The organism is Dorea sp. YH-dor226 (assembly GCF_039832105.1).
Classification (GTDB): domain Bacteria; phylum Bacillota; class Clostridia; order Lachnospirales; family Lachnospiraceae; genus Dorea_A.
The window spans coordinates 1-115,343 of sequence record NZ_JBDOHS010000008.1; the positions used below are offsets into that span (position 1 = coordinate 1).

The following is a 115,343-nucleotide window of genomic DNA, read 5'->3' on the forward strand; positions in this document are numbered from 1 at the left end:
TAACGGAAGGAATATGAGAAATCCTTCCAAGTAACCTGCAAATTGATCTACAAGTGGTCAGATAAAATGAACTCGCGGTCAGCTCATCCGAGCTGGCCGGTCAGTTCGACCGAATTTAGCAAAAAACAACAGGCGGCTGTCAAAGAAAGTAAATACCATACACAGCAAGTGGAATTTAGTCCTACAAGCTTAAAAATACCGACTAAAGTCCGCTTTTTTGTCATGTCCAAAAATCCTTTCTTTTTTTAGTAGCCTGTTGTTTGCATCGTTTAGTGTAACACTTATTTCTACTTAATAAAACAGAAAAAGCAGCAATCACTCATTTTTGTAAGAGTAATTGCCACTTTTCTTTTCTCTCTTTTCAAAGTGGAAATAAACTTTTCACTTCAGCCTCTTTATTTTCGGATTTTATTTCAGTTCAATCTCTTCGAGTTCCTTTGGCGGCAGTGCTTTTGTTGAACCTGCAACAAATTCTTTTACCTTTTTCTGTGCCTTTGGAACTTCAATGTTGGTTCCGGCTCCGGCCACACATCCGCCCGGACAGCCCATTCCTTCGATCAGGCAGCCGTTCATTCTTCCGACCTTTGCCATGGAGAGGATCTTCTTACATTCTGCAAGACCTTCTGCATGCTCGATCTTCACTTCTACGTCCGGATAATACTCTTTTACACATCTTTCGATGGCTGATGCGACACCGCCTGCAACGGCATATCCACGTCCTGCTCCTGTTGCATTGTGGAAAGAAGATTCCGCTTCATATTCCGTGAGATCGATATCCTTCGCGTCAAACATCGCCTGCAGTTCTTCAAATGTAATAACAAAATCCACATCACTTCGAACCGTTCTTCTCATGGCTTCCAGCTTCTTGGCAGCACATGGTCCGATAAATACTACTTTTGCGTTCGGGTGTTCTTTTTTGATCGTACGAGCAGTCGCTACCATCGGTGTCAGTTCTTCAGATACCTGATCGATCATATCCGGGAAATACTTCTTCGCAAGCATTGCCCAGGAAGGACAGCATGAAGTCAGGAGGAACGGAAGTTCCCCGGTCGCAACCTTATTCACATAGTGGTGAGCCTCTGCAATCGCTCCGATATCTGCGCCGAGTGCAACCTCGTAGAACTCGGAAAATCCAAGCTCCTGAAGTGCAGCCTTTAAGTTTCTTGGTGTAATATTATCCCCAAACTGTCCTGCAAATGCCGGCGCGATCTCTGCAACAATCTGATCTCCCTCAGATAATGCTCTTGCAAGCTGAAATACCTGAGACTTGTCTGAGATGGCTCCAAACGGACAGCTGACCATACACATACCACAGGATACACACTTGTCACTGTTAATCTGCGCACGACCACATTTATCAGTTTCAATCGCATTTACACCACATGCCTTTGCACATGGACGCTCTTTTCTGGAGATTGCGTCATATGGACATGCATTCTTACATTTACCACATTTAATACATTTACTCTGATCTATGTAGGATTTTCCGTTAACCATGGAGATAGCACCCTTTGGACAGACCTCCATACAAGGGTGTGCCAGACAGCCTTTACACATGTTGCTGACTTCATATCCCTTTTCCTCGCAGCGTGCACAGGCAGACGGAATCACCTGCATAAGCGGCGGTTCATAATATTTGTCGGAAATGTTACTTGCTTCCACACCTGACGTAAGATGAACCGGCTTATTTTCCGGGCGAAGAGAAAGACCCATTGCCAGTCTTAACCTTTCTCTTACAACAGCACGTGCACGATAGATACTGTCACGATACTGCTCCGTATCTTCATTCACTATCTTGTATGGAATTGCTTCCATATCATCACATAATGTTTCTGCATTTGCCTTAAATCCCAGTCTTGCTACTTCTTCAAATACTTTTCTTCTCAGCTTTCTGACCGTTGTGTCCAACCCTCTCATCATGAGACGCATTCCTCCTGAATTATATTATATTTCTTCCGTTTTTTAATATAAATTTTTGTTAAAGAAATGTCAACCGGTTTGTTTGTTCTCTTTTACATACAATTTATAAGAGATAGATTTTATGCTCCCTGCAGATGTCCCGCATCTCTTTCGGCCAGAGACTCGCCTGTACTTCTCCGACATGTGCGCGGTCCAGAAGCAGCATGCACAATCTGGACTGCCCGATTCCTCCACCGATCGTATACGGCAGTTCTCCGTTCAGAAGCATCTTGTGGTATGGCAGATTTCTTCGCTCTTCACATCCGGCTTTCTTCAGCTGTTCCTCCAGAGACTTTTCATCTACACGAATTCCCATACTGGAAATCTCAAGTGCACAGTTCAGATTCTCAAACCAGAACAGGATATCACCGTTTAACTGCCAGTCATCATAATCCGGCGCACGTCCGTCATGCGGCTTTCCACTTGCAAGCTTATCACCGATCTGCATCAGAAATACACAGCCATATTCCTTTGTGATCAGGTTCTCTCTCTCCTTCGGTGTCTTATCCGGATACCGGTTTTCAAGCTCCTGAGATGTAATAAAAAAGATGTCGTCCGGAAGTATTTTCACTGCCTGTGGATATTTATACCACACCTCATGCTGCATATGCTTGATGATCTTAAATATTTTGCGAACCGTATCCTTTAAGGTATCAACAGTTCTCTCTTCTTTTGTAATAACCTTCTCCCAGTCCCACTGATCCACATAACAGGAGTGCAGGTTATCAAGCTCTTCATCCCGGCGGATCGCATTCATATTCGTATATAAGCCCTCTCCAGGCGCAAATCCATACTCATAAAGTGCCATTCGTTTCCATTTTGCAAGAGACTGGACAACTTCTACCGTTTCCTGTGGCATTCCTGCGATATCAAACTGAACCGGTCTTTCCACACCGTTCAGATTATCATTGAGACCGCTGCTCTTTTCGACAAACAGTGGTGCAGATATACGCTCCAGATTCATTTCCCTTCCAAATTCTTTCTGAAAAGTATCACGAATATACTTAATTGCTCCCTGTGTTTCTCTCACGCTCAGGCGTGGATCATAATTCTCTGGTAATATTAATCCCATGTTTTTCTCCTCTTATATATCCTTTCTATTATAAAAATATGACATTGTATCATGATTATTCTGCGAATACACTCTGTGCATAATATACGGACTGCATCGCATCTTTTCCGTAAAAATCTGCACCGATCATATCAGCGTATTCCTGATTCAGCACAGCTCCGCCAACCATCACTTTACAATCCGGCTTGCGTTCTCTTAAAAGCCGGATCGTTTCCTCCATACTCACAACCGTCGTAGTCATCAGTGCACTCAGACCAACCAGACGGATATCTTCCTTAATCGCTGTATCTACGATCGTCTCCGGAGGAACATCTTTTCCAAGATCCAGCACATCAAAACTGTAATTTTCCATCAATACTTTAACGATATTTTTTCCAATATCATGAATATCTCCCTTAACGGTAGCCAGAATCACTCTGTTCTTTTTCTGCAGATTATCTCCGCTCTTTGCCAGCTGTTCTTTCAAAACTGCAAATGCAATCTTGGCCGCGTCAGCACTCATTAAAAGCTGCGGAAGGAACACCGTTCCCTTTTCAAATCCTTTTCCCACTTCATCCAGCGCAGGAATCAGGTACTGGTTGATAATATCCAGCGGTTCCATTTCACCCAGAAGCTTTCTGGTCGTATGATGTGCCTCTTCTTTGAGACCTTTTTCAATTGCTTCTTTCAACGTAATCTCTGCTTTCCTGCTGACCGGAGCCGATGATGTCTGATTGCCGTACTGGCGGATGTACGCTTCGCAGTTTTCATCATAATTCATAAGCGCACAGAATGAATAATAAGAACGCATCATATCCTCGGAAGACGGATTGATGATTCCGGCGCTCAATCCATTCTGCATCGCCATTGTATAGAAATTAGAATTAATTGCCGGGCGATAAGGAAGACCAAAGGATATATTGGACACTCCGAGAACCGTGCATACTCCATAGGTTTCACGTACCCCTTTTAGTGCATCCAGTGTAATCTTCGCACCATCTGCCTCTGAACTGATCGTCATTGTAAGTACGTCAATTACAATATCCTTTTTATCAATTCCATACTTTTTCGCTTCTTCAATGATCTTTCCGGCTACTTTTATTCTGCCCTCCGCAGTCTTCGGAATACCTTCTTCATCGAGCGTAAGACCTACCACAACACCTCCATAGCGCTGTATCAGAGGGAATACCGCGTCCATACTTTCCTGCTTTCCATTGACGGAATTGATCATCGGCTTTCCATTGTAGATACGCATGGCCGCTTCCATTGCCTGTGTATCAACAGTATCAATCTGAAGAGGAAGACTGGAGACGCTCTGTAATTCTGTTACAACTTCCCGCATCATCTCCACTTCATTGATGTCCGGAAGGCCGACATTTACATCAAGAATATGCGCACCCTTATCCTGCTGCGTAATTCCTTCTTTCAAAATATAATCAATATCGTGGTCCTTTAAAGCCTGTTTGAATAATTTCTTACCGGTAGGATTGATACGCTCCCCGATGATCATCGGCTTATTCCCAAGGATCACTGCCTGACCGTACGAAGACACGATTGTAAAATCTTTCTTCACCGGCGGTATCACCGACATGCCTCTGGTATTCTGAACCATTGCACGAATATGATCCGGCGTCGTTCCGCAGCATCCGCCGATGACACATGCACCGGAAGTTACAATTTCTTTCATCAGCTCTGCAAACTCTTCCGGTCTTACATCATAATACACTTCTCCATCTTTCTGCTTTGGAAGACCTGCATTAGGCTTTACAATAATCGGTACAGAAGTGTATTTCACCAGTTCTTTCAAAATCGGCATCATCTGTTTCGGTCCCATACCACAGTTGATTCCCAGGGCATCTACGCGAAGTCCCTCCAGCATGGCAACCACAGACGGAACATCCCCACCGGTCAGAAGCTTCCCTTTTTCATCGAATATCAAAGTCGCAAATACCGGCAGACTGGTATTCTCCTTAGCTGCCAGAACAGCTGCCTTCACCTCATAGCTGTCACTCATAGTCTCAATATGAATCAGATCCGCTCCGGCAGCTTCCCCATATTGCATCGTTTCTTTGAAGGCCTCATATGCGTCTTCAAACGAAAGGTCTCCCATCGGCTTTAACAGTTTCCCGGTAGGCCCTACATCCAATGCTGTATACACTTTTCTTCCATCATGTACACCGAGAAGTGCAGCCTTTTTTACATTCGAAACGGCAGCAGTCACAATTTCTCTCAGCTCATATTCTGAATTGTGAAACTTGATCGCATTCGCACCAAATGTATTCGTAAGAACAATGTCACTTCCGGCTTCAAAATACTGCCGGTGTATCTCTGTCACTTCATCTGCATGTTCCAGATTCCATGTCTCGGGAAGCTCTCCCGGTTTCAGCCCTCTTTCCTGCAGAAGCGTTCCCATACCTCCATCAAAATATAGTAATTCTTTTCCCAGTCGTTCCAATATCATCCGTACTTTACCTCCGATAAATGCAGTCTTTCTTATCACATGATTCGCAGCCCTTTTTATGACAGGACGTCTGCAGACGACTGAGTCCGATGATCGCAGTTACAGATTTTGAAGGAGTCAGCATGCTGCTGTCCGTCATGGTAAGCCCGATCGTCTTTGCGGTATCCAGCATCCGCAGGATCATCTCCTGATGTTCTATGGAAAAATCCCCATATCCCGGACTGAATCTCGGACGAAGATAATATCCTTCTTTTTCCTGTTCTGCGGCTTCTTGTTCCTGCCATACATCCAGATATTCTTCCAGCAAAGCCGCCGCACAGGCCTGAAGGACAACAACACGTGCCATGTCAGAAAGTGCATATTTGCGCAAAAGCATATCAACCTTCGCGCCTAATGTAGCTCCCAGCACAATTACCTTCTCACATCCGGAAAGATTTCGTTCCAGATTTCGGCTGTTAATATTCATTTTCCCAATTATTATATGCCCGTCTGCCTGAAAATCCAAGTCAAAAATGCGATAGATGATTCTTTCGCATGCCGATTGTTCCAGTTCTTTAAAAGAACTTTCCACCAGCGCAAGCGTATGCTCATCTACCGCATGTCTTCCGTATCCCAGGTAACGAACAGCTTCTCTTGTTCTTATATCCATTCCCGAGTCCTCTTTATTTTACAATATCTGAAAGATTATGCATAATTGCTTCTGCAACTTCCGGCTTGTTCATAGAATATATATGTACATGATTAATCCCATTCGCGATCAGATCAATAATCTGATCCGTCGCATAAGCAATTCCGGCCTGCTGCATTGCTTTCGGATCATCCCCAAATCGATCTACGATCGCACGGAAACGCTCCGGAAGTACCGTACCGGACATACCGAGGATCCGTTCTACCTGCTTGGCATTCGTCACCGGCATGATTCCGGGAAGCACTGGAATCGTGATACCTATTTCTCTGATTCGATACAAAAAATTGTAAATGATGTTATTATCAAAAAACATCTGGGTGGTCAGGAAATCTACGCCACAGTCAACTTTATGCTTCAGGTGCATAATATCATCTTTTTTATGCTCTGCTTCTACATGTCCTTCCGGATAACAAGCCGCACCGATACAGAAGTCGCCCTGACTCTTGATATCAGTAATCAATTCACTGGCATAACGATAGTGATTCGGGAGCGGAAACTCTCCATCCTTCGGAATATCGCCGCGCAGCGCCAGAATATTCTCAATTCCCTGCTTCTTCAGTTCATCTATGACATGATGAACTTCTTCTTTTGTCGAAGATACACACGTCAGATGAGCGAGACTCGTTACACCTAATTTTTCTTTGATGTGCGATGCGATCCGGACTGTATTTTTACTGGTCCCGCCTCCCGCACCATAAGTAACACTGATGTAGGACGGCTTCAATGCAGCAATTTTCTCTGTCGCGCACAACACACTGTCATATGCCGCGTCCGTCTTCGGCGGAAATACTTCAAATGATATGTGAGGTGTTTCCTGCTTTAAAATGTCTCTGATCTTCATGTCGGTCTCCTCACTACATGTTGTCATACAGTTCCTCATACTGCTTTGCTGAGTTCGTCCATGAAAAATCCTGACTCATTCCGCGTTCTACGATCTTGTTCCAGTCACGCTTTTTATCATAGTAGATTCTCTGTGCATAACGGACCGTTCCAAGCATCTCATGTGCATTATAGTTTGCAAAACTGAATCCTGTTCCCGTCTTTTCAAATTCGTTGTAAGCCTCCACAGTATCTTTCAGTCCACCGGTCTCACGAACGATCGGAACTGTTCCATAACGAAGACTCATCAGCTGACTAAGACCGCATGGCTCAAAAAGTGACGGCATCAGGAATGCATCACAGGAAGCATATATCTTATGAGACATCTCCTCTGAATAATAGATGTTGGCAGACACCTTGCCCGGATACTTCCATGCAAAGTGTCGAAACATGTTTTCATACTGTCCCTCACCGGTTCCCAATACAACAAGCTGTATATCATCCTGACAAAGCTCATCCATCACATATGCCACCAGATCGAATCCCTTCTGGTCTGTCAGACGGGAGACAATTCCGATCAGCATGGTCTTCTGATTCTGTTCCAGATTCAGTTCTTTCTGCAGATCAATCTTATTTTTGATCTTTTCCTTGCGGAAATTGCTCACATCATAATTCTTTGTAATATACTTATCTGTTGCAGGATTAAAATCTTCGTAATCAATTCCATTCACAATTCCGGACAGACAGTTGGAACGTGCGTTCATCAGGCCATCCAGTCTTTCACCGTAAAATGGTGTCTTAATCTCCTCTGCATAGGAATCGCTTACTGTCGTGATACGATCAGCATACACAATTCCTCCCTTCAGGAAATTCGCATCTCTATATGCTTCCAGCTTGTCCGGAGCAAAATAATACTGTGGGAGTCCCGTGATATCCCTGACTTTCTGTGTATCCCATGTTCCCTGGAACTTCAGATTATGGATTGTCATAATTGTCTTGATTCCACGGTAATATTCATTCCCAAAGCGGAAATTATCCAGAAAAACCGGAACCAGACCGGTCTGCCAGTCATGACAATGTATGATGTCAGGACGAAAATCTATTACCGGCAGCGCACATAATACTGCTTTTGAAAAGAATGCAAATTTCTCAATATCTGCATACATCTCCCCGTATGGTGCAAAGCCATTAAAATAATACTCATTATCAATAAAGTAGAATTTGATCCCGTCATATTCTGTTTCCAGAATACCTACATACTGTTTTCTCCAGTTGAGATCCATATAAAAATGCGTGTTATATTCAAGTTTGTCTTTCCACACTTCCTTCATACACATATATTTCGGCAGCATGACACGCACATCATACTTTTCTTTATCAAAATATTTTGGCAATGAACCTACAACATCTGCGAGACCTCCTGTTTTAATAAAAGGTACCGCTTCTGACGCCGCAAATAATATTTTTTTCATCACTTTTCCTCCCAACCTCAGTAAATATATGCATATTATAGCGTATTTTTTTTCAGAAGAAAAGTTATTTATCTATTTTTGTACTCTAACCTGATGGTATCTGCAATTAATGCAATGAATTCAGAATTTGTAGGTTTTCCTTTTCCATTGCTCACAGTATAGCCGAACAATTCATCCAGAGTATCCAGTTTTCCGCGGCTCCATGCTACTTCAATTGCATGGCGGATTGCACGTTCCACACGGCTTGCAGTCGTCTGGTGCATCTTTGCCACCGTCGGATACAATATTTTGGTGACTGCATTCAGAACATCCATATCCTCGACAGCCATGATAATCGCATCCCGCAGATAGTGATACCCCTTGATATGTGCAGGTATTCCGATTTCGTGGATCATATCGGTCACTCGTGTTTCCAGATTCACTTCCGGAACCGGATCCGTTCCGGCTGTCATATCTGCCGGAAGTGCTCTGTGTTCTCCGTGTCCTGCGTTCTTGATTCTACCCAGTATCACATCATTACTGAAAGGTTTCATAATATAGTAGCTTGCACCCTTTTTGAAGGCATCTTCTGTAATTCTTTCCTGCCCGACTGCTGTCACGACAATAAATTCCGGATGCTTTTTCATCTGCCTGTCGCGATTCACCTCTTCCATTACACTGAGTCCATCCATCTTTGGCATAATCAGATCCAGTAATACAACGTCCGGCTGTTTCTCCTTAATTATGTGGTACATATCCTCTCCGTTATTGGCCTTTCCGACCAGCTTAAGCTCTTTATCATTGTCGATAATTTCGCCAAGCATGTCCAGAATTCTCTCATTGTCATCGGCTACTGCCACATGAATCTCTCCCATTTTACGTAATGCCTCCTTTTCCTTACATAAAAATCGTCGATATTGATTATATTATTTAGAATATTTGAAATCAAGAAAATATTGTCGTAACAATTTTACATACATCGACACAATTTTGAACATTTGACATTATTCGGCAGGCCTCACGTCCATTAAATATCCGCATTTTCTGTTCGATCATTGCATTTTTTCAACAGGCTCTTAATGAATCACTTCCATATATTCATTTTCTGTATCGTAGTTATGCCTGATTACAGTATAAAAAGGTGCTTTATAAATAATCATATTATCACTCCATTCTTTTTCATATGCAAATCTCGGAACCTGATTTCCCATTGTTACTCCCAGATAATCTACAAATATGAAACTGCCAAGCAGTATGAGAAAACAGCCAATCGAAAGAATAACCTTATACTTATTTTTACATATCACCTGATATAATCCAGTTGACAATATGATTGCCCCTATCATTGAATAAATGCAACCCCAACTACTGTCACTGGGAAAAATCATCAGTGCGGAAAACGTTAAGAAAACACCAAATCCAATCAGAATACCACCTGTCATCTTCCGCATTTTGTAACATTGCATTTCCTTATCTTCATTCGTATACTCCGCTACTTTTACTAAAGTATCTTTCATTTCTTCTTTCATAACCTCACTTTTCCTTTCTCCGGCAATCATTTCCCTGATATCGATCTCATAAAACTCTGCCAACTCTACGAGAATACTGATATCCGGCAGTGTATTTCCTGTCTCCCAACGGGAAACAGAACGATTAGACGCATTTAATTTCTCTGCCAGCTGTGCCTGTGTCAGCCCCTTCTCATTTCGTAATTCTTTCAAAAAAGAACCAATCTTTATTTGATTCATATATATAGGCCTCCTTTCATTGCCAGAGTATCATTTCCCTCTTCCTTTTCAAACGACACAAAGTGAGAATTGTCGTTTTTTGTACTGGACACATCTGTCCTGTTGACACGAATCGATTGGCTTTATCATTTCGCCTTCTTTCTCATGATTTCATCATAACATAGGATGCCGAAAAAAGCAGAGGAAGATTGCCACTGGGGATAATATTATTATTGCATACAATTTATTACCACGCTGATCATCATTTCCTTTTCTTCGGGCCTTGATTCAGCAATCATTATTGTGAGGGCGACCAATGTTGAATCTTCTATCTTCTTTTGTCCGTCTACAAACAACGCATTGTTCTTGTCCAGGAAATACAAAAACATCGTTGCTGCAATTCTTTTATTCCCATCAAAAAAGCTATGATTCTTCGTTACAAAGTATAAAAGATTGGCTGCTTTTTCTTCCAGTGATTCATAAATATCGGCTCCACCGAAAGACTGATAAATATTTCCGATACTGCCTTTAAAAGAGTCATCCTTCTCTTTACCAAACAGATCTGATTCATTACCAAAGCGCATACTCTGAATCACCTCCATACATTCTTCATATTGAAGAACATATGTTGCTTCATTCCCTTTCGGGCGAGTCATATTCTGGTGATCGTAAGAATCCAGCAAATCGAGTGCATTGCTATACTTCTCAATCACAGAAAGTACCTGTTTGCTGTCAAGTTCATTCTCCGTCCTTTTCATAATTCGTATCACTTCTCCCAGTTGTTTGATACGATTATCATTCACCGCATAACCTTTCAATATGTACTGTTTTAATACGGAATTAGCCCAACGACGAAATTCCACACCACGTTTTGATTTCACACGATAGCCAACGGAAATAATTACATCAAGGCTGTAATATTCAATATTTCTTTCTACTTCTCGTTCTCCTTCAATTTGAACTGTCGCAAATTTTGCGACAGTTGAATTATCAACAGATAATTCCTCTTTGAGTGCATTATTAATATGCTTACCAATTGTTTTTACATCTCTGTCAAACAACTCAGACATCTGATTACGATTTAGCCATACTGTTTCATCATCCACAGCTACAGGTAACTTTACCTGCTTATCTTCCGTTTCAAAAATTACAATCTCATTATTTTTCTGCATTCTGCTCCCCCTTTTGCTTTTTCCCGATCAATTCTTCATACTTCAGCTGATACTCAATCAGTCGTGGAATATATTCCGGAGGTCTCCTGCGCCCTGCCTCCCAATCCTCTATCGTTCTCAGAGGAATTCCAATATGTATTGAAAAATCTTTTCTGGTCATTCCTGTTTGTTCCCTTAGTCCCCGTATTTTATCTGCAGATTCCATTATTTCTAAACACCTCATTATAATATTTCAATAAGCATATCACATTTCTTTGATTTTCGCAATGCGTGGTTTTGTTTCATAATAAAAGGATACACACATACTTTTTTTGTATACAAAAAGCAGGCAATACAATGACATAGTCCCCACATTACCTGCTTTACAATCTTTTCATCATCTATCGTCAATAGAAAGGCATTTAATTGTCTCCAGAATGCTGCGCATGTGATATTTTAAAAGAAATGCCATATCGCTGTATTCCGAATACTCATTTTTCAAGACATCCAAAAGCGGAAATATATATTCTTCAGTTTCCGCAATATACCTGGCAATTTGTTCTTTGCTGAAGCTTCCAGCCATGGTAGAAATATTGTTGCATCGGTCGATCGTCTTTACCACACAGGCTTTTCCGTTTTCTTTAATTTTTTCATAATACAGTTCTTTTGCCTGTTCCTTTGTCATCCCTTCAGGAATGAAAAAGCTGACAAGTCCGACGAGTTCCTGAACTTCCTGAGCGAAAGGCAGATCCTGCACATCTACACCAGTATCTTCTACCACATCATGAAGAAGAATTGCTGCGAGAAGATTATCATCTCTTATCCCCAATGCATGTGCCTGGCACGCCATCATAAGTGGATGATTGATATATTGGACCTGTTCCGTTGTATATTTACCTTGTTTTCGAAATTGTCCTATGTGTTGTTTGCGCATATAGTGCAGAGCCTTATATGTACCGGTCAGTTTTTCTGATAGGGCAAACGTTCTCATTCTTGTGAACATATTATCCTCATGGAACAATCTTCCTCGAATATCATATGTTTTGCTTATTCCCTTCCCGGTATTTCCTGAGAGAAGAGCCGAATAGGGCAAATTCAACAATTCAGCGATAGACATCAGATTTTCAATATCCGGAAGATTATGTCCATTTTCCCATTTGCTGACTGCCTGGGCGGTAACACCAAGCTTCTCTGCCAATTCTTCCTGCGTGAAACCTATATTCTTCCTTAGAAAAGCAATATTTCTGCCGATCTCAGATATGTTCATGTTAGTCCCCCTCCTTAGACCAATATAGATATAAATTGGTCATCATAAGATATCTTTTTGTAAAAAATCGTTCAATGGCGATCCCATCATACAAACGGTTCCATTCCTCTGCCTCTTCGGCTCCGCTAACCGGAAAATAATCGGTATAATAATCATCCTGAATTCCATGAAACTCGGATTTTTGAACCAGAACATACCCTCCACAGTTCCGACATCTTGCCAAATAACGTTTTCCGTCATCCCAGCAGTAAAGAGGATGTCCATAAGCGTAATCCCCATAATCCTTAACAATATCATAATTCATATGTTGCTTCGCTTCTTTCGCATCCCGGAACTGAAATGCCATGCATTCTTTTTCCATTTTATTTTCCCCCTTTCATATCTTGCAAGTAAAGTATAAAAAAAGAAAAAGGAAAATACCATACACTAGCAGTTGAGTATCCTTGAACAATGGTTGAATTTCCGAAATTATAGCTAGTGATTGTCATTAGGGACAACATTTTAAAGACATGATATGACTCAAAGAGAAGAATGTATCCATGTATTTTGTGAGTAATCATATTCACTACATATAACAATTTCTTTATTTTCCAAAATTCGCCGCACAACGGTAAAATCGGCAATGCCTTTACCTTGATCAGTTACTGTGAAAAATGTCTTTTCATAATATATAGCGTATTCTTTCTCGGAAATTTTGTAATACTTACAGTGTTTATCAGCCAAAAATTCATAATTGCGTATCCAACTATTTTGCGTCATGGTCGATAAAACAGCATCCAGATTATGCTCAACCTGCAGTTCGTTGTAGTATTGCAGCACTTCATGTAGTTTGTTATATGAAATCATCATTTTGAGAGCGTTGAATGTATCAGTCACATTTTCTCCGTCGTAATGTTCTTCATCATCAATGACGCCCCAATGATATTGTTTAATTGAAAACTGATTCGTTTCATCATCAAACCAAAGTTCTTTAGTCGTATAACTCTCACTGAATACACATATTTCTTTTTTCATTTCATCCCCTCCGGATACTATATTTAGCTATATAAAGTATAGCACAGCAGAGAAAAAATGCCAGAGGCAAACTGCCTCCGGCACTGTTTTATCCAGCCGCATCCAGCATATTCTCAATCAATATCCCATACCCTCTCGTCGGGTCATTCACCAGCACATGGGTCACAGCTCCCACCAGCTTTCCATCCTGGATGATCGGACTTCCGCTCATCCCCTGCACGATTCCTCCGGTAACCTCCAGAAGTTCCGGATCTGTAACCTCAATTACCAGTCCCTTATTGGCTTCATGTGTCAGTCTGTCAACTTTTGTAATGCGGATCTTATAATCTTTCACTTCTCCTGTGACAGCACATCGGATCCATGCCTCTCCCTCCTGGATTTCTTCGGTATCGGCGGTCTGCATTGGTGTCTGTTCTTCAAACAGAGCATCTATTCTGTCTAAGCTCCCGAAGATTCCGCAGTCTGTATTATCTGTTATATATCCCAGAACATTATAACTGTTATACACGATGATTCCTTCCATTCCTCCCGGTATACCACCCGCTCCTTTTTGGATATCTTTCACGCTTGTGCTATAGACCCTTCCTTCTTCAATCTCTATCAGTTCATTCGTATCAACGTCGTGAATCCCGTGTCCCAATGCACCGAATCGGCTGTCAGCTGTCAGATATGTGATTGTTCCAAGCCCCTGTGCATTATCTCTTACCCAGACCCCAAGTTTATAATCCTTTCGTCCGCACTGCACCGGCCGAACCTTAATATCAAGATACGTATCATCCCTTCTCACTTTAAGTACTGTTTCCTTGTCATCCAGTTCTTTCACTGCTTCCACCAGATCATCTTTACTGTCTGTTTCCTGATCTCCTACGGCGACGATATAATCTCCTGCCTTTAACAGATGTTCACAGGGAGAATATTGGTTTCCGTCCATACCGGTTATGGTATCTGTTCCAAGGACCATGACTCCATCGGTCTCCAGATAGATCCCAATAGGCATTCCGCCTGGAATTACCATATCTGAAGCTGCCGTCTTTGCATTGACCTCCTGCCGAAGCTGCTCCTGTCTTATCTCGATCAGATAATATCCTCCGCTTACGGCAATTGTAAATGTCAATATCATTATCAGAATTCTTCGATACCAGTACTTTCTCATTCTACAGACTGCTCCTTTCAAACCGCACATAATGAAAACAGATACCCTTTTCTTGGATATCTGTTTTTATTATGTGAATTTTCAATTATTTTACACTGGTTTATTTTGTCTGTTTCGCAAGCTTACGCATCTCCGCTGCATTTTCAATCACTGTATCTGTAATCTTGGCACCGCCCAGAATTCTCGCAAGTTCACCGATAGATTCTTCCTCGCTTAATAATCGTATGCCTGTCGTTGTCACACCATCTTTGGTCTTTTTTTCAATCTGATAATGGCAGTCTGCCATTGCCGCAATCTGCGCAAGATGGGTGATACAGATCACCTGATGATTCTTCCCGATCAGAGCCATCTTTTCTGATACTTTCTGTGCAGTTCTTCCACTGATTCCGACATCGATCTCATCAAAGATCAGCGTTTCAATCTCATCTCTCTCGGCCATGACTGCTTTGATCGCCAGCATGATACGGGAAAGTTCCCCTCCGGATGCAACATTTGCAAGTGGTCTGACCGGTTGTCCTGGATTCAGGGAGATCATGAACTCCACATCATCCATTCCGTCAGAGGAATATTCTCTCTTCTGTTCAAAATGGATCTGAAAGTTCACATCTTCAAAATTAAGATCCTTTAATCCGTTCTCGATCGCTTTTTCCAGAATGGAAGCCTGCTGTCTTCGGACAGCAGACAGTTTATCTGCCCACATCTGATAAGTCTCTTCTGCTTTTTGGCAGCGTTCTTTCAGGGATTCCAGATAATGGTCAAAGTCTTCCAGGACTGCGATTCTCTCTTCCTGTTTTTCACAGTATGCAAGAACCTCTTCTATGGTAGCTCCATACTTTGTTTTCAGATGATTCAGCTCATTCAGACGATTCTCTGTCTCATATAATTCTTCTTCAGAGAACTCACATGTATCACTGTATTCAGCCAGTTCCCGGTTAAAATCATTCAGAAGGCTGTCAATCTCGGCAAGCTGCTCATACAGCTCTTCTGCTTTTTTATCATACTCTGTCGCCTGAGACAATGCGCGGATTGCTCTGCTCAGTCCTTCACTGGCACTGTCATTGTTCTCACTTGTATAGCCATACGCTTCTGTCACGCTCTCGGCAATTTTTTTACCATTCGATATCTTTCTGTAGAGGGTTTCCAGTTCCATATCTTCGCCGGGTATCAGCTGTGCATTTCGGATCTCCTCTGTCTCATATTTCAGAAAAGAAAGCTCTTTTGCCCTCTGTGCTTCATCTGTAACTGCTTCTTTCAACTCTTTTGCACATGCCTTATATGCACGGAAAGCTTCTTCCGTCTTTTTCTTCTCTTCTGCCAGAAAGCTCTCTGCAAACGCATCTACAATCTGCAGATGATTCTTTTTATACAGGAGCGACTGGTGTTCATGCTGCCCGTGAATATCAATCAGAATTGCGGCTGCCTCTTTCAGCTGTCCGATCGGGACCGTCTCACCATTGATACGACTGATGCTTCTTCCCTCCATCAGTCTTCTGGACAAAGTCACGATACCATCTTCCGGATCGATATCCATGTCATTGAGCTTTCTGATCTGGTGTTCATTTTCCACTAGAAAAGAAAGTTCCACTAACCCGTATTTCGTTCCCTGTCTCAGAATATCTCTGGAATACCTTCCGCCCAGAGCAAGATTCACAGATCCAAGAATGATTGACTTTCCCGCACCCGTTTCACCGGTCAGAATATTCAGTCCTTCCCCGAATTCTACTTCTATCTCATCAATTAATGCCAGATTCTTTACATGCAGATTCTGTAACATATTTCCTCCTACAGAATAATCTTACTGATCTTGTCCATTACTTTCACTGTATCGTCCACTGTTCTGATCGCACACATGATGGTATCATCTCCGGCAATACTGCCGACAATCTCGTTCCACTTCATTGCATCCAATGCAGCGCATACTGCACTCGCCATTCCTGACACGGTCTTTATGACCAGAATGTTCTGTGCCATATCCATGGAAAGATAGCCTTCTTTTAATACGCGGATATATTTTTCACTCATTCCGCTTTCTGCGTTCTGATGCAATGCGTAACGCTGTTTTCCATTATCAGAAGGAATCTTGGTAAGCTTCAGGTCCCGGATATCTCTTGACACGGTTGCCTGTGTTACCTTGAACCCAGCCTGGTTCAGATACTCAGCCAGTTCTTCCTGCGTTTCAATATGATATCTGTTAATCAATTCAATAATTTTTGCGTGTCTGTTTACCTTCATGTCACTAATTCCCCTTCATTTTTCTGCGAAGTGTCTCTAAAAAGCTGACTTTATTCAACTTCAGGATCTTTGTTCTGGCATCAGCCCTGCGTACCATGATTTTTGCTCCGGTTTCCATAATCATCCTGTCTGCACCGTCAAAGGTAACATATACCTCTTCTCTGGAACCATTTCTTCCTTCTCCGATCTCTATCATGATCTCATCTTCGGAAGACAATACAATACTCCTTGTATTCAATGCATGTGAACAGATCGGAGTGATCACGATCAGAGATGCTGTCGGTTCCACAACCGGCCCTCCTGCAGACAGGTTATAGGCAGTAGAACCGGTCGGTGTCGAGATGATCACGCCGTCCGCCTCATAGGAATTCAGCAGTTCCCCGTTGACAAACAGTTTGAAATGTATGATCCGAAGCTCTCCCTTTCTTGAAACGACGATATCATTTAATGCAACATCCTGTGTCCCATCTTCCAATGTCCCTTTCAGCATCATACGTTCTTCAAACACATAGTCACCGGCAAGCATCTGATTCAGGTCCTCTTCGATATGATTGACCTCAACTTCCGTCAGATATCCGAGAGTTCCCATATTGATTCCGAGAATCGGAACATCTTTTTCCCAGAGCGTTCTTGCAACCTCAATCAGACTTCCGTCTCCACCAATGACAATCGCACAGTCGATCTGATCCGGCACCGATTCCATAATAATATTTTTATCTTCATCCTTCTGACACAGGATACATGTCTTACCGGCATTCTGAAGCAGAGTAACCACTTGATCCGTAACAGAATAATCCGTATCCTTTCCATCATTCGTAACAATTAAATATCTATCCATAGCCGATGCTTTCCTTTAACCTTTCGTTAACGTATCAAATGCCTCATCCACCGTCTTTTCGACATTGATTATATCAGATATTCTGTCTGTTTTTCCACATTTTTCCAGATGAACCAGATATTCAATATTACCTTCCGGTCCCCGGATCGGTGAAAACTCCAGATTTAATACAGCAAACCCGATCGACATCGCATAGTCGATCACTTTATGAATCACTTCGATGTGTGTACTCTTTTCTCTGACAACTCCTTTTTTTCCGACCTTTTCTCTTCCCGCCTCAAACTGTGGCTTGATCAATGCTACGATCTGCCCGTTTTCAGTCAGATATTCACAGATCGGCATCAGAACTTTTGTCAGAGAGATGAAAGACACATCAATCGAAGAAAAATCAATCGGCTCACCCAGATCTTCCGGCGTCACATATCGTATATTCGTCTTTTCCATACAGACCACTCTGTCATCCTGCCGGAGTTTCCAGTCAAGCTGCCCTCTTCCTACATCGATTGCATACACTTTTTTTGCACCGTTCTGAAGCATACAGTCAGTAAATCCTCCGGTGGAGGAACCGACATCTGTACATACCTTTCCTTCCACCGATACATCAAAGTTCTTAATTGCTTTTTCCAGCTTCAGGCCTCCTCTGCTGACATAAGGAAGCGTGTGTCCTTTCACTTCAATCTGCACTTCTTCCGGAAACGTCGTTCCCGCCTTATCTTCTCTCTGTCCATCCACAAATACATTGCCGGACATAATGATCGCCTTGGCCTTTTCACGGGATGCGGCAAGATTTCTTTTTACCAGTAATACATCTAAACGTTCTTTCATATCTTCTCCTGCAATCTGTCATATAGTGTCCGGATTCTGGAAGTCATAGAATCCACATCAAGTCCAGTCTCTTTTCTGAGTACATCAATACTTCCATGCTCCACGTAATCATCCGGAAGAGCCAGTGTCAGTACCTGCATTCCCGGACATTTTCTGGAAACATATTCAACGACATGTTCCCCGTAACCTCCGGTCTGAACATTTTCTTCTATCGTTACAACAAGTCTGTGATGATTACGCAAATGTTCCAGCATCTCTGTATCAATCGGTTTTACAAACCTTGCATTTACAAGTGTACAGGAATATCCGTTTTCTTTGAGTTTTTCCCGCACCTTTACCGCTTCTTCAAACATATGTCCTACACTCAGAATTGCAATCTCACATTCTTCATAGAGCATCTCACTCTTTCCGTATATAATCGGCGCCCGGAATTCCTGAAATTCGTCATATGCACTTCCCCTCGGATATCTGAATGCGATCGGTCCATTGTAAGAAAGCGCATAACGTAGCATATCTGCAAGTTCCCATTTATGCTTTGGCGCCATCACAACCATATTCGGAATACTGCTCAGATAAGAAAGATCAAAGATTCCCTGGTGTGTCTCTCCGTCACTGCCTACCAGCCCTGCACGATCCACCGCAAATACAACCGGAAGATTCTGCAGTGCCACATCGTGAATCACCTGATCATATGCACGCTGGAGGAAGGATGAATATACTGCAAATACCGGTCTCATCCCGCCTGCGGCCAGACCTGCCGCAAACGTTGTTCCGTGTTCTTCTGCAATTCCGACATCAAAGAAACGATCCGGATATCTTTTCCGGAAACCTGCAAGTCCGGTTCCATCTGCCATAGCCGCTGTTATCGCAACAATATCAGGATTTCTTGCAGCCTCATCACAGATCACCTTCCCAAATACATCTGTATAGCTGTCCTTCTTCTTGGGAGACTCCGGCTCTCCTGTCTCCACCTGAAACGGTCCGATTCCATGAAATTTATCCGGATGCATTTCTGCCGGTTCATATCCTTTTCCCTTTTCTGTCAACACATGAAGAAGCACCGGTCCTTTGATTCTCTTCGCTTCCCGGAATGCACGACAGAGCATCGCAATATTGTGACCCGGAACCGGCCCAAGATAAGTGATCCCCATGTCTTCAAAAAACATTCCCGGAACGATCAGCTGCTTCAGACTACTCTTCGTACGGTGGATATGTTCAATGATAGAATCTCCAACCACCGGAACGTTATGAAGTGCGGTAGTAACCCCTTTTTTTAATCCGGTATAGAACTCTGCTGTCCGAAGTTCTGCCAGATAATGAGACATTCCTCCTACATTTTCTGAAATAGACATATGGTTATCATTCAACACGATGATAAAATTGGTACTCAGTTCTGAGGCATTGTTCAGTGCCTCGTATGCCATACCGCCCGTCAGAGAACCATCTCCGATCACGGATATCACATTATAATCTTCCCCCTTCAGATCTCTTGCACGCACATACCCCAGACCTGCCGAGATTGAAGTCGAACTGTGCCCGGTATCAAATGCATCACAGTCACTTTCTTTTCTTTTTGGGAAACCACTCATGCCGCCGTATTTACGCAGGCTTTCAAACCCTTCTTTTCTGCCGGTCAGAAGCTTGTGCGTATAGGACTGATGTCCGACATCCCAGATAATCTTATCCTGTGGAAGCTGAAACACAAGATGCATGGCCATCGTAAGTTCTACCACTCCAAGATTCGATGCAAGATGTCCGCCTGTTTTACTGATCTTTTCAATCAGAAACTGCCGGATCTCTTCTGCAAGCTGCAAAAGCTCCTGCGGTTCCAGTTCCTTTATATCATTCACCTTTTGTATTCGTTCTAACATAATCAGGTATCCTCTCTATCTGTCCCTGTGAATCAGCTCCAATAAAAGCTGTTCCAGATATTCATTTTTTCCTGATAATTGATGCAGCAGATCAATGGCAGAAGCGGAATATTCTTCTACAATCTTTTTTGCACCCTCAATCCCCATCATAGAAACATACGTCGTCTTCTCATTCTTTTCATCGCTGTGAATCGGCTTTCCCAATACCTCCTCGGTGCTTGTCACATCCAGGATATCGTCCTGAATCTGGAACGCAAGCCCGACATATCTTGCGATCTTCTCAACTTTTTTCACTTCTTCTTCCGAAGCGCCTCCAAAAATTGCACCGATCATCATGGATGCTTCGATCAATGCAGAGGTCTTAAGTACATAGATTGTATCAAGAACTTCTTTTGACACGACATGTCCGGTTTCCTTCACATCAATCACCTGACCGCCGATCATTCCATATATGCCGGCCTTTTTCCCAAGAACTCCAAGAGCTCTTCCAATCAGCAGGCTGTCCTGCGGATCGGTTACAAACGCCTGGAATGCCGTTTCAAATGCATAATTTAACAGGGCATCCCCTGCCAGGATTCCCATATCCTCTCCGTACACAATGTGTGTTGTCTTTCTTCCGCGCCGGTAATCATCATTGTCAAGTGCCGGAAGATCATCATGTACCAGGGAATATGTATGGATCATCTCAATTGCCGCCATAAATGGACGAATCGCTTTACATGATCCCTGAAACAGCCGGTATGTTTCCAGCATCAGCATCGGACGCAGTCTCTTTCCGCCTGCCATCAGACTATATCCCATGGCTTCCATGATCACGCTCTGATAACCTTTCTGCTTCGGCAGGTACTCCTGAAGCATTTTCTCAATGTCTTCCACTTTTTCTTTCATCTGTCTCTGAAAATCAGTTTTCGAACTCATGAACTTCACCTTCCTCGTCCAATACCAGCATTTTCTTTTCTACTTTATCGATCTTTTCACTGCATGCTTTCAAAAGATCCATTCCCCGGTGATAATATTGAAAGGAATCTTCCAGAGAGACGTCTTCTTTTTCCATTTCTGCAATCGTCGACTCTAATTGTACAAACAATTCCTCCAATGTATACTCCTGCGACTGATTTGCCTTCTTAGCCATGCTGCTCCTCCTTTATCTCCCGGACTTCCGCCCCTATAATTCCATTCTTCAGATATATGGACATTCGATCTCCGATCTTCACCTGAGAAATATCTTTGATAACATTTCCATCATACTTTTCTACATAGGAGTATCCCTGATTCAGCTTGCGAATCGGAGAAAGTCCGTTCATCTTCTCCATGTCGAGCGCCAGTCTGTGCCTTGCTTCCTTCAAACGCTGCTCCATCAGATTCCGAAGCCTGTCCTCTGCTTCTGCCAGTCTCTGCTGCTGTTCCTGAAGCTTATTCCTCGGATGAAGATAGGTAAGTCTGGTCTGATATTCTTTTAAATGCATACGACTGATCTGGATACTTCCGGACATCAGACGATTCAGTCGAAGGCTGCTTTCTTCGATATGAACTCTGACACGTGCGTAATCCCACACAGCCAGCTCCGCTGCCGCTGATGGTGTCGGTGCCCGAAGATCTGCCACATAATCTGCGATCGTCGTATCCGTCTCATGACCTACCGCAGAGATAACAGGAACAGAGCAGTCAAAAATGGCCCTGGCAACAATCTCTTCATTAAATGCCCAGAGATCTTCTATAGAGCCTCCTCCTCTTCCAACAATAATCACATCAACCTTCCTGTTTTCCAGCATTCGGATGCCTCTGACAATACTCCCGGCCGCACCCTCTCCCTGAACCTGTGCAGGATAAAGAATCAGCTGAACGTAAGGATTCCTTCTGGCAGAGATATTCATGATATCTCTTACTGCCGCCCCGGTCGGTGCCGTAACGACTCCGATCGTTTTCGCATATGCCGGAATTGGCTTTTTATATTCCGGTGCGAACATTCCCATCTCTTCCAGTTCCTGTTTCAACATCTGGAATCTCTCATAAAGTGCTCCTGCTCCGTCAAGACGGATCTCTCTTGCATAGAGCTGGTAGGATCCGCTTCTCTCATACACATTCACCGATCCGAAGACGATCACCTGCTGACCTTCTCTCATACGAAAAGAGAGCCCGCCTCGCTGCCCGGCAAACATGACACAGGCAATCGTTCCGGACTCATCCTTTAGTGAAAAATATATATGTCCCGATGTGTGATACTTACAGTTGGATACTTCTCCCTTTACATAGATCCGGGTCAGCATGTAATCCTGGGTAAACATATTTTTGATATATGCATTTACCTGTTTTACTGTGTAAACATTCTGAGTCATAACCTACCTCTGATCAGTCAGCAAATCTGGCCAGCACGCCATTTACAAATGCCGGTCCCTCATCACTGCTGTATGTCTTGGCAAGATTCACAGCCTCGTCAATCGCTACACCTGCAGGTACATCTTCATCCCATTTAATCTCATACACAGCCAGTCTCAGGATTGTCAGATCCACTTTATTCATACGGGTCGTCTTCCAGCCTTTCGTATGTGAATTAAGCAACTCATCGATCTCTTCAATCTTATCTGTAATCTTCTGCACTTTCGCTCTGATATATTCTATATCCTTCTCTTTTGCATCCTCAATCTGCTCAAGATAAAGTGTTGCCTGTTCTGACTGCTCACTGCCCTCATTAAAGTCAACGCTAAATAACATCTTAAAGATGTGTTCTCTCTGCTCTGTCCTCTTCACTTATGCTTCCTCCGGTATGTCTACTCCGGCAATGCGGATATTGACGTCTGCAACTTCCAGACCTGTCATATTCTCAATTGCTGTTTTTACTTTATCCTGTACCTTTGCAGTAATATCCATAATGTTATATCCATACTTCAGATTCAGTGCCAGAGATACCGTTACGATTCCTTCCAGCACATCCACTTTTACCCCTTTGGAAAGAGATTTCATTCCGAGCTTGCTGATGAGCTCTCTCGTTGCATTTCCGGCCATAGAGGATACTCCGTCCACTTCCATGGCAGCAAGACCTGCAATAATAGCCACTACTTCATCTGCAATCTTCACTTCTCCAAGGTTATCATCTGTCTTTATTGTATACGTATTCTTCTCTTCTTTGCTCATCTTATCAACGACCTCCTGTCTGATTATCACTTCTATCAATTATATCAAACTTCACACCATTTGAAAAGCCCCAGTCCTTATCTGCCGAACTCAGCCAGTTCCAGTCCCTCGTTCCGTTCCTGAGTCATGCGGATACTCCATTCATTTACAAATAAAAGAAGCGGACGACCTTTCAGATCTTTTACTTTCTTCATATCAGAAGTACCATGAAGCCTGTCCAGATCGATCTCTGTATTTTCAATCCAGCGAATATATTCATATGGAAGATTTTCCATACGGATCTCTACATTATATTCATTCTCCAGACGATACTTCAATACATCAAACTGAAGCACACCAACCACACCGACAATGATCTCTTCCATACCCGTATTGTATTCCTGGAAGATCTGAATCGCTCCTTCCTGTGCAATCTGGTTAATTCCTTTGATAAACTGTTTTCTTTTCATGGTATCGACCTGACGCACTCTTGCAAAGTGCTCCGGAGCAAATGTTGGAATTCCTTCGTACACAAACCGGTCGCCTGAAGTGGTCAGTGTATCACCAATCGAAAAAATACCCGGATCGAATACACCGATAATATCGCCGCCATATGCTTTTTCGATCATCTTTCGTTCACTTGCCATCATCTGCTGTGGCTGTGAAAGACGAACCTTCTTCTGTCCCTGCATATGATAGACATCCATACCTGCCTCAAACTCACCGGAGCAGATACGCATAAAAGCAATTCTGTCCCTGTGCGCCTTATTCATATTTGCCTGAATCTTGAATACAAATGCAGAAAAATCTCCTTCTTCCATCGGATCGATCGGCCCTTTGTCAGAGACTCTCGGAAGCGGAGAAGTCGTCATCTGAAGGAAATGCTGCAAAAATGTCTCCACACCAAAGTTTGTAAGTGCCGATCCGAAAAATACCGGAGACAATTCTCCTTTGCTCACCAGTTCCTGATCAAACTCTGCACCTGCACCGTCCTGAAGTTCAATCTCTTCTTCCAGCTGAAGCTTCTGAGAATCTGTGATCAGCCAGGATATCTCAGGATCATTGATATCTACTTTTTTTACTTCGCCCTGTGTAGTTCCTTTTTTTGTATCCGAGAAGATCTCTACCTTTCTGGTCGCTCTGTCATATACGCCGCGAAATTCCTTTCCCGAACCGATCGGCCAGTTGATCGGACAGGTTGCGATTCCCAGCTCATTCTCAATATCATCCAGAAGTTCAAATGTATCCATCGCTTCTCTGTCCATCTTATTAATAAATGTAAAGATCGGAATGTGACGCATGGTGCAGACCTTAAAAAGTTTCCTTGTCTGTGCTTCCACACCCTTGGATGCATCAATGACCATAACCGCAGAATCCGCAGCCATCAGTGTTCGATACGTGTCTTCAGAGAAATCCTGATGTCCGGGTGTATCCAGGATATTAATACAATAGCCATCATAATTGAACTGTAATACAGAGGAAGTGACAGAGATACCTCTTTCCTTTTCAATCTCCATCCAGTCAGAAACTGCATGTCTGGCAGTTGCCTTTCCCTTGACACTTCCTGCCTGATTGATTGCTCCTCCATAGAGCAGAAACTTCTCTGTCAATGTTGTCTTACCAGCATCCGGATGAGAGATGATGGCAAATGTTCTTCGCTTTTTGATCTGATTCTTTACTTCGTTGGTGATCTGTGACATATGAATAAACACTCCTAATTAATAGTATATCCGCTTATAGACGCTATTAATCAGTATATCATAAGAGTCACACACGGTCAAACAGGATTCATGACATAATTTAAGCCACATCACAGAATCTTTGCTTCCATGACGTGACTTTTTCTTATTTACCTTCTGAATATACCGGAGTAATCACTATGTTCTGTGCCGCCACTCCGGTCTTTCTGGTGATGATATCTTCTATCTGTGCCCGGTTGGCATCTGTAAGTTCTGCAGCATTCACCACCACATCCGCACTGTCATCCGTCAGGCTCACTACAGAATCGCTGAATCCCTTGGATGCCAGAAGCGTCTCGGCCGCTGCTTCTTTTTCTGCCAGTTCAGTCATATGTACCATCTGATCTACCGCACTCTGTTTCTGTTCATCACTCAGGTTTTCACTATTAATGATCTCCAGCAGAGATTCCTTGTTTTTTGATCTCACCTGCTCTCTGGTTACTTTCGCTTCTGCAACGACAGAACTTGCATCTGCGCTGGTAAGAACTGCTTCTCCGGGAGTTCCGTCAACTTCTCCGTCCTGCGCCTCATCTCCACCATCCTGACTTTCAATATCACCGGATACACTCTGATCCTCTTCTGAGATATCCAGCAGTTCCTGGTTTGCAAGTTCTGCGCTGGCCTGTTCTGTCTGATCTTCCTTCTGGAACAATTTCCCCGAATAATTCAGATATCCGGCGGCTGCTATCATAACGGCCAGTGCCGCTATGATCATCTGATTCTTCTTTACGATTCGTTTCAATGTCCTAATCCTCCTACCTGACCACATCATGATTCATTCTTTTTCATTATTCTAATCTTATGCGTGTCTACTCCAAATAATGCCTGTACCGCTTCTGTTATCTGCTCTTTCACAACTGCATTATCTCCTCCGGATGCCAGAACAACCACACCTTCGATGCTGGGCGTTATGATTTTAGAAATATACGGAATCTGATCATCTACTCCGTCATATACTGTCGTTTCTCTGAGACTGTCGTTCTGTGTGATCCGACTTCCTCCCTGACTGTCGTTTTCCGTGATCGATTCATTCTGGGTCTCCAGATCCTTTTCTACGATCTTCTCCGCAGAAGACCGGAGCGTAATCATTACGGTTACATCACCTGCTCCTTCCATCTGAGACAGCACTTCTTCCAGATGTCGTTCCAGATAATCCACATAACTGCTTTGATCATATGTAAATCCATCCTCTCCGTACGGATCCGCGGATTTCTCCGTTTCCTTCGAATCACCCTGTTTTTCTCCAGTTGGAAGCGTTATGACAAGAAGCAGGATTCCGGACAGGATCAGGATCAGAAGCTGATCCTTTTTCATGCTTTTCAGACGTTTTTTTGCAGATATAAGTATCTGCTTCCTATTATTCTTCAATCCGAATCTCCTCCACCTCTATATTCTGTTCTGATTCTTCGTCAGGAAGCAAAACCGACTCTTCCAGTTCCTGAAGCTTCTCCTGATATTCCGCCTGATCATAATACTTTTGAAATTTCGTATTCATGCCAAAGATTTTCAGCACCGGGATCAGAAACATGACTACCAGTACGAGTCCTGTAAAAAAGCGAATATATTTTTTATACTCAGATCCCGGCACGATCTGTACAAGCATCGTTACCATGACCAGGTAGTACGCAAGATTACGGATCCACATATCTATATGCTCAAACATAACTATACCTCAGATATTTCCTGTGACGGCAGTCACAATTGCAATTGTCAGAAGAAAAAGCATTCCGGTTGTAAATACTACCCGCATCAGCATTCTGCACCCTTCTCCTGCAGTTTCTACACATCCGACGATCCTTTTATCAGAAACCGGCTGAATGACCGCGGCCGCCAGATGATAGAGAAGCGTAATACAGCCAATCTGCACCAGCGGAACCACACACAGCGCAATGCATATGATTGCCCCGGTCATGCCAATTCCATTTTTTATCAGAACAGCCGTTCCCAGAACCACCTCCGTCATTCCGCCAATGGCATCTCCTACACCGGGAATGGCTTCTGCACCCCTGGTCAGGATACTTCTTTTTACGGTATCGATTGCAGGACTGATCATTCCCTGTATCACATTCAGCCCGATTACACATGCCAGCAGCGTTTTCAATCCCCAGTTTACAATCATCCCGATCAGTTCCGCCCCTTTACTCAGATAATCTTCTTCCGACAGATAGTTTAATATTTTCAACATCATATATATATGAATCACCGGAATCACAATCTTAAGAATCACATATTCCGCCAGAGAGATCAGCACCAGAACCAGATGGTAAAATGCAGCTGATGTTACACTTCCTTTTGCAATCGATACAGCAAGAAAATACAACGGACAGAAGACCGTCATAAATGCAGTAATATCTTCTACTCCTGTTTGAACCCACTCAGATACCGCTCTGAATGAATTCAGAAGGATCGCGATCAAAAGCATATATACCACATAAAAACTGATTCCGGCAATCTGGCGGTTCTGGAATATACCGGAGAAATTATGCAGCACTGCAGCGATCGCAGCAATTGCAAGAATATGAATCAGATTCTTTCTGCTGATACGGAACGCATAATCCAGCTGATCCAGAACTAACTGATTCAATAATTCTGCCGAAAATGTCAGATCCCCGGAAAGGACTCCCATCAGGGTATCTTTAAAGTCTACCCGTTCTTCCGGGAACAGCTCTTTCAGGGCTTCATCGACCTCGCCGAATTCAAACAGATCCAGAAGTTCTTCTTCTATGTCTGAGATTTCCTCCACTTCCTGTTCCGTTCTGTCTGTTTTTTCCGATGCAAGACATTCAGCTCCGGTGAGAAAACACGTCAGCATTACAGAGATACCCAGCAGACAGAGGATACACACATTTCGATGTCCTGTCGTTTTCCGTACCTTTCTCATACCATAAAGTCCCTGATCGTATCCAGCAGTGCAATAAGAACCGGCATGCTTAAGGCGAGGATCGTAAGTTTTCCAAATGTCTCAATCTGAGCTGCAACGGTCTGATATCCGGCATCTTTGCATATTCCGGAAGAAAATTCCGCCACATATGTAATTCCCAGCATTTTCATCAGTGTACCTATGTAATAATTGTCCATTTGAATAAAGCCTGCTATCGTTTTCACAGATGTGATCATCCCTTCCAGTTGATCCAGAATGCTGAAAAATATGATCATACTTAAAGTCACACTGATATAGATTCCATATTCCGCTTTTACATTTTTAAACTGAATCGCCAGAAGCGCTCCTGCCACTCCCAGGGTTCCGATCCGTAATATATCCATCACCTGCTTTTGTCCTCCCTTCTTTCGGTCTGCTGACACAGTCCGAATATTTACCCGGATATTTTATCAGGATATTTATAATGTAAATAATCTCTGGATCGATTCAAACAGATCATAGATATATGGAATGATCCAGAACAATACCAGAATCAGACCTGCAAGGCTGGTCAGAAATGCCTGTTCCTCTCTCCCACTGTGTTTCAGAACCTGGCACAATACCGACACCAGTATTCCGACAGCCGCTATCTTAAATATCAGATTTACACTCATGCAGGCCTCCCTCTCATATCAAAAGAATCGATATCAATAAACCGCTCATCACGCCCATGCAATGATACAGTTTAATTCTTGTCTTCTGTTCCCCACGCATATCCTCCATAATATGCTCCATTTCCCCCAGATACAGATCAAGAATCCGAACCTGCATATCTATATCCGCACTGCCCAGCTGTTCTCCCAGATGAAGCAGTTTTTCTCTCACAATCTCAGGAAGCCCGACATCCCAAAGATGCTTCTGTGTCTGCATTTTCCAGATTGCGGACAGCCTGATTCCCTGTCTTTGCTCTAATTGACATGACATATCAAGAAGCCATCCGGAGTAAGGTTCCTCCTGATATGCGGCAATATTGCGAAATGCTTCTGATAAAAAGGCCCTTGAGTAAAGGATCTCGCTCCGCAGCCGATAGAGAAGCCTCTGCAGATATTGCAGCTGGAGATACTGATTGCGATACTGCTCCGCAGCAAGCATTCCCCATGCAGAAGTGGATGATATAATCAGACAAATCCCCAGAAATCTTATCATATCCCTTACTCCACAGAAGCTCTGTGCATCTCCCTTAGTCCTCCCTGATACAGCATACTGCCCCGTTCATCAAAGATTCCTTCAATGTGTCCTGCATGTTCCCGACTTCCAAGCAGTATGTATCGTTCAAATCTTCCCTCCGCGATCATCTGATCGAAAAGCGGTTTTTTTCGCAGTTCTTCCATGGAAGACGCATGCACGGTGGCTATCATTTTGCATCCACAGTGCATGGCATACTCAATAGCATGTACATCCTGCACCGTTCCGATCTCATCCACTGCAATCACTTCCGGGCTCATCGTACGAATCAACATGATCATGCCCTCCGCCTTCGGACATCCGTCCAGTACATCGGTACGTATCCCCAGCTGATTCTGTGCAACTCCCATATAACATCCGCCTATCTCGGAACGTTCGTCCACAACTCCCACCGACATCCCCGGGATCCAGCTGTTTCCGTTCGATATCTGGCGGATCAGATCGCGGAGCAGCGTTGTCTTTCCGCATCCCGGCGGTGAAACAATTAACGTATGACATAATTTTCGATTACAGATAATATAAGGAAATACGGCATCCGCACACCCCAGTATCTCATGTGACATTCGTATATTGATCGATGAAATGTATTTCAGATTCTTCACTTGTCCGTTCTCTATCATTGCCTGTCCCGTCATGCCCACTCTGTGTCCTCCTTCAATGGTAATAAATCCTTGTTTCATTTCCTGTTCGTATGCATATAACGAATAATTACTGATGTATTCCAGTGCCTCCTTCAGATCCTCCTTTGTAACCAGATATGGCCTGCCGCTCTTTACCAGAGGCATCCGCTCTTCACCACGGTAGATCAGCAATAACGGCTTTTCCATACGAAGCCTGATTTCCTGAAGAAACATATATTGCAGATGTTCTGCGCTGATTGTTTCACGAATCCTGTGCGGCAGAATTCTCAGAATTTGATTTTCCAGCATATTTGTCCACCTCTTTACACCAATGTATATGTAAAATTTTCTAAATTATTCCAAAATTGTAGACGGGGACGGGGGATTTTTAAAAATCCCCCGTCCCCGTCTACAATTCGTCTACAATTTCATACAAAAAGGAAGCCAGCATCTCTGCTGACCCCCTTTTTGTATTGATAAACAGAAGTTTATTTTCCTGTTTTCGTCTTTTCTTTTTTAAACACTTTTACCATAAAGTAACTAAATCCGCCAATATACCCAACGAGTGTAATTACCATCATTATAATTGCATCTATCGTCATAACACATTACCTTCTTTCTAAATATTATTTACAGTCTTTTGTCAGAGGTCCTTTTACTGTCTTCTTATTAAAGAACTTGGAAAGTATGATACCAACAATTATTACAACACTAAACTGTAACAGAACTGTTCCTGTGTTATCCTGAATCACAAATGGATTCATCCATGTATCCGGGAACCATTCTTTTGTCTGCAGGAGCCAGTATCCAACCATGATCGCTACAATAATCGGCATAATATACATACATGTATTGAAGTATGCTTTCGGGAAATGAACTTCTGCACCTTTTGCATTGACCTCTTCTGTACGTAATTTTTCAACACCGTATTTCCATGCAAGGATTGCAATTAATGCACCACTTACTAACAATCCAAGACCCCATACCCAGTCCTGATTGTCAATGTTGTTCAATGACCAGCAAGAGAAGCATCCTACCAGGAAGCCTGCTCCGCAGACTCCAACAACGGCTTTTTTACGAGATACACCAAGGTCAACTACACATTTCACTCCAACTTCAATCATGGAGAACAGTGATGTAATCGCTGCTACTGCAAGTACTCCAAAGAAAATGAATGAGATAAATCTTCCACCCGGAATCGTTGTAAACAACTGATAAATGTAAATAAATGTAAGTCCAAAGTTTCCCTGAGAGAGTGCTTCATTCGCAGCCTCCGGTGTGGCTGAAAGTGCACAGATTGCAGGAATTACCACAAGTGCTGACAGGATTGCACCAAGGTTATCACCAAGTCCCATGATCAGGCAGCTTGTAGGAACATCTTCATCTTCTCCTACATAGTTCGCATATGTAATAATGAATCCCCAGCCTGCTCCTGTACTCCATGCAGCCTGAATAAATGCCTGAATCCATGTGTTTGGACTGAAAATATACTCTTTCTTAATTGTAAAGAGGTACTGAAGCCCCTGGCTTGATCCGTTTAATGTCATTGCATAAATTGCCAGACCTACGAGAATTAAAAACAATGCCGGAATAGCAACTTTACAGAATCTTTCAATACCACCTGAAATACCCTGATATACTACAAAACATGCCACCGCAAATCCTATTGCATGGAATATAATAACCTGCAAAGGCGAATCTGTAAATGCTGTCCACAATGCCGTTGTCGTTTCCGTTGTCAGATTCGGTTTAAATGATGTAACAGAATTCACTGCATATTTTAAACAGTAACCCTGAAGCACACAATAGTAACTCATCAGGAAGAAACAAACTGCAGCTACAAAGAAGCCCATCCATGTGTATTTCTTACCACCACAATCACGGAAAGAACCGATACATCCAAGTCTGGCTTTTTTACCAATCGCCATCTCTGTTGAAAGAAGCGGTACTGCAAAAATCAACATTGCAATTGTCCATGCTAAAATAAATGCTCCGCCGCCATTTGCCGCACATACACGTGGGAAACGCCACACGTTACCTGTTCCGATACACATACCAAGCGCAGCTGCTATATAGCCTATGGTACTAAATTTTTCTTGTTTCTGTTCCATAAAATCAACCTCCATTCAACACAACACTCTTTTTTGAAGTCTCAAATTCACTGTTAATATTGTCTGTTGTAATTACTCTTGAAACTTCTAAGAGTATTCGAATTTCTTTGTAGTTTACAAAGAAATTACCAGATACTTCTGTTTATCCTTTCCTCATGTCTGTTATTTTAGTTGTGATTATTTTAACACCCTCCCATTATAAAGTCAATAAAAACATTACATTTTCTTATGCTTCCATTACTTTTTCTTATGTTTTTAATATATTTTCTCAAATCTGCATACTTATACAAAAGAAAAAGCACGTGACATCTGATGTTTTCATCATCAAATGCCACGTGCTGATTTTACACTTTTATTCAGCTACATCTTTCATACTGAAGGACATTCTTCCCATCTTGTCTTTTCCAAGGCAAACCACTTTTACTACATCTCCGAGTGTCAGCACATCCTCTACCCGATTGATTCTTTCTTTTGAAATCTTGGAAATGTGTACCATTCCTTCTTTTCCTGGTGCAAATTCTACGAATGCACCAAATTCTTTGATGCTGACTACTTTTCCTTCCAGAACCTGTCCGGCTTCAAAGTCTGTAACGATGATATAGATCAGCTTGCGTGCTTTGTCCATGCTCTCTGCATCTGTTCCGCAGATGGATACAGAACCGTCATCTGTGATATCGATCTTAACGCCTGTCTGGTCGATGATTGCATTGATCGTCTTTCCACGCTGTCCGACTACATCACCAATCTTCTGTGGATCAATCTGCATCTGGATGATCTTCGGTGCATACGGTCCTACTTCCGGTCTTGGCTCTGCAATTGCTTTGGACATTACTTCATCAATAATGTAAAGTCTTGCTTTTCTTGTCTTTGCAATTGCTTCTTCAATGATCGGTCTTGTCAGTCCGTGAATCTTGATATCCATCTGGATTGCAGTGATACCCTTATGCGTTCCTGCAACCTTGAAGTCCATATCTCCGAAGAAGTCTTCCAGTCCCTGAATATCTGTCAGTACCAGATAATCCTCATCTGTATCTCCTGTTACCAGACCACAGGAAATACCCGCAACTGCGGATTTGATCGGAACACCTGCAGCCATCAGTGACATAGAAGATGCACATACACTTGCCTGTGAAGTGGATCCATTGGATTCAAATGTCTCAGATACGGTACGGATCGCATATGGGAATTCCGTCTCATCCGGCAGTACCGGAATCAGTGCACGCTCAGCAAGCGCTCCATGTCCGATCTCACGACGTCCCGGTCCTCTGGAAGGTCTTGTCTCACCTACAGAGTAAGACGGGAAATTGTAATGATGCATATATCTCTTAGTGGTCTCAGATTCATCCAGACCATCGAGTCTCTGTGCCTCAGCAAGAGGAGCAAGTGTCGTAATGTTACAGATCTGTGTCTGTCCACGTGTAAACATTGCAGAACCATGCACTCTCGGAATCAGGTCAATCTCTGCAGCCAGTGGTCTGATCTGATCGATCTCTCTGCCATCCGGACGCTTGTGATCCTTTAAGATCATCTTGCGAACCGTCTTTTTCTGATACTGATAGATGGCATCCGGAAGAACTGCAAGCCATTCTTCATTTTCAGCAAATGCCTCTTCCAGTTTTGCAGTGATCACACGGATATTCTCTTCTCTTGTCTGTTTATCATCTGTGAAAACAGCTTCTTCCATCTCAGCCGGTGTTACAATCTCTCTGATCGCAGCAAATAATTCTTCCGGAACTGCACAGCTCTCATATGCATGCTTCGGTTTTCCACATTCCGCAACGATCGTATCGATAAATGCAATTACCTGCTGGTTTACTTCATGTGCTGCAAAGATTGCATCTATCATTGTCTGTTCCGGAACCTCATTAGCTCCTGCTTCAATCATGATTACTTTTTCTTTTGTTGATGCAACCGTCAGAGCAAGATCAGATACTTCCTTCTGTGCTGCAGTAGGGTTGAATACAAACTCTCCGTCAACCAGTCCTACCTGAGTTGTAGAGATCGGTCCGTCAAACGGAATATCAGATATTGTTGTAGCAATTGCTGCTCCAAGCATCGCCGTAAGTTCCGGTGAGCAGTCCTGATCTACAGACAGAACCAGATTCTCCAGTGTTACATCGTTACGATAATCCTTTGGGAACAGAGGTCTCATCGGGCGGTCAATCACACGACAGGTAAGGATTGCATTCTCCGTTGCTTTTCCTTCTCTCTTATTAAATCCTCCCGGAATCTTTCCAACAGCATATAATCTTTCATTATACTCAACACTAAGCGGGAAGAAATCAACACCTTCTCTTGGCTTCTCTGATGCAGTTGCCGTACAAAGGACTGTAGTATCGCCATAGTGCATCAGAACTGCACCATTCGCCTGCTTCGCAACTCTGTCAACATCAACTCTCAGAGTTCTTCCGGCTAATTCCATTTCAAACTTCTTATACATATTATTCTCCTTTTATGAAATCTTCTGTGAACCGAAATTTTCCCGAAACTACTGAAAAATATACTTTTCTGCAAATATACTTTTCAGTGGTCTCGGATAAACTATATCAATTCACAATCTTAATTATTATACCATAGTTCTCCGAAATATGCCACCATATTTTAGAGTATCTGATTTTAGTCCGAAAAATGGGACGTCCTTTCGAACGTCCCAGAATGGCTGATATTATTTTCTCAATCCAAGTTTTTCGATCAGTGTACGATATCTTTCAATATCTGTCTTCTTAAGATATGCAAGAAGCCCTCTTCTCTGACCAACCATCTTCAGAAGTCCTCTTCTTGAATGATGATCCTTCGGATTGTTCTTGAAGTGCTCTGTCAGGTCATTGATTCTTGCTGTCAGAATTGCAATCTGTACTTCCGGTGAACCTGTGTCTCCGGCTGTTCTTCCATACTGAGCTACAATCTGTTCTTTCTGTTCTTTTGAAATCATTGTTACATCCTCCTAAAAATCTAATCTTTAACGCCTGATATTAAGTAACGGTTGGAGTATCCGGTTACCGAACACCGGCTTTTACCACTTGCCAAGTATATCATACAGAAGACATAAAGTAAAGCAAAAATTTACAATTATTCTTCTTCCTCTTCTTCCGGATCATTTCCGTCCGGTTCCAGAATTGCAAATGCGATATTTGTTGCATGATCGGCAACACGTTCCAGTCCGGATACTGTATCTGAGAATATCATTCCCGCTTCCGGTGTACATTTATTCTTGGTCAGACGCTTCACATGCGCTTTCTGAAGTCTCTTTTCCTCTGCATCGATTTCATCTTCCAGATTTAAGATCTCGCGCATATGCTCATGGTTATCATTGGTAAACATATCCAGTGAATACTCCAGGATTGTCACAACCTTATCCATCATATCCTGAAGCTGTTTCTTGGCTTTGTCACTGAGTTCAACATCCTCTTCCACTCTCATTTTCGCAGAATCCGCAAAGTTCTCTGCATGATCACCGATACGTTCGATATCATTTACCACATGGAAAAGAGCTCCGATCAGTCCTGCATCTGCAATCGGCAGATCCATCTCATTAACCCGGACCAGATAATCGGTAATCTTCCGGTTCAGGAAATCCACATATTTCTCCTTCTGGTATACTTCCTGCATCTTTTCTTCATCCAGCATACAAAGCGCTTCCATACCCGTTTTCAGATTCTGAATCGCTACCTTACCCATGTGCTCAATCTCCCGGATAACGTCACGAACAGCCGTTGTAGAAGACATCATAGAACCGTCACCAATATAGAGAAGCTCATACTCATCATCTGGCGTAGCATCTTTTCCCGGCACGATCTTATAGGTTGCCTTCACGATCCATCCCATGAACGGGAACATCATCGCCACCTCAAGTACCTTCATGAGCGTATGAACATTAGCAACCGAACGCGCCAGACTGCCTCCGGATATGTACAGGATCATATTTGTAAATGGTTTGATAGCAACAAGCAGGATACAGAAAAAGATTGCAGATCCGATCAGGTTAAACAGGAAATGAATCAATGCCGCACGCTTTGCGTCCTTCTTTCCGCTGAGACTCGCTACCAGAGCTGACACACAGGAACCGATATTACAGCCCAGAATCATAAACGGACATATCGTAAACTCCAAAAGTCCCTGAGACACCATCAGCAGGATAATACCTACCGTTGCAGAAGAACTCTGCAGCACTGCCGTAATCAGAAAGCCTACCAGTATCGCTGCAAACGGATTCGTCAGGGATGCAAGAAAATTCAGGATCTCCGGCGAATTTTTTACAGCCGTCATGCTGTCCGACATAATACTGAGTCCCATGAACAGAATACCAAATCCCAGAATAACTTCTCCGATTTTTTTGATACTCTGCTTTTTACAGAACATTACCATAATGACACCGATGATCACGATCAATGGTGCAATGTCTGACAGATTGAAAGCAATCAGCTGCCCGGTTATCGTCGTACCGATATTGGCACCCAGAATAACGCCTGACGCCTGCATCAGATTCATGAGTCCTGAGTTAACAAAACTGACCACCATTACCGTAGTCGCATTCGATGACTGAATAATCGCAGTAAAAACGATTCCTACTACCATTCCTATAAATCTGTTCTTTGTAAAAAATTCCAGGATACTCCTCATCTTGGCGCCGGCTGCTTTTTCCAGACCTTCGCTCATCATTTTCATTCCATAGAGGAAGAAACCCAGTCCTCCAAACAACAGAAAAATTGTTGTGATCCCCATTCGTATTCTCCTTTATTTCTCAAATGTGAAAAAATGTTTCCCAGATTCTATATCCCTGTCAATACAGCTTTTCAGCTCGTCCACAGTGTCAAACTTACATTCCGGCCTGCAGAACTTCAATAATTCAACAGTGACTTCTTTTCCATAAGCATCTCCATGATAATCAAACAGAAAACTTTCTGTCAGCACTCTGTTCTGATCACTCACGGTCGGTTTCACACCTACGTTTGATATTCCCTGATATCTCCGACCGTCAAGCCATACATAACACAGATACACTCCATACGGCGGAACAATCTTATCTGACGGCCATGCCACATTCAGTGTCGGAAACCCAAGCGTTCTTCCAAGCTTCCTTCCATGCTCCACTCTTCCGCTTACACTATAATAATATCCCAGAAGTTTCCGGACAAGTTCCATGTCTCCCTGCTTCAGAACCTCCTTGATATAAGTACTGCTGATGATCCTGTCATGATATCGTTCTTTTTCCATCACAAACAGTTCATAGCCGAAGATCTTCGCATACTCTGACAGCATCTGCACATCTCCGTGCTTTTCATATCCAAATCGAAAATCCGTTCCTACCACAACATATTTTGCATGAAAAAGCTGTTTTACAATGTTCTGAATAAAATCCTCTGCTTGTATCTGCCGGAAATTTTGTGTAAAGGGACACTCTACCAGATAATCCACTCTTCCGTCCAGATGTGCTTTACGCTCCTCCCCCGTCATAAGAACCTGTGGGAGAATCCCTTTTTCCTCCCACAGTGGATGCATATCGAAGGAGCATACTACACTGCAGATCTCTTCTTTTTCACTTAATTTGCGTACCTTATCTACCAGAATCTGATGGCCCCTGTGCAGTCCATCAAATTTCCCGAAGGTAACCGCCGTTTTTCTGTCATCATGATAATGTGACAGCCAACTGATATATTGCATGTTTGTCCCTCTAATCGTAATTATTCCTCACAAAAGAACATCTTTACAATCCGATATTCTTTCTTTTCCTCCTGCCAGTTATAAAGCCCTATAAAATGTCCCTGTTCATCATATACTCTGATACATTCGCCGTCACATTCCGGCTGAGGAGCCTTCCCATTCTCCTCATATACTGCATTGCATGTCAGGGAATTTCCATTCTTTGCCAGAAAATCCCAGGATTTTCTGACGGTAAGCTTACGATATTGCAGAAACATACTGTCAATCGGAGTAACTATGTCCATTAATCGGCCTTCCTGCTTCTTCCCGGCGATCTCATCCAGGGTCAGACTTTCTCCGATCTCAAAGCGGCTTACCCGTGTACGTGTCAGTTCTTCCATGCAGCCGCCACATCCCAGTTTTTCTCCTATATCATGGCACAGAGTACGGATATACGTTCCTTTCGAACAGGACACCCGCATTTTCACCCTCGGAATCTGTATCTCGAGTATCTCTATCTCATGAATTTTCACTTTTCGGGATTTACGCTCTACCACTTTCCCTTCGCGGGCAAGTTCGTACAGTTTTTTTCCTCCAACCTTCAAAGCGGAATACATGGGCGGAATCTGTTCATATTCTCCGACAAAACTTCTTATAGCCGCGGATACCATCTCTTCATTCAGTTCTTTCGTTTCATTCGTCTCAAGAATCTGTCCGCTGATATCCTGTGTATCTGTAGACTGACCCAAAAGCAAAACCGTCTCATAGGTCTTGTCTTTATCTGTCAAAAGATCACACAGCCTGGTAGCTTTCCCGAGGCAGACCGGAAGTACTCCCACAGCATCTGGATCCAGTGTACCCGTATGTCCGATCTTCTTCTGACCTGTGATTCCCCGAAGCTTTGCTACCACATCGTGAGATGTATATCCTTTTTCCTTGTACACATTTAATATCCCGTGTATCATATAACACTCCTGTTACTCTTCTGTCTTCCTCATCTGCAGTTCAATCTGCTCAGACAGATTATTCAGTACGTCATGAGGTGATCCGTGCATGGTAAAGCCTGCGGCTTTCCTGTGACCTCCTCCGCCAAAATATTGTGCAATACGACTTACATCTATCTTATCTTTTGACCGGAGACTCACTTTATAAATATTCGTTTTCTGCTCATACATGAAAATGGCCACTTCAACGCCCTTCGTCACCCGAAGCTGACTTACAATCCCTTCCAGATCCTTGGGCGTCACCCCATAGAATTCCATAACATTCTTTTTTACATAAGAGGCGATACATGCCCCGTCCATAAACACAATACTTTCCAGAAGTGCTCTTCCCAGAATCTGGTTTTGTGCATACGTCTTCTCATAAAATGTATCCTGTATGATTTTCGGACCATCCACCCCTTTTTCCAGAAGCCCTGCAGCTATCCGCATCGTCTCCGGACTCGTACAGGAATACTGAAATACGCCTGTATCATGTACAATTCCCAGATACAGAGAAGAAGCGGTCTCAAGAGAGATCTTATCCTCTTCCAGCAGTCTGCAGATAAGTTCAGAGGTGGAGCTTGCATCCGGAACCACATAATTCTCCTCCGCAAATCCCCTGTTACTGATATGATGATCCACACAGAGTGTATGTTTTGCAGCGTCAAACAATGGTACAGAAAATTCCAGTCTGTCTTTGTCACCGCAATCCAGACAGATAAACAGATCATAAACAGTCTGCTCTTCTGGTATCTCATGCCGGATCTCTTTTGCAGCTTCTATAAACTGAAAGGATTCCGGAATCTCTTCCAGATAAACATCTACTCTTTTGTCTTTACAGTTCTCGCGGATATACTGATAGAGCCCAAGACACGAGCCCACACAGTCACCATCCGGACGAGCATGGCCGCCGATCGCAACAGAACCGGCACCCATTAACATCTTATTCAGAATATTCATCGGTATCATCACCTTCCGTTTTCAAGCCTCTGGTTACTTCTTCGATCTTTTTCGACATATGAACGCCGTATTCAATCGACTGATCCAGCACGAACCGGATCTCCGGTGTATTCCGGAGATTCAGTGTTCTTGCCAGTTCCCGGCGGATATACCCTTCCGCACTCTGCAGGCCCAGGATTGTCTGTTCCTGCTCATGTTCATCTCCCAGCACACTGATGTATGCCTTACATGTTTTCAGATCCGGGGCAACCTCAGCGGCTACCACAGAAGTCCACGGTGCAACACGCGGGTCTTTGATCCCGCCACGGATAATGTTGCTGAGTTCTCTCTGAACTTCTGTGTTTACCCGGGTATTCTTTATACTTCTTTTTCTCATATATTACTCCCTGAATTATCTTGGAATCTCGACCATCTTGAATGCTTCTACAAGGTCTCCTTCCTTCACATCATTAAAGTTTGCAAATACGAATCCACACTCGTATCCGGCTCTTACTTCTTTTACATCATCTTTAAAACGTCTCAGAGATGCCAGCGGTCCTTCAAAGATTACGATTCCGTCACGAGTGAGACGTACAGAGCAATCTCTTTCAAATGTACCGTCAAGCACATAAGAACCGGCAATCGTTCCTACACCGGAAGCCTTGAATGTCTGACGCACTTCCGCATGCCCCAGTACTTTCTCTTCAAATACAGGATCCAGCATACCCTTCATAGCAGCCTCCACATCCTCAATCGCATTATAAATGACGCGATACAGACGGATATCTACACCTTCTCTGTCTGCTGTCTCCTTTGCAGTTACATCCGGACGGACATTAAATCCAATGATGATTGCATTTGACGCAGATGCCAGGCTGACATCTGATTCATTGATCGCACCTACACCGCCATGAATGATCTTCACTACGACTTCATCATTGGAAAGCTTCAGAAGACTCTGTTTAATCGCTTCCACAGATCCCTGAACATCCGCTTTGACTACAATGCCAAGTTCTTTCAGATTACCTTCCTGAATCTGTGTAAACAGATCATCCAGAGACAACTTGGACTTCGTATCTTCCAGAAGTTTCACCTTACTCTGAGAGATAAATGTATCTGCAAAGCTTCTTGCTTCTTTATCGTTCGCACATCCGACAAATACTTCTCCTGCATTTGGAACATCATTGAGCCCCAGAATCTCTACCGGAGTGGAAGGACCAGCCTCTTTTACACGCTTACCCTTATCATCCATCATGGCTCTTACTTTACCATGTGCAGAACCGGCAGCAATGGAATCACCAACTCTCAAAGTTCCCTTCTGCACCAGAATATTTGCTACGGAACCTCTTCCCTTATCCAGTTTTGCTTCCAGAACCAGACCTCTTGCACGACGATTCGGATTGGCCTTAAGTTCCATCACTTCAGCTGTCAGAACGATCATCTCCATCAGATCTTCCAGACCTTCTCCAGTCTTGGCAGATACCGGTACAAAGATGGTGCTTCCACCCCAGTCTTCCGGGATCAGTTCATATTCTGTCAGCTCCTGCTTCACACGTTCGATATTCGCACTTGGCTTATCAATCTTATTTACCGCAACAATAATCTCAACACCTGCGGCTTTTGCATGGTTGATTGCTTCTACGGTCTGCGGCATCACACCATCGTCTGCAGCAACGACCAGGATCGCAATGTCCGTAGAACTTGCTCCACGCATACGCATTGCCGTAAATGCCTCATGTCCCGGTGTGTCGAGGAATGTGATCTTCTCACCGTTGATCTCTACAACATATGCACCGATGTGCTGGGTGATTCCTCCCGCTTCTTTGTCAATCACATTGGTATGGCGGATTGCATCCAGAAGAGAAGTTTTTCCATGGTCGACGTGTCCCATAACGCACACAACCGGCGGACGTTTTTTCATTTTCTTTTCGTCTTCTTCATCTTCCTTGAGCAGTTCTTCGATTACATCTACGACCTCTTCCTTCTCACAGAGAACATCAAACTCCAGTGCGATCTCTTCTGCAGTTTCGTAATCAATTTCCTGGTTAACGGTTACAATCTTACCCTGCATAAACAGTTTCTTTACAATGACAGAAGGAACGATCTTCATCTTATCAGCCAGATCCTTAATTGTAAGGACTTCCGGAATTACGATGGATTTTACTTCTTCTTCCACCTTCTGAGCTTTCTGCTGCGGCTTCTGAAGCTGCTGTTTCGGCTCATTTTTCTTTTTGCCCTTCAGCATGCCGTCCTCGTCATCTCCATGACGATAGTCTTTTTTCTTATATTCGTCCTTCCCTTTACCCTTGCTTCTCTGTGGCTTCTGACCTTCGATCGCAGGTGCCGGAATGCTGGAATTATTTCTTCTGTCGCTGCCGCGTCTGTCTGATCTTTCTCCCTGCTTACGTCCCTGATTTCTGTCTCTTCCGTCACGTCCGTCTCTTCCGTCACGTCCGTCTCTTCCGTCGCGGCTGTCACGTCCGTCTCTTCCGTCACGATCTGCGCCAAATCGCTCCTGACGTCCGTTCTGTGGACGATCTCCACGCTGAAATCTCTGTCCGCCTCTGTTATCACGGCCTTCTCTATTATCACGATTTTCTCTGTTTTCACGATTTTCTCTGTTTTCACGTCCGTCTCTTCCGTCACGTGCCGGCCTTGTATCACGGCTGTCTGATCGTCTGTCAAAAGTTCTTTCACTTCTTTCCTGACGTCTCGGAGCCTGATTTTTTTCATTGGAAACCGTCTGCTTTTCCTGCACTTTTTCTACCGGTTTTTCCGGACGCTTTTCTGTCTCCGGCTTCTCCTGTGGCTGTGCCACCGGACGTTTTACCTGCTCCTGTGGCTTTTCAGCAGGCTTCTGCTGTGACTTTTCCGGACGCTTCTCTGTCTGAGGCTTCTCTGCAGTTACCGCAGCCGCCGGTTTCTTTGCAGGACGTCCGTTATTCACCTGCATTGGTCTTCCCTGGGAAGGATTCTGTCTGTTTCCACCAGGTCTTCTTCCCTGCTTACTGCCATTTTGTGTATTCTGTGGACGGAACACATGTACAATATTCTTCTTCTTCGGAGCTTCCGCCTCTGTCTTCTCTACACTCTTTTCCCCCTTCGGAAAAGCCTTTCTGACTGCTTCTGCATCTGCTTCCTCTACTGCACTCATATGTGTTCGTACTTCTATGTTTTTACTTTTCAGGAAATCAACGATTTCCTTATTGGAAACCCCCAATTCCTTCGCTAATTCATATACTTTGATTTTTGACATATTGTCTGCCTCCTCTATGCAATTGTATTATCTTCTGTGTCCATATACTTCCTGATCCCTTTTGCAAATCCCTCATCCAGAATGGCGAGAGAAGCACGAAATTCTTTTCCCATTGCATGCCCCAGGGTATCTTTATCTTTATAAAAATAAATCGGCACCTGGTAAAAGTCACACATATTTTTAAATTTTTTCTTTGTATTATCAGAAGCATCATCTGCAACAATCACAAGTACTGCTCTTCCGGTCTTAACTTCTTTTTCCGTACAGAACTCGCCGCTCACAGTTTTTCCCGCTTTCGTTGCCAGACTGATAAGTGACAAAACCCTATTCTGACTCAAGTGACTCCAACTCCTTTTCCAGTGCTTCATACACTTCTTTCGGAATTGCCTGCTTAAAAGAACGCTCCAGGCCTTTGTTTTTCACTGCTTTTTCCAGGCATTCTTTTGACGGGCAGAGGTAAGCTCCTCTTCCATTCTTTCTTCCGGTTGCATCCAGAAGGAATTCTCCCTGTGAAGTATGAATGACACGAATCATCTCTTTTTTACTCTTCATTTCCTGGCAGCCTACACATTTACGCATAGGCAGTTTCTTATTTGCACCCACGCACTTCACCTATTCCTCTGTATCATCTACTTCTTCAAATTCGATCTCCGGATCTTCTTCTGTATATTCTTCCTCGTAAGGCTCTTCATATTCCTCTTCATAGACACCTTCACTCAGTTCCATATAGTTTTCCGGAAGTTCGCCGGACTCAATCGCCTGTGTCTCACTCTTAATATCGATCTTATATCCGGTAAGTCTTGCTGCCAGTCTTGCATTCTGTCCCTCTTTACCAATTGCCAGAGACAGCTGATAATCCGGAACGATTACACTTGCAGTCTTTTCATCCGGATCTGCCATTACAGAGATGACTTTTGCCGGACTCAGAGCATTTTCAATAAAGATTGCCGGATTATCACTCCAGTTAATGATATCGATCTTCTCTTCATGAAGTTCGTTGACGATAGCATTTACCCGGGCTCCGTTCATACCTACACATGCACCTACCGGGTCGACATCCGGATCGTTGGACCATACTGCAATCTTGGTTCTGCTTCCTGCTTCTCTGGCGATACTCTTGATCTCTACGATACCGTCTTTCACTTCCGTTACCTCTGATTCAAACAGACGTTTTACCAATTCCGGATGCGTACGTGATACCAGAATCTTCGGTCCTTTCGTTGTATTCTTTACTTCTACAATATACAGTTTGATACGGTCTGTCGGTTTGAATACCTCGCCTTTCACCTGCTCATTCTCTGTCAGCATTGCATCTGCCTTGCCAAGGTTAACGCTGATATTTTTTCCGACATAACGCTGTACAACACCTGTAACGATATCTTTCTCTTTTTCAAAATACTGATCATATACGACTTTCCGTTCTTCTTCACGGATTTTCTGAAGAATCAGGTTTTTCGCATTCTGTGTTGCGATACGCCCGAATGCTTTGGATTCGATCGGAACATGAACCACATCACCAACCTCATATTTACTGTCAATCTGCTTTGCGGCTTCCAGACTGATCTGCTCAAGCTTATCTTCCACCTCTTCTACAACCGTCTTTTCTGCATACAGCTGATAATCACAGGTTTCTCTGTCCATGATCAGTTTGATATTGTCCGTCTTTCCAAAATGATTCTTACATGCATTCATAAGAGAATTTTCAATTGCATCCAGCAGCGTCTCTTTGCTGATGTCTTTCTCTCTCTCCAGGATATTCAATGCTTCTAATAATTCTGTATTCATGATATTTCCTCCTTTTACTGATCCTTAAAAATCAAAAGCCAGTCGAATCAAAGCAATATTGCTTTTTTCAAATGTCTTTTCTGTTCCGTTTTCCATCTCTATCGTTACTGTCGTTTCATCATAAGCTCTGAGAATACCGGTAAATTCTTTCTGTTTTTCAATCATGCGATAAGTGCGGATCTCAACCTCTTCGCCAAGACTCCGCTTAAAGTCTTTCTCCTTTTTCAGTGGTCTTCCAAGTCCCGGGGAACTGACTTCCAGAATATATGCATCATCAATATAATCCTTTTCATCCAGAATATCTGAAAGTTTTCTGCTCACCGTCTCACAGTCATTTACCGTAATTCCGCCCGGCTTATCGATATATGCACGCAGATACCAGTTGCTTCCTTCTTTTACATATTCCACATCCACCAGTTCAAATCCATGTTCTTCCACGATCGGCTGCAAAATCTCTTCTGTTTTCTGTTCGTAAACTTCTCTTTTTGACAATGTAAAATTCCTCCTTATCAAACAAAGAAGAGTGAACTTTGCGTTCACTCTTCTGCCGATTGACTTATGTTACTAGAAATAAGTATAGCACTTCATATCCTGAAAATCAAGCGTTTCTTCAAGAAATCTCTTTTTTTGCAAAATCTATCTTATCTCCTATACGTCTCCGTTTTTAAATGCCATCATCATTTCATTTGTAAGGCTTAAGTCTTCTTCCTTTACCGGCATCTTCTCCCGTTCAAACCATTCCGCCAGAGCAAGCTCATCCTGATCCAGCGTAATAGAATCATCTCCGTCTAATTCGCAGAAAAATCCAAGCAGCAGTGTATCTGTAAATGACCACGGCTGACTTTTATAGTATCGGATATTTTTTACTTTCAGACCAACTTCCTCCATAACTTCTCTGCGAACGGTCTCCTCAATCGACTCCCCGATTTCATTAAATCCTGCAAGAAGTGCATACTTTTTATATTCTCTTCCGGCATATTTTGACATCAGAATCTTATTACCATGTGTCAGCCCGATGATGACTGCCGGACAGATCTTCGGAAATTCCATCAGTCCACACTGCGGACAACGCATCATACGCTCCTTTTCATCCTGAATCATAGGCTCTCCGCATCGGCCACAGTAACGCCGTGACTGATACCAGCGATAGAGCTGCCATCCTGTCACAGCCGCGAACTGCCGGTATTTGGGTCTGGCACTTCGAAAATACTGCTTATCTTCCAGGTGATATTCCGGAAAATCATCCGGATCAATTCCATCCGCCAGATAGTATCTCTGACCGTCGATGGAAAACAGATAAGTATAATTTTCCCAGATCTCACTGCTGTATTTTTTTGCCTCACCAAACGTCAGAAAGGCAATCTCATCATCTTCTGTCCTGATCAGTATTTTTCTTCCTTCATAATATAACAGTATACTGTCATCTTCCGGCGGCTGCGGTCGATATTCATTTCTATATTCATGTGGTTCAATATTCTGTATCATATTGTTTATCCTCTGTATTTCGTCCCGTTTCCATCCCGCTTTGCGAGCTTCAACCGATTCAGTGTTACTTCTTTTTCATTATATGTGATTTTGCACTCTGTTCCTTCCTCAAACAGATATGCCTGTTCCAGTTCATCATTCTTTTTCAGACGAATTCCGCGTACTCCGACAGCTCCTTTTTTCTTATCCGTTACCTCTTCCGCCAAAAAGCGAAGGAAATATCCATCTTTGGTCTGCAATACGATCTGCTGATTATCTGTAATGACCTGAACACTGACAAGTTCATCCTCCGGCTGAAGTTTTGTTGCTGCAATCGTTCGTTTTGCGACCTGGAATTCTGTTCCCTCTACTTTTTTGATCATTCCCTGCTTTGTGGCAAAAAGAATCTTCGCATAACGCATCTGCTCTGCATCGCACAGATAGACGATCTCTTCCTGCGTACTGTCATAATTGCTCACATTGTCAATCGGAAGTCCTTTATCCCGGAACTTTCCATATGGAAGATCCATAACCTTGATCTGATGCATCTTTCCGGTATTGGTAAATAGACAGATCTTTCCGGTATTCATACAGCTGAATATATATTTGTTCTCATGATCAGCTGCTTCTTTATTCCTCTCATAGGTGCTTGTATCCACAGTTTTTGCATATCCGAATCGATCCATCAGGAAGATCACTTCCTGTTCCTCGACTTTCTTTTCCTCATACACTGCTTCTTCGGCATTTTCAATGACTGTGCGACGCTTTGTCGCATATTCCTTCTTTATCTTATCCAGATCTTCTATGATCACATTGGCCATAGAATCATAGTGATTCAGGATGTCCTCGAATTTTGCAATGTTTTTCAGAGTCTCTTCATGTTCTTTCATCAGAGCTTCGATCTCCAGACCAATCAGCTTATACAGACGCATTTCAAGAATCGCAGTCGCCTGCCTCTCTGTAAACCGGAGCATAGAAGCCATCTTTTTGGAAATACCGGACTTAAACTTGATATTCTCTGTAATTCCTTTGGTCAGACATGCTTTTGCATCCTTGATGTTCTGACTTCCGCGCAGGATTTCAATAATCAGATCTATGACATCACATGCTTTGATCAGACCTTCCTGGATCTCTTTTTTATCCCGCTCTTTTTTCAGAAGTGTCTGATACTTTCTGGTTGCCATCTCAAACTGAAAATCCACGTGATGTTCAATGATCCGCTTAAGCCCCATCGTTTCCGGTCTTCCGTCTGCTACTGCAAGCATATTTACTCCGAATGTATCTTCCAGACGCGTCTTTTTGTAAAGCATATTCGTCAGATTCTCTACATCCGCCCCTTTTTTCAGTTCAATGACAATCCGGATTCCTTCTTTGGATGACTGATTGGAGATATCTACAATGTCTGTCGTTTTCTTAGTTTCTACCAGAGCACAGACATCATTCAGAAACTTACCGATCCCGGCTCCGATCATTGTGTATGGGATCTCTGTAATGACCAGGCGCTTCTTACCGCCTTTCATATCTTCGACCTCTACTTTTCCACGGATCTTGATCTTTCCGGTCCCCGTCTCATAGATCTGCAGAAGATCATCCTTGTTAACAACAATTCCGCCGGTCGGAAAATCCGGCCCCTTGATGTACTTCATCAGCTGTCTCGTGCTGATCTCATCATTTTTCATATATGCTTTAACGCCATCGATCACTTCTTCCAGATTGTGCGTCGGAATACTGGTCGCCATACCAACCGCAATTCCCTCCGCTCCGTTTATCAGCAGGTTCGGAATACGAACCGGAAGCACCTGCGGTTCCTTTTCCGTCTCATCGAAGTTCGGAACAAAGTCAACGATATCTTTATCCAGATCTGCCAGATACGCTTCCTGCGTGATCTTTGCAAGACGTGCTTCCGTATAACGCATAGCTGCGGCTCCGTCTCCTTCAATGGATCCGAAATTGCCGTGTCCGTCGACCAGTATCCTTCCCTTTTTAAAATCCTGCGCCATAACAACCAGCGCTTCATAGATAGAACTGTCCCCATGCGGATGGTATTTACCCATGGTGTCTCCGACGATACGGGCACATTTCCGGTACGGCTTATCGTATCGGATTCCAAGCTCGTACATGTCATAAAGCGTACGCCTCTGTACCGGCTTTAATCCGTCTCTGACATCCGGCAGAGCACGGGAAACGATGACACTCATCGCATAATCTATATATGATTTTTTCATTACATCAGAATATTCCGTTCTGATTATCTGTGAATCCTGCATTTTTTATCTCCTACACTTCTCCAACACGTTTCTATACATATTTTCCTTTTTAAATATCAAGCTCCGCTTCTGTAGCATTTTCAAAGATGAATGTTCTTCTTGGCGGTACCTCAGAACCCATCAGCATCTCTGTCACACTGGAGGCCATTCTTGCATCCTCGATCTCAACCAGCTTCAGCATCCGGGTCTCTGGATTCAGCGTAGTCTCCCACAGCTGTTCAGCATCCATTTCTCCAAGACCTTTGTATCTCTGAAGTGTAAACGGGCCCTCATGGGTCTTTCGATATCGCTCCAGTGCCTTATCATCGTACAGATATTCCTCTTCTCCCTTTTTGGGCATAGCCTTATATAGAGGAGGCATCGCAATATATACGTGTCCCTCATAGATCAGTTCCGGCATAAATCGATAAAAAAGTGTAAGAAGCAATGTCGAAATGTGTGCTCCGTCCACGTCGGCATCCGCCATGATAATAATCTTGTCATAACGAAGCTTTTTTATATCAAAGTCATTGCCGTATCCTTCCGAAAATCCACAGCCAAATGCATTGATCATGGTCTTGATCTCTGCATTTGCAAGAACCTTATCAATGCTCGCTTTTTCCACATTCAGGATCTTTCCCCGAATCGGCAGAATCGCCTGATACATCCTGTCGCGTGCCGTCTTTGCAGATCCTCCCGCAGAATCTCCCTCGACAATAAAGATCTCACACTTGCCGGCATCTCTGCTCTCACAGTTGGCAAGCTTTCCGTTGCTGTCAAAAGAATACTTCTGCTTTGTCAGAAGATTCGTCTTGGCACGTTCTTCTGTTTTCCGGATCTTTGCTGCCTTCTCGGCGCAGCCGATGACTTTTTTCAGCGTCTCCAGATTACGGTCAAAATACCGGATGATCTCATCATTTGTCACCTTACTGCAGGCTTTCGCCGCATCCGGATTGTCAAGCTTTGTCTTGGTCTGCCCTTCAAATCTCGGATCCGGATGTTTGATCGAAACAATCGCCGTCATCCCATTTCGTATATCTGCACCTGTAAAATTAGAATCCTTTTCCTTCAGGATCCCCAACTCTCTGGCATACTGGTTGATCACAGTTGTAAAAGTAGTCTTAAATCCGGTCAGATGTGTTCCGCCTTCCGCGTTATAGATATTGTTGCAGAATCCAAGAACATTCTCATGAAATTCATTCACATACTGAAATGCCACTTCTACCTCAATGCCTTCTGCTGTTCCTTTAAAGTATACCGGCTCATGCACCGACTCATTCTTACTGTTCAGTTCACGGATAAATCCCAGAATCCCATCCGGCTCGTGGTACACAATATGTTCCACTTCGTTTCCGCGCCTGTCTTCAAATATGATCGTAAGGGATGGATTCAGATATGCCGTCTCATGCATACGGCTTTTTACTTCTTCGGCTTTAAATCTTGTCTTTTCAAATATGGTATCATCCGGCAGAAAGTTGACCTTCGTACCGGTTTTTCTCGTCTTTGCAATCTTTGGAAGCAGTCCGTCTTCCAGTTCGATGACCGGCTTTCCCCTCTCATATCTGTCATGATGCACATAGCCATCTCTGCTGATCTCCACATCCATGTACACAGAAAGTGCATTGACAACAGAGGAGCCCACTCCATGAAGTCCTCCACTGGTCTTATATGCAGAATCATCAAACTTACCACCTGCATGAAGTGTCGTGTATACCACTCGTTCTGCGGAAACACCTGTTGCATGAAGGTCAACCGGAACTCCACGTCCATTATCCGCTACCGTTGCAGACCCGTCCTTTTCCAGCGTCACGCGGATCTCACTGCAGTATCCGGCCAGATGCTCGTCCACAGAATTATCAACAATTTCATAGATCAGATGATTCAATCCCTTTGTTGATACACTTCCTATATACATTCCCGGTCTTTTTCTGACCGCTTCCAGTCCCTCCAAGATGGCAATACTCTCTGCATCATATGTATTCTTTTTCGCCATTCCTACTATATCCTTTCTATGCTCTTCCGTCTGCTTCACAGACTTTTCCATGCTGCGATTATATTAGCACACAAAAAATGTATTCGTCTACACTAACTCTTTTTTTCTTCCGAAGCCATGCAAAACAGATCATGATAAAAAGGTGATATATTCACTTTGTCAACACGATACTCAGCGTGTCAGCAAGGACTTCCATCGCATTTTTCATCTCTTCCACCGTATTCGTCTGAGCTCCGGCCTCAATCAGCAGTGTCTTTGGTTTAACATGCATATTGTACCGATATGCCCGAAGGAATATATGTCTGGTAAAGCCGGGATACTTGTTCGTTGCTGCAATCTGCATCTGAAGGGAAAATGCCAGATTATCTTCTATGTATGGGTTCGCCAGATAACTGATGTCTCCATTTGCTCTCGTCCTGCTCAGCCCGTTAAAAAACATGATCTGCGCCGTTGGTTTTCCATTGATCTGCGTTACCAGATGTGTGGTATCTGCAACCCCGTCACGATGCAGATCAATGACAACCTCTATACTCGGATTTGCTGAAAGAATGGCCTGAATCTCCGGTTCTGCCAGCTGATACGCCTTACTCCTGTCCAGTTTTCCGTCCACATAATCATATACACCTGTATGATGCAATGTTTCAATTCCGTATTTCTGATTCAGTATTGACGCCAGATAGCTTCCGATTCCAACGATCGTGGTATTTACATCTCCTGCAATCGAGTCAGCAAAAGCCTCCTGGGAATGCGTATGATAGATCAGTACCTTGGGACCATCAGACAAGGCATTGATCTTCAGGTCTTTTGCCAGAAGCTTCTGCGCATTTAACAGTTCCGGATCTGCCATGGTACTGCTGTCAACGGTATAAAAATTGCCAAGCAGATACTCATAGTCGGACAGTTTCTCCATAGAAGTATCGATCGCCGTTCCGGAAGTAGTGACGATTTCCTGAGACTGTATATCTTCACCGATCAGATTCCCGTTTTCATCGATGGCATTTTCATCATTTGCCTGTTTTGCAAGTATCATCTCATAAGTTTCCTGATCCTCAATATCCGTCAGAACTGCTTTTTTCTCCTCTGTATACATCCCCAGGGGAATCAGCTGCATGGCTTTCCCTGCAATCCACTGATGAAACGACACCTGTTTTTCTTCTTCCACATATACAAATGATGCAAGATATGTCTGTTTTGCAACATCCATCACAAGATAATTCATATGATCCATAATCTCTTCTTCTGCCGGCTTCGGACTCTTTCCCGCCAGATATACCGCACCGATACCGGCAGCAGCGATCACAGCCATTCTGGCAAACTGTTGTTTTTGCTTTGCGCCCACGTCATCACTCTGCCTTTCCTTCTTCTATCACTATATGAGCAGATTTTCCTTATTATGAGCATGTCCCTCCGGAAAGAAGAATGTTTAACGATTCTGATATGGTATAACTGATCCTTTTTACGGTCTCATCGATATCCTTTGGTGTCACAAATAAGCCGTTCAGATGCGGCGAGATCAGTTCTCTGATCAGCTCATATTTCTCTGCCGCATTATACCCCTGCATTACTACACCCACTCCTTTCAGCGTCTCTGAACTTTCCAGTGCAGCGATCAGATTTTCCATCGTATCATTGACAATTGTTGCTGCGTCCACAACCGTGGGTACACCTATTGCAATCACCGGAACTCCAACCGTCTCTCTGGTGATCGCATTTCGATGGTTTCCAACTCCTGAGCCCGGATGGATCCCTGTATCGGCAATCTGAATCGTACGGTTCAGCCGTCTGGAACTTCGCGCAGCAAGCGCATCTATCGCAATAATCAGATCCGGTTTTGTCTCCGTCACAATTCCTTTCATAATCTCAACCGTCTCCATACCGGTCTGTGCCATCACACCCGGCACAATGGCACTTACCAGGCGGATATCATCCTCTCCGATCGCATATTTTCCATATTCACGTACAATATGCCTGGTAATATTCAGATGATCTACAACATACGGGCCAAGCGCATCCGGAGTTACTTTTCGATTCCCCAGGCCTGCTATGAGTACTGAACAGTCCTTTTCTCTTTTTCCGACAAGCTTTTTCACAAACGTCTCCAGGTATCCGGAAAGCTCTTTCGAAACCTCCCGGTGATAATCTTCATCCGGAACGACCATGTTCGGAACTTCCATCGTAATGTAAGTACCAACCGGCTTTTGCATGATTCTGGCACCTTTTTCCGTTTCAATCTTTACTGTAGTGACTTTGATCTCCTTTTCTTCATTATAGGACTCCTCCAGTACAACTCCCTGGACTTCCACGTGATCAGATTCAAATCGTTCTTTCTGCTCCAGTGCCAGATCTGTTCGAATACTGTATTTTTCAATCATGATGTTTTCCTTTCCTGATATTATTATTGTCCTTCGCTTCGCAGCTACCCTCCGCTTCTCATCAGTTCAGACGCGCCCATAATAGAGATTATGGCTGAACTGATGGTTTATATTTTTTCCAATATTTTGAGAAATATGTATTGACAGAACACAATACTTGGCCTAAAATAGATTCGTATGTTTCGTTAGAACGTCCGTGTCCGGCTCTAACGAACTGGAAAATCGACAAAGATCGAAATATATGATATCGGAGGTGGACAAATTGGCTAATATTAAATCTGCAAAGAAAAGAATTTTAGTAAACGAAACAAAAGCTGCTAGAAACAAAGCAATCAAATCTAAAGTAAAAACTTGCGTAAAGAAAGTTGAAACAGCTGTAGCTAACAAGGATGCCGCTGCTGCTGCAGAAGCATTAAAGGTTGCAATCGTTGAAATCAACAAGGCAGGAAGCAAGGGTGTTTATCACAAAAACACATGCTCAAGAAAGATTTCCCGTTTAACAAAAGCTGTTAACGGAATTGCTTAATAATAAAAAAAGAGTTGCATTAAAAAACAGCCATCCCGTCAGTGGCTGTTTTTTTTATTCTTATTATTTCATTTCACATAAGAAAAACAGGACACAGCCTACGCTGCGTCCTGTCCCTATGTAATCTTTCTGAAATATCCCGTTCAGCCAATGATTAGTTATTGATCAGCTTATCTTCGCCATTCCAGCTGTAAAGCTGTCTGATCTCTTTACCGATCTTCTCTGCCGGATGCTCAGCTGCAAGTTTTCTCATGGCTTTGAAGTGTACCTGACGTCCTGCAGGTGACATATCAAGCAGGAAGTCTTTTGCAAATGTACCATCCTGAATATCTGTCAGGATCTGCTTCATAGCCTTCTTTGTATCTTCTGTAATGATCTTCGGTCCTGTGATATAATCACCATACTCAGCTGTGTTAGAGATAGAATATCTCATTCCTTCGAAACCACTCTGATAGATCAGGTCAACGATCAGCTTCATCTCATGAATACACTCGAAGTATGCATTTCTCGGGTCATATCCTGCTTCTGTAAGTGTTTCAAAACCAGCCTGCATCAATGCACATACACCACCGCAGAGAACTGCCTGCTCACCAAAGAGGTCTGTCTCAGTCTCTGTACGGAAGTTTGTCTCAAGAAGTCCGGCTCTTGCTCCACCGATTCCAAGACCATAAGCCATTGCTTTATCCCATGCTTTTCCTGTGTAATCCTGCTCAACAGCGATCAGACAAGGAGTTCCTTTTCCAGCCTGATACTCGCTTCTTACAGTGTGTCCCGGTGCCTTAGGAGCGATCATTGCAACATCTACATTCTTTGGTGGTTTGATACATCCGAAGTGAATGTTGAAACCATGTGCAAACATCAGCATGTTGCCTTCTTCCAGATTTGGTTCGATATCTTTCTTGTACATATCAGCCTGTAACTCATCGTTGATCAGGATCATGATGATATCAGCCTGCTTAGCTGCTTCTGCTGCTGTAAATACTTCAAATCCCTGTGCTTCAGCCTTTGCCCAGGATCTGCTTCCTTCATAAAGACCAATGATAACATCACATCCAGATTCTTTTAAGTTAAGGGCATGAGCATGTCCCTGGCTTCCATAACCGATAATCGCAATCTTCTTCCCCTCTAATACAGATAAATTGCAATCTTCCTGATAAAAAATTCTTGCTGCCATTTTAGCATTCCTCCTAAATTTGTATTAAAATAATAAACTTTATATTGTTAAACAGAGCGATACTCTGTTTAATATCTGAATTAAATTTTTTCAATATTGCCTTCCTGATCAATCAATGTGACATTTTTAATACCACGAGTCAGTCCGGTAATACCTGTTCTTGCAAGCTCAAGGATCTCATAGCCTTCCAGAAGATTTAAGAAAGCCTCCAGCTTGGACTTTGTTCCCGTAAGTTCTACCATCAGGGAATCCTTCTCAACATCGACGATCTTTGCACGGAAAATATCTGCAACCGATATGATCTCTGCGCGTTCTGCCTTATTTGCGCGAACCTTTACCATGATCAATTCACGGTATACAGAGTTATCCGGATCCAGAACCTTGATCTCAATGACATCTTCCAGCTTTCTTACCTGCTTTTCAATCTGTGATAAGATCAGCTCATCTCCGCTTGCCACAATTGTAATTCTGGTAAATCTCGGATCTGCGGTAACACCTGCAGATATACTGTCAATGCTGTATCCCCGTCTGCTGAACAGACCTGATATACGGCTTAATACACCAGAATTGTTATCTACCAATAATGAATAAACTCTTTGCATATTGCACCTCTCTTCAACATTTTTCAAAAACAGAGTGCGTTCTGTTTTTTAATCATAACAATATCGTATCTTTTTGTCAAGTGAATCATATTACTTTTTTTATATTTACACGATTTTCAGAATGTCCTGTGGTGTTTCCACGATATGCGAGGCTCCTGCATGTTCCAGTTCCTCCCGGCTCCCGAATCCATACAATACCCCAATACAGTCAATCCCTGCCAGCTTTGCACCTGTCACATCATGCATACGGTCTCCTACCATAATTACAGCAGACCGGTTCTCAATCTTACATGCCCGCAACGCATATTCGATCACTTCCACTTTTGTGGCCCTGCCTCCGCCAATCTCCATCCCTGCTACATAATCAAAATAATCGGCCAGATGATAATACTCCAGAATTCTTTTTGCGAAAACCTCTGGTTTTGAAGTTGCCACCACCAGCTTCTTTCCCCTCTCTTTCAGAGCTTTCAATGTCGATTCCAGTCCTTCATACACCTGATTTTCATAAATCCCCTGATCCTGATAATATTCTCGGTAATACAGGATTGCCTTTCGACATTTTTCTTCATCAAATCCGTAATATTCTGCATAAGAATCACGAAGCGGCGGACCTATAAAAGCATACAGTTCTTTTCGATCCGGTGGCTCGATACCGAATTTCTTCAGTGAATAGATCACTGCATTTGTAATTCCCAGGGAAGAATCCACGATTGTCCCGTCCAGGTCAAAAAAACAGGTCTCATATGTTTTCATCATTCATACTCCTTAAAACCATAATAGATCAATCAGCCATAACAGCATAAGATGCCCTGGATAGAAAATATAAAAAAACCATTTCTTATATCTTCCTTTTCCCGCGGCACATTTTCCATTGTAGAAATATAGAATCACGATTCCCGAAGCAATCAATCCCACGCAGCTCATAACCGTGCGTATCAGGGATTCCGGCACCGGATAATAAGAAACGCAGGAGATCATATTCGTAGTTCCAAACAGTACTACCGACACCATGTAAGATATCAATGTCTTTTTTCTGTCCCCTTTACTCCATACAAACAGCCATGTAAAGATCGCCGCAAGCCATGCCCAGTCCGTAAAGGAAGTACAAAAGACCAGAAGCAGCGCCAAAACTCTTCTCTCTACCGGATGCGTTACATATTCCAGCACACAGATCAACAGAAAGCAAATAAACAACGTAAACATCATATTCAGATTCCATGTCTTCAGCGCCAGAGAATAAGGAATCTGTGAAAGACAGCCAAACACAAACAGTCGCTGTGCATACTTCACCTTTGATCGTGTATACCCATATCCTTCCACGAGAAAATAACACATGGTAATCGCCGTAAAATATCCGGTATCAATCAAGCATTCATACGGAAGACTTCCTGGAGTCATAAAAACATGTGCAAAATGATTGCAGAACATGGTAATCATTGCGATCAGCTTGATCACATCTCGGTTCATATATCAACCCCTCCTGTTCAGGACACGCTTTCGGATCCTGATCTGCCAATGCAACTGAGGACGCAGTCTGTCAAAGACTGCGTCCTGTTATCTCTTTGATACTATATTCTTTTCACGATGTGCTTTATGCTCTTACCAGCAAAGATTTACCAGTCATTTCCTGCGGCTGTTCCATACCCATAAGTTCAATCAGAGTAGGAGCAATATCTGCAAGACATCCGCCCTCTCTTAATCGCAGAGAAGAGTCTGCATTAACCAGAATAAACGGCACCGGATTGGTCGTATGTGCTGTGAACGGCTCACCGGTTTCGTCGTCAATCAGCTGCTCTGCATTTCCGTGATCCGCACAGATAAACATCTGCCCGTCTACCTCTTTGATCGCGTCAACAGCTTTGCCTACACACTCATCAACTGCTTCAATTGCCTTGATCGCAGCATCTTCCACACCGGTATGTCCTACCATATCAGGGTTGGCAAAATTAATAATGATCACGTCATATTTTCCGGATTTGATTGCCTCCACCAGCTTATCACATACTTCATAAGCACTCATTTCCGGTTTCAGATCATAGGTTGCTACCTTTGGAGATTTTACCAGAATTCTGTCTTCACCTTCATTCGGTTCTTCTACACCGCCATTAAAGAAGAAGGTAACATGGGCGTATTTTTCTGTCTCAGCAATACGTGCCTGATTCTTTCCGTTCTTCGCAAGAAATTCACCAAATGTATTCGTAATCTCTTCCTTTACGAATGCAACCTGTTTATTTGCAATCGTCACGTCATATTCTGTAAAACATACAAATGTAGTTTTTACTCTCTCTCCACGATCGAATCCCGCAAATTCCTCATCACAGAATGTTCTTGTGATCTCTCTTGCACGGTCCGGACGGAAATTGAAGAATATAATCGAATCATCATTCTTGATCGTTGCGGTCGGAACGCCATCTTTCACAACAACTGTCGGAAGAACGAATTCATCCGTCTCGTCTTTGTCATAAGAAGCCTGAATACCGGCCGGTCCTCCGGCCGCTTTCTCTCCTTCTCCGAATACCAGAGCACGATAAGCCTTCTCCACACGATCCCAGCGATTATCACGGTCCATTGCATAGTAACGCCCCATAACCGTAGCCACTTCACCGACACCAATCTCCTGCATCTTTGCTTCCAGCTGTTCTACATACCCTTTTCCGGAAGCCGGTGGGGTATCACGTCCGTCCAGGAAGCAGTGTACATATACCTTTTCAATTCCCTGTTTTTTGGCCAGTTCCAGAAGTCCATAGATATGCTCATTGTGGCTGTGTACGCCTCCGTCAGAAACCAGTCCCATCAGATGAAGGGAAGAATTGTTTTTCTTAACGTTTTCACAGGCTGCAAGGAGCGCCTTATTTTCAAAAAAATCTCCATCCTGAATTGCCTTTGTAATCTTGGTCAGATCCTGATACACGATACGGCCTGCCCCCATATTCAGATGCCCAACCTCAGAATTACCCATCTGTCCGTCCGGTAGACCAACTGCCATTCCACTTGCGTTTCCCTTTACAAACGGATACTCTGCCATTAATTTATCCATAACCGGAGTCTTGCCCTCTGCCACGGCATTTCCGGTAGTTTTCTCATTTAATCCATAACCGTCCAAGATCATAAGTACTGTTGGTTTTTTGCTCATTTTCATTTCTCCTCCAATTATATCTCACATCAGATCATTCCCTGAAAATCATCCCTGTACATGTGCCGCAAAAACAGCACAAAAGCCGCAGGAAGCAATATTCCTGCCTCCTACGGCAAATACTATCTGCTTATTTGTAGTTTACGATCTTTCCAAAATCAGCTTTCAGAGAAGCACCACCTACAAGACCGCCGTCAATGTCAGCCTGTGCAAATAATTCAGCTGCGTTTCCTGCATTTACAGATCCGCCATACTGAATACGGATTGCTTCTGCTGTTGCCTCATCATATACCTCAGCGATGCATGCACGGATACCTGCACACACTTCTTCTGCCTGCTCTGTTGTAGCTGTCTTTCCGGTTCCGATTGCCCAGATTGGCTCATAAGCGATCACTGCTTCTTTTGCCTGATCTGCGGTCACATTCTGGAATCCAACCTTTACCTGCTGACGGATAAAGTCCATAGTTACACCCTGTTCTCTCTGTTCCAGAGTCTCACCACAGCACATGATTGGTGTAAGACCATGCTCAAACGCTTTCAGCATCTTCTTGTTGATATCTTCATTGGTCTCTCCAAAATACTCTCTTCTCTCAGAATGTCCGAGAATGACATATTTTACACCGGCATCTGTCAGCATATTCGGAGCGATCTCTCCAGTATATGCACCTTTTTCCTCAAAGTACATATTTTCAGCACCAACCTGAATGTTGCTTCCTTTTACAGCTTCAACAACCGGAACAATGTCGATTGCCGGAACGCAGAATACAACATCAACGTCTTCACTTGCTACCAGTGGTTTTAACTCTTCAACTAAGGCAACTGCCTCGCTTGGAGTCTTGTTCATTTTCCAGTTACCTGCAACAATTTTCTTTCTTGCCATAATAAAAATTCTCCTTACTACTAATAATCCATATATACGCTATGGTATGTTCACACTAAGTTCGAAAACGCCTCACCAAGTGCTTACTTATCATTCGCTGCTGCTACACCCGGCAGTTCCTTTCCTTCCAGGAATTCCAGTGATGCTCCGCCACCTGTGGAGATGTGTGTCATCTTAGCACCATATCCCAACTGGTTTACTGCTGCTGCAGAATCACCACCGCCGATGATTGTTGTTGCATCCGTATCAGCAAGAGCTTTTGCAACTGCCTCTGTTCCATGAGCAAATTTCGGCATCTCAAAGCATCCCATAGGTCCATTCCATACAACCGTCTTTGCATCCTGAACTGCCTCACAGAAGATCTTTTCTGTCTCCGGTCCGATATCCAGTCCTTCCCATCCTTCCGGGATCTCTCCTGACTTCACTACCTTTGAATTTGCATCATTAGAGAAATCATCTGCAATAATGGTATCTACAGGAAGTAATAATTTTACACCCTTTGTCTTTGCTTTTTCAATCATATCAAGTGCATACTGGCAGTAATCTTCCTCTAACAGAGATTTTCCAACGGTTCCGCCCTGTGCTTTTGCAAATGTATATGCCATTCCACCACCGATGATCAGTGTGTCTACTTTTTCAAGCAGGTTCTCGATTACAGAGATCTTGCTTGATACTTTTGCTCCTCCAAGAATTGCCACGAATGGTCTTTCCGGATTGTTCACAGCATTTCCAAGGAAATCGATCTCTTTCTGCATCAGATATCCTACAACTGCAGTATCTACGAACTGAGTAACACCAACATTTGAACAGTGTGCACGATGTGCAGTACCAAATGCATCATTTACAAACACATCACACAGAGATGCCAGTTCCTTGCTGAACGCTTCTCCGTTCTTTGTCTCTTCGATTCTGTAACGTGTATTTTCAAGAAGAATTACTTCTCCGTCTTTCATTGCTTCTACTGCAGCTTTTGCGTTCGGACCAACCACTTCAGGATCAGCAGCAAACTTTACTTCCTGTCCAAGCAGTTCAGACAAACGAACAGCTACCGGTGCCAGAGATAATTCCGGTTTTGGTTCTCCCTTCGGTTTTCCCAGATGAGAGCAGAGAATAATCTTTCCTCCGTCAGCAATTAATTTCTTGATTGTTGGAAGTGCTGCAACCAGACGATTTTCATCTGTAATCTTGCCATCAATAAGTGGAACATTAAAGTCACATCTTACAAGCACTCTTTTTCCTTTTACATTAATATCATCAACTGATTTTTTATTGAGCATATGATTGCCTCCTTTTTTACTGCTGCATTTAAAAAGAGCCCGGTCCAATAAGACCGGACCCTTTGTGAGTCTTATACAATAGCCTTTTGCGACATGCAATCAGCACTTTTCGCCAATATTAAGCTAATTCAGCAAAGTATTTGATTGTTCTAACCATCTGGCTTGTGTAAGAGTTCTCATTGTCATACCATGATACAACCTGAACTTCTGTTGTTCCGTTGTCTAATGGAAGAACCATTGTCTGTGTTGCATCGAATAAAGAACCAAATCTCATACCTACGATATCGCTGGAAACGATCTCATCTGTATTGTATCCGAAAGATTCATTAGATGCAGCCTTCATAGCCTCATTGATCTGATCTACAGTAACTTCTCCTTCAACTACAGCTGTCAGGATTGTTGTAGAACCTGTTGGGGTTGGTACACGCTGAGCAGATCCGATTAATTTTCCGTTCAGTTCAGGGATAACAAGTCCGATTGCTTTTGCAGCACCTGTGCTGTTTGGAACGATATTAACTGCAGCAGCACGAGATCTTCTTAAATCACCTTTTCTCTGTGGTCCGTCAAGTGTCATCTGATCGCCTGTGTAAGCGTGGATTGTGCACATGATACCGGATTTGATCGGAGCAAGATCATTTAAAGCCTTAGCCATAGGTGCTAAACAGTTTGTTGTACAGGAAGCTGCAGAAATAACTGTATCTTCTGCTGTAAGTGTGTCATGATTAACATTATATACGATAGTTGGCAGGTCTTTTCCAGCTGGTGCGGAAATAACAACTTTTCTGGCGCCTGCTTTGATGTGAGCAGATGCTTTTTCTTTAGAGGTATAGAAACCTGTACACTCAAGAACAACGTCTACACCGATTTCTCCCCAAGGAAGCTCTTCTGCATTAGCTTTTGCGTAGATCTTGATTTCTTTTCCATCAACGATGATAGAATCTTCTGTTGCTTCTACTTTGTCAGCTAAAGCATATTTTCCCTGTGAAGAGTCATACTTTAATAAGTGTGCGAGCATCTTTGGAGATGTTAAGTCGTTGATTGCAACAACTTCATATCCCTCTGCTCCAAACATCTGTCTGAATGCAAGACGTCCGATACGTCCAAATCCATTAATCGCTACTTTTACTGCCATGATTAATTCCTCCTAAAGTTTGTTTATTAACTGGTTGCGCAGTCTTCTATTGTGAACTCCTTAACAGTTTTTTCCAAAATTGTTAAAGATTCATCAACTGAAACAATTGTACTAAATCTGATACAAAAATTCAAGTGCTTTCTTTTGGTTTTCCTTTTTTTATGGAAGTTGCTTAAAAACCGGCTTTCGCCCACAAAATTCTGTATAATATTTAAACCCGCAAACCCTTAAAATATCGGATACCTTGTAAAAATCATACGCAATATGCTCCGGTTTATGTCCGTCAGCACCTACTGTAATAATCTCACCACCAAGTTCCCGGTATCTTTTCAGCACATCCGGATGTGGATGCGCAAAAGGAAGCCCGTATTTTAAACCGGCCGTATTCAGTTCGATTCCTCTTCCCTTTTCGATGATTGTTTTCAATATCTCATCAATCAGATCCACATATTTATGGTAGGAATACGCTTTTTCCTTATTCTCTCCATATCGGACCATATAATCCAGATGTCCCAGAACATCATAATCTTCATACAGTCTTACATCTTCCAGAGTCTCTTCCAGCACAGCACGATAGATCTCCTCATCTGTATGTCCTTTAAAAATCTCTCCGTATGCAATATCCATCTTCCATATGCAGTGCACGGATCCAATCACAAAATCAAACGGATACTTCTTGACAAATTCCCGGTAATATGACTCCAGATATGGCTGAATCCCAAGTTCCACCCCAATTCTTACATCAATCTGATCTCTGTATTTTTCTTTCAGCGGCGGGAGCACCCGAAAATACTCTTCCGGATCAAATATATCTTCCGGTCCCCAGTCCATATTGTCTTTGTCATAATGATCGGTAAAACAGATCACCTCCAGCCCTTTTTCTATCGCCCCCCGAATCATCTCTTCCGGCGTAGACGAAGAATCATGTGAAAAATTTGTATGCATATGCACGTCTGCTCTCATAATATTACTTGTCTCCTATAATTGTTCCTCCACCCAGAACATACTCTCCATCATACAGCACAACTGCCTGTCCGGGTGTGATTGCTCTCTGCGGTTCATCAAATGTACACAATATCTCGTCTTCATCGGTCTTCTCAACGGTACACCATGCACCTCTGTGGTTATAGCGAATTTTTGCCCACACACGTTTTTTCTCTGTCAGATCTTCTACTGACATGAAATTTACCTGGTTGGCTCTCACATAATATGACATCGATTCCTCATTTGTTCCTACAACCACCTCATTCGTATCCGGACGGATCTCCAATACAAACACCGGATGTCCAAGAGAAAGTCCCAGTCCTTTTCTCTGTCCAACTGTATAATGAATGATTCCCTTATGCTTTCCTACAACAGTTCCGTCTGCCAGAACAAAGTTGCCCGGACGCAGACGCTTTCCTGTATCTGCATCTACATTTTCTTCAATATAAGAAGCATAATCTCCATCCGGTACGAAACAGATATCCTGGCTGTCCGGCTTGTTCGCCACACGAAGCCCGATCTTCTGCGCAATGACACGAACCTGATCTTTCTCATATTCTCCCACCGGCATAAGTGTATGTGCAAGCTGATCCTGCGTCAGATTGTACAATGCGTAAGTCTGATCTTTTCCGTTTGCCGCCGATGTGCGAATTGCGTACCGGCCATTCGCAAGCCGGTCAATTCTCGCATAATGTCCGGTTGCAATATAATCTGCACCGATATCCATGCTGCGTTTTAATAACGCTTCCCATTTCACATACCGGTTGCAGGCAATACAGGGATTCGGTGTTCTTCCATGAAGATAGTCATTCATAAAATAGTCAATCACATGTGTCTTGAATTCCTGCTTAAAATTCATGACATAATATGGAATATTAAGAGACGCAGCCACTCTTCTTGCATCTTCAACTGCTGAAATTCCACAGCATCCTCCCTGTTCTTCCTGCACGATCTCCTCTTCATCCTGCCAGATCTGCATCGTCACTCCGATCACGTCATATCCCTGCTCTTTCAGCAAATATGCGGCAACTGAAGAATCTACGCCTCCCGACATGCCGACTACAACTTTCTTTTTCTCCATCACAGTTCTCCGACTTTAATATTCTTCTTCTTCCTCTTCTTCACCTTCATGAATATCTGACTTTGGCTTTTCCAGTCCTTCAATTTTAATATCATGCTTCTGAGCATAATCCCATAATGCCGCGTGAATTGCCTCTTCTGCAAGTAAAGAGCAGTGTACCTTCACCGGCGGAAGTCCGTCCAGAGCCTCCATAACCGCCTTATTGGTTACCTGCATAGCCTCCTGAACAGTTTTTCCTTTCACCATCTCCGTTGCCATGCTGCTGGTTGCAACCGCAGCTCCACAGCCAAATGTCTTAAACTTTACATCCTGTATAATCTGGTTTTCATCAATATCCAGATAAATCCTCATAATATCTCCACATTTGGCATTTCCTACCGTTCCTACACCACTCGGATTCTCTATCTCCCCGACATTTCTCGGATGTTCAAAATGATCCATTACTTTTTCTGAGTACATATTCTTTCTCCTTTTCGTATCTATCTTTTTTATTTCTGTTATTTCTGATTTTTTTTGATAAAATCCTCATAAAGAGGAGACATCTCTCTTAATTGTGTAACAATCTCTTTCAGATTATCCACTACATAATCAATATCTTCTCTGCTGATCTCTTCATTCAGAGTCAGACGCAATGATCCGTGTGCGATCTCATGAGGAAGACCGATCGCCAGGAGCACATGGGACGGATCCAGAGATCCCGAAGTACATGCAGAACCACTGGATGCACAGATTCCTTTCATATCCAGTTTAATCAGCAACGATTCTCCTTCCACAAACCGGAAACTGAAGTTTGCATTGTTTGGAAGTCGGTCTGTTCTGTGTCCGTTCAGGCGACTGTAAGGGATCTCATTCAGAACGCGATCGATCAGATAATCTCTGACTTCTCTTTCTTTGCCGGTTCTTTCTTCCATGGACTCGGCTGCACGCTTTGCCGCAGTTCCGATTCCGATAATTCCAGGAACATTTTCTGTTCCGGCACGACGTTTTCTTTCCTGCGCACCGCCATGTACAAAGGAACGTATCTTAACGCCGGTACGGATATATAAAAATCCGATTCCCTTCGGGCCATTGAACTTATGTCCGCTGGCACTCAGCATATCGATATGATATTCATCTACATTGATCGGAAGCTGTCCGTAAGCCTGGACTGCATCTGTGTGGAACAGAATGCCATGTTCATGCGCAATCTCTCCGATCTCTTTGATCGGCTGAATCGTTCCAATCTCGTTATTGGCAAACATGACTGAGATGAGAATCGTCGTCGGACGAATCGCAGCTTTCAGATCATCCAGTTTCACTTTTCCGTCCTCATCCACATCAAGATAAGTAACTTCAAATCCTCTTTTTTCCAGATATTCTGCAGAATGAAGAATTGCATGATGCTCGATCCTGGTTGTAATAATATGATTTCCCTTCTGTCCATAAGCTTCTGCAGTTGCTTTTAACGCCCAGTTATCTGACTCTGAGCCGCCGGCTGTAAAATAGATTTCATTTGCCTTTGCTCCCAGTGTCTGTGCAATAATATCTCTCTGCTGGCTGATCGCCTCTTTATTCCCGGCCGCAAAACTGTATACGGTAGATGGATTACCGAATTTTTCTGTAAAATACGGAAGCATTGCCTCTACTACTTCCGGTGCTGTTTTCGTTGTTGCTGCATTGTCCAAATATAATAATCTGCTCATTCTTTTTTCCTCCGTTGTCCCTTAGCATTCATTATTGATTACATTTATGACTGGTACATTCGCCTTCCGGATTCAGATCCCTGCTCTCCCGTACCAGTTCGTCCAGCATGATCTCATTGACCGTCTGATTGATACTGTCATTGATCTTCTGCCATACATACTTTGTTACACATCCGTCGGAGGCCATACATCCTTCTTCCGAATAAAACGCTGCACATTTTACCGGTTCCAGGCTCCCTTCCAGCGCCCGTAATATATCACCGACCGATATCTCTTCTGCTTTTTTTGCAAGAACATATCCTCCCGATGCTCCACGGATACTCTTCACCAGATCTGCCTTTTTTAACAGCGCAAACAATTGTTCCAGATATCTTTCTGAAATATTCTGCCGTAAAGCAACACTTCCAATTGAGACCGGTTCCTCTTCGCTGTATCTGGCAAGATCGATCATTGCTCTGAGTCCATACCTTCCTTTTGTGGAAAGCTTCATCGTATCACCTTCTTTTAATCCCCAGTGTTTTGCTAGGATTTCTTTCTTTTGTAGAATATCACTGCTTTCATGTTCTGTCAAGCACCAATCTGCAATATGATATAACAACAGGCATCTTTACAGGAGGCAGTTATGTCACGTACACACACTATTATAAAAGGAACTTTCATCTTAACCATCACTGGTTTTATTACCCGTTTCATGGGTTTTTTTTATCGCATGTTTTTAAGCCACACATTCGGCGAAGAAAATGTCGGGCTGTATCAGCTTGTATTTCCAATCTATGCACTCTGCTTTTCCCTCACATGTGCCGGTATTGAACTTGCGCTCTCCAGATGTACTGCAAAATATATTGCAGAAGGCAGAAAAAAAGAAGCCTGTGAGCTTCTTGGTACCAGTCTGATCCTAACGGTAAGTGCATCCTGTGTGATTACTTTTTTGATCCAGAGATATGCTGCTGATATCTCTACGGCTTTTCTGCATGATATACGATGCTGTGATCTGCTTATCATACTCTCCTACGCCTTCCCTTTTGCTTCTGTTCACAGCTGCATCTGTGGATACTATCTCGGACTGAAGCGGACTTATATTCCGGCAGTCTCCCAATTCATTGAACAGACAGTACGCATAGCCAGTGTCTGGCTGATCTATCTGTACAGTACGCGCCAGGGACTGACTCCGGGCATATCCATCGCAGTAGCCGGTCTGATTGCCGGAGAAGTCTTTTCTTCTCTGTATTGTCTGCTGCACATCTCCAGGAAACAGCACTTCAGGAGTTCCCTTTTTCCTGATCCGTTTTCTTTTCTGGAACATTGCCATGAATTACTGAAACTGTCACTTCCGCTGACCGGAAGCCGGGTTCTTCTTAACATCCTTCAGAGCATTGAAGCCGTATCCATTCCGCTGTGCCTGCAGAACTATGGCATGGCTGTCGGTAAAGCATTAAGTATCTACGGTGTATTGACAGGCATGGCGCTTCCCTGCATCTTATTTCCCTCTGCGATCACAAACTCTGTATCCACAATGCTTCTTCCGACTGTTGCTGAGATTCAGACACAGAATATCAGAGGCGAGATGCGCTCTCTGACAAGAAAAGTGATCTGCTCCTGCATCTTTCTCGGAAGTATATGCTGCGCTTTTCTGTTATTATCCGGAAAATGGATCGGCCGTTTTTTATTCCACAGTACCATGGCAGGAGATTTTATTCTTACGCTTGCCTGGATGTGCCCGTTTATGTATACCAACACTTCCCTGACCAGCATTATTAATGGAATCGGTAAGACAACATTATCCTTCCTCATTCAAACTCTCAGTCTGGGAATACGAATCTCAGGTGTCTTTTTTCTGATTCCTGCATTTGGAATTTCCGGATACCTGTGGGGACTTCTGGCAAGCCAGCTTTTCATATTCTGTACTTCCCTCATCTATCTGAGATATTACTTAAATAAGGAGTACTGATGCGTCAGTCTCTCTTTATGCCCTGTATTCAAGATCACCTGTCAGAGTGTCTGCAGAAACAACTGCATGATTCCGGGATTTACGTAACATTCTGTCAGAATTCCAAGCAGCATACACAGTGCCAGACATATCGTTTTCGAAATATTCCATCGGTTGATCGGATATGCAAGAATATACCAGAGAAGAATCAGATAACCTCCTGTATAAAACACTGCCTGAGGTATCATTCCGATCAGACATAATATTAATCCTTTTACGCCCATCTTCATGACAGCCGATGTAAGTAGTATACCGCCAAGAAAGCATGTCCAGAGTAGAAAAGCGTACACAACCACCTTGCGTACCTTTGTTGTTCCACTAATGATCAGTACAGGAAGCGGCATCAGTCTGATTCTGATAATATACCAGACATACTCTGTTGTCCTGATATCCGTCTGACGATATTGTTCCAAAAAAAACGCATTAAAGATTCCCATGCTCATGATATAGTTCTTTGATACAAGGTTCCCATACAGAATCCCAGAAAAAAAGCCCAGCATAGAAAACATAACACAATACTTTTTGTTTTCCGGTATCTTCACAAATATTCCTCCCTTTGCCAAGATACTTCATTATATGCCGGGCATTTTCATATATTCTATTTTTGTATCAGATATTTGGATTCATATGCCAGTATTGCAGCCATAGTTTTGGAATCCTCAATCCTGCCTGTAAAGATCATCTCTTTTAATTCCTGCAGTGTATACGCTTTTACATCCACATATTCATCTTCATCCAGATGCTGTTTTGAAGGAATCAGATTTTTTGCAACATAGATATCAATCTTTTCATCACAGAAAGCTACTGTTGTACGTAATGTCACCAGCCACTCCAGATCATCCGACCGATAACCGGTCTCTTCTTCCAGTTCCCTCGTTGCACATACGATCCCGGCTTCTTTCGGATCATCCAGTTTTCCCGCCGGAATCTCAAGTGTCATTCTCTCTAATGCATTACGATATTGTCTTACCATCAGGATTCTTCCGTCATCTAACACCGGCACAACGGCCGCCGCACCATCATGATGGATAAAATCCCATTCTGCTGTATTGCCATTGGCAAAGCTCATATGATCTTTGTATACATTCAGGATAACTCCCTTATACGCCAGTTCTCTGCCTATTCTCTTTACCTCATCACCCATATTTCTTACCTCCTGCTTTTTCACATCTCCTCGCATCAACGAACAATTATCGTCTTTTGGGGACAAAATTCCCCATAGAGTAAAAACAGGGAAGCTCCGCTCATAACCTTCCGTTATTATGCGAAACTTCCCCTTCATTTATCTTCTACTTGGCATAGTCCGTAACTCGTGACTCACGGATTACATTGACCTTAATCTGTCCTGGATATTCTAACTCATACTCAATCTGTTTAGCGATATCTCTGGCCATTAATACCATGTCTGCGTCAGATACCTGTTCTGGAACTACCATAACGCGAATCTCTCTACCTGCCTGAATTGCAAAAGATTTATCAACACCCTTAAACTGGTTGGTGATATCTTCTAATTGTTTTAACCTGTTTGTATATGTTTCTAATGTTTCTCTTCTTGCACCTGGTCTTGCCGCAGAGATCGTATCCGCTGCCTGAACCACACATGCAATCAGAGTTTCTGGTTCTACGTCGCCGTGATGAGCCTCAACCGCATTAATAACGGTTGCTGACTCCTTATATTTTCTGCAAAGGTCCACACCGATCTGAATGTGAGAACCTTCGACATCATGATCAATAGATTTTCCTATATCATGCAGAAGACCTGCACGTTTGGCGATTCTGACATCAAGTCCGATCTCGCCCGCTAAAAGACCTGAAAGTTGAGCAACCTCAACAGAATGTCTGAGCGCATTCTGTCCGTAGCTGGTTCTGAACTTCATACGTCCAAGAAGTCTGATAAGTTCCGGATGAATACCGTGAACTCCCACTTCCAGAGCTGCTGCTTCTCCTTCTTCCCTGATCATGGCATCTACTTCTTTTTGCGCCTTTTCAACCATCTCTTCAATCCTTGCCGGATGAATACGTCCGTCAACGATCAGTTTCTCAAGCGCAATTCTGGCGACTTCTCTTCTTATTGGATCAAAGCCTGACAATACGACGGCTTCCGGAGTATCATCGATAATCAGTTCAACACCTGTTAATGTTTCTAATGTACGAATGTTACGTCCTTCACGTCCAATAATTCTTCCTTTCATTTCATCACTTGGAAGCTGTACAACCGAAATTGTAGTTTCCGCAACATGATCTGCCGCACATCTCTGGATAGCAGTAACGACATATTCCTTTGCCTTTTTATCTGCTTCTTCCTTTGCCTGCGCTTCCAATTCTTTAATCATCTTCGCAGTATCATGCTTAACATCTTCTTCAACAGTTTTTAACAAATATTCTTTTGCTTGTTCGGAGGTAAGTCCTGAGATTCTTTCTAGTTCCTGTACTCTTTGCTTGCCCAGCTCTTCCACTTTCGCTTCGCGCTGTCTAAGCTGTTCTTCTTTCGCTGCAAATCCTGCTTCCCGCTTCTCGATAGCATCTGCCTTTTTGTCTAAAGCCTCTTCTTTGGAAAGTACACGCTTTTCGTAACGCTGCAATTCCGATCTGCGTTCTTTCGTCTCCTTTTCAAGTTCATTCTTGTTTTTGATAGACTCTTCTTTAATTTCCAAAAGAGACTCCTTCTTTTTGGCCTCAGCCGTCTTTACTGCATCGTCTATGATCTGTCTCGCTTTGCTTTCTGCGTTGCCAATCTTTGACTCCGCATTTTTCTTCAGATTAGAGACCGTTACAAAATGGCTGATAACTGCCGCTGCGATGATAAGCACGATTGCCACAGCAATCCATATTCCCATCGGCACAGGAGCACCTCCTTATTTAGTTTTCATTGTACAAATACAACACTTAAATTTTATACTTTTTTCACAAATATGTCAAGCACTCCGTCAGAAACTTACACTATATTGTGTACCTCTTCGTAGGAAAAGCCTTTTCGCACCAGATATGCCATCATTTTCTGCCTTTTTTCCCGTCCGGCAGTCTTTGGATCATAACCTTTTTTTCTCAGAAGTGTCTCTATCGCACATCTGGAATCCTCTTTGTGATAGCACTCGTCCAGTGCTTCTTCAATCAGTTCTGCGTCCAGACCTTTTCCGCAAAGCAGTGCGTATATTTCTTTTCTGCTCTTTTTATCTTTACGATACTCCACAAAATTTCTCGCATACTCTCTGTCATTGATATACCCGAAAGACTTTACGTATTCCATGGCCTCATCCACAATATCCTCCGGATATCCGTTCTGACTAAGCTTTGTTCTCAGCTGCACCTCTGTTCTTCCCATATCTGTCAACAGATGCATCGCTTTTAATTTTGCCCTTTTTACAGATTCTTTTCTCAGTACACCATAGGTCTCTTCTTCCAAAATGGCATCAACTGCTATATGATAGTGAGACAGTTCGCTTTTATATAACGTAAAAGCGAACTGTCCGTCTACATACACTTTATATCTTGTCTTCGATGCCGGTTCAATACTGGTAACCGTCATATCTATTCTTCCTCTTTTACAGCCGCAGCTTTTTTCGAAGTTGATTTTGCTGAAGCAGGTTTTTCTTCCGTCGTTTCTTCAGGCTCTTCTCCGATATGGTAATGTATCCGGATCTTTTTCTCCAGTTCCTCCATAATCTCCGGATGTTCAGAAAGATAGATCTTTGCATTCTCCCGTCCCTGACCGATCTTATCTCCGTTATACGCAAACCAGGATCCGCTCTTGCTTACCAAATTACAGTTTACGGCAAGATCCAGAATATCTCCTTCCTGAGAAATCCCCTTTCCGAACATGATATCAAATTCTGCTTCCTTAAATGGAGGCGCAATCTTATTCTTAACAATCTTCACACGGGTTCTGTTTCCAATCATCTCTCCATTCTGCTTCAATGTCTCAATCCTTCTGACATCCATACGAACAGAAGCATAGAATTTCAGTGCACGTCCGCCTGTCGTTGTCTCCGGATTACCGAACATTACTCCGACTTTTTCACGCAGCTGATTGATAAATATAACCACACAATTGGACTTGCTGATCACCGGAGTAAGCTTACGAAGCGCCTGAGACATCAGTCTTGCCTGAAGTCCCACATGACTGTCTCCCATATCGCCTTCAATCTCCTGCTTTGGTACAAGTGCAGCAACCGAGTCAATAACAATGATATCCATGGCACCGGATCTTACCATCGTCTCGGTAATCTCCAGAGCCTGATCACCACTGTCCGGCTGAGAAATATATAATTCATCAATATCCACACCGATATTCTTCGCATAGACCGGATCCAGCGCATGCTCTGCATCAATAAATCCGGCGATCCCGCCTCTTTTCTGTACTTCAGCGATCATATGGAGTGCAACCGTTGTCTTACCACTGGATTCCGGTCCATATATTTCAACAATACGTCCCTTGGGAACTCCCCCAAGTCCAAGAGCCAGATCCAGACTCAGAGAACCGGTTGGAATCGTCTCAACTGCAACCTGTGCAGATGGATCGCCCAGACGCATGACGGTTCCTTTTCCATAATCCTTCTCTAATTTTGCAATCGCAGCATCAAGCGCGCGTTTTTTATTCTCATTTACCATGATTACTTCTCCTTTTTCGCACATCGAACGAGTGTTCGCTTTCTGATTAATATAGTATTATACTTCGCTCTAAATGTCAATCAAAAAATGTTTCTACCTTTGGAAATTCTTTTACAGATCTGTAAGCAGGAATACTGCATGACTTCTTATAAGATATCATTAAAATACCACAATTTCCCCATTACCGTCAACAGGGATCGATACAAAAAATATAGAAGCATTCCATATTTTTCACATCGATCCCTGTCAGTATTTCTGTGTATATTTAAACAATATTTCTGTTCTGTAATTACTTCACACTGAGTACAACCACATCACATGGATGTAACGTAACCTTCGTCTCTCCAATTTCCAGCTTCCGTTCCGTATTAGCAAGAAGCATCTGATCTGCCGCAGTCCCAAGTTCCCGCTTTAGATCCACCGTCTGCTCCCGGGTTCCGAAGTTTGCAAGAACCACAGCCTGCGATGTCTCTGCACGTCTGGCAAACGCAAATATCTGTTCATCCTTTTCCAGAAACGGAATGAATTCTCCCTGTGCGAATACCTCACGCCACTTCGGATCTTTTTTCAGGCGAATCAGTTTTCGATAATAATTCAGCACAGAATTCGGATCCTTTTCCTGAGATGCCACATTGATCTCCCGACAATTTTCATTCACTTTAATCCAGGGTGTCCCATCCGTGAACCCTGCGGATACACTGTCATCCCACTGCATCGGAGTTCTCGCATTATCACGGCTGTGGCGGCAGCACGCCTCCAATGCCTCCTCTTTGCTGCAGCCGGCATCCAGCGCTGCCTGATACTGATGATAAGTATCAATATCATCATATTCGTTCACATCGCTCATCCGGCAGTTGACCATTCCAATCTCCTGCCCCTGATAGATAAACGGAATTCCACGAAGGAGAATACTTATGGTGCCAAGCATTTTTGCTCCGTCCGGTGTTTTTGCATGTTCCGGAAGATAACGGCTCGCTCCTCTTGGTTCATCATGATTTTCAATGATATTGGCGAGGAATGCCTTTCCCTGGCACCTCAGCTGAGAATCTATGATCGTCTTTTTCCACTCCGTGAATTCAGCCTCCTTCGCATCATACCACCCTTTTTCACCTTCTGTCAGAATATGCGGCGCAAAATCAAACATGGTAGAAAAGTACCCATCATCTCCTGCAAACTGCTCAAGCTCAGATTCTTTCATATTAAAGACTTCTCCTACCGTAAATGCATCGTACTTTGCAAAGGTCTTTTGCTTTAACTCACCCAGAAACTCGCCGATTCCCTCTGCTTCTTCTACCATATGAACGCAGGATCTTAATCCGTCCGGTCCGTCTGGTTCACAATCCGGAAATGTAAGATTTTTCTTAATATTAATGATCGCATCAATCCGAAATCCTGCAATTCCCTTATCCAGCCACCAGTTTACCATCTCAAAAAGTTCCTGGCGGACTCTGGGATTTTCCCAGTTCAGATCCGGCTGCTCTTTTGCAAACATATGCAGGTAATACTTGTCCGTTCCCGGCACCTGTTCCCACGCACTTCCTCCGAAATAAGACCGGTAATTGTTCGGCGGATTCCCATTTTTTCCTTTTACAAAATAAAAGTAATCTGCATATTTCCCTTCCGGATCCTTAAGTGCCTCCTGAAACCACTCATGCTTGTCTGAACAATGGTTGATCACCAGATCCATTACGATCTGAATATGATGCTCTTTTGCCTTTTCCAGCAGTTCATCGAATTCTTCCATAGTCCCGAATTCTTCTGCAATCTTATAATAATCGGATATATCATATCCCTGATCTACAAAAGGAGACTGATAGATGGGAGACAGCCACAGCAGATCAATTCCCAGACTTTCCAGGTAATCCAGTTTTTCAATAATCCCCCGCAGGTCTCCTATTCCGTCACCATTGCTGTCTTTAAAACTCTTGGGATAGATCTGATACGCAACTTTATCATGCCACCATTTTGTCTTCATAAATAATATCCTCCGTCAAAGCTTCTTCCTTTCACATACTGATCTCCATGCCTGACCCTCTTATAATTCTCTGCACACATCGATCCAGGCTTTAGAACGGCTGTACTTTTCCAGCTCCGGTATCGTAAGTTCAATCATACTGTTACCGCTTCCTGCCGCCGGAAACACCGTTTCAAATCGTTTCAGCGATTCATCCAGATATACATCTATGCCTTCGTGAATTCCAAACGGGCACACACCGCCTACCGCATGTCCGATCATCGGTTCGACATCTTCGAACTTCAGCATATGTGCTTTACATCCAAAATACTTTCGATACTTTTTATTATCAATCTTTCGATCCCCCGCCGTCACGATCAGAATTGCTGATTCTCCCATGTAGAAAGACAATGTCTTTGCTATACGCTGTGGTTCGCATCCCAGCGCCTCTGCCGCTTCCTCAACCGTTGCACTGGAATGCTCTTCTTCTCTTACCCTTTCTTCCATTCCATATTGTCTGAAATATTCTCTTACTCTTTCGATAGACATTTGCTTTCGTCTCCTTTTGTATATTGACACATTTTCTTTATTATAAAAGCATCACCCCTGAAAATCAACCGCCGTCCTTCTTTCCATCAGAGGCACAGCTTTTTCACAAGCCATGACAGGCACCACTTCAGATCCCGTTTTTCCACCGTTTCTGACGTTACAACCGAAAACACACCTATTTCCCGTTCTTCAAGGTAATAGCTTACGCTTCCCACTTTCTTCCCTGCTTTTACAGGCGCTTCCAGTTCCTGAGTAATCTGTTTTTCTGTCCGGATGCTTTCTCCCTCGCCGAGTAGTATTCTGAGACTTCCGCCCTTTTCTTCAAACTCCAGCGACACCCCGACACAATCTGTATATGGATTCTGATCCGATACGGCACCGGACACAGATAACTTTGGAAGCGACAGTTCCTTCCATACATTCTGATAATGATAGTGTTCGATTCCATATTCCATAAGCTTTCTGGTATCTGCCCATTTATACCCTTTATGATCCGGCCATCCGCACGCCAGAAGCGCAACGATAAATGTACGGTCATCTTTTCTTAAGGCACCCACATAACAATACCCTGCTTCTCCGGTAAATCCGGTCTTTCCGGTCAAAGCCCCATCCATCATATCCAGAAATGCATTGTGGTTATTACAGGAAAATGAACGACTCTGCTCAACATTCTGAAACTGATAGAATCTGGTCGCGGTGATCTCCAGAAACTCCTCTTTTGCTGGAGATTCCATGATACAATATCTCATGATCCTCGCAAGATCCCTGGCAGTCGTCGAATGCGTTCCTCCATCATCTTCTCCGTCCAGACCATTTGGTGTTACAAAATAAGTGTGGTCACATCCTATCTCTTTTGCCTTCTGATTCATCATGTCAACAAAGGCCTCTGATGTTCCGGCGATTCCCTCTGCGATGACCACCGCAGTGTCATTATGAGACTCCAGCATCAGAGAATACAGCAGATCTGTGAGATAAAATTCTTCTCCATCCTGCACCCCAAGCTTCACTTTGGGCTGTCCGGCCGCATATTCTGATGCGGTCACCGTCTGTCCATCTTCCATCTGCTCCAGCGCAAGAATGCAGGTCATAATCTTTGTCGTACTCGCCATCGGTCTTATGACGTCTTCTTCTTTTCCAAACAAAACACGCCCACTGTCGGCATCCATCAATACAGCCGACCGGGCGTACAGGTTCTCCGGCATGTCCCCTGTCTTCTGTTCTCCGCTCTCTTCTGCACAAAGAGGCAGCACGGATAACCAGAATAGTACAACCATCAGGATCAGACTCTGCCATATACGTATCTTTTTCATTCCACACACCATATATCACCATGTTAATGTAATATATGTGTATTCCGGCACTTCTATGCCGGTATTCTCAGATGTCCAGCCGAAGCTGCACTTCCTCCTCTGCTTCTTCTTTAAAACTTTCCACCTGTTCCGGATTCAGGCTTGGAAGTTCTTCCAGTGACTGCACACTGAATCTTCGCAGGAACTCTTCTGTCGTCCCGAAAAGAATCGGCTTTCCAGGTGCATCCATTCTTCCACGCTCACAGACAAGGTTGTATTCTACCAGTTTATTAACCGCATGATCAGACTTCACTCCACGGATCTTCTCAATCTCCAGCTTTGTCACCGGCTGTTTGTATGCGATGATCGCAAGCGTCTCAAGCAGGACATCTGTAAGCACATATCTTTTCGGTTGCTTTGCCACCCGGATCAGATACTCATACATTTCTTTTTTGGTACACATCTGAAAAGAATTATCCAGTTCAATGATCCGAACACCTCTGTCCTGAGCGTCATATTTGTCCATCATCTGATGTATGATCTTGCGTGTTGTAGCCTCATCATGTTCTATTGCAGATGCAATTTTACTTAACTCCACAGATTCTCCCATGGTAAATAAAATTGCTTCAATTACACCTTCTAATTTACTAATCTCCAATTCTTCCATTCTACCTTTCCCCGTTATCGCCATCCACTCTGGATGTTATGGTAATCTCATCAAATGGCTGATTCTGCTCAATATAGATTACGCCTTCCTTCATCAGCTGCAGAATCGCCAGAAATGTAACCACCACCTGCGTTCTTGAACTCTGACTGGATAAAAGTTCCCGAAAATCAAACTTTTTGTGCTCTCTTGCATACGCAGTCACATAAGAAAGCTTGTCCGGAAGTGTCACCTCTTCCTTTTCAATCTTTCCAAACTTACTGCGGACCGGATCCACCTTATCAACCTGACGCTTCATCACATCCTGAAAGATGCGGTTCAGCTTTGCCAGCGTAAGATCGCCAAGAAGCGCATCCATATTCACAGGTTCTTCATATTCCCGCACCTCTTCCGGGATCGTCGGATTCTTGTACATCACCTGTTCTCCGTCCATCTCCCGGTCTTTCAGTTCATAGGACATATACTTATACATCTTATACTCCAGGAGCTGTTCCACCAGTTCCTGTCTCGGATCCTCTTCTTCTCCTTCTTCATTTACTTCCTTCGGAAGAAGCATCCGGCACTTGATATCCAGAAGCGTAGCTGCCATGACAAGGAATTCACTCATAATATTCAGATCCTCTTCCTCCATGGCCTTAATATATTCCATATATTGATTTGTAATCTCCACGATCGGGATATCGTATATATCAATTTTATTTTTATCAATCAGATGCAGGAGCAGGTCCAGAGGACCTTCAAACACCTGAAGTTTTACCGGAATTCCCATTGATTTTCCTCATTTTCCATCTATCTTCTATCTAATGTCCCTGTCAGACATGGACGTGATACTCTGTCATAATAACTTTACTATTATACAGGATTTTTCTTCATTACTCAAGCATTATCGCCGGAAAACTCCAGCACGATCAATTCCGGCGGATTCAGGATCCGAATCGGCACAGAATGCGTCCCAAGTCCTCTGCTCACAACCGTAACTGTATCTTCCTCCCGATAGATATCTCCGGAATATCGCGGAAATAACCTGAAATTTGGTGCAATGACTCCGCCGATTCCCGGAATCCTGGCCACACCTCCATGATAATGGCCACAGAGAATCAGGTCCGCACCCCAGGACTGATATTCTTTTACATAATCCGGATTATGCGCAAGAAGGATCTGATATCCTGCTCCCGCTCTCCCTACCAGCTCAGTGATGACAGATACCGGAAGTTTCCCTGACCCCAAATGTCTGTACCCCGAAAGAGGGATCTCAAGCCCTGTAATCACGATCCTGACATCCCCCAGCTCCCATACAGACGACTCATTTTCCAGAAAATGAATCCCTGCTTTCACAAGCTGATCCTTATATGTCTCATACGATTGCTCGTATTGTTCCGGAAGTTCTTTTAACTTCTGCTCATGATTGCCATTGGCATAATAGACCGGACAGATATCCGGAAGCTTTGCAAGAAAAGCCAGCGTCCCTTCATACGAATTCCCATCCTTTCTGACCAGCATATCACCTCCGATCAGAATACCGTCCGGGTGAAGTCTTTCAATCTCCTCCAGCAATTTCTCATTATCTTTTCCATAGCTTCGATTATGAAGATCACTCAGGAATAATACACGTTTATCTTCCTGTAACTTTGCAAGCTTTGGTGATGAGATCTGATAAAATGTAGTTTTAAAATTCCGAAGTTCTCTGAGATTTTCCAGCAGAACAAGTACAATCATTATAATTAAAATGCCAAGTATAATCTTCAAATGTTTCTCTCCTTTTCGTCTTGCATCATTATATAATTATTCGAAAGAATTTGCAATCAGAGAAAAGAAAACAGGAATTGTTTCCATGTACAGGCGTACATCTTCGACAATCCCTGTTTTATTACATATCTTCTGTTACAGCAGAAATTCTTCCAGCGTATCACTCACCGCGCTTTGATAATTCATTTTCTCAACAGTCTCTTCCGCAACAATATCCACACTTCCAATCTTCTGTTCTTCAAGATAATATCCGACTTCACCCACCTTCTGTCCTTTTTTCACCGGCGCTCTTACCGGTTCCTTCACTTCTGCTTTCCGCTCGATCTGACTTAAGTTCGCTCCCGTTGTATCTACATAGGAAAACACTTTCTCCTGCCTGACATTCACGGTCTTTTCCACTCCCTTTGACACTTTGACCGGTTCTATGGGCAATACCTCTTTTTCTTCATAACATTGACATTTCCCAAACCCGTGATTCAAAAGTGTAATGGCATCTTTTACCCGTGTTTTGCTGTCCGGAGCCGCCATAATTACTGCGATCAGATCTATACCATCCTTTCTGGCCGTTGCAGAAACACAGAATTTCGCTTTGCCGGTAGACCCCGTCTTCAGTCCGGTGGCATATTCATACTGGCGAATCAGCTTATTTGTGTTAGTGAGCCCGAATTCCGAAGTTCCTTTTTTTGTAGTATGCGTAATATTCTCCATCCATATCTTACAATAATCATAGATCTGAGGATATGTAATGATAAGCTCCCGGGACATCAGTGCAATATCTCTCGCCGTGGTAAGATGTCCATCCGTATCCAGCCCGTTACAGTTGACAAAATGTGTATTCTCCATTCCAAGCTCCCCGGCACGCCGATTCATCTGCGCAACGAATTCTTCTTCATTTCCGCAGATATATTCCGCCATCGCCACACAGGCATCATTGGCACTTGCAACAGAGATACATTTGATCATGGTTTCAACCGTCTGCGTCTCTCCAGGCTCCAGAAACACCTGTGAACCTCCCATAGACGCGGCATATTCCGAGGTAGTCACCTCATCCTCGAGCCCGATCTGTCCTGACTCCAGTGCATCAAAGATTAAAAGGAGCGTCATGACCTTCGTCACACTTGCAGGCGGAAGCTGCTCATCCGGATTCTTTTCATAGATCACCTGACCGGTCGAAGCCTCCATCAGGATTGCAGAAGGAGCAGTGATCTGAAGTCCTGCTTCCTGCTGTTCTGTTTTCTGTTGTTCCTCCGCTGTCTGGCCGTCATTTTCATCCTCTCTTGCTGATGTCGCATATACGGGCTGTATACACAGCATCAGACTTATGAGTACCGCCAGAATCCTTACCATATTCCTCTCCTTACCGGTTTACGTCTGTTATTATCATTTTAATAACATGATCAGAAGAATATTCCTGAAACACTAAGACCGGAACCTTAAAAAGCTGCCGCAAAACGATTCTCGTTTTACAGCAGCTCTTTCATCTGGTCATTACGATCCAATAACTTTTATTCTTTTTTTAAGTACTTATTTCAACTGATCTCCTTCTGTCAGATGGCATGCAACCACATGACCCGGTGCGATCTCATGCAGCTTCGGCATCTCGTTGAAGCACCGTTCTGTCGCATACTGACATCTTTCTGCAAATCGGCAGCAGTCCTTTGGATTTATCGGACTCGGAATCTCTCCCTTGATCGGGATACGAACATTGCTCTTTGCCTTGTCCGGATCTGCCTCCGGAATTGCGGACAGCAGAGCCTGTGTATACGGATGTGTCGGATTGGAGTATAACTCTTCCGTCTCCGCGGTCTCTACGATCGTTCCAAGATACATAACTACCACACGGTCAGAGATGTATTTTACAACACTCAGGTCATGGGCTATGAACAGGTATGTCAGTCCCATCGTATCCTGCAGTTCTTTCAGCATGTTAATAACCTGTGCCTGAATAGACACGTCCAGAGCAGAGATCGGCTCATCACAAATGATGAATTCCGGATCTACAGCCAGAGCACGGGCAATACCGATACGCTGTCTCTGTCCACCAGAGAACTCGTGAGGGAAACGTGACATATGATCTTTATTCAGACCTACCGTTTCCAGAAGTTCTTGTACTTTTTTCTCGATATCTTTTGCAGGTACTCCCTGATACTTCAGACCTTCACCTACGATTTCTTTTACCGTCATACGTGGATTCAGAGAAGCATATGGATTCTGGAAGATCATCTGCACTTTTGTTGTAAATTGTTTTTTCTCTTCACGTGTTAATTTTGTGATATCTTTTCCATCATAGATCACCTGCCCCTTGGTCGGATCATACAGACGGATGATACAGCGTCCTGTCGTTGATTTACCACATCCTGACTCACCAACGAGACTTACAGTCTCACCTTTATAGATATCAAAAGTCACACCATCAACAGCTTTCAGTGTTGCATGTCTGCCTACCTGAAAATATTTACACAAATCTTTTACCTGAACGAGAGGCTGTTTTTCCTGATTATTCATATTATTTTCCCTCCCCTTCCAGTACTGCATTTTCTTTCTTCAACTCTGTATCCGGCGCCATCTCATGCTGCAGCCAGCAGCAGGTCTTATGTTCTTCGGATATTTTATATGTTTCCGGAGGCATCTGACTACATACATCCATTGCATAATCGCAACGTGCCGCAAACGGGCATCCCTTCGGAGGTGCAAAAAGATCCGGAGGTGTTCCCTCAATCGGATGAAGCTTATCGCCTTTCTTCGTATCCAGCTTTGCAATAGATTTCATAAGTCCTTTTGTATAAGGATGTGCTGTATCATAGAATATTTCATTTACATTTCCACGTTCTACTATCTTACCGCCGTACATAACGATTACACGGTCACAAAGTCTTGCAATAACACCCAGGTCATGAGTGATCATGATAATAGAGGTTCCGAGTTTTTCCCTCAGTTCCAGTAAAAGATCCAGAATCTGTGCCTCAATTGTTACGTCCAGAGATGTAGTCGGCTCGTCACAGATAATTACACTCGGACGACTTACCAGCGCGATTGCAATCATGATACGCTGTTTCATACCACCAGATAACTCATGAGGATACTGTTTGTATCGTTTTTCGGTATCATTGATTCCAACCAGTCTCATGATTTCCAGTGCTCTTTCCTTCACTTCTTTTTTGGTGACATCCGTTCTTCCAAGGAACACTTCTTCAATCTGGGCCCCGACTCTCATGGTCGGATTCAGGGAGGTCATCGGATCCTGAAATACAAATCCGATTTCACGTCCTCTGATTTTTCGTATTTCTTTATTGGACATCTTAAGGATGTCTTCTCCATTAAACAGGATTTCTCCATTTTCAAAGAATCCAGGTGGCTCCGGATTCAGGCGGAGAATACACTGTGCAGTAACACTCTTACCACATCCGGACTCTCCTACAATTCCAAGAATCTCTCCCTTCCGCACATTAAAGCTGACATCTCGTACAGCTTTGACTTCGCCGCCGTATGTATGAAAGGAAAAAACCAGATTTTTTAATTCAAGAATATTTTCTCTCTCTGCCATTTCACATTCCTCCTAATCAGTTCCACGAAGTCTTGGGTCTACAACATCACGAAGACCATTACCCAGCAGGTTCAGGGCCAACATAGTTGTACAGATAAAAAATGCAGGGATAATAACTTCATGCGGATAGGTACGAAGATACTGTATACCTTCTTTTGCAAGAATTCCCCAGCTACAGTTCGGTGGCTTGATACCAAGACCAATGTAGCTTAAGAATGCCTCCTGGAAGATTGCTCCCGGAATTGCCATACATAAGTTAGTAATCAGCATACCCATGATATTCGGAATAATATGACGGATAATGATCGGAAAATCCGGTACACCAAGTACCTTTGCCGCCATTACAAAGTCCTGCTCCTTCAGACGATAGACCTCGCCTCGAACGAATCGGCAGGTACCGATCCATCCAACGATACAAAGAGCAATGATCAGAGGCATTACACCACCCTGTCCAATTACCATCATAACAAGAATGGTAATAATCAGACTTGGAATACCATACAGGATATCTACAATACGCATTACAATCATATCCAGTTTTCCGCCGTAATATCCACAAAGGCCTCCGATTACGGCACCAACACACATATTTACAACTGCGGATATAAGACCAATACTCAAGGATACCCGAGCTCCCATCCAGATACGTACCCACTGGTCACGTCCGGTAGAATCACAGCCCAGCCAGTGTACTGATGTCGGAAGAGAATGGATTGCTTCAATATCCATCTCTGAAAAACTAAATTTACTGAACATAGGTGCAAAGATTGCAAGCACTGCGTAAAGAACGATGATAATCAGTCCTGCAATTGCAGAACGATTCTTTTTTAACCGTCGCCATGCATCCTGCCAGAAAGAGAGAGATGGCCTGCTGATGCTTTCCATACGCTTTGCATCTTTTCCCTTTATTACAAACATATCACGATTCAATTCTGCCATTCTCTCACCTACTTTCTTCCAATTCGTACACGTGGGTCTGCAACACCATACAGAATATCCACGATCAAGTTAGCAGTTACAAGGAATATACCATAAAACACCGTCATCCCCAATACCATTGAATAATCATTGACGCTGACACTTTCAACATAATATTTACCCATACCAGGGATTGCGAAAATAGACTCAAGAACGAAAGTACCAGTCAGTACTGATGCAACTGTCGGTCCAAGCACTGTCATAACAGGCATAATTGCATTTCTGATCTGATGCTTACAGGTAATGCGCATTTCCGACAATCCTTTGGAACGTGCTGTCTTAATGAAATCCTGCTGTACAACTTCCAGCATACTGGATCTCATAATACGCGAGACGGATGCCAACGTATAGAAAGATAACGCAAGAGCCGGAAGAATCGTATACTCAATTCCATTATATTTTGCAACCGGCAACAGTCCCCATTTGATACCGAAAAAGTACTGAAGAAAAGCACCCATGATAAAGTCTGGAATACTGGTACCGATAACAGCTACGATAACACAGAAAAAGTCAATTTTTTTGCCACGGTTTCTCGCTGCAATAATTCCCAGAACAAGTCCGACAGAAATTGCAAGAACAAGTGCACGGATACCAAGATCCGCTGAAAATGGGAAGGTCTGTCCAATAATATAATTTACAGTTTTATTGGTATATTTCATAGAATAACCAAAATTACCACACAGAAGATTTCCCATATAAACAAAATATTGTACAAGTAACGGCTTATCAAATCCATAATAAGATCTCATATTCTCTGCTACCTGCTCTGTAAGCTTTGCACTGGTAAATGGATCACCCGGCATTAAACGCACGAGGAAAAACACGATCGTAACCAACGCCCAGAGAGTCAGCACAGCTGCCACTACACGTTTCGCTATATACTTAGCCACAATACATACCTCCTACTGTAAAAGAAAAAATGCTTCAACGAAGGACGAACCTTCTCATTCTCCCCTGAAGCACTTTTTTTACTCTTTCATACATCCCGCCCGACTAAAAGCCGGGCGGAACTGATTTACAGAGTTTTATCTTACAAAAAATTATTCTGCAACGTCTGCATATACCCAGTCAAGGTTAACTGCACAGTGGAAGAATACAAGACCAGATACTTTTTCACTTACAAGATAGTGAATTTGTCTCTGCTGAAGAGGAATAAATGCACCATCATCAATAATCTTCTGTTCTGCATCAAACAGGTAATCCATACGTGTCTTTGCATCTGTTTCAGTCTGAGAAGCTTTCAGATCTGCATCAACTTCATCATTTGCATACTGGCTGTAGTTATAGAAACTGTCAGATTTGAACAGTTCAAGGTAGCTGTATGGATCATCATAGTCAGCTCCCCATCCGCCGTAACCAATTTCAAAATCGCCGCCCGGAAGAACTGTTCCGTAGATATCAGCATATGTTACCTGACGGATTGTAACATTAATTCCAAGAGCTTTCTGCCACAGTTCCTGACAAACTTCTGCAATCTTCTTACTGGACTCTACGTCAGTAGTTACAATTTCAACACTGATATCAGAAGCATTTGCAATACCAAGTTCAGACATTGCATCATTCAGATATTCAACTGCTTTATCTGTATCGCCATCTAATGGATAAGAATTCAGTTCATATTCCTCACCATATGTCTTTTCTGCACCCTGAAGTCCTTCAAATACCAGACTGTTACTTGGTTTGTAAACATCGCTTGTTGCAAGTTTAATATAGCTGTTACGATCCAGCGCATAGTTCAGAGCAAGACGGAAATTCTTGTTACCAAGAACTTTGTTTTCACTCTTATGGTTGATATAGAAGAAATCTACGTTACCATTTAAGAAAGTATTGTCCTGGCCTTCATATTCCGGAACACTTGCAGATGGAATCTCAACATAATCAAGTTCGCCGGATTCATACATAGCAAGCTGAGTCTCTGCCTTTTCAACATAACTCATAATTGCTTTGTCAAGTTTAATGTTATCTGCATCCCAGTAGTTCTCATTTTTTTCAAATACATATTCCTGATTTTCAGAGCTTGTTAATTTGAACGGACCGGAATAGACATTCTTATCTGCTGTAGCAGCAAAGTCATTGCCATACTTTTCAACAATGTCTTTACGACATGGAGCATACTGACCAGAAGAACCAACAAGGCTAAGGAAATAAGCGGTTGGATTTTCCAGAGTGACTTCAAATGTCTTTTCATCAATTGCTTTTACACCCAGTTCAGATGGATCAACTTCGCCAGTCTCAACTGCATAACCGTTCTTAATATACTCGCCGATGAATGCATATAATGCACCTGTTTCAGGATCAAGAAGACGCTGCCAGCCATATACGAAATCATCTGCTGTGATCGGCTCGCCATCGCTCCATTTTGCATCTTCACGAAGGTGGAACGTATATACAAGACCATCATCAGAAACTTCCCATGATTCAGCAACACCTGGTGTGATTTCACCGCCTGTGTTACGTACAAGGCTCTCTGTTACTGCATGCTGAAGTTCATTGTCAGGAATACAGTTTCCTTTCTGTGGATCCAGAGATGTTGGCTCTGTTCTGGTAGCATAACGGAATACCTTTTCTCCTGATCCGCCTTCTCCATCGGAACCTCCATCATTGGATTTTGGTGTACTACAACCGGCAAGTAAAGTAACTGCCATTGCTGCAGAAAGTAAAGCTGCTAATATTCTCTTTTTCATAAGTTATCCTCCTTTTTAAAGTTCTATTAGCTCATGTGTAGCACTTAACAGGTTTTCATATCCATTACCGGCAACACTTACCTGATCTGGGATCCTGACAACGTTCCCGTTTTGAATATAACTCCCTGGTTCTACTGTTTTCATGCGGTTCTCTTCCAACACAGATTGCGAAGGATTATTATGTTTCAACAGGAAGGAACTTCCTGTTGAAACTAGAATGCATTCTAGTTTGAGAACCAAAAAGCGCCATGAATCCTCATGACGCCCTTATCATTCCAGTCATAGTGATCTCGCTATGACGCCTTCATATTCTGTTTTATCTGTCTTTGTCCGATGTGGATAAGAAATACACATGATATGCATTCGTTCCAACCTCACAAAGAGGAACAAAGGTATAGCCTTCGCATATAAATCGAAGCGGATCTTCCGTAGCCTTCATCCTGTCCGTCACATTAGATTCATCAAATAAAAATCTGATAAAATCTTTCTGTTCGGATAATACTGCCATCAGATACGGTCCATACTGAACCGCCGCTTTTTCGGGCTCATCCGGAGTCCGGATCAACTGAAATTCATAAGAAAACTCCAGCTGAAATGTGATTCCCTGAGAAAAGTCACGCGAGATAATGATATAACCATTCTCATCCGGCACAATACCTGCTTCCTGCTCATCTTCAAGAATCCGATATTGTCTGACCCAACAGGGTCTGCGAATTTTTATTGTATTCAAACCGCTACCTTCCGCATAAAGACTAATACATTCAGGAAAACGTCGGTCTGTATACTGCCTAATCAATACGTCCTGTTCCTTCCATTGCATTTCCGAAGGAATAAACAGATTCACGTATATGCTGCCTTTTCGGTCGTAGAAATAGATTCCCTCCCTGTACCGGAACCTGCTTTCCATTCCTGTTCCGTGGCAACAACTGTTTTCAAAGAGAAATTCTCTTTGTCCCCCGGGTCCGAGAGGCAGGAAATAAGTACTTTCTCCAGTAACTCTCTGATCCTGGGTTGCGAGTATATGATTGTACAATGTACGTTCATAATAATCCATATAATAAGCTTTCGGTGAGAACTGATACAATTCCTTTGTAAGCTTCAGCATATTATAAGACGCACACGTTTCAGCAGTATCTTTATTGAGAAGAGCGCCGATTTTTCCACTTTCATGGAACATCTCACCTTCTCCGGTTCCTCCATTCGCATAACAGTGCGAGGAGACAACTGTCTGCCAGAAAAATTCTGACATCTCATAGTACTTCTTTATCCCTGTTGCTTTGAACAGTTCCATTGCTCCGAGAACCTGTGGAATATGCTGGTTTGCATGCATCGTGCACAACGCATCCACTCTCTGCTCCAGAGGATAAAACAATTTATCATTATCAAACAGTCCGGCACACTTTAAATACTCTTCTCTGCCGGTGATCCGGAACAATTCCACCATCACCGCATTCATTCCTCCGAACTCTCCTGCAATATACATACTCCACATCTTTGTAAGATGTTCTCTGGAAAGACCCGAAAGACGCCTCCATACCCACATTCCAAGACGGTCTGCAATAACCAGCGCTTTTTCTGACCGGATATAATAATAACAATCTAATAAACCTGCTAATATTTTATGTAATGTATAATACGGTGCCCAGATAACCGGATATTTTGTATATTCTTCCAGCAGATCGAACTGCTCTTCCGAATATCCGCTTAAAAAACCATCTTTGATATCCGGCATATTGGAAAATGCTTCCTGACACTCTCCCAGCGATTGCACCATATATACTGCTTTTTCTTTTATTTTATGATCACCCGTCGAGTGATAACACAATGCCAAAGAAGAAAGATAATGACCTGTCGTGTGTCCGCGAAGCTGACTGTCCGGTGCATCCCATCCATCCATCGGCATGGCACCTCTGGTGTCAATTCCAGATGCTGTTCTGAAATTGTAAAGCATCTGGTCATCATCCACATTCAGCAGATATAATAACATATTCTGCTGTGAATTATGGAACAGGCTTCCTTCTATCAGTCTGATATCTGCCTCAGAACATTCTGTAACCTCAGGCAGTGGATTCAGATACTTTTCCGGCAGTTCTTTTAACACCGTGATCTCTGCTTCCACCGGGAACTCGGTATCTGCAAGTGTTCCATGCGCTTTATACATCCCGGGAGCACGAAAAAAAACACGGCTTCCCTTCTCCCATTCCACAGGATACGGAATCAGATTGCCATCGCTTCTCTCAACGATTGCTACCTGCGGAAGCTCTGCCAACTCTGATACGCCTGCCGTTATCCGAACCGGATATACATTGGAAACCTGAAGCTGATTCTTCTTTTCCAGAATCCTGACTTCATAAGTCTTCGTTTTTTTGGCATTCCCGTATAAAAAAGTTGCGTATAAAGGAATTGTCCTGTCTCCCATTCCATAAGCGGGACGTGTAACTTTCCCATCATCACTCAGGAACCGGTCATGTCCGGATTTCCAGATGATCTTTGAACCATACATTCCTCTTTCCGGAAGTACAAGATCATATTCAACGGTATTCAGATTGCCAATGTAGAGGGAATCCATATCCTTCTCTATGATTTCATGATCTAAAAAATCTCTGTTCATCTGCGTATCCTGGAGAAATGTTTTCATATAAACGATTATTTCTTCACTTATATGATTTAATTATAATCTGAATTTATTCATTTGTCAATGTTATATCAATTTGGTGAATAATAATTCATAATTACGAATCTTATTTTCACAAAAGATTGTCAGACTTTCTCGTATATACCCAGAGACTGAGTATATCCTCATCCGTCTGATTATAGATACGATGACACTCTCCACTGCGTATATATACAGAATCTCCCGGATACAGTTCATAATGATCCCCTTCAATATCTATGGACATAACCCCCTTCAGTACCGTTCCCATCTCTTCACAGACATGTCGGTATGCCTGTTTCTTCTGTGCCTCTCCCGGTTTGATCGTAATATATTCCAGCACATGATTATTTTTTTTGAAATCAATAATGCCAACCGACATATTTTCCTCCGGATACTCATCTATCCGAATATCTTTTTTTTGGATCACAACACTTCCGGAACCGTCCATTTGAAGAATATCTGTAATGCTTACATCCAGTATCTCACAGATTTTTGCCAGATTTTCAATATTCGGTGTTGTTTTATTCTGTTCCAGGGTACTCAGATATCCAACCGAAAGTCCTGTATACTGGGACAACGTTTTTATCGTCATTAGTTTTTTCTTTCGATGAGATCGTATTCTGTCTCCGAGATGACTGATATCCAGCATATTTTCTGTTCTCCTTTTCTTCCGCGCGTTAAAGTTTTAACTATTTTTATGCTATCGTATTTTCCCCGTCTTGGCAAGCATTATTTTCAGACCTCTCGCATTTTTCTATTGTTTTCTGCTCCGAAAGCACTTATAATATGGTACTGGATACCAATATATTCAGGAGGCATTTATGAAATTTATATATCCCGCAGTATTTCACAAAACAGAAACTGGCAGATATGAAGGTTACTTTCCTGATCTGGAATGTTGTTACGGGGAAGGAGAGACCCTGGATGATGCTATTGACAGTGCCAATGACGCCATGCGCGACTGGATTACACTGGAGCTCTCAGAAGAGGAACCTCTGATGCCATATGTTTCTGATATCAGTGATATGAACCTGAAAGAAGGAGAAATCGTCAGAAACATTTCTGTAAATATCCGTTTCTACGAAGGGTGGGACGAATAGATCCGATACACACTGAAAATGGGACCGTTGCAGCACCTTCTGCAATAGTCCCATTTCATTATTCTTTCTGATTATTTACCAGCCATCTGTTTTTCCTGCTGTTCGATCATTTTCTTTACCATATAACCGCCAACAGAACCATTCTGTCTGGATGTCAGGTCTCCGTTATATCCATCAGATAACGGTACTCCCAGTTCGCTTGCAACCTCATATTTAAATTTGTCTAATGCACCCTTTGCTTCAGGTACGGCTGCTCTGTTTGATGAACGATTTGCCATTGTTATACTCCTCCTTCTTGTAACTTTTTCTTTGTTGTTACACCCATAGTATATGGAGGAATCAGATTATTACACTAGAAGTGTTTTCATAATCTGGCAGATTTTTCAGCCATTCCTGATCCGTTTTTTCGATCTCTTCCGCTGCTTCACTGGCCATCTGAAGAATTCTTGCATCCTGATACACATCACCGATCCTGAAGTTCATAAGTCCGCTCTGACGGATTCCGAACAGATCACCCGGTCCCCGAAGGCGCAGATCTTCACTTGCAATTTTAAATCCATCATTGGAATGATTCAGAATATCCAGTCTTTCTTTTGTCTCTTTTGATTTGGACGCACTCATGAAGATACAATAAGACTGGTATTTTCCTCTTCCAACACGTCCCCGCAGCTGATGAAGTTGTGCCAGACCGAATCTTTCTGCATTTTCAATCATCATGACAGTCGCATTCGGTACATCAATTCCAACCTCAATTACCGTTGTAGACACCAGAATCTGTATTTCATTTTTCCCAAAACGTTCCATGATATCATCTTTTTCTGCCTGCTTCATTTTTCCATGCAGATAAGATACTCTGACTGTATCTCCCATCTCCTGCTGCAGTCTCTGCGTATAATCGATTACATTTTCCGCTTCAAGATTTTCGCTTTCTTCCACCATCGGACAGATAATATAACATTGTCTGCCCTCTGCAATCTGCTTTTTCATAAATGCATATGCTGTCTTCCGGTATCCCGTATCTACCACGCAATTTTTGATTGGAAGGCGGTTTGCCGGCAGTTCGTCCATCACCGAGATATCAAGGTCTCCATACAGGATGATTGCCAGTGTACGCGGTATCGGAGTTGCACTCATAACCAGAACATGTGGCTCCCCACCTTTTCTGGCAAACGTTTCTCTCTGCTTGACTCCAAACCTGTGCTGCTCATCCGTGACTACAAGCGCAAGGTTATCGTAATTTACTGCCCCCTGGATCAGCGCATGTGTTCCGATTATAATTCTGGCAAGTCCACATTCAATCCTGTCATATGCTTTTCTCTTTTCCTTTGCAGTCATAGAGCCTGTTAATAATACAACTTTTACAGGGATATGATAAGTTTCAAACATTCTGGTAATCGATTCATAATGTTGCCTTGCCAGAACTTCTGTCGGTGCCATCATCGCTCCCTGATATCCGTTCAACGCAACCGTAAGGAGCGCCAGTACTGCCACGATCGTCTTACCTGATCCTACATCTCCCTGTACAAGCCTGGACATAACCGTATCCGATGCCATGTCAGAGGATATCTCTTTCCAGACCTTTTTCTGAGCCCCCGTCAACTCATACGGAAGATTCTGTATCAGCAGGTCAACTTCAGGCTGCGGCTTGATCACATATTCATTAGCAAGCTTTTCATTTTTTTCTTTCAGTTTTCGAAGAGACAGGATAAATTCCAGAAATTCCTCAAACACCAATCGTTCTCTGGCATGGTAAAATACTTCCTTGTCTTCCGGAAAATGAATCCCACGTATCGCGTAATTATATTCCGCAAGACCATACTTTATTCGCAACTCCTGCGGAAGGATATCTCTGGTCAGATCCAGGCCGTCCAGAGCCTGTTTCATGGCCTTCATCACTGTATGATTCGTCAGCCCCGATGTAAGACCGTAAATTGGCTGCAGGGTATCAAGCTTCTCTGCATATTTATCAGCCGGATAAAAGAGCTCCGGATGTTCCATCACCAGATTCCCTTTTTTATTCACTACTCTGCCCCGCAGAGTAATCGTTCCTCCGCCCGAGAGAGTGTTTCTGAGAAATGGCATTCGGAACCAGACGACTTTCAGTGTACCGGTAATGTCTTTTACATGGATCGTCGTGATCTGCATACTACGGTTTCCCGACACCTGTACCCGTCCATATATGGCACCGGTTACTGTCTGTGTCTTTTCTTCTTCCAGTTCGCTGATCGGAACAGCCTTCTCGTATACGTCATAACCTCTTGGATAATAATGAATCAGATCCCCTACTGTCTCTATGTGAATCTTCTGAAAAAGCTTTTTTGTCTTTTCTCCTATTCCTTTTAATTCCCCAATATCCGTTTTTTCAATCATATTATCTCCGATATATCCAAAAATACAGAAAACCAGACTCCGATTCTTCCGGAATATCCCGGAAATCTCTCAGAGCTGGTCATCTTCTGTTATACTACATCATTTTATAATTATTCTACAGCAAGAACATAATAGTAGATCGGCTGTCCACCGGAATGCACATCAATATCAACATCCGGATATAATGCTTCAATCTCGCCGGTAAACCTCTCAGCATCTTCCTCTGTTACATCCTCTCCGTAATACAGGCTGATCAGTTCTGAATCATCATCAACCAGCTGTGCAAGCATATCCTTTGTTGTCGCCTCAATATCTTTTCCTACAGACAGGATTCCGTGATCTCCAATACCCATGATATCACCTTCATGGATCTCTTTATCATCGATATGCGTGTCTCTGACTGCATACGTCACCTGCCCGGTCTTTACATTCTTAATCTCTTCCAGCATCGTCTCTTCATTTGCTGAAGCATCTGCGTCCGGCATAAAATTGATAATTGCAGTAATTCCCTGCGGTACAGTTTTTGTAGGAATCACTACGATATCTTTATCTTCTACCAGCGCTTTTGCCTGGTTAGCAGCAAGAACGATATTCTTGTTATTCGGAAGGATAAATATCGTGTCAGCGTTCACCTGATCAATCGCATTGAGCATGTCCTCAGTACTTGGATTCATCGTCTGTCCGCCTTCAATAATATAGTCTGCACCCAGTTCTCTGAAGATATCATTCAATCCTTCTCCTATGGATACAGCAATGAATCCCATTGGTTTTCTTGGCTCTTCTTCTTTCTTTTTTGCATCCTCCTGTGCCTGCTGAGCTGACAGCTTTTCCGCATCACGAATCAGCTTCTCCTGATGCTCTTCACGCATATTATCAATCTTCATACGTGACAGCTGTCCATAAGTCAACGCTCTCTGGATTGCAAGTCCCGGATCATTCGTATGAACATGTATCTTTACAACATCATCATCTGCCACACATACGATAGAATCACCGATGGAACTTAAATATCCTTTAAAATCACGCTCATCCTCTTCGGTAAATTCTTTTTCTGTCAAAATGATAAATTCTGTACAGTAACCAAACTTAATATCTGCAGTATCCTCTGCATTTACTTTTGTGACGGTCGCACCCGCACTCGGTTTTATTGCACTGTAATCAACTTCTTTTCCCTGGAACGCATCATATGCCCCCTTAAGGACTTCAAGAAGTCCCTGTCCGCCGGAATCTACCACTCCTGCTTCCTTCAGGACCGGCAGCATCTCCGGAGTCTTTGCAAGTACTTCTTCTGCATATTCCAACACTGCCGGGAAAAAGACTTCCAGATCATCCGTCTCATTTGCCATCTCAGCGGCCTTTTCTGCGATTCCGCTTGCAACGGTAAGAATCGTTCCCTCTTTCGGCTTCATAACTGCTTTGTATGCAGTATCTCTTGCTCTGGAACATGCTGCAGAAAACCCAAGTACATCGATTTCGTTTTCTTCACGGATGGATTTTGTAAATCCTCTCAAAAGTTGTGACAATATAACACCGGAATTACCTCTTGCTCCGCGCAAAGATCCTGAGGAGATCGCTTTGGCAAGATCTTTCATATCCGGACGTTCAAGAGCTGTTACCTCTTTTGCGGCAGCCATAATCGTAAGAGACATATTGGTTCCGGTATCTCCATCCGGTACCGGAAACACGTTTAATTCGTTAATATATTCTTTCTTAGCTTCAATATTCTGGGCACCTGCTAAAAACATCTTTGCAAGCATGTCCACATTTATTGTTTTCGTAGCCACTTCCTTTGTTCCTCCTTAACCCAAATACTAATCGATGACTCTGACGCCTTCAATATAGACATTAATCTTATCAACCGGCATTCCGGAGAATTCTTCAACTCTGTATTTTACATCACTGATCAGATTCTCAGTAACAGCAGAAATACTTACACCATACGCCACAATAATATGGAAGTTAAGACTGATATGATTTTCCTCATCAATGTTTACCTGAATTCCTCTTGTAAGGCTTTCCTTCTTAAGCAGATGAACAAGCCCGTCTTTCATATTCACAGCAGCCATACCCACAATACCAAAACATTCAACAGCTACGGTTCCTGCATATTTTGCAATCACTTCCGGATCAATCGTTACGATTCCCAGATCTGTACTCATACATCCTTTCATATCTTCAACCTCCGATTCTAATCTATCTCATACAGACATAATAATAAGAATATTATACTCTGCTTTTCTTTATATTACAACACGAAAACCGTGGATCGGTTCGTAAGGGCAATAAAAAACCCAGATTCCATAGCGAAATCTGAGTTTTAATTTCTCCTATGCACGCTCAACTTTTCCTGATTTTAAACAAGAAGTACAAACATACATCTTCTTTGTAGCTCCGTTTTCTGTTTTAACACGAACAGACTTTACATTAGATTTCCACATCTTTGGTGTTTTTCTATTAGAGTGGCTTACATTATTTCCAAAGTGAGCACCCTTTTCACAAATAGCACATTTTGCCATGACTGCACCTCCTAACGCTCATAATAAGTTCTTAATACGAACTCGCAACAATAGTTATTTTAACAGAACAATTCACGAATTGCAAGTATTATTTCATATTTTTATAGAAACCCAACTACTTTTTTAACCGCAGAACAGACAATACCCTGCGGCCACACAAAACACAATGCATAAGACTTCCAAAAAAGTATTGGGCAGAACAAATGTCAGTATAATTCCGACTGCCACCCAGAATAAGGCAAATCCGACTACCCGCTTCACGCATGCCACTCCTGCCTTTTTCTCTATCTTATGCACTGCAGTACGCTATTATTCCCCGGAAGCCTCATCCAGGATACTGTTCACATCCTCTTCTGTCATCTTATCTTCCTTTTTGGAAGTAAACCGATCCATAACATCCGGTATCATATCAAGAATCTTGGTCATGGTATCCTGATTCTTGATATTAACAAGTCTGGTATGACCGTTCTGAATCACAAGAACTGCACTTGGCGTCATCTTTCCGCCAATTCCTCCGGCTCCTTTTTCCTTTTTGTCTTCACTATACGCCCCTGCTCCAACTGCAAACGACACATCTACCAGCGGAAGAATGATCGTATCCTCAATATGAATTGCATCTCCGACTACCGTTTTCGTAGATACTACCCCATCCATTCCATGAAACAGAGCTTCTACTGTTCCCTTAAAATTATTGTCTGCCATATTCTTTCCTCCTGTTTTATCTTATAATTCAAAATTCCTGATATCATGATAGGTTTTCCGGACTTCCTTACACCATAACAGATTCCAGAGAAGACATACTGCAGAAATCAGTCTGATACCGCCGCTTACCTCTGCAGAACCTTCCAGAATCTTCTGTTCAAAATCCGGCTGCACATGCAGGTGATCACCGATAAAAGGATAGATGACACTCAAAGCAGCCAACACTTGTCCGGTCATACATGGATCCTCAAATCCATAATGAATATCTGCATGTACCCGTTTCGGTTTCCATCTTCTCAGAAGTTTAAAAGCTTCTTTTTTTACTTTTCGAAATGCCTTCCGATGTACTTCATCCGTCAGAGCCTCTGTAATCTTATTCTTTTTCTCTGATAATAGCTTCATTTTATCACAGATCTTTTGAATTGTACATTTGATCTTCCGGAATATCCCTTTGATCTTATCTCTCAGTCTCTGAATCAACGTTTTCTTTTTCGGATCAGAAGTGCGGTCTTTTCTTTCAATTCCTTCAGATAATCCGGATTTTTCTTCAGCTTTTTGCGGAATGCTTTTGCTACATCCGTCATCTTTTTCCAGCCGTTTTTCTTCCGCAGGCTCTTCTTTTTTTTCTTCCAGACTCTTTTGATCTGTTTCCATTTCTTTTTCAATTTTTTCTGCAAGTTCTTTTGCCAGCTCTTCTTCATCCTCTTCCACCTCTTCTTCAATGGTCACGGAATCCTCCTGTTCATTTTTTAACACCTTCCAGGCGATCCTGATCCGCCAGTTCAGCTTTTTCTCACTGTAAGAAACATCCGCTCTTATCAGATGCAAAAGCCATGTCACCTTTCCGGCAGCCCTGATGGTATCCGGATTGCCTTCACATGAGGCATCAGCACGATATCGGACCGGTACAAAAAGAACAATACAAACCAGTAATACCAGTATCCCCAGTACTACCGCAATTATAATCCCTATGATTTTTAAGATTAATAATAGAATATGTAGCATCTTATTCTTCCTGTTCTTTTTTTAATATATAGGCCCGGATATCCGCTCCTCTGGTCTCATTATACACTTCCTGTGTAATAAGTTCCACTAATTCTACAGCGTCATCATATCCTTTTGCTATTCCAACCACCAGAAAATCATCTTTAGGGAAGCTGGGCTGCAATAATACGATTGAATTATAGATCTCCAGATGATTCGCCTCATTTTGCGCCAGTGTGATAATATGGATATTGGGCTGAAATTTATCTTCTTCCAGCTTACGGATGATCTTCTCTTTCTTTTTTTCCAGTCCTTCCATCAGATACAGATGTCTGTAATATCTCATCTTTTCCGCTCCTTTTTGTGTCTCTTATAGCATACCCGTTTTTCAGATTTTCAGTCGGTTTCAGATTAATAATAATATGCATCAAAAATCTGTTTTGCAATATTCACAGCCTTCGCAGTTCCATCGGAGGATTCAATGATGATGCTAACTACAAGCTCCGGATTCTCTACATTGCTCATTCCGATGAACCATGAATGGTCTTTTTCCTTGTCAGAACTGTACTCAGCAGTTCCCGTCTTACCTGCCGCTGTATAGCTCTGACCCGCAAGCACGGATGCAGTTCCATAATCCACAACACTCTTCATATACTCTTTCAACTGCGCTGCTTCTTCTGTCGTCATTAACTGCCTGTACTCTTCCGGTTCCGTTTCTTTTACGGTCGTTCCGGAATAATTGGTTACTTTGTCGATCAGATATGGTTTCATCAATGTTCCGCCATTGGCGATTGCGGATGTAATCAGTGCCATATGATACGGACTCACCTGTGTCTCCCCCTGTCCCATGGCAGTCATCATCTTTGTCCCGTTTCCTGCAGATGAATCCAGCGTAAAACTGCTCTTACTATAAGACAGATCACATGGAAGCTTGGAGTCAAACAGAACTTCCTTCGCTGTTTTTTTGAAGGAATCCGAATCCAATAACAGTCCGATATTAGAGAATGAAGCGTTACAGGAATATGCAAGACTGTCCTGAAGGTTCAGCTGTCCATGTACATTTCCGTTATAACAGTGAATCGTAATCCCGTCCTGTTCGATCGCCCCTGTACAATTATAGGTGTAAGAAGAATAATCCGGATATTCTCTCATATATTCAAGTGCTGTGACCACTTTGAAAGTCGATCCCGGTGCATACTGCCCCTGCGTCGCACGATTCAGAAGCGCACTGTTTTCATCCGTATTCAGGCTGTCCCAGTTCGCATCGACCGTATTGGGATCATAATCAGGTTTTGATACCATTGCGAGAATCTTACCGGTCTTCGGATCCATTACAACGACTGCACCCTTATAGCTGCCAAGTGCATTATAAGCTGCCTGCTGAAGTGTCAGATCCAGTGTTGTCACTACCGTATCTCCCGTATTTTTCTGATCCTGAAACTCATTCTTTAATTTTTCCAGGAAAAACGCATTGGATGTCAGAAGATCATAATTTGCAACAGATTCAATCCCGGTTTTCCCATGCGTACTGTATCCTACAACATGTGCAAACATATTGCCAAATGGATATTCCCTGATCTCCGAACCATCTTCAGCCACACTGGTCCGGGCCAGAATGTTCCCGTTTTTATCAACGATTTTTCCCCGTGCTACCCGGTCTGCATTCGAGTCCTGTCTTGCATTATACGGACTTCGGATAATGTCAGCACTTTTCTCCACCTGAAAATAGGTAATATATCCCATCAGCACCAGGAATAACGCTACAAAGATATATGTCACCCTAGCGAACTCTTTGTTTCTTTCCCGCTTTGCTCTGGCTTTTTTCTTGTCCTGACGTCTGGCTTCTTTTCGCTCTCTGCGCGGCATTGCTTCCACTTCTTCTTTGCGCTTTCTCCTCTTGTCCGCTTCTCTTTGCTCGTAACCTTTCTTTTTTCTTTCTTTCAATATCGTCTTCCTCGTCTTCCCTTAATATATACAATCCCTGTATAATCGCAAACATGATCAGTGTACTGATCAGCGAACTGCCTCCATAACTTACAAGCGGCAGCGTCACTCCTGTAGAAGGAATGAACTTCACGGCACCGCCAATGGTCAGAAAGACCTGGAATATATAGCAGGTTCCAAGCCCAAGTGCAACCATTTTATAGAACATGTTGTGAAGCTGCATGGCAATATTCAGAAACATGACATAACAGCTGACACAGATCAATATCAGACACAGAGCAAATATCAATCCCATTTCCTCCGAAATCGCAGAAAATATAAAATCTTCTGCCGCTACCGGTATGGTGTCGGGCTGTCCCTGATACAGGCCGGTTCCAAACCATCCCCCGGTTCCGATCGCAAACAGCGACTGCGCCACCTGATAACCTCCGTTATCATAAGATGCAAACGGATCTTTCCACACAATGACTCGCGTCCTCACATGGCTGAACAGATAATAGGCCGCTACAGAGGCAACACTTCCCGCCCCGAGTCCGGCAAGAACATATAACGGCTGATGTGTTGCCACATAAAGCATGACAAGATACACCACAAATATGATCAGTGCTGCTCCAAGATCCTTTGATACTACGAGGATCAATACATGAAATGCTGCAATTGCCGTTGTGATCACAATCTCTTTAAATTCCATGGAACGTTTAAAGCTGGCTGCCACAAAAAATACAAAGATAATCTTTACAAGCTCCGAGGGCTGAATACTGATCCCACCGATTGTAAATCCAAGCATCGCGCCATACGATACCTTACCGACGATCAGTACGATCCCCAGCGAAACGATGCCCGCAGCAGCATACAGAATTCTCCACTCTGAAAGGAACCTGAACTTTCGGATAATAACCGGTATGATCAGACAGAGCGCAATTCCTCCGGCAGCAATAAGATACTGCTTCGATGCCTTATTATAATCCAGTCTTGTGATCATGATAAACCCGATGCTTAAAAGCATACACATATTATTGACTACCAGTCTGGACACTCTGGGATAGATCACCGTATACAGGACGATCGTGGCTCCCAGAAGCGTCACCTGCATCAGATATAATGCCAGGATCTTAATATCATTCTTTTCCAGATACATGACCAGAAAGGCAATCAGATGGATCATAAACATCAGCACATTTTGTTTTCTGAGCATCCTCTTCTTCTTATCCGGATCAAAATATCCAAAGATACTAAAACACAGATACGTATACATCGTAACCAATACAATCATCAGATATTTTGACAATTCTACAATAATATTAACCAACTTTCCACCTACTTTACTCCTCTTTTAAAGTGCCCGCGCGTATATTCCATATCTGGCGGAAGCACTGTCTCTCCACCTGAAAATACATTACCATATATCTCAATCATCTCCCGCACCACATTCGCATCTTCCCGGCAAAAATCCAGCCGGACTTCCGCCGGATGCAGAGCCATGATCTCATCCGCTTTATCGGCAAGATATAATGGCGCCGAATTATAAATGATATTATAGCAATAGCGACAGCATTTTCTCACAGAAAACTGCTTCTGATACCGGTCAGTAATGGAAAGGTATCCTTCTTTTCCATCACATCCTGAACTGCTCTTCTGAATGCATCCTGCCGTGATCATGACAGGCTGATAGCCATACACAGTCAAAGCAGCACCCTCTATATTCAGTGTTTTCAGTTCACGGTCATTGAATTCTGCCGGTGCAGTATATCTGCAAATTCCCTGCTCTTTTGCAAACTGCTTTGCAGACTGGTTCCAGACATACACATTGGAGTCGGAACGGATTTCCTTCGGGTATCCATGCATCTTCAGCCATTCCAGGCTTTCAAGATTCCGCACCATCACACCGTCATATATGGTTACCATCTCGTCATAGATCTTCTCAAACCGGGATATCGCCTGATCTCTGAAGATGTAAGGCATCGCAAGAATATACCGGATTCCCGGCCTTTTTCCTTCCCTGAGCTTTTGTATCATCCTGTCATCCATACCGGACAGACTTTCCACATATATACTCGAAATCCTCTCAGATGTTATCGCCTGTTCAAGCTGTTCTTCATTCTGAACAAGAACCGCAATTTCCGGACACTCCTGCCCGGAAATGACCACTTCTTCCCGGCTGTCCTGAATCTGTCTCATCTCAGGAATCTCTCTGCGATATTCCGCCAGAACCGTCTGTGTCAGACATCGGATCGCCTCTCTTCGCAGTTCATTCAGTGCCTGCATCGGCAGGAAAACATTGCCTTCCATCTGAACCTCAAGTCTGTCAAATGTATATTCTGTGTTGCCGGTTTTTCTGATCTGCTTCTCCACTCTGTCTGCGTCAAGCGGCTGACGCATCGCCTCCTGTACCGGTTCTCCTTCACACATGACCTGTCTGCCCTGATAATTCAATAACAGTTTAGCATTCTGTCCGACAGAAAGTATTAATTTCCCATTAATTTTTTCTTGTAATTTGACTTCTTTCCATTCTGACTCTTCTTTTTTTTCGGTTCCCGGCCTCTGAAACGAAATCATATCTTTTCCGTTATGCTGATGATAGTATCCCTTCGTATATCCTCTCCTCTGATATACACGCAGCAGATCTTCTTTATCCCGCTGAGATACCCGAAATCCATCCTTTCCTTTTGCCAGATACAAATCCGCGTATTTCCGATACATTTTAACAACCGTATAGACGTAGTCCGGCTGCTTCATTCTGCCCTCGATTTTAAAAGAATCTATCCCCGCTTCTATCAGTTCCGGAAGGAAATCAATGGTACACAGATCCTTCAGACTCATGATATCCTCCGGCTTTTTCCCCTGTACACGATATGGAAGACGGCATGGCTGTGCACACTGTCCCCGATTACCGCTTCGGCCTCCGATCATGCTGCTGAGCAGACATTGACCGGAATAGCAGTAACACAACGCACCATGCACAAAGCATTCCATCTCCAGTCCTGTCTTCTGCTTCATCGAACGGATCTCATCCAGCGAAAGCTCCCTGGCAGGTACAACTCTTGTAATCCCGTACTCCTTTACACAGGAGGCTCCAAGGGTATTTGTTATCGTCATCTGGGTACTGGCATGTACGGAAATATCCGGAAACCACTGCCGAATACGCCTCATCACACCGGTATCCTGCACAATCACTGCATCCAGTCCTCTCTGATAATACGGCAGCAGATATTCGTATAATTCATTCAATTCCCAATCTTTCAGAAGCGTATTCACTGTCAGATAGATCTTTCTGCCATGAATATGCACGTAATCAATCGCCTCAAGAAGATCCTCCTGTGACAGATTTCTGGCATATGCTCTCGCTCCGTATCTGCTTCCTCCCAGATACACGGCATCTGCGCCTGCACTGATTGCAGCCCTCAGACTTTCATATGATCCGGCCGGTGCCAGTATTTCTACATTGCTGTCCATACCGTTTCCTTTCTGCTAATCATCTGTTATAGATGTAATCATTTCATGTTCCCTACAGAGTAAAAAAAGCTGTCAAAAGACAGCCTATTTTTTACGATTATTCTTGATCTCCGTTTCAAGCTGTACGATCTTCATCTGCAGCTCTTTATTTTCTTCTTTCAGCTTGTCCATTGCCTTTTCTGCATTTTCCAGCTTAATCTGAACGGAAATCAATTCATGCTTCAGATCATACATTTCTTTATCTTTTGCTTCTATATCACTTTCCAAAGTGCCTCCCTGTTTCTTGGCCTTAAAGTAATCATCCGCAATATTCAGCGCCAGAAGAATACTTCTCGTCTCAGCACTTTGCTTACGATATCCTTCACTATTACTGCATTCCTCTATCTTGTGATTCAGATAAGTGGATACTTTCTGCAGATAATCTTCACTTTCAAATCCGCTTAAAGTAAACACCTTGCCTCCTATTAATACTTCCGTATAGTTTTTTGATGATGCCATAAGAAGCCTCCTCGAACTTTCTATAATTTCTGATAACTATTATAAACTAATCTCGAATAAAAACCAACTGTTTTTCGTTATTTTTGAATCAAAATGCCCAGATGTACATATGCATGGTCTGTTACGATCCGCCCTCTTGGGGTTCTCTGTATAAATCCGTTTTTCAGAAGATATGGCTCATACACATCCTCGATCGTTCCCGCATCTTCACCAATGGCAGCTGCAAGTGTGTCCAGTCCGACCGGACCTCCCTGAAACTTTTCAATCATGGTGAGCAGGATTCCACGGTCTGTCTGATCCAGTCCTTCCTTATCCACATCCAGAAGATCCAGTGCATAATCTGCAACCTCTTCTGTAATATAGCCATCATATTTGACCTGTGCAAAATCACGCACACGCTTCAGCAGACGATTGGCAAGTCTCGGAGTACCTCTCGACCTTCTTGCGAGTGCATAAGCACCTTTTTCATCAATTCCAACATCCAATACCTGCGCGGATCGAACAATGATTGCCTTCAGTTCTTCAATCGTATAGAATTCCATACGATTTACCACACCAAACCGATCCCGAAGCGGGGCAGTCAACATTCCCGCTCTTGTCGTTGCACCCACAAGAGTAAACTTCGGCAGATCCAGGCGAATCGATCTTGCACCGGCACCTTTTCCGATCATGATATCGATTGCAAAGTCCTCCATCGCCGGATACAATACCTCTTCCACCTGACGGTTCAGCCGGTGAATCTCATCAACAAACAACACATCCCCCTCCTGAAGATTATTCAGGATTGCCGCCATATCTCCGGGTTTTTCAATCGCCGGACCGGACGTGATCTTCATATTAACATTCATTTCATTTGCAATGATTCCTGCAAGCGTTGTCTTTCCAAGCCCCGGAGGCCCATAAAAAAGTACATGATCCAGTGCCTCATTTCTCGCTTTCGCCGCTTCAATGTAGATCTTCAGCATCTCTTTTGCTTTTTCCTGTCCGATATAATCTTCCAGAAGCTGCGGTCTTAAATGATTTTCAAATCTCTGATCTTCTTCCAGATTCTCTGTTGTGATAATTCTTCTGCTCATCTCATCTTCCACCCTGTACTAAAACATCATTTTTCTGAGTGCCTGTTTCAATACTTCCTCTACTTTCATGTCTTCCGTGATCTCAACCTGTTTTACCGCTTTCAAAGCCTCTGTACTTCCATACCCCAGTGCAGTCAGAGCCTGCACTGCTTCACTCTGTACTTCCGCATAGCCTGCATCAGAAGTTCCGGAAACCGAAGACATTTCGCCATCTGAGATATGCTCCAGTGCATCCTCCAGCTTCAGCTTATCCTTAAGTTCCAGGATCAGTTTTTCAGCCGTCTTCTTTCCAATCCCCGGAGCTGCCTGGATCGCTTTTACGTCATTGGATGCCACTGCGAATCTCAGATCATCCGGACTGAGCGCAGACAAAATTCCAAGTGCACCTTTCGGGCCGATTCCATTTACCCCGATCAGCATACGGAACACGGACAACTCATCCCTCGTCAGAAAACCGTACAGCTGCATCATATCTTCTTTTACATGCAGATATGTGTGAATCTTTACTTCTTTTCCTGTACGCGGCAGCATTCCCATGGCTCGTCCTGCCATATAGACTCCATATCCTATGCCTCCCACATCAATTATAACCCGTTCCTCTTCCATCGCCGCAAGAGTTCCCCGTACATATGCAATCATAACTCCTCCTAAAATCTTATATTCTTCAGTCTTTTTAACATTTCATTCGATAATATCCCAATCAAAAGCCCTGTCACAAGCCCTGCAATCATCAGGACCGGAAAATAGTACGCTACACTGAACGTCTCAACAACCAGCATTGCTACTGTCATCTGTCCGACATTATGAAAAACGCCTCCTGCCACACTGATTCCCATGACACTGAAACTGTTCCGACGCTTCAGCAGTGCCATCACAGACAGACTCAGAAGTCCTCCCGCCAGGCTGTAAAGAATACTGAAATAATTTCCGAATATAAATCCGGAAAGAAGTATCCGAACGATCGATAACAGATATACCTCCTGCAGAGGAAGCTTATATAAAGCAACTACGATGATCAGATTAGCCAGCCCCAGCTTCACTCCCGGAATTCCAAAATTGATCGGAATCAGGGTCTCCACATAACTGAAGATCAGTGCAAGTGCAGTAAAAACGCCAAAATATGCCACTCTGCTTTTCATGATCTCCTCCTAATTTGTAACAGCATCATACACACTTTGTTCGCTGCTTTTTACTTCTATAACAACTTTATTCGGCAGACAGATAATGCTTTCTCCATTCTTCGACACTGCTTTCTGATGAACACACAGCTTATCCGGACAATCCGCCTCTGTCATATCGGCTTTTCCCTCTTTAATCTGAAGAATATTCGTCCCGCCATTGATTTCTATCGTCTGCTCTTCAGAAAGACGGTAGGTCCCCTTTTCCTCTCCATCAACCTTAACAACCACGATCCCATCATCAACATTCTGCATTCTTTCATGCAGCAGGTATGCTAATGCTGCAATACAGATAATTCCCAGGATCAGAATCAGGTCATTTCTTTTCCATCTATTATTCATAGCTCTACCTCATTTTCGTCTACGCCTTATTCTAGCACAAGAATTCCTCCTCAGCAACAAGGAACCTGGGATTCATTTTTTCCTGATTCCATGCTATAATACCTGTGTCAAAAATAACGTCTGCATATACAGACGATCTGATAAGGAGTGATTTCATATGAAATACAGACGAATCATTGCGATTCTGGCTGCTCTTATGCTTCTCCTGTCCGGATGCAGTATGTCAAAAAAGCAGGAAAACCAGACATATACCGACACTCTGTTTGATACCGTCATTAAAGTACAGATTCTGGATTCTGTTGATTCAGAAGTATTGGAAGGCTGCAAAGAATTATGTCAAAAATATGACACCATGTTTTCGAATCGAATCGAAGACAATGAAATTTCCAGAATCAACAATGCAAAGTGCAATCCGGTCGAGGTATCGGATGAGACCCTTACACTGATTAAAACCGGCATTTACTATAGTGAATTATCTGATGGTGCATTTGATATCACCATTTCCCCGGTCTCCATGCTCTGGGATTTTAAATCCGAAAGCCCTTCTGTTCCATCCCAAGAAACGATTGAAGAAGCTGTAAGCCATGTTGACTATCACAATATCGTAATTGAAGGGAATACTGTGCAGCTGACAGATCCGCAGGCCGGCATTGATGTCGGTGCTCTGGCCAAAGGATATATTGCTGACCGGCTAAAGGAATATCTGCAGGAAGAAGGCGTCGAACACGCACTGATCAATCTTGGTGGAAATGTACTTGCCATGGGAACCAAAACAGACGGATCCGACTATAACATCGGTATCCAGAAGCCCTTTGATGAAACCGGAGAACCTGTTACAGCCGTAAAAATTGCGGATGAATCCGTTGTAACATCCGGTATCTATCAGCGCTATTTTGAACAGGACAATATCCTCTATCATCACATACTGGATCCCCGAACCGGCTATCCGTGTGAAAATAATCTCTACAGCGTTTCCATCATCACAGATTCTTCTCTGACCGCAGATGCCCTCAGTACCACCTGCTTTCTTCTCGGTTATGAAAAAGGCATGGAACTGATCAATCAGCTGGACGATGTAGATGCTGTTTTTATTACAGATGATGAAACCATACATTACTCTGATAACTTCCAGAACTGAAATACAATTGAAAAAGCAGGGACTGTTGAAACTCGATCCATTTCAACAGTCCCATTTTTATTGCTCTTTTTCTGAAATTATTCCTTTTGAAATTCTTACATTCCACTTACAATCGCTGCTCCGAAGATAGCAGCAAATACGATATATACCACCAGAATCACTGCCATAATAGCCAGATTCGCACGACAATAATTTCTCCTGTTCACATTACCGTTTTTACTGAACGCCCATACCAAATACAGAATAATCCCCGCACATGGAATGAACGATGCAAGAATTGTCAATACCCAGTCACCCATTGACATCGGGCTGGTGTCCATTGTCGGCTGAGGAACCGATGGATTCCCGCCATTATTGTAATTATAGTCAAAATTGTCCTGGTATCCCTGATTTGTCTGCATGTTATTATTTTCATCCATTGTAAGATCCCCTCCTTATTTTACTCCTGTCTGTTATTCTACCATGGAACGATTCTTTCTGCAATCAGATTTACCGTACTCCTGTGATCGCCTTTCTAAGCATCAGGCACATATTATTATAATAATAACTCATCGGAGGTTCTCCCGGAAAAAACCGCAGCATTCGCCAGATATAGAAAACAATCATACCTGCAACTATCATAACCAGCAGATGCTTCATGTATTTTCCCATGTCGCGCAGAAGAATATACCTGTTCCACAAAAGCAGAAAAAAATAACCAACAACAGCATAGACAAATGGATGCATGTTCCATGCACCTTCAAGATCCAGATGAAGCAGACACACCGCTGCCCTTGTAAGTCCGCATGCCGGGCATGGATAGCCTGTCAGCCAGACCATAGGACACATACTGTGCAGAAACAGTTTCAGATATGCAAAATAGGCGATTATAATTATAATCGCCCATTTTAAATCTTTGATATCACTCTTCAAACGAGAATATGCATCACAGATCATTTGATGAAAAGTCCGTTTCATATCTTCATCCAAATCCTAAAGAATGATCTTCTTCGGACATTTCTCTGCACAAGCACCACAGTTTGTACATTTTTCAGGATCGATATGTGCAACATTACCTTCTACCTTAACGGCTTCAAACTGGCAGACTTTCTCACACATCTTACATCCGATACATCCGACAGAACAAGCCTGCATTACGGCTTTACCTTTATCTCTTGAGCTGCACTGTACCAGATGCTTCTGTTCATACGGAACCAGCTCAATCAGCTTCTTTGGACATACTGCAATACATTTTCCACATGCTTTACATGCTTCTTTGTCTACTACAGCCACACCGTCTACGATATGGATTGCATCGAACGGACAGGCCTTCACGCAGCTGCCTTCTCCGAGACATCCGTAATTACATGCCTTCGGACCGCCGTCCTGCATCATATTGACCATCGTACAGTCTTTCAGGCCATGATACTCATATTCCTGTTTTGCCTTATCACAGGTTCCGGCACATTTTACAAAAGCCACCTGATGTACCTGTTCGCCTGCAGCAATTCCCATGATCTCTCCGATCTTTGCCGCAACCGGAGCTCCGCCGACCGGACATCCGCCCACTTCAGCTTCTCCCTTTACGATCGCAGCGGCAAGGCCGGAACAACCAGCGTAGCCACAACCACCACAGTTGTTTCCCGGAAGTACTCCGAGAATTGCTTCTTCTCTCTCATCTACTTCTACTGCAAATTTCTTACCAGCGATTCCGAGGAACACACCAATGAATAACCCGGTGCCGCCTACGATTACCGCAGCAAGAATAATTCCTGTAACACTCATTGTTATGCCTCCTCTTATAATAATCCTGAGAATCCGCAGAACGCGATCGCCATCAGACAAGCCGTAATCAGAACGATCGGAGTTCCCTGGAAGGATTCTGATATGTCGTTATACTCAATCTTCTCACGAATTCCTGCCATGATCACAATTGCGATCAGGAATCCGACAGATGTACCAACTCCATTGATCACACCCTCAAGAAGTGTATATTCCTTCTGTACGTTCGTAAGTGCTACACCAAGAACCGCACAGTTTGTTGTGATCAGAGGAAGATATACTCCCAATGCATTATACAATGGAGGCATCGCTTTTTTCAGGAACATCTCTACGAACTGTACCAGTGCAGCAATGATCAGAATGAAAACGATCGTCTGCAGATACTCGAATCCAAGCGGTGTCAGAATAAATTTATAAATTAAACCTGTTACAAATGAAGCAATTGTGATAACGAATACAACCGCACCACCCATTCCGGCAGCAGTGTCTACCTTCTTGGAAACACCAAGGAACGGACAGATTCCCAGGAACTGGCTGAGTACGACGTTATTCACAAGAGCGGAACCAATTGCAATAATCAATAATTCTTTCATCTATGTACTCCTCCTACTTTTCATTTCCTGTTGGGAACACTTTTCCTTCACATCCACCGCAGGAAGCACAATCTGTGCCACATCCCTGAGGTGCTGCAATCTTCTTGCCTTTCTTCTCTGCATTCTTGCGGATCTTGTTCATAGCCGCAACAAGGAATGCAAGTACCAGGAATGCTCCCGGAGGAAGAATGAAGATTGTAACCGGAACATATCCGCCTACACCGGCAGCGGTATCTGCAAGAGGAAGAATCTGTGCTCCGAAGATAGCGCCAGTACCGATCAGCTCACGGACAATACCGATACAGGTAAGTCCGAATGTAAATCCAAGTCCCATACCGATTCCATCAAAGATAGAAGGAATTACCGGATTCTTAGACGCATAACTTTCTGCACGTCCAAGAATGATACAGTTAACTACGATCAGAGGAATATAAATTCCCAGTGAATCATACAGACTTGGAACGAAACCTTCCAGAAGGAACTGTACAATTGTAACGAAAGATGCTACGACTACGATAAACGCCGGCATTCTGACAGAATCCGGAATAATCTTACGCAACATGGAAATCAACATGTTGGACAGCACAAGTACGACCGTTGTAGAAAGGCCCATACCTACACCGTTCATGGCGGATGTTGTTACCGCCAGGGTCGGACACATACCTAACATCAAAACGAAGGTAGGATTTTCTTTGATCAGACCGTTATATACTCTTTCAGTACATTTATTCATCTCTAACTACCTCCTATTGAAATGCATTCTGGTAATAACCAAGGGCTGCATTCACAGCACCGGTTACTGCTCTTGAAGTAATCGTTGCACCGCTTAACGCATCGATCGGTTCTCCGTCTCCGCCGTCTTTGGATACTACAAATTTTTCTGCCTGTTTTCCTTCATACTGACCATAGAATGCCGGCTCTGTCGCTTTCATTCCAAGTCCGGCAGTCTCGCTGATGGACAGAATGGAAACTCCGTTCACCGTACCATCTGCTGTGATACCAACTGTAATCTGAATGCTTCCTCCAAATCCGTCCTTATCGGTCGTTGTGATAACGTATCCCTCTTCACCAACGATACATACTTCATCAATTGTTGCGTTTACACCCATATCAGCGATTGCTTTATCTGCAGCAGCCTGATCAACCTCTGTTGCCTCAAATTCTTCCAGATCCGCCTCAGGAAATACAGCCTGCCATGCTTCCTTTTTCGCACTTTCCTGTACCTGAGCAATCGGATCTTTCGTAATCTCATATACGACACCGAGTGCAAGGCCTGCTATCAAAGTAATCATTGTAAGGATCAATGTATTTTTTACAATCTTATTCATTATTTCTCTCCTCCTTTACCGAATGGTTTTGGAAGAGTAACCTTCTCGATCAACGGAACTAAAAGGTTACTGATGATGATCGCATAGGAAACACCCTCTGCGGAAGCACCAAAGAGACGGAACAGTCCGGTCAGGACGCCCAGCAGGACACCGTATACATACTGTCCTTTCTTCGTGATCGGTGATGTAACATAATCAGTAGCCATAAACCATGCACCGAGCATCAGACCGCCTCCACACAGATGTGCTGTAATATACTGTGGATCAAAGAATCCAATCTCCGGATTCGCAAAATGTCCAAAGATACCAATAAAGATCACAAATGACACGATATAAGTTCCCGGAATCCGAAGATCAATGATTCCCAGAAGAATCAGGAAGATCGCACCGATGATAATTGCGATCACAGATGTTTCTCCGATCGTTCCCGGAATTGTTCCGATCAGCATATCCATACTGTTCACAGCCTCTCCACTCTTCAGAGCAGCAAGAGGAGTCGGACCCGTCACACCATCATATACAAATGTAGTCATCTGACTTGTAAATGAAATCAACAGGAAACATCTTGCACCCAGCGCCGGGTTCATGAAATTCTGTCCCAATCCGCCAAACAACTGTTTTACGATCAGGATTGCAAAGATACTTCCGAGAGCGCCCATCCACCAAGGTGCTGTAGGCGGCATGTTAAGTCCAAGCAATAATCCTGTAACAACTGCACTCCAGTCACCAACCGTGATCTTTTTGTGCATCAATCTTTCATATATGTACTCTGTCAGAACTGCCGTTACCGTTGTGGTAATCAACATTCCAAGTGCCGGCAGTTTAAAGTTCCATACACCAAACAAAGCAGCTGGCAACAGTGCAACGGTTACCATTAACATAATGTTGCTTGTGGTAGCTTTGGAACGTATATGTGGTGAAGATGACATTTTTAAATTGTTCTCACTCACGTTTGTTCACCTCTTCTTCTTTCTGATTTATTTTTTCTTCTTGCGGTTTGCTAAAGCAATCTTTCTCATAGATCCAATCGCCTGTTTCAGCGGACGCTTAGCAGGACAGACAAAACTACAAGAACCACATTCCATACATTCCAGTCCCTCATGAGCTGTAAACGTTGCTTCATCCTGACGTTCCGCATAATCGGCAAGTCTTGACGGAATCAGACGGCTCGGACATGCATCCACACATCGTCCGCAGTTAATACATGCGGAAGGCTCAAACTTCGCAACTTCGTCTTTTGTAAATCCAAGAATGGAAGAAGATGTCTTGGTAACCGGAACATCAAGCGTGAACATGGAGAATCCCATCATCGGACCACCAGAGATCAGTTTTTCCGGTTCTGTCTTAAATCCGCCTGCTGCTTCAACCAGTTCCTGCTGATTGATACCAAATGGTACTCTGAAGTTTCCTGGTTCTGCCACTGCATCACCACTTACAGTAACAACACGCTCCATAGACGGTTTACCTTCTGCCACTGCCTGATAGATGCTCACAAGTGTAGCTACGTTGTCTACAACACACCCTGCATCTGCAGGAAGCATTGCAGAGTTAATTGCTCTTCCTGTTGTAGCATAAATCAGCTGACGCTCACCACCCTGTGGATACTTCGTCTTAAGCGCAAGCACTTCCATACGTGGTTCATCTTTTGTAAGCTCTTTTAATTTTTCAATACAATCCGGCTTATTATCCTCTACACCAAACAGTCCCTTCGCATTATCAAACAGCTTCAGGACAATCTTCATTCCACCGACCAGTTTCTCCGGGGTCTCCATGATCGTTCTGTAATCTGCAGTAATATAAGGTTCACATTCCGCACAGTTTGCAATAATATAGTCAATCTTATCCGGTTCCTTCGGTGACAATTTTACTCTTGTCGGGAAACCTGCACCACCCATACCTACAACGCCGGCATTGCCAATCGCGTTCAGGATCTCTTCCTTGCTCATCTCTTCCAGCGGTTTCACTGCAGGATACTCTACTTCCTGATATTCCCCATCATTCTCAATTACAATACTATTTACAGTTCCCCCTGTTGGATTCAGATGTGGAGCAATTGCTTTGACCTTACCAGAAACTGATGCATAGATAGGCGCGGATACAAATCCTCCGGCTTCAGCGATCATCTGGCCCTTTAATACATGATCGCCAACAGCCACTACCGGAGCTGCAGGAGCGCCGATGTGCTGGGACATTGGATATACCAGATCGCCCTTAGGTTTTACGTCGACAATCGCCTTATCTTTAGCCAGGCTCTTGCCGTCATCCGGGTGGATACCACCCTTAAATGTTAACAATGCCATCCTTTTTTCCTTCCTTCCTTTTTTCTCTTTATATACTATACAAGAATTTCCCCCGATTATCCAGTAGATACGGACAAATCCTTTGTATATTTCCAAATACATCTTGTCGATTTTTTAACATAGAAAAGATAGAGGCATAGTGCCTCTATCTTAATATAATCGGTATTCAAAGTTCGCTTTCTGATTATTATTCAGCAGCACTTTCATCCACATTTTCTGTCTCCGCTTTCTCTTCAGCAACCGGCTCAAGAGCCTTCATGCTCAAGCTGATCTTCTTTTCAGCTTCATTCAGGTCAACAACCTTTGCAGTGATCTCCTGTCCTACTGACAGAACATCTGACGGTTTATCAACATGCGCTCTGGAAATCTGAGAAACATGAAGAAGTGCATCCACACCCGGTGCCAGTTCTACGAATGCACCAAAATCCGTCATTCTTGCAACTTTACCTGTAATAACAGTTCCAACAGCATAATCTGCTGCTGCATTTGCCCATGGATTTGTCTCAGGGAACTTCAGGCTTAATGCGATCTTTGTCTCATGAATATCTTTGATCATAACTTCAACTTTCTCGCCTACCTGGAATACTTTCTTAGGATTTTCCACACGTCCCCAGGACATTTCAGATATATGAAGAAGTCCGTCAACACCACCAAGATCAATGAATGCACCGAAATCTGTCACATTCTTAACAGTTCCTTCCATTCTGTCGCCAACCTGGATCTTCTCAAACAATTCTTTCTGCTTTTCTGCACGTTCAGCAACCAGAAGCTGTCTTCTGTCACCGATCACGCGATTTCTTCTGGGATTAAATTCACTGATTACGAATTCAATCTCCTGATCCTGATATTTGCTCAGGTCTTTTTCATAAGTATCAGACACAAGACTTGCAGGGATGAATACTCTTGCTTCATCAACCACTACGCTTAATCCACCGCCAAGGATCTGAGCGACCGGAGCTCTCAATACTTCATGATTCTCAAAAGCTTCTTTTAATCTTTCATTTCCCTTTTCAGCAGCCAGTCTCTTATATGTCAGCAGAACCTGACCTTCTCCGTCATTCACCTTTAATACTTTTGCGGACATCTTGTCACCAACAGAAACCATTGTTGTAAGATCGGCATTTGTTTCATTGGTGTACTCGCTTCTTGTAATGATACCGTCTGCCTTGTAACCTATATTCAAGATGATCTCATCAGGTTTTACATCGATGACTGTACCATCTACAACCTCTCCGTTTCTAATTGTTTTAAATGAATCTTCCAACATTTGTTCAAAAGTTAATTCTGACATTATTTTGAACCTCCTCAATTATTTTCTTGGGCGTGGATGCCCCTGCTGTAATACCTACTGTTTCCACGGACCTTAATTGATTCATATCCAAATCGTCAAGTGTCTGTATATAGTACGTATTCAAACATTCTTCTTTACAGATTTCAAATAACTTCTGAGTATTTGAACTACGCTTATCTCCTATCACAACCATAGCATCTACTCTCTCTGCAATGTGACGCGCTTCTTCCTGCCGTTCTTTCGTCGCATTACAAATCGTATTTAAAACAATTATATCATACCCCTTTTTTGAGATAATTTCAACTAAATCTTTGAATTTATTGTAGTTAAATGTCGTCTGTGCTACGATGCATATCTTTCCTGCATTTTCTTCAAGATGAAACTTCTGCGCATCCTCTGCCGTCTGTATTACAGTAACACGATCGCCGGCCCATCCGCGAATCCCCTGAACCTCAGGATGCTCGCCATTTCCGATAATAATAACATGCGTTCCCTCGGCGCTTTCCTCTTCCACAATTTTATGAATCTTCTTTACAAACGGACAGGTTGCATCCACACAGGTCAGTCCCCTTTTTTCTATCTTTTCACAGATATATCTTGGAACCCCGTGCGAGCGAATCACCACAATTCCCGATTCAACCGCATCCAGTTCCTTCTCATTACAGAGCACTTCCACTCCCTGTTTTTGCAGATCTCTGATGACTTCTTCGTTATGAATGATGGGACCATAAGTATAGATTTTCTCCCCCTCATGCTCCCGGGCCTGTGCATAGACCGTATCTACTGCCCGTTTTACCCCGAAGCAGAAGCCGGCAGTTTTTGCAAGTTCAATCTTCATGATTCCATTCTTATCCTTTCGATGTTATTCACACAGTTTTACGATCGCATCTACCACTTCTTCGATCGTCATGCGGGAACTGTCTACCAGAACTGCATCTTCTGCCTGCTTAAGAGGTGCGATCTCTCTTGTCATATCACGGTGATCTCTCTGCTCAATATCTGCTTCAATTTCCTTAAGATCACATGCGATTCCCTTTTCACAGAGTTCATCGTAACGTCTTTTTGCTCTTGTCTGAACACTGGCTGTCAGAAACACCTTAACATCCGCATTCGGAAGCACACAGGTTCCGATATCTCTTCCATCCATGATTACATTCTGCGTCCTGGCAAGATTCTGCTGTAATTCCAGAAGCTTTGATCGCACCTGAGGAATTGCAGATGTGACAGATGCCATATTTCCCACCTCTTCATCCCGCAGTCTGGAGGTGATATTTCTTCCATTCAGATACACCTGCTGTACCCCATTTTCATACTGGATTGTCACCTCAGCATCCTGACATGCCAGAATTACTTTTTCTGTCTCATTCGCCTGAATTCCCTGATCCAGAAAATGAATCGCAAGCCCACGGTACATTGCTCCCGTATCAACATAGATGTAACCCTTTTTCTGCGCTACCAGTTTTGCTATCGTGCTCTTCCCCGCACCTGCCGGTCCGTCAATCGCCACATTATATCCCATGATTCTTTCTCCTCATTATTACTTTTTCTTTTTTTCTGCAACACTCACCTGTTCAATTCCTTTTTTCACTCCGTGACATTTTTCCAAAAGGTACTGTTTAAACTCTTCTATATCCGCATCCAGAATTCCATTTTTCAGAATCGCGAAAAATCTCTGTCCGCCTTCTTCTGAATTCACGATCATTGCAATAACTTCCTCGCTTTCAATGATTCTGGCAACATTTCTGTAATGAAGTGTCTGTGAGTTTCCATGCACATGACTGATCCAGCATTCTTCATAAAAGTCAATTTTCACTTCCGCCGGTTTTTTCCATTTTTGCATTCTCTTTTCATAGATTGTTTCTGCATCACCCGTCGCTGCCAGAAATTCCATTTTTTTACCAATCGTCTTTCCGACGATCTGTGCAGCCGCAAACACAAGTGCCCATATCACGAGAAACTTCAATGCAAAAAGAAAGATCTCTCCAATATTTCTTTTCAGAACATCCGTATTCAGCAGCATAATGGTCAATACAAACAGCCCGCCTGTCGTGACAACCATTCGATATGTTTTTGGTATTTTCAGCAAACCATTCACTTTCATATACTCGGTCAGTACTTCCTGTGTTTCTACATACTTGAACTGATATTTTCCCTTCATACTTTTCTCCTTCGTATCAATCTATATTGTTTCCCGCCGCATAGGCAGTGGACCATGCAATCTGCAGATTAAATCCACCCGTCAATGCATCCAGGTCCAGTACTTCCCCCGCAAAGTAGACACCCTTCACCAGTTTTGACTCCATAGTACCCGGATCAACCTCTTTTGTCCGGACACCTCCCCTGGTAATGATTGCCTCATTATAATCACGAAGACCTGTCAGCGTCATGGAAAAATGCTTGATCAGATTCACAAAATAACTTCTCTCTTCCTTCGATATCACATTTACTTTTTTCTCCGATGGTATCCCGCTTAATCCAAGCATTACCGGAATTAATTTGGAAGGGAACAGACTTCCGATCGCATTTTTGAACTGCCGGTTCTGATTCTCTTCAAACTCTTTCAGGATACGGCGATCCAGCTGTTCTGCCGACAGTGCTGGTTTCAGATCGATACTCAGTTGAAGTTCCTTTTCTTTCAATTTTTTACCCACATAACTGCTTGCACTTAAGATCAGAGGTCCGCTGACTCCATAATGAGTAAAAAGCATCTCACCAAACTCATCATAGAGCTTCTTTTTCCCGTCACATATCGTCACATTGACATTTTT

Annotated in this window: 117 protein-coding genes (1 of these 117 running past the window's edge); 4 read left to right on the top strand and 113 right to left on the bottom strand. The window is 43.1% G+C overall.

Annotation, left to right across the window (positions count from 1 at the left end; all coding sequences use genetic code 11):
* Positions 1-408 precede the first annotated feature (408 nt).
* From ABE547_RS08265 to gpr, 51 genes are all read right to left on the bottom strand, one after another.
* Positions 409-1,920: a 4Fe-4S dicluster domain-containing protein gene (locus tag ABE547_RS08265; protein ID WP_347378333.1), complete on the bottom strand. Its 1,512-nt coding sequence runs from the start codon at positions 1,918-1,920 to the stop codon at positions 409-411.
* A 103-nt stretch (positions 1,921-2,023) separates the two neighbouring features.
* The gene (asnA, locus tag ABE547_RS08270) at positions 2,024-3,031 is read right to left on the bottom strand and encodes an aspartate--ammonia ligase (protein ID WP_347378334.1); all 1,008 of its coding nucleotides are present in this window, start codon (positions 3,029-3,031) and stop codon (positions 2,024-2,026) included.
* A 55-nt stretch (positions 3,032-3,086) separates the two neighbouring features.
* Positions 3,087-5,471 carry a homocysteine S-methyltransferase family protein gene (locus ABE547_RS08275; RefSeq protein WP_347378335.1) on the bottom strand — a complete coding sequence of 795 codons (2,385 nt, stop codon included), beginning with the start codon at positions 5,469-5,471 and terminating at the stop codon, positions 3,087-3,089.
* A 7-nt stretch (positions 5,472-5,478) separates the two neighbouring features.
* Positions 5,479-6,120 (bottom strand): Vitamin B12 dependent methionine synthase activation subunit, encoded by a 642-nt coding sequence (locus ABE547_RS08280; protein WP_347378336.1) that lies wholly within the window; start codon positions 6,118-6,120, stop codon positions 5,479-5,481.
* A 13-nt stretch (positions 6,121-6,133) separates the two neighbouring features.
* Positions 6,134-7,000, bottom strand: a complete 867-nt coding sequence (metF, locus tag ABE547_RS08285) for a methylenetetrahydrofolate reductase [NAD(P)H] (protein ID WP_347378337.1) — start codon at positions 6,998-7,000, stop codon at positions 6,134-6,136.
* 13 nt (positions 7,001-7,013) lie between these two features.
* On the bottom strand, positions 7,014-8,450 hold the full coding sequence (gene glgA / locus ABE547_RS08290; protein WP_347378338.1) for a glycogen synthase GlgA: 1,437 nt from the start codon (positions 8,448-8,450) through the stop codon (positions 7,014-7,016).
* 68 nt (positions 8,451-8,518) lie between these two features.
* Entirely contained in the window at positions 8,519-9,304 is a 786-nt protein-coding gene (gene spo0A, locus ABE547_RS08295) for a sporulation transcription factor Spo0A (RefSeq protein WP_347378339.1), read from the bottom strand.
* Between the two features lie 201 nt (positions 9,305-9,505).
* Positions 9,506-10,177 carry a helix-turn-helix transcriptional regulator gene (locus ABE547_RS08300; protein ID WP_347378340.1) on the bottom strand — a complete coding sequence of 224 codons (672 nt, stop codon included), beginning with the start codon at positions 10,175-10,177 and terminating at the stop codon, positions 9,506-9,508.
* Positions 10,178-10,386: 209 nt separating this feature from the next.
* Positions 10,387-11,328, bottom strand: coding sequence for a virulence protein RhuM/Fic/DOC family protein (locus ABE547_RS08305; RefSeq protein WP_347378341.1), 942 nt, complete (start codon positions 11,326-11,328; stop codon positions 10,387-10,389).
* Complete coding sequence (locus ABE547_RS08310) at positions 11,315-11,551, bottom strand: helix-turn-helix domain-containing protein (protein ID WP_347378342.1); 237 nt, start codon at positions 11,549-11,551, stop codon at positions 11,315-11,317. Before ABE547_RS08310 ends, ABE547_RS08305 begins: the two co-directional genes overlap by 14 nt.
* A gap of 153 nt (positions 11,552-11,704) precedes the next feature.
* Positions 11,705-12,574, bottom strand: coding sequence for an XRE family transcriptional regulator (locus ABE547_RS08315; RefSeq protein ID WP_347378343.1), 870 nt, complete (start codon positions 12,572-12,574; stop codon positions 11,705-11,707).
* A gap of 1 nt (position 12,575) precedes the next feature.
* Positions 12,576-12,935: a hypothetical protein gene (locus ABE547_RS08320; RefSeq protein ID WP_347378344.1), complete on the bottom strand. Its 360-nt coding sequence runs from the start codon at positions 12,933-12,935 to the stop codon at positions 12,576-12,578.
* 158 nt (positions 12,936-13,093) lie between these two features.
* Positions 13,094-13,588 (bottom strand): hypothetical protein, encoded by a 495-nt coding sequence (locus tag ABE547_RS08325; protein ID WP_347378345.1) that lies wholly within the window; start codon positions 13,586-13,588, stop codon positions 13,094-13,096.
* A gap of 88 nt (positions 13,589-13,676) precedes the next feature.
* Positions 13,677-14,741, bottom strand: a complete 1,065-nt coding sequence (spoIVB, locus tag ABE547_RS08330; RefSeq protein WP_347378346.1) for a SpoIVB peptidase — start codon at positions 14,739-14,741, stop codon at positions 13,677-13,679.
* Positions 14,742-14,841: 100 nt separating this feature from the next.
* Positions 14,842-16,515 (bottom strand): DNA repair protein RecN, encoded by a 1,674-nt coding sequence (recN, locus tag ABE547_RS08335; protein WP_347378347.1) that lies wholly within the window; start codon positions 16,513-16,515, stop codon positions 14,842-14,844.
* 8 nt (positions 16,516-16,523) lie between these two features.
* On the bottom strand, positions 16,524-16,973 hold the full coding sequence (gene argR, locus ABE547_RS08340) for an arginine repressor (RefSeq protein ID WP_347378348.1): 450 nt from the start codon (positions 16,971-16,973) through the stop codon (positions 16,524-16,526).
* A 4-nt stretch (positions 16,974-16,977) separates the two neighbouring features.
* A complete protein-coding gene (locus ABE547_RS08345) occupies positions 16,978-17,811 on the bottom strand; it encodes an NAD(+)/NADH kinase (protein ID WP_347378349.1) in 834 nt (277 codons plus the stop codon).
* A 15-nt stretch (positions 17,812-17,826) separates the two neighbouring features.
* Positions 17,827-18,636 (bottom strand): TlyA family RNA methyltransferase, encoded by an 810-nt coding sequence (locus ABE547_RS08350; protein ID WP_347378350.1) that lies wholly within the window; start codon positions 18,634-18,636, stop codon positions 17,827-17,829.
* Complete coding sequence (gene dxs, locus ABE547_RS08355) at positions 18,633-20,507, bottom strand: 1-deoxy-D-xylulose-5-phosphate synthase (RefSeq protein WP_347378351.1); 1,875 nt, start codon at positions 20,505-20,507, stop codon at positions 18,633-18,635. Before dxs ends, ABE547_RS08350 begins: the two co-directional genes overlap by 4 nt.
* Before the next feature lie 15 nt (positions 20,508-20,522).
* Positions 20,523-21,425, bottom strand: coding sequence for a polyprenyl synthetase family protein (locus ABE547_RS08360; RefSeq protein ID WP_347378352.1), 903 nt, complete (start codon positions 21,423-21,425; stop codon positions 20,523-20,525).
* Positions 21,409-21,639, bottom strand: coding sequence for an exodeoxyribonuclease VII small subunit (xseB, locus tag ABE547_RS08365; protein ID WP_347378353.1), 231 nt, complete (start codon positions 21,637-21,639; stop codon positions 21,409-21,411). The genes ABE547_RS08360 and xseB overlap by 17 nt, the downstream gene beginning before the upstream one ends.
* On the bottom strand, positions 21,632-22,843 hold the full coding sequence (gene xseA / locus ABE547_RS08370; protein ID WP_347378354.1) for an exodeoxyribonuclease VII large subunit: 1,212 nt from the start codon (positions 22,841-22,843) through the stop codon (positions 21,632-21,634). The genes xseB and xseA overlap by 8 nt, the downstream gene beginning before the upstream one ends.
* A gap of 13 nt (positions 22,844-22,856) precedes the next feature.
* Positions 22,857-23,255 carry a transcription antitermination factor NusB gene (gene nusB, locus ABE547_RS08375; protein WP_347378355.1) on the bottom strand — a complete coding sequence of 133 codons (399 nt, stop codon included), beginning with the start codon at positions 23,253-23,255 and terminating at the stop codon, positions 22,857-22,859.
* Positions 23,256-23,639 carry an Asp23/Gls24 family envelope stress response protein gene (locus tag ABE547_RS08380; protein ID WP_347378356.1) on the bottom strand — a complete coding sequence of 128 codons (384 nt, stop codon included), beginning with the start codon at positions 23,637-23,639 and terminating at the stop codon, positions 23,256-23,258.
* Positions 23,640-23,716: 77 nt separating this feature from the next.
* A complete protein-coding gene (locus ABE547_RS08385; RefSeq protein ID WP_347378357.1) occupies positions 23,717-25,318 on the bottom strand; it encodes a peptide chain release factor 3 in 1,602 nt (533 codons plus the stop codon).
* A 145-nt stretch (positions 25,319-25,463) separates the two neighbouring features.
* Positions 25,464-26,099: a SpoIIIAH-like family protein gene (locus ABE547_RS08390; RefSeq protein ID WP_347378358.1), complete on the bottom strand. Its 636-nt coding sequence runs from the start codon at positions 26,097-26,099 to the stop codon at positions 25,464-25,466.
* Between the two features lie 26 nt (positions 26,100-26,125).
* Positions 26,126-26,725 (bottom strand): stage III sporulation protein AG, encoded by a 600-nt coding sequence (locus ABE547_RS08395; protein WP_347378359.1) that lies wholly within the window; start codon positions 26,723-26,725, stop codon positions 26,126-26,128.
* Complete coding sequence (locus ABE547_RS08400) at positions 26,715-27,020, bottom strand: stage III sporulation protein AF (protein WP_347378360.1); 306 nt, start codon at positions 27,018-27,020, stop codon at positions 26,715-26,717. Before ABE547_RS08400 ends, ABE547_RS08395 begins: the two co-directional genes overlap by 11 nt.
* 9 nt (positions 27,021-27,029) lie before the next feature.
* Positions 27,030-28,238, bottom strand: a complete 1,209-nt coding sequence (locus ABE547_RS08405) for a stage III sporulation protein AE (protein ID WP_347378361.1) — start codon at positions 28,236-28,238, stop codon at positions 27,030-27,032.
* Positions 28,235-28,621, bottom strand: a complete 387-nt coding sequence (locus ABE547_RS08410) for a SpoIIIAC/SpoIIIAD family protein (protein ID WP_347378454.1) — start codon at positions 28,619-28,621, stop codon at positions 28,235-28,237. Before ABE547_RS08410 ends, ABE547_RS08405 begins: the two co-directional genes overlap by 4 nt.
* Before the next feature lie 75 nt (positions 28,622-28,696).
* Positions 28,697-28,891 carry a stage III sporulation protein AC gene (gene spoIIIAC, locus ABE547_RS08415; RefSeq protein WP_347378362.1) on the bottom strand — a complete coding sequence of 65 codons (195 nt, stop codon included), beginning with the start codon at positions 28,889-28,891 and terminating at the stop codon, positions 28,697-28,699.
* Positions 28,892-28,904: 13 nt separating this feature from the next.
* The gene (locus tag ABE547_RS08420) at positions 28,905-29,423 is read right to left on the bottom strand and encodes a stage III sporulation protein AB (RefSeq protein ID WP_347378363.1); all 519 of its coding nucleotides are present in this window, start codon (positions 29,421-29,423) and stop codon (positions 28,905-28,907) included.
* A gap of 5 nt (positions 29,424-29,428) precedes the next feature.
* A complete protein-coding gene (gene spoIIIAA / locus ABE547_RS08425) occupies positions 29,429-30,391 on the bottom strand; it encodes a stage III sporulation protein AA (RefSeq protein WP_347378364.1) in 963 nt (320 codons plus the stop codon).
* A gap of 317 nt (positions 30,392-30,708) precedes the next feature.
* Entirely contained in the window at positions 30,709-32,193 is a 1,485-nt protein-coding gene (locus tag ABE547_RS08430) for a sodium-dependent transporter (RefSeq protein WP_347378365.1), read from the bottom strand.
* Between the two features lie 352 nt (positions 32,194-32,545).
* Positions 32,546-34,633, bottom strand: a complete 2,088-nt coding sequence (locus ABE547_RS08435; RefSeq protein ID WP_235247751.1) for a polyribonucleotide nucleotidyltransferase — start codon at positions 34,631-34,633, stop codon at positions 32,546-32,548.
* A 225-nt stretch (positions 34,634-34,858) separates the two neighbouring features.
* Positions 34,859-35,125 (bottom strand): 30S ribosomal protein S15, encoded by a 267-nt coding sequence (gene rpsO, locus ABE547_RS08440; protein ID WP_235247752.1) that lies wholly within the window; start codon positions 35,123-35,125, stop codon positions 34,859-34,861.
* Positions 35,126-35,262: 137 nt separating this feature from the next.
* Entirely contained in the window at positions 35,263-36,915 is a 1,653-nt protein-coding gene (locus ABE547_RS08445) for a Na/Pi cotransporter family protein (RefSeq protein ID WP_347378366.1), read from the bottom strand.
* A gap of 12 nt (positions 36,916-36,927) precedes the next feature.
* Positions 36,928-37,854: a bifunctional riboflavin kinase/FAD synthetase gene (locus tag ABE547_RS08450; protein WP_347378367.1), complete on the bottom strand. Its 927-nt coding sequence runs from the start codon at positions 37,852-37,854 to the stop codon at positions 36,928-36,930.
* A gap of 20 nt (positions 37,855-37,874) precedes the next feature.
* Positions 37,875-38,798: a tRNA pseudouridine(55) synthase TruB gene (gene truB, locus ABE547_RS08455; protein WP_347378368.1), complete on the bottom strand. Its 924-nt coding sequence runs from the start codon at positions 38,796-38,798 to the stop codon at positions 37,875-37,877.
* Positions 38,799-38,810: 12 nt separating this feature from the next.
* Positions 38,811-39,776 carry a bifunctional oligoribonuclease/PAP phosphatase NrnA gene (locus ABE547_RS08460; RefSeq protein WP_347378369.1) on the bottom strand — a complete coding sequence of 322 codons (966 nt, stop codon included), beginning with the start codon at positions 39,774-39,776 and terminating at the stop codon, positions 38,811-38,813.
* Positions 39,760-40,152, bottom strand: coding sequence for a 30S ribosome-binding factor RbfA (rbfA, locus tag ABE547_RS08465; RefSeq protein WP_347378370.1), 393 nt, complete (start codon positions 40,150-40,152; stop codon positions 39,760-39,762). The genes ABE547_RS08460 and rbfA overlap by 17 nt, the downstream gene beginning before the upstream one ends.
* A gap of 15 nt (positions 40,153-40,167) precedes the next feature.
* A complete protein-coding gene (gene infB / locus ABE547_RS08470; protein ID WP_347378371.1) occupies positions 40,168-43,011 on the bottom strand; it encodes a translation initiation factor IF-2 in 2,844 nt (947 codons plus the stop codon).
* A 14-nt stretch (positions 43,012-43,025) separates the two neighbouring features.
* A complete protein-coding gene (locus ABE547_RS08475; protein WP_347378372.1) occupies positions 43,026-43,349 on the bottom strand; it encodes a ribosomal L7Ae/L30e/S12e/Gadd45 family protein in 324 nt (107 codons plus the stop codon).
* Positions 43,336-43,590, bottom strand: coding sequence for a YlxR family protein (locus tag ABE547_RS08480; RefSeq protein WP_235247845.1), 255 nt, complete (start codon positions 43,588-43,590; stop codon positions 43,336-43,338). Before ABE547_RS08480 ends, ABE547_RS08475 begins: the two co-directional genes overlap by 14 nt.
* Before the next feature lie 33 nt (positions 43,591-43,623).
* On the bottom strand, positions 43,624-44,796 hold the full coding sequence (nusA, locus tag ABE547_RS08485) for a transcription termination factor NusA (RefSeq protein WP_347378373.1): 1,173 nt from the start codon (positions 44,794-44,796) through the stop codon (positions 43,624-43,626).
* A gap of 24 nt (positions 44,797-44,820) precedes the next feature.
* Positions 44,821-45,288 (bottom strand): ribosome maturation factor RimP, encoded by a 468-nt coding sequence (gene rimP / locus ABE547_RS08490; RefSeq protein WP_347378374.1) that lies wholly within the window; start codon positions 45,286-45,288, stop codon positions 44,821-44,823.
* Positions 45,289-45,444: 156 nt separating this feature from the next.
* Positions 45,445-46,281: an NAD(+) diphosphatase gene (gene nudC / locus ABE547_RS08495; RefSeq protein ID WP_347378375.1), complete on the bottom strand. Its 837-nt coding sequence runs from the start codon at positions 46,279-46,281 to the stop codon at positions 45,445-45,447.
* Between the two features lie 5 nt (positions 46,282-46,286).
* Entirely contained in the window at positions 46,287-48,527 is a 2,241-nt protein-coding gene (locus ABE547_RS08500) for a DNA topoisomerase (ATP-hydrolyzing) (protein ID WP_347378376.1), read from the bottom strand.
* 49 nt (positions 48,528-48,576) lie between these two features.
* Positions 48,577-50,499 carry a DNA gyrase subunit B gene (locus ABE547_RS08505; protein WP_347378377.1) on the bottom strand — a complete coding sequence of 641 codons (1,923 nt, stop codon included), beginning with the start codon at positions 50,497-50,499 and terminating at the stop codon, positions 48,577-48,579.
* 151 nt (positions 50,500-50,650) lie between these two features.
* Entirely contained in the window at positions 50,651-51,838 is a 1,188-nt protein-coding gene (gene spoIIP, locus ABE547_RS08510) for a stage II sporulation protein P (protein ID WP_347378378.1), read from the bottom strand.
* A 52-nt stretch (positions 51,839-51,890) separates the two neighbouring features.
* Complete coding sequence (gene gpr / locus ABE547_RS08515; protein WP_347378379.1) at positions 51,891-52,871, bottom strand: GPR endopeptidase; 981 nt, start codon at positions 52,869-52,871, stop codon at positions 51,891-51,893.
* A gap of 262 nt (positions 52,872-53,133) precedes the next feature.
* Between gpr and rpsT the strand changes: the two genes are divergently transcribed.
* Complete coding sequence (rpsT, locus tag ABE547_RS08520; RefSeq protein WP_235247767.1) at positions 53,134-53,397, top strand: 30S ribosomal protein S20; 264 nt, start codon at positions 53,134-53,136, stop codon at positions 53,395-53,397.
* 154 nt (positions 53,398-53,551) lie between these two features.
* Here rpsT and ilvC read toward each other — a convergent pair whose 3' ends face one another.
* The 13 genes from ilvC to ABE547_RS08585 all read right to left on the bottom strand — a co-directional run bounded on the left by ilvC (position 53,552) and on the right by ABE547_RS08585 (position 65,832).
* Complete coding sequence (ilvC, locus tag ABE547_RS08525) at positions 53,552-54,571, bottom strand: ketol-acid reductoisomerase (RefSeq protein ID WP_347378380.1); 1,020 nt, start codon at positions 54,569-54,571, stop codon at positions 53,552-53,554.
* An 80-nt stretch (positions 54,572-54,651) separates the two neighbouring features.
* Entirely contained in the window at positions 54,652-55,173 is a 522-nt protein-coding gene (gene ilvN, locus ABE547_RS08530) for an acetolactate synthase small subunit (RefSeq protein WP_347378381.1), read from the bottom strand.
* A 105-nt stretch (positions 55,174-55,278) separates the two neighbouring features.
* Complete coding sequence (locus ABE547_RS08535; protein WP_347378382.1) at positions 55,279-55,929, bottom strand: HAD family hydrolase; 651 nt, start codon at positions 55,927-55,929, stop codon at positions 55,279-55,281.
* 9 nt (positions 55,930-55,938) lie between these two features.
* Complete coding sequence (locus ABE547_RS08540; RefSeq protein ID WP_347378383.1) at positions 55,939-56,640, bottom strand: TraX family protein; 702 nt, start codon at positions 56,638-56,640, stop codon at positions 55,939-55,941.
* A 124-nt stretch (positions 56,641-56,764) separates the two neighbouring features.
* Positions 56,765-58,306, bottom strand: a complete 1,542-nt coding sequence (gpmI, locus tag ABE547_RS08545; protein WP_347378384.1) for a 2,3-bisphosphoglycerate-independent phosphoglycerate mutase — start codon at positions 58,304-58,306, stop codon at positions 56,765-56,767.
* Positions 58,307-58,436: 130 nt separating this feature from the next.
* Positions 58,437-59,186 carry a triose-phosphate isomerase gene (tpiA, locus tag ABE547_RS08550; protein ID WP_235247774.1) on the bottom strand — a complete coding sequence of 250 codons (750 nt, stop codon included), beginning with the start codon at positions 59,184-59,186 and terminating at the stop codon, positions 58,437-58,439.
* 83 nt (positions 59,187-59,269) lie between these two features.
* Positions 59,270-60,463 carry a phosphoglycerate kinase gene (locus tag ABE547_RS08555; protein ID WP_347378385.1) on the bottom strand — a complete coding sequence of 398 codons (1,194 nt, stop codon included), beginning with the start codon at positions 60,461-60,463 and terminating at the stop codon, positions 59,270-59,272.
* A gap of 118 nt (positions 60,464-60,581) precedes the next feature.
* On the bottom strand, positions 60,582-61,595 hold the full coding sequence (gene gap / locus ABE547_RS08560; protein WP_347378386.1) for a type I glyceraldehyde-3-phosphate dehydrogenase: 1,014 nt from the start codon (positions 61,593-61,595) through the stop codon (positions 60,582-60,584).
* A gap of 159 nt (positions 61,596-61,754) precedes the next feature.
* Entirely contained in the window at positions 61,755-62,558 is an 804-nt protein-coding gene (locus tag ABE547_RS08565) for a histidinol-phosphatase HisJ family protein (protein ID WP_347378387.1), read from the bottom strand.
* 4 nt (positions 62,559-62,562) lie between these two features.
* Positions 62,563-63,660 carry a tRNA 2-thiouridine(34) synthase MnmA gene (mnmA, locus tag ABE547_RS08570; protein WP_347378388.1) on the bottom strand — a complete coding sequence of 366 codons (1,098 nt, stop codon included), beginning with the start codon at positions 63,658-63,660 and terminating at the stop codon, positions 62,563-62,565.
* A 15-nt stretch (positions 63,661-63,675) separates the two neighbouring features.
* The gene (nifU, locus tag ABE547_RS08575; RefSeq protein ID WP_347378389.1) at positions 63,676-64,119 is read right to left on the bottom strand and encodes a Fe-S cluster assembly scaffold protein NifU; all 444 of its coding nucleotides are present in this window, start codon (positions 64,117-64,119) and stop codon (positions 63,676-63,678) included.
* A gap of 38 nt (positions 64,120-64,157) precedes the next feature.
* Positions 64,158-65,342 (bottom strand): cysteine desulfurase NifS, encoded by a 1,185-nt coding sequence (gene nifS, locus ABE547_RS08580; RefSeq protein WP_347378390.1) that lies wholly within the window; start codon positions 65,340-65,342, stop codon positions 64,158-64,160.
* Between the two features lie 31 nt (positions 65,343-65,373).
* Positions 65,374-65,832, bottom strand: coding sequence for an Rrf2 family transcriptional regulator (locus tag ABE547_RS08585; protein ID WP_347378455.1), 459 nt, complete (start codon positions 65,830-65,832; stop codon positions 65,374-65,376).
* Between the two features lie 132 nt (positions 65,833-65,964).
* Between ABE547_RS08585 and ABE547_RS08590 the strand changes: the two genes are divergently transcribed.
* Complete coding sequence (locus tag ABE547_RS08590; RefSeq protein WP_347378391.1) at positions 65,965-67,290, top strand: polysaccharide biosynthesis protein; 1,326 nt, start codon at positions 65,965-65,967, stop codon at positions 67,288-67,290.
* A 41-nt stretch (positions 67,291-67,331) separates the two neighbouring features.
* On the opposite strand, the gene ABE547_RS08595 is transcribed toward ABE547_RS08590, so the two are convergent.
* From ABE547_RS08595 to ABE547_RS08690, 20 genes are all read right to left on the bottom strand, one after another.
* Positions 67,332-67,871 (bottom strand): stage II sporulation protein M, encoded by a 540-nt coding sequence (locus ABE547_RS08595; RefSeq protein ID WP_347378392.1) that lies wholly within the window; start codon positions 67,869-67,871, stop codon positions 67,332-67,334.
* 56 nt (positions 67,872-67,927) lie between these two features.
* On the bottom strand, positions 67,928-68,473 hold the full coding sequence (locus ABE547_RS08600; RefSeq protein ID WP_347378393.1) for an NUDIX hydrolase: 546 nt from the start codon (positions 68,471-68,473) through the stop codon (positions 67,928-67,930).
* Positions 68,474-68,618: 145 nt separating this feature from the next.
* Positions 68,619-70,172, bottom strand: a complete 1,554-nt coding sequence (rny, locus tag ABE547_RS08605) for a ribonuclease Y (RefSeq protein ID WP_235247786.1) — start codon at positions 70,170-70,172, stop codon at positions 68,619-68,621.
* A 92-nt stretch (positions 70,173-70,264) separates the two neighbouring features.
* Positions 70,265-70,855 carry a regulatory protein RecX gene (locus ABE547_RS08610; protein ID WP_347378394.1) on the bottom strand — a complete coding sequence of 197 codons (591 nt, stop codon included), beginning with the start codon at positions 70,853-70,855 and terminating at the stop codon, positions 70,265-70,267.
* A 2-nt stretch (positions 70,856-70,857) separates the two neighbouring features.
* Entirely contained in the window at positions 70,858-71,937 is a 1,080-nt protein-coding gene (gene recA / locus ABE547_RS08615; protein ID WP_347378395.1) for a recombinase RecA, read from the bottom strand.
* 289 nt (positions 71,938-72,226) lie between these two features.
* On the bottom strand, positions 72,227-73,912 hold the full coding sequence (locus ABE547_RS08620; RefSeq protein ID WP_347378396.1) for an alpha-glucosidase: 1,686 nt from the start codon (positions 73,910-73,912) through the stop codon (positions 72,227-72,229).
* Positions 73,913-73,972: 60 nt separating this feature from the next.
* Positions 73,973-74,440, bottom strand: coding sequence for a YbaK/EbsC family protein (locus ABE547_RS08625; RefSeq protein WP_347378397.1), 468 nt, complete (start codon positions 74,438-74,440; stop codon positions 73,973-73,975).
* Between the two features lie 86 nt (positions 74,441-74,526).
* Positions 74,527-75,750, bottom strand: a complete 1,224-nt coding sequence (locus ABE547_RS08630) for a D-alanyl-D-alanine carboxypeptidase family protein (protein ID WP_347378398.1) — start codon at positions 75,748-75,750, stop codon at positions 74,527-74,529.
* A gap of 67 nt (positions 75,751-75,817) precedes the next feature.
* Positions 75,818-76,396, bottom strand: a complete 579-nt coding sequence (scpB, locus tag ABE547_RS08635) for an SMC-Scp complex subunit ScpB (protein ID WP_347378399.1) — start codon at positions 76,394-76,396, stop codon at positions 75,818-75,820.
* A 1-nt stretch (position 76,397) separates the two neighbouring features.
* Positions 76,398-77,162, bottom strand: coding sequence for a segregation/condensation protein A (locus ABE547_RS08640; protein ID WP_347378400.1), 765 nt, complete (start codon positions 77,160-77,162; stop codon positions 76,398-76,400).
* A 107-nt stretch (positions 77,163-77,269) separates the two neighbouring features.
* On the bottom strand, positions 77,270-78,139 hold the full coding sequence (locus ABE547_RS08645) for a metallophosphoesterase (protein ID WP_347378401.1): 870 nt from the start codon (positions 78,137-78,139) through the stop codon (positions 77,270-77,272).
* A 135-nt stretch (positions 78,140-78,274) separates the two neighbouring features.
* Positions 78,275-79,486 (bottom strand): D-alanyl-D-alanine carboxypeptidase family protein, encoded by a 1,212-nt coding sequence (locus tag ABE547_RS08650; RefSeq protein WP_347378402.1) that lies wholly within the window; start codon positions 79,484-79,486, stop codon positions 78,275-78,277.
* A 177-nt stretch (positions 79,487-79,663) separates the two neighbouring features.
* Entirely contained in the window at positions 79,664-80,644 is a 981-nt protein-coding gene (locus tag ABE547_RS08655) for an ABC transporter ATP-binding protein (protein ID WP_347378403.1), read from the bottom strand.
* 1 nt (position 80,645) lies between these two features.
* The gene (locus tag ABE547_RS08660) at positions 80,646-81,683 is read right to left on the bottom strand and encodes an ABC transporter ATP-binding protein (RefSeq protein ID WP_347378404.1); all 1,038 of its coding nucleotides are present in this window, start codon (positions 81,681-81,683) and stop codon (positions 80,646-80,648) included.
* Between the two features lie 12 nt (positions 81,684-81,695).
* A complete protein-coding gene (locus ABE547_RS08665) occupies positions 81,696-82,622 on the bottom strand; it encodes an ABC transporter permease (protein ID WP_347378405.1) in 927 nt (308 codons plus the stop codon).
* A gap of 8 nt (positions 82,623-82,630) precedes the next feature.
* A complete protein-coding gene (locus ABE547_RS08670) occupies positions 82,631-83,551 on the bottom strand; it encodes an ABC transporter permease (protein ID WP_347378406.1) in 921 nt (306 codons plus the stop codon).
* Between the two features lie 150 nt (positions 83,552-83,701).
* On the bottom strand, positions 83,702-85,345 hold the full coding sequence (locus tag ABE547_RS08675; protein WP_347378407.1) for a peptide ABC transporter substrate-binding protein: 1,644 nt from the start codon (positions 85,343-85,345) through the stop codon (positions 83,702-83,704).
* A gap of 15 nt (positions 85,346-85,360) precedes the next feature.
* A complete protein-coding gene (locus ABE547_RS08680; RefSeq protein ID WP_347378408.1) occupies positions 85,361-85,489 on the bottom strand; it encodes a hypothetical protein in 129 nt (42 codons plus the stop codon).
* A gap of 172 nt (positions 85,490-85,661) precedes the next feature.
* Positions 85,662-87,956 (bottom strand): beta-L-arabinofuranosidase domain-containing protein, encoded by a 2,295-nt coding sequence (locus ABE547_RS08685; RefSeq protein WP_347378409.1) that lies wholly within the window; start codon positions 87,954-87,956, stop codon positions 85,662-85,664.
* Positions 87,957-88,092: 136 nt separating this feature from the next.
* Positions 88,093-88,650 (bottom strand): cupin domain-containing protein, encoded by a 558-nt coding sequence (locus ABE547_RS08690; RefSeq protein ID WP_347378410.1) that lies wholly within the window; start codon positions 88,648-88,650, stop codon positions 88,093-88,095.
* Between the two features lie 172 nt (positions 88,651-88,822).
* Between ABE547_RS08690 and ABE547_RS08695 the strand changes: the two genes are divergently transcribed.
* Positions 88,823-89,101 carry a type II toxin-antitoxin system HicB family antitoxin gene (locus ABE547_RS08695; RefSeq protein WP_347378411.1) on the top strand — a complete coding sequence of 93 codons (279 nt, stop codon included), beginning with the start codon at positions 88,823-88,825 and terminating at the stop codon, positions 89,099-89,101.
* 71 nt (positions 89,102-89,172) lie between these two features.
* Here the strand turns inward: ABE547_RS08695 and ABE547_RS08700 are convergent, their stop codons facing one another.
* The 16 genes from ABE547_RS08700 to ABE547_RS08775 all read right to left on the bottom strand — a co-directional run bounded on the left by ABE547_RS08700 (position 89,173) and on the right by ABE547_RS08775 (position 104,164).
* On the bottom strand, positions 89,173-89,379 hold the full coding sequence (locus tag ABE547_RS08700; RefSeq protein WP_158367849.1) for an alpha/beta-type small acid-soluble spore protein: 207 nt from the start codon (positions 89,377-89,379) through the stop codon (positions 89,173-89,175).
* 61 nt (positions 89,380-89,440) lie between these two features.
* Positions 89,441-91,471, bottom strand: coding sequence for an ATP-dependent DNA helicase RecG (gene recG, locus ABE547_RS08705; protein ID WP_347378412.1), 2,031 nt, complete (start codon positions 91,469-91,471; stop codon positions 89,441-89,443).
* Positions 91,472-91,581: 110 nt separating this feature from the next.
* Entirely contained in the window at positions 91,582-93,255 is a 1,674-nt protein-coding gene (locus tag ABE547_RS08710; RefSeq protein ID WP_347378413.1) for a DAK2 domain-containing protein, read from the bottom strand.
* A 27-nt stretch (positions 93,256-93,282) separates the two neighbouring features.
* On the bottom strand, positions 93,283-93,642 hold the full coding sequence (locus ABE547_RS08715; RefSeq protein WP_347378414.1) for an Asp23/Gls24 family envelope stress response protein: 360 nt from the start codon (positions 93,640-93,642) through the stop codon (positions 93,283-93,285).
* Between the two features lie 156 nt (positions 93,643-93,798).
* Positions 93,799-93,987 (bottom strand): 50S ribosomal protein L28, encoded by a 189-nt coding sequence (rpmB, locus tag ABE547_RS08720; RefSeq protein ID WP_235247804.1) that lies wholly within the window; start codon positions 93,985-93,987, stop codon positions 93,799-93,801.
* A gap of 309 nt (positions 93,988-94,296) precedes the next feature.
* On the bottom strand, positions 94,297-94,689 hold the full coding sequence (locus ABE547_RS08725; protein WP_347378415.1) for a GerW family sporulation protein: 393 nt from the start codon (positions 94,687-94,689) through the stop codon (positions 94,297-94,299).
* Positions 94,690-94,710: 21 nt separating this feature from the next.
* Entirely contained in the window at positions 94,711-95,694 is a 984-nt protein-coding gene (locus ABE547_RS08730; RefSeq protein WP_347378416.1) for a DUF2953 domain-containing protein, read from the bottom strand.
* Position 95,695: 1 nt separating this feature from the next.
* Entirely contained in the window at positions 95,696-96,019 is a 324-nt protein-coding gene (locus ABE547_RS08735; protein WP_347378417.1) for a hypothetical protein, read from the bottom strand.
* 65 nt (positions 96,020-96,084) lie between these two features.
* Positions 96,085-97,416: a penicillin-binding transpeptidase domain-containing protein gene (locus ABE547_RS08740; protein ID WP_347378456.1), complete on the bottom strand. Its 1,332-nt coding sequence runs from the start codon at positions 97,414-97,416 to the stop codon at positions 96,085-96,087.
* A 37-nt stretch (positions 97,417-97,453) separates the two neighbouring features.
* A complete protein-coding gene (locus ABE547_RS08745) occupies positions 97,454-98,926 on the bottom strand; it encodes an FtsW/RodA/SpoVE family cell cycle protein (protein ID WP_347378418.1) in 1,473 nt (490 codons plus the stop codon).
* A gap of 8 nt (positions 98,927-98,934) precedes the next feature.
* Entirely contained in the window at positions 98,935-101,070 is a 2,136-nt protein-coding gene (locus tag ABE547_RS08750) for a U32 family peptidase (protein ID WP_347378419.1), read from the bottom strand.
* An 84-nt stretch (positions 101,071-101,154) separates the two neighbouring features.
* The gene (zapA, locus tag ABE547_RS08755; RefSeq protein ID WP_235247812.1) at positions 101,155-101,568 is read right to left on the bottom strand and encodes a cell division protein ZapA; all 414 of its coding nucleotides are present in this window, start codon (positions 101,566-101,568) and stop codon (positions 101,155-101,157) included.
* Between the two features lie 77 nt (positions 101,569-101,645).
* A complete protein-coding gene (ruvB, locus tag ABE547_RS08760; RefSeq protein ID WP_235247814.1) occupies positions 101,646-102,644 on the bottom strand; it encodes a Holliday junction branch migration DNA helicase RuvB in 999 nt (332 codons plus the stop codon).
* 18 nt (positions 102,645-102,662) lie between these two features.
* Entirely contained in the window at positions 102,663-103,283 is a 621-nt protein-coding gene (gene ruvA / locus ABE547_RS08765) for a Holliday junction branch migration protein RuvA (RefSeq protein ID WP_347378420.1), read from the bottom strand.
* 8 nt (positions 103,284-103,291) lie between these two features.
* The gene (locus tag ABE547_RS08770; protein ID WP_347378421.1) at positions 103,292-103,783 is read right to left on the bottom strand and encodes a Gx transporter family protein; all 492 of its coding nucleotides are present in this window, start codon (positions 103,781-103,783) and stop codon (positions 103,292-103,294) included.
* Between the two features lie 9 nt (positions 103,784-103,792).
* On the bottom strand, positions 103,793-104,164 hold the full coding sequence (locus tag ABE547_RS08775) for a NusG domain II-containing protein (RefSeq protein ID WP_347378422.1): 372 nt from the start codon (positions 104,162-104,164) through the stop codon (positions 103,793-103,795).
* A 157-nt stretch (positions 104,165-104,321) separates the two neighbouring features.
* Here ABE547_RS08775 and ABE547_RS08780 point away from each other — a divergent pair, with 157 nt between their 5' ends.
* Entirely contained in the window at positions 104,322-105,302 is a 981-nt protein-coding gene (locus ABE547_RS08780; RefSeq protein WP_347378423.1) for an FAD:protein FMN transferase, read from the top strand.
* Between the two features lie 95 nt (positions 105,303-105,397).
* Here ABE547_RS08780 and ABE547_RS08785 read toward each other — a convergent pair whose 3' ends face one another.
* From ABE547_RS08785 to ABE547_RS08845, 13 genes are all read right to left on the bottom strand, one after another.
* Complete coding sequence (locus ABE547_RS08785; RefSeq protein ID WP_347378424.1) at positions 105,398-105,721, bottom strand: hypothetical protein; 324 nt, start codon at positions 105,719-105,721, stop codon at positions 105,398-105,400.
* A gap of 70 nt (positions 105,722-105,791) precedes the next feature.
* Positions 105,792-106,259, bottom strand: a complete 468-nt coding sequence (locus ABE547_RS08790) for a DUF2752 domain-containing protein (RefSeq protein ID WP_347378425.1) — start codon at positions 106,257-106,259, stop codon at positions 105,792-105,794.
* A 15-nt stretch (positions 106,260-106,274) separates the two neighbouring features.
* Positions 106,275-107,066, bottom strand: coding sequence for an RnfABCDGE type electron transport complex subunit B (locus tag ABE547_RS08795; RefSeq protein ID WP_347378426.1), 792 nt, complete (start codon positions 107,064-107,066; stop codon positions 106,275-106,277).
* Between the two features lie 14 nt (positions 107,067-107,080).
* On the bottom strand, positions 107,081-107,656 hold the full coding sequence (locus ABE547_RS08800) for an electron transport complex protein RnfA (RefSeq protein WP_235247825.1): 576 nt from the start codon (positions 107,654-107,656) through the stop codon (positions 107,081-107,083).
* A 13-nt stretch (positions 107,657-107,669) separates the two neighbouring features.
* On the bottom strand, positions 107,670-108,389 hold the full coding sequence (locus ABE547_RS08805; RefSeq protein WP_347378427.1) for an electron transport complex subunit E: 720 nt from the start codon (positions 108,387-108,389) through the stop codon (positions 107,670-107,672).
* Between the two features lie 13 nt (positions 108,390-108,402).
* The gene (locus ABE547_RS08810) at positions 108,403-108,984 is read right to left on the bottom strand and encodes an RnfABCDGE type electron transport complex subunit G (protein ID WP_347378428.1); all 582 of its coding nucleotides are present in this window, start codon (positions 108,982-108,984) and stop codon (positions 108,403-108,405) included.
* Positions 108,984-109,913 (bottom strand): RnfABCDGE type electron transport complex subunit D, encoded by a 930-nt coding sequence (locus ABE547_RS08815; RefSeq protein ID WP_347378457.1) that lies wholly within the window; start codon positions 109,911-109,913, stop codon positions 108,984-108,986. Before ABE547_RS08815 ends, ABE547_RS08810 begins: the two co-directional genes overlap by 1 nt.
* Before the next feature lie 48 nt (positions 109,914-109,961).
* Positions 109,962-111,284 (bottom strand): electron transport complex subunit RsxC, encoded by a 1,323-nt coding sequence (rsxC, locus tag ABE547_RS08820; protein WP_235247828.1) that lies wholly within the window; start codon positions 111,282-111,284, stop codon positions 109,962-109,964.
* A gap of 187 nt (positions 111,285-111,471) precedes the next feature.
* On the bottom strand, positions 111,472-112,575 hold the full coding sequence (gene rpsA, locus ABE547_RS08825) for a 30S ribosomal protein S1 (protein WP_347378429.1): 1,104 nt from the start codon (positions 112,573-112,575) through the stop codon (positions 111,472-111,474).
* Positions 112,556-113,413: a 4-hydroxy-3-methylbut-2-enyl diphosphate reductase gene (gene ispH / locus ABE547_RS08830; RefSeq protein WP_347378430.1), complete on the bottom strand. Its 858-nt coding sequence runs from the start codon at positions 113,411-113,413 to the stop codon at positions 112,556-112,558. Before ispH ends, rpsA begins: the two co-directional genes overlap by 20 nt.
* A 24-nt stretch (positions 113,414-113,437) precedes the next feature.
* On the bottom strand, positions 113,438-114,094 hold the full coding sequence (gene cmk, locus ABE547_RS08835) for a (d)CMP kinase (RefSeq protein ID WP_347378431.1): 657 nt from the start codon (positions 114,092-114,094) through the stop codon (positions 113,438-113,440).
* An 18-nt stretch (positions 114,095-114,112) separates the two neighbouring features.
* Positions 114,113-114,733, bottom strand: coding sequence for a hypothetical protein (locus tag ABE547_RS08840; RefSeq protein WP_347378432.1), 621 nt, complete (start codon positions 114,731-114,733; stop codon positions 114,113-114,115).
* A gap of 16 nt (positions 114,734-114,749) precedes the next feature.
* A protein-coding gene (locus ABE547_RS08845) for an NAD(P)/FAD-dependent oxidoreductase (RefSeq protein ID WP_347378433.1) crosses the window boundary here: on the bottom strand, positions 114,750-115,343 show its 3' portion. Its footprint extends 636 nt past the window's final position; the window shows 594 of its 1,230 coding nt (coding positions 637-1,230); the start codon falls outside the window, past its right edge; the stop codon is at positions 114,750-114,752.

What these genes read in the sequence shown, in the direction of transcription:
- ABE547_RS08265 (WP_347378333.1), bottom strand. Translation starts at nt 1,920, where the DNA reads ATGATGAGAGGGTTGGACACAACGGTCAGAAAGCTGAGAAGAAAAGTA.
- asnA (WP_347378334.1), bottom strand. Translation starts at nt 3,031, where the DNA reads ATGGGATTAATATTACCAGAGAATTATGATCCACGCCTGAGCGTGAGA.
- ABE547_RS08275 (WP_347378335.1), bottom strand. Translation starts at nt 5,471, where the DNA reads ATGATATTGGAACGACTGGGAAAAGAATTACTATATTTTGATGGAGGT.
- ABE547_RS08280 (WP_347378336.1), bottom strand. Translation starts at nt 6,120, where the DNA reads ATGGATATAAGAACAAGAGAAGCTGTTCGTTACCTGGGATACGGAAGA.
- metF (WP_347378337.1), bottom strand. Translation starts at nt 7,000, where the DNA reads ATGAAGATCAGAGACATTTTAAAGCAGGAAACACCTCACATATCATTT.
- glgA (WP_347378338.1), bottom strand. Translation starts at nt 8,450, where the DNA reads ATGAAAAAAATATTATTTGCGGCGTCAGAAGCGGTACCTTTTATTAAA.
- spo0A (WP_347378339.1), bottom strand. Translation starts at nt 9,304, where the DNA reads ATGGGAGAGATTCATGTGGCAGTAGCCGATGACAATGAGAGAATTCTG.
- ABE547_RS08300 (WP_347378340.1), bottom strand. Translation starts at nt 10,177, where the DNA reads ATGAATCAAATAAAGATTGGTTCTTTTTTGAAAGAATTACGAAATGAG.
- ABE547_RS08305 (WP_347378341.1), bottom strand. Translation starts at nt 11,328, where the DNA reads ATGCAGAAAAATAATGAGATTGTAATTTTTGAAACGGAAGATAAGCAG.
- ABE547_RS08310 (WP_347378342.1), bottom strand. Translation starts at nt 11,551, where the DNA reads ATGAGGTGTTTAGAAATAATGGAATCTGCAGATAAAATACGGGGACTA.
- ABE547_RS08315 (WP_347378343.1), bottom strand. Translation starts at nt 12,574, where the DNA reads ATGAACATATCTGAGATCGGCAGAAATATTGCTTTTCTAAGGAAGAAT.
- ABE547_RS08320 (WP_347378344.1), bottom strand. Translation starts at nt 12,935, where the DNA reads ATGGAAAAAGAATGCATGGCATTTCAGTTCCGGGATGCGAAAGAAGCG.
- ABE547_RS08325 (WP_347378345.1), bottom strand. Translation starts at nt 13,588, where the DNA reads ATGAAAAAAGAAATATGTGTATTCAGTGAGAGTTATACGACTAAAGAA.
- spoIVB (WP_347378346.1), bottom strand. Translation starts at nt 14,741, where the DNA reads ATGAGAAAGTACTGGTATCGAAGAATTCTGATAATGATATTGACATTT.
- recN (WP_347378347.1), bottom strand. Translation starts at nt 16,515, where the DNA reads ATGTTACAGAATCTGCATGTAAAGAATCTGGCATTAATTGATGAGATA.
- argR (WP_347378348.1), bottom strand. Translation starts at nt 16,973, where the DNA reads ATGAAGGTAAACAGACACGCAAAAATTATTGAATTGATTAACAGATAT.
- ABE547_RS08345 (WP_347378349.1), bottom strand. Translation starts at nt 17,811, where the DNA reads ATGGATAGATATTTAATTGTTACGAATGATGGAAAGGATACGGATTAT.
- ABE547_RS08350 (WP_347378350.1), bottom strand. Translation starts at nt 18,636, where the DNA reads ATGAAAGAACGTTTAGATGTATTACTGGTAAAAAGAAATCTTGCCGCA.
- dxs (WP_347378351.1), bottom strand. Translation starts at nt 20,507, where the DNA reads ATGTTAGAACGAATACAAAAGGTGAATGATATAAAGGAACTGGAACCG.
- ABE547_RS08360 (WP_347378352.1), bottom strand. Translation starts at nt 21,425, where the DNA reads ATGAGTTCGAAAACTGATTTTCAGAGACAGATGAAAGAAAAAGTGGAA.
- xseB (WP_347378353.1), bottom strand. Translation starts at nt 21,639, where the DNA reads ATGGCTAAGAAGGCAAATCAGTCGCAGGAGTATACATTGGAGGAATTG.
- xseA (WP_347378354.1), bottom strand. Translation starts at nt 22,843, where the DNA reads ATGACTCAGAATGTTTACACAGTAAAACAGGTAAATGCATATATCAAA.
- ABE547_RS08380 (WP_347378356.1), bottom strand. Translation starts at nt 23,639, where the DNA reads ATGAGCAAAGAAGAGAAGAATACGTATACAATAAAGACAGATGATAAC.
- ABE547_RS08385 (WP_347378357.1), bottom strand. Translation starts at nt 25,318, where the DNA reads ATGTCACAGATCACCAACGAAGTAAAGAATCAGATCAAAAAGCGAAGA.
- ABE547_RS08400 (WP_347378360.1), bottom strand. Translation starts at nt 27,020, where the DNA reads ATGTTTGAGCATATAGATATGTGGATCCGTAATCTTGCGTACTACCTG.
- ABE547_RS08405 (WP_347378361.1), bottom strand. Translation starts at nt 28,238, where the DNA reads ATGAGAAAGGTACGGAAAACGACAGGACATCGAAATGTGTGTATCCTC.
- ABE547_RS08410 (WP_347378454.1), bottom strand. Translation starts at nt 28,621, where the DNA reads ATGGATATATTACGGATCGGAACCCTGGGAGTGGCAGGAGCGCTTCTG.
- spoIIIAC (WP_347378362.1), bottom strand. Translation starts at nt 28,891, where the DNA reads ATGAGTGTAAATCTGATATTTAAGATAGCGGCTGTCGGAATACTGGTG.
- ABE547_RS08420 (WP_347378363.1), bottom strand. Translation starts at nt 29,423, where the DNA reads ATGATAAGATTTCTGGGGATTTGTCTGATTATATCATCCACTTCTGCA.
- spoIIIAA (WP_347378364.1), bottom strand. Translation starts at nt 30,391, where the DNA reads ATGCTGGAAAATCAAATTCTGAGAATTCTGCCGCACAGGATTCGTGAA.
- ABE547_RS08430 (WP_347378365.1), bottom strand. Translation starts at nt 32,193, where the DNA reads ATGGAACAGAAACAAGAAAAATTTAGTACCATAGGCTATATAGCAGCT.
- ABE547_RS08435 (WP_235247751.1), bottom strand. Translation starts at nt 34,633, where the DNA reads ATGTATAAGAAGTTTGAAATGGAATTAGCCGGAAGAACTCTGAGAGTT.
- rpsO (WP_235247752.1), bottom strand. Translation starts at nt 35,125, where the DNA reads ATGATTTCAAAAGAACAGAAAGAACAGATTGTAGCTCAGTATGGAAGA.
- ABE547_RS08445 (WP_347378366.1), bottom strand. Translation starts at nt 36,915, where the DNA reads ATGGGGATCACAACAATTTTTCTGTTGTTTGGAGGACTGGGTTTCTTC.
- ABE547_RS08450 (WP_347378367.1), bottom strand. Translation starts at nt 37,854, where the DNA reads ATGCAATATATCAGTTGGCTGTCACATTATCATGATGACAGAAAAACG.
- truB (WP_347378368.1), bottom strand. Translation starts at nt 38,798, where the DNA reads ATGATACACGGGATATTAAATGTGTACAAGGAAAAAGGATATACATCT.
- ABE547_RS08460 (WP_347378369.1), bottom strand. Translation starts at nt 39,776, where the DNA reads ATGAATATTCTGAATAAGATGTTAATGGGTGCCGGTTCTGTTGCGATC.
- rbfA (WP_347378370.1), bottom strand. Translation starts at nt 40,152, where the DNA reads ATGAGAAAAAGAAGTATAAAGAATACCCGGGTAAACACAGAAGTTCAG.
- infB (WP_347378371.1), bottom strand. Translation starts at nt 43,011, where the DNA reads ATGTCAAAAATCAAAGTATATGAATTAGCGAAGGAATTGGGGGTTTCC.
- ABE547_RS08480 (WP_235247845.1), bottom strand. Translation starts at nt 43,590, where the DNA reads ATGCGTAAATGTGTAGGCTGCCAGGAAATGAAGAGTAAAAAAGAGATG.
- nusA (WP_347378373.1), bottom strand. Translation starts at nt 44,796, where the DNA reads ATGAATACAGAATTATTAGAAGCATTGAATATCCTGGAGAGAGAGAAA.
- nudC (WP_347378375.1), bottom strand. Translation starts at nt 46,281, where the DNA reads ATGATACAGAATATTGAACCACATGAATATAGAAATGAATATCGACCG.
- ABE547_RS08500 (WP_347378376.1), bottom strand. Translation starts at nt 48,527, where the DNA reads ATGCAGGATTCACAGATAATCAGAACGGAATATTCTGATGTAATGAAA.
- ABE547_RS08505 (WP_347378377.1), bottom strand. Translation starts at nt 50,499, where the DNA reads ATGGCGAAAAAGAATACATATGATGCAGAGAGTATTGCCATCTTGGAG.
- gpr (WP_347378379.1), bottom strand. Translation starts at nt 52,871, where the DNA reads ATGATTGAAAAATACAGTATTCGAACAGATCTGGCACTGGAGCAGAAA.
- ilvC (WP_347378380.1), bottom strand. Translation starts at nt 54,571, where the DNA reads ATGGCAGCAAGAATTTTTTATCAGGAAGATTGCAATTTATCTGTATTA.
- ilvN (WP_347378381.1), bottom strand. Translation starts at nt 55,173, where the DNA reads ATGCAAAGAGTTTATTCATTATTGGTAGATAACAATTCTGGTGTATTA.
- ABE547_RS08535 (WP_347378382.1), bottom strand. Translation starts at nt 55,929, where the DNA reads ATGATGAAAACATATGAGACCTGTTTTTTTGACCTGGACGGGACAATC.
- ABE547_RS08540 (WP_347378383.1), bottom strand. Translation starts at nt 56,640, where the DNA reads ATGAACCGAGATGTGATCAAGCTGATCGCAATGATTACCATGTTCTGC.
- gpmI (WP_347378384.1), bottom strand. Translation starts at nt 58,306, where the DNA reads ATGAGCAAAAAACCAACAGTACTTATGATCTTGGACGGTTATGGATTA.
- tpiA (WP_235247774.1), bottom strand. Translation starts at nt 59,186, where the DNA reads ATGGCAAGAAAGAAAATTGTTGCAGGTAACTGGAAAATGAACAAGACT.
- ABE547_RS08555 (WP_347378385.1), bottom strand. Translation starts at nt 60,463, where the DNA reads ATGCTCAATAAAAAATCAGTTGATGATATTAATGTAAAAGGAAAAAGA.
- gap (WP_347378386.1), bottom strand. Translation starts at nt 61,595, where the DNA reads ATGGCAGTAAAAGTAGCGATTAATGGATTTGGACGTATCGGACGTCTT.
- ABE547_RS08565 (WP_347378387.1), bottom strand. Translation starts at nt 62,558, where the DNA reads ATGAGAGCAGACGTGCATATGCATACAAATTTTTCACATGATTCTTCG.
- mnmA (WP_347378388.1), bottom strand. Translation starts at nt 63,660, where the DNA reads ATGGAGAAAAAGAAAGTTGTAGTCGGCATGTCGGGAGGCGTAGATTCT.
- nifU (WP_347378389.1), bottom strand. Translation starts at nt 64,119, where the DNA reads ATGTACTCAGAAAAAGTAATGGATCATTTTGAACATCCGAGAAATGTC.
- nifS (WP_347378390.1), bottom strand. Translation starts at nt 65,342, where the DNA reads ATGAGCAGATTATTATATTTGGACAATGCAGCAACAACGAAAACAGCA.
- ABE547_RS08585 (WP_347378455.1), bottom strand. Translation starts at nt 65,832, where the DNA reads ATGAAGCTTTCCACAAAAGGAAGGTATGGACTCAGAGCAATGATCGAT.
- ABE547_RS08590 (WP_347378391.1), top strand. Translation starts at nt 65,965, where the DNA reads ATGTCACGTACACACACTATTATAAAAGGAACTTTCATCTTAACCATC.
- ABE547_RS08600 (WP_347378393.1), bottom strand. Translation starts at nt 68,473, where the DNA reads ATGGGTGATGAGGTAAAGAGAATAGGCAGAGAACTGGCGTATAAGGGA.
- ABE547_RS08610 (WP_347378394.1), bottom strand. Translation starts at nt 70,855, where the DNA reads ATGACGGTTACCAGTATTGAACCGGCATCGAAGACAAGATATAAAGTG.
- recA (WP_347378395.1), bottom strand. Translation starts at nt 71,937, where the DNA reads ATGGTAAATGAGAATAAAAAACGCGCGCTTGATGCTGCGATTGCAAAA.
- ABE547_RS08620 (WP_347378396.1), bottom strand. Translation starts at nt 73,912, where the DNA reads ATGAAGACAAAATGGTGGCATGATAAAGTTGCGTATCAGATCTATCCC.
- ABE547_RS08625 (WP_347378397.1), bottom strand. Translation starts at nt 74,440, where the DNA reads ATGTCTATCGAAAGAGTAAGAGAATATTTCAGACAATATGGAATGGAA.
- ABE547_RS08630 (WP_347378398.1), bottom strand. Translation starts at nt 75,750, where the DNA reads ATGAAAAAGATACGTATATGGCAGAGTCTGATCCTGATGGTTGTACTA.
- scpB (WP_347378399.1), bottom strand. Translation starts at nt 76,396, where the DNA reads ATGGAAGAATTGGAGATTAGTAAATTAGAAGGTGTAATTGAAGCAATT.
- ABE547_RS08640 (WP_347378400.1), bottom strand. Translation starts at nt 77,162, where the DNA reads ATGGGAATTCCGGTAAAACTTCAGGTGTTTGAAGGTCCTCTGGACCTG.
- ABE547_RS08650 (WP_347378402.1), bottom strand. Translation starts at nt 79,486, where the DNA reads ATGGTAAGGATTCTGGCGGTACTCATAAGTCTGATGCTGTGTATACAG.
- ABE547_RS08655 (WP_347378403.1), bottom strand. Translation starts at nt 80,644, where the DNA reads ATGAATAATCAGGAAAAACAGCCTCTCGTTCAGGTAAAAGATTTGTGT.
- ABE547_RS08660 (WP_347378404.1), bottom strand. Translation starts at nt 81,683, where the DNA reads ATGGCAGAGAGAGAAAATATTCTTGAATTAAAAAATCTGGTTTTTTCC.
- ABE547_RS08665 (WP_347378405.1), bottom strand. Translation starts at nt 82,622, where the DNA reads ATGGCAGAATTGAATCGTGATATGTTTGTAATAAAGGGAAAAGATGCA.
- ABE547_RS08675 (WP_347378407.1), bottom strand. Translation starts at nt 85,345, where the DNA reads ATGAAAAAGAGAATATTAGCAGCTTTACTTTCTGCAGCAATGGCAGTT.
- ABE547_RS08680 (WP_347378408.1), bottom strand. Translation starts at nt 85,489, where the DNA reads ATGAAAACAGTAGAACCAGGGAGTTATATTCAAAACGGGAACGTTGTC.
- ABE547_RS08685 (WP_347378409.1), bottom strand. Translation starts at nt 87,956, where the DNA reads ATGAACAGAGATTTTTTAGATCATGAAATCATAGAGAAGGATATGGAT.
- ABE547_RS08690 (WP_347378410.1), bottom strand. Translation starts at nt 88,650, where the DNA reads ATGCTGGATATCAGTCATCTCGGAGACAGAATACGATCTCATCGAAAG.
- ABE547_RS08695 (WP_347378411.1), top strand. Translation starts at nt 88,823, where the DNA reads ATGAAATTTATATATCCCGCAGTATTTCACAAAACAGAAACTGGCAGA.
- ABE547_RS08700 (WP_158367849.1), bottom strand. Translation starts at nt 89,379, where the DNA reads ATGGCAAATCGTTCATCAAACAGAGCAGCCGTACCTGAAGCAAAGGGT.
- recG (WP_347378412.1), bottom strand. Translation starts at nt 91,471, where the DNA reads ATGATTGAAAAAACGGATATTGGGGAATTAAAAGGAATAGGAGAAAAG.
- ABE547_RS08715 (WP_347378414.1), bottom strand. Translation starts at nt 93,642, where the DNA reads ATGAAAGGATGTATGAGTACAGATCTGGGAATCGTAACGATTGATCCG.
- rpmB (WP_235247804.1), bottom strand. Translation starts at nt 93,987, where the DNA reads ATGGCAAAATGTGCTATTTGTGAAAAGGGTGCTCACTTTGGAAATAAT.
- ABE547_RS08725 (WP_347378415.1), bottom strand. Translation starts at nt 94,689, where the DNA reads ATGGCAGACAATAATTTTAAGGGAACAGTAGAAGCTCTGTTTCATGGA.
- ABE547_RS08730 (WP_347378416.1), bottom strand. Translation starts at nt 95,694, where the DNA reads ATGCTACATATTCTATTATTAATCTTAAAAATCATAGGGATTATAATT.
- ABE547_RS08735 (WP_347378417.1), bottom strand. Translation starts at nt 96,019, where the DNA reads ATGAGATATTACAGACATCTGTATCTGATGGAAGGACTGGAAAAAAAG.
- ABE547_RS08740 (WP_347378456.1), bottom strand. Translation starts at nt 97,416, where the DNA reads ATGGGATATATTACCTATTTTCAGGTGGAGAAAAGTGCTGACATTATC.
- ABE547_RS08750 (WP_347378419.1), bottom strand. Translation starts at nt 101,070, where the DNA reads ATGGACAGCAATGTAGAAATACTGGCACCGGCCGGATCATATGAAAGT.
- zapA (WP_235247812.1), bottom strand. Translation starts at nt 101,568, where the DNA reads ATGGCATCATCAAAAAACTATACGGAAGTATTAATAGGAGGCAAGGTG.
- ruvB (WP_235247814.1), bottom strand. Translation starts at nt 102,644, where the DNA reads ATGAGCAGAAGAATTATCACAACAGAGAATCTGGAAGAAGATCAGAGA.
- ruvA (WP_347378420.1), bottom strand. Translation starts at nt 103,283, where the DNA reads ATGATTGCATATGTACGGGGAACTCTTGCGGCGATGGAAGAGGAACGG.
- ABE547_RS08770 (WP_347378421.1), bottom strand. Translation starts at nt 103,783, where the DNA reads ATGAAAAGCAGAGTGGCATATTTTGGCGTTTTTACTGCACTTGCACTG.
- ABE547_RS08775 (WP_347378422.1), bottom strand. Translation starts at nt 104,164, where the DNA reads ATGAATAATAGATGGAAAAGAAATGACCTGATTCTGATCCTGGGAATT.
- ABE547_RS08780 (WP_347378423.1), top strand. Translation starts at nt 104,322, where the DNA reads ATGAAATACAGACGAATCATTGCGATTCTGGCTGCTCTTATGCTTCTC.
- ABE547_RS08785 (WP_347378424.1), bottom strand. Translation starts at nt 105,721, where the DNA reads ATGGATGAAAATAATAACATGCAGACAAATCAGGGATACCAGGACAAT.
- ABE547_RS08790 (WP_347378425.1), bottom strand. Translation starts at nt 106,259, where the DNA reads ATGAAACGGACTTTTCATCAAATGATCTGTGATGCATATTCTCGTTTG.
- ABE547_RS08795 (WP_347378426.1), bottom strand. Translation starts at nt 107,066, where the DNA reads ATGAGTGTTACAGGAATTATTCTTGCTGCGGTAATCGTAGGCGGCACC.
- ABE547_RS08800 (WP_235247825.1), bottom strand. Translation starts at nt 107,656, where the DNA reads ATGAAAGAATTATTGATTATTGCAATTGGTTCCGCTCTTGTGAATAAC.
- ABE547_RS08805 (WP_347378427.1), bottom strand. Translation starts at nt 108,389, where the DNA reads ATGAATAAATGTACTGAAAGAGTATATAACGGTCTGATCAAAGAAAAT.
- ABE547_RS08810 (WP_347378428.1), bottom strand. Translation starts at nt 108,984, where the DNA reads ATGAATAAGATTGTAAAAAATACATTGATCCTTACAATGATTACTTTG.
- ABE547_RS08815 (WP_347378457.1), bottom strand. Translation starts at nt 109,913, where the DNA reads ATGTCATCTTCACCACATATACGTTCCAAAGCTACCACAAGCAACATT.
- rsxC (WP_235247828.1), bottom strand. Translation starts at nt 111,284, where the DNA reads ATGGCATTGTTAACATTTAAGGGTGGTATCCACCCGGATGACGGCAAG.
- rpsA (WP_347378429.1), bottom strand. Translation starts at nt 112,575, where the DNA reads ATGTCAGAATTAACTTTTGAACAAATGTTGGAAGATTCATTTAAAACA.
- ispH (WP_347378430.1), bottom strand. Translation starts at nt 113,413, where the DNA reads ATGAAGATTGAACTTGCAAAAACTGCCGGCTTCTGCTTCGGGGTAAAA.
- cmk (WP_347378431.1), bottom strand. Translation starts at nt 114,094, where the DNA reads ATGGGATATAATGTGGCGATTGACGGACCGGCAGGTGCGGGGAAGAGC.
- ABE547_RS08840 (WP_347378432.1), bottom strand. Translation starts at nt 114,733, where the DNA reads ATGAAGGGAAAATATCAGTTCAAGTATGTAGAAACACAGGAAGTACTG.